This is a genomic window from Rossellomorea sp. FM04394 (assembly GCF_041889765.1).
Lineage (GTDB): Bacteria > Bacillota > Bacilli > Bacillales > Bacillaceae_B > Rossellomorea > Rossellomorea aquimaris_B.
The window spans coordinates 1,272,395-1,387,737 of the sequence record NZ_CP168654.1; the positions used below are offsets into that span (position 1 = coordinate 1,272,395).

The 115,343-nt window shown below is 42.6% G+C and carries 110 protein-coding genes, 16 tRNA genes, 2 rRNA genes and 1 riboswitch (2 of these 129 running past the window's edge); of the genes, 103 read left to right on the forward strand and 25 right to left on the reverse strand.

The genetic code is table 11. The annotated features are described in order from the left end of the window. The 28 genes from ACCB35_RS06330 to ACCB35_RS06465 all read left to right on the forward strand — a co-directional run. Positions 1-2,451: ribosomal RNA gene (locus ACCB35_RS06330) — 23S ribosomal RNA — on the forward strand; it begins 484 nt to the left of the window's first position. A gap of 298 nt (positions 2,452-2,749) precedes the next feature. Beyond that, a 5S ribosomal RNA gene (rrf, locus tag ACCB35_RS06335) occupies positions 2,750-2,866 on the forward strand. Between the two features lie 7 nt (positions 2,867-2,873). Next, positions 2,874-2,948, forward strand: a tRNA-Asn gene (locus ACCB35_RS06340). 7 nt (positions 2,949-2,955) lie between these two features. Beyond that, positions 2,956-3,047, forward strand: a tRNA-Ser gene (locus ACCB35_RS06345). A 19-nt stretch (positions 3,048-3,066) separates the two neighbouring features. Next, positions 3,067-3,141: transfer RNA gene (locus ACCB35_RS06350), tRNA-Glu, on the forward strand. Between the two features lie 41 nt (positions 3,142-3,182). Then, positions 3,183-3,258: transfer RNA gene (locus tag ACCB35_RS06355), tRNA-Val, on the forward strand. Between the two features lie 71 nt (positions 3,259-3,329). Continuing rightward, positions 3,330-3,403: transfer RNA gene (locus ACCB35_RS06360), tRNA-Met, on the forward strand. Between the two features lie 107 nt (positions 3,404-3,510). After that, positions 3,511-3,587 (forward strand) — tRNA-Asp (locus ACCB35_RS06365). A 17-nt stretch (positions 3,588-3,604) separates the two neighbouring features. Beyond that, positions 3,605-3,680 (forward strand) — tRNA-Phe (locus tag ACCB35_RS06370). Positions 3,681-3,693: 13 nt separating this feature from the next. After that, positions 3,694-3,769 (forward strand) — tRNA-Thr (locus ACCB35_RS06375). Between the two features lie 19 nt (positions 3,770-3,788). Further along, a tRNA-Tyr gene (locus tag ACCB35_RS06380) sits at positions 3,789-3,872 on the forward strand. Positions 3,873-3,906: 34 nt separating this feature from the next. After that, positions 3,907-3,980: transfer RNA gene (locus ACCB35_RS06385), tRNA-Trp, on the forward strand. Between the two features lie 11 nt (positions 3,981-3,991). Further along, a tRNA-His gene (locus ACCB35_RS06390) sits at positions 3,992-4,067 on the forward strand. Positions 4,068-4,106: 39 nt separating this feature from the next. Further along, positions 4,107-4,178, forward strand: a tRNA-Gln gene (locus ACCB35_RS06395). 4 nt (positions 4,179-4,182) lie between these two features. After that, positions 4,183-4,257: transfer RNA gene (locus ACCB35_RS06400), tRNA-Gly, on the forward strand. Between the two features lie 7 nt (positions 4,258-4,264). Next, positions 4,265-4,338 (forward strand) — tRNA-Cys (locus ACCB35_RS06405). 9 nt (positions 4,339-4,347) lie between these two features. Further along, a tRNA-Leu gene (locus tag ACCB35_RS06410) sits at positions 4,348-4,431 on the forward strand. A 4-nt stretch (positions 4,432-4,435) separates the two neighbouring features. After that, positions 4,436-4,509: transfer RNA gene (locus tag ACCB35_RS06415), tRNA-Gly, on the forward strand. A gap of 472 nt (positions 4,510-4,981) precedes the next feature. Continuing rightward, positions 4,982-5,878 (forward strand): carbohydrate ABC transporter permease, encoded by an 897-nt coding sequence (locus tag ACCB35_RS06420; RefSeq protein WP_172655666.1) that lies wholly within the window; start codon positions 4,982-4,984, stop codon positions 5,876-5,878. Further along, positions 5,878-6,705: a carbohydrate ABC transporter permease gene (locus tag ACCB35_RS06425; protein ID WP_044337913.1), complete on the forward strand. Its 828-nt coding sequence runs from the start codon at positions 5,878-5,880 to the stop codon at positions 6,703-6,705. Before ACCB35_RS06420 ends, ACCB35_RS06425 begins: the two co-directional genes overlap by 1 nt. 82 nt (positions 6,706-6,787) lie before the next feature. Then, a complete protein-coding gene (locus ACCB35_RS06430) occupies positions 6,788-8,065 on the forward strand; it encodes an ABC transporter substrate-binding protein (RefSeq protein WP_374056237.1) in 1,278 nt (425 codons plus the stop codon). Between the two features lie 140 nt (positions 8,066-8,205). After that, a complete protein-coding gene (locus tag ACCB35_RS06435) occupies positions 8,206-10,017 on the forward strand; it encodes a sensor histidine kinase (RefSeq protein ID WP_374056238.1) in 1,812 nt (603 codons plus the stop codon). Next, complete coding sequence (locus tag ACCB35_RS06440) at positions 9,998-11,572, forward strand: response regulator (RefSeq protein ID WP_374056239.1); 1,575 nt, start codon at positions 9,998-10,000, stop codon at positions 11,570-11,572. Before ACCB35_RS06435 ends, ACCB35_RS06440 begins: the two co-directional genes overlap by 20 nt. A gap of 15 nt (positions 11,573-11,587) precedes the next feature. Further along, complete coding sequence (locus ACCB35_RS06445) at positions 11,588-12,313, forward strand: ThuA domain-containing protein (RefSeq protein ID WP_374056240.1); 726 nt, start codon at positions 11,588-11,590, stop codon at positions 12,311-12,313. A gap of 22 nt (positions 12,314-12,335) precedes the next feature. Further along, positions 12,336-13,361: a Gfo/Idh/MocA family protein gene (locus ACCB35_RS06450; protein ID WP_374056241.1), complete on the forward strand. Its 1,026-nt coding sequence runs from the start codon at positions 12,336-12,338 to the stop codon at positions 13,359-13,361. Between the two features lie 17 nt (positions 13,362-13,378). Continuing rightward, positions 13,379-14,419, forward strand: a complete 1,041-nt coding sequence (locus ACCB35_RS06455; protein ID WP_374056242.1) for a Gfo/Idh/MocA family protein — start codon at positions 13,379-13,381, stop codon at positions 14,417-14,419. Positions 14,420-14,431: 12 nt separating this feature from the next. After that, positions 14,432-15,400, forward strand: a complete 969-nt coding sequence (locus ACCB35_RS06460) for a sugar phosphate isomerase/epimerase family protein (protein WP_374056243.1) — start codon at positions 14,432-14,434, stop codon at positions 15,398-15,400. A 122-nt stretch (positions 15,401-15,522) separates the two neighbouring features. Beyond that, complete coding sequence (locus tag ACCB35_RS06465) at positions 15,523-15,687, forward strand: hypothetical protein (protein WP_374056244.1); 165 nt, start codon at positions 15,523-15,525, stop codon at positions 15,685-15,687. A gap of 90 nt (positions 15,688-15,777) precedes the next feature. On the opposite strand, the gene ACCB35_RS06470 is transcribed toward ACCB35_RS06465, so the two are convergent. After that, positions 15,778-16,449: a B3/4 domain-containing protein gene (locus ACCB35_RS06470; protein WP_374056245.1), complete on the reverse strand. Its 672-nt coding sequence runs from the start codon at positions 16,447-16,449 to the stop codon at positions 15,778-15,780. Between the two features lie 120 nt (positions 16,450-16,569). Here ACCB35_RS06470 and queG point away from each other — a divergent pair, with 120 nt between their 5' ends. The 4 genes from queG (at position 16,570) to nfsA (ending at position 20,047) form a co-directional block, all read left to right on the forward strand. Continuing rightward, positions 16,570-17,703: a tRNA epoxyqueuosine(34) reductase QueG gene (gene queG, locus ACCB35_RS06475; protein WP_374056246.1), complete on the forward strand. Its 1,134-nt coding sequence runs from the start codon at positions 16,570-16,572 to the stop codon at positions 17,701-17,703. A gap of 94 nt (positions 17,704-17,797) precedes the next feature. Then, complete coding sequence (locus ACCB35_RS06480) at positions 17,798-18,670, forward strand: amidase domain-containing protein (RefSeq protein ID WP_374056970.1); 873 nt, start codon at positions 17,798-17,800, stop codon at positions 18,668-18,670. A 66-nt stretch (positions 18,671-18,736) separates the two neighbouring features. Then, positions 18,737-19,210 (forward strand): tRNA (uridine(34)/cytosine(34)/5-carboxymethylaminomethyluridine(34)-2'-O)-methyltransferase TrmL, encoded by a 474-nt coding sequence (trmL, locus tag ACCB35_RS06485; protein ID WP_044337902.1) that lies wholly within the window; start codon positions 18,737-18,739, stop codon positions 19,208-19,210. Positions 19,211-19,297: 87 nt separating this feature from the next. Next, positions 19,298-20,047 (forward strand): oxygen-insensitive NADPH nitroreductase, encoded by a 750-nt coding sequence (nfsA, locus tag ACCB35_RS06490; RefSeq protein ID WP_374056247.1) that lies wholly within the window; start codon positions 19,298-19,300, stop codon positions 20,045-20,047. A gap of 65 nt (positions 20,048-20,112) precedes the next feature. Here the strand turns inward: nfsA and ACCB35_RS06495 are convergent, their stop codons facing one another. Continuing rightward, on the reverse strand, positions 20,113-21,018 hold the full coding sequence (locus ACCB35_RS06495; protein ID WP_374056248.1) for a LysR family transcriptional regulator: 906 nt from the start codon (positions 21,016-21,018) through the stop codon (positions 20,113-20,115). 96 nt (positions 21,019-21,114) lie between these two features. On the opposite strand from ACCB35_RS06495, the gene ACCB35_RS06500 reads away from it, so the two are divergent. From ACCB35_RS06500 to ACCB35_RS06565, 14 genes are all read left to right on the forward strand, one after another. Beyond that, positions 21,115-21,786 (forward strand): ankyrin repeat domain-containing protein, encoded by a 672-nt coding sequence (locus tag ACCB35_RS06500; RefSeq protein WP_374056249.1) that lies wholly within the window; start codon positions 21,115-21,117, stop codon positions 21,784-21,786. Then, positions 21,783-23,072, forward strand: coding sequence for a purine/pyrimidine permease (locus ACCB35_RS06505; RefSeq protein ID WP_374056250.1), 1,290 nt, complete (start codon positions 21,783-21,785; stop codon positions 23,070-23,072). The genes ACCB35_RS06500 and ACCB35_RS06505 overlap by 4 nt, the downstream gene beginning before the upstream one ends. Before the next feature lie 399 nt (positions 23,073-23,471). Then, positions 23,472-25,367: a PrkA family serine protein kinase gene (locus ACCB35_RS06510; protein WP_044337899.1), complete on the forward strand. Its 1,896-nt coding sequence runs from the start codon at positions 23,472-23,474 to the stop codon at positions 25,365-25,367. A gap of 99 nt (positions 25,368-25,466) precedes the next feature. Beyond that, entirely contained in the window at positions 25,467-25,649 is a 183-nt protein-coding gene (locus ACCB35_RS06515; protein WP_374056251.1) for a hypothetical protein, read from the forward strand. A 78-nt stretch (positions 25,650-25,727) separates the two neighbouring features. After that, positions 25,728-25,901, forward strand: coding sequence for a hypothetical protein (locus ACCB35_RS06520; protein ID WP_156142333.1), 174 nt, complete (start codon positions 25,728-25,730; stop codon positions 25,899-25,901). A gap of 287 nt (positions 25,902-26,188) precedes the next feature. Further along, positions 26,189-27,349, forward strand: a complete 1,161-nt coding sequence (gene yhbH, locus ACCB35_RS06525; protein ID WP_044338062.1) for a sporulation protein YhbH — start codon at positions 26,189-26,191, stop codon at positions 27,347-27,349. 141 nt (positions 27,350-27,490) lie between these two features. Further along, positions 27,491-27,982 (forward strand): STAS domain-containing protein, encoded by a 492-nt coding sequence (locus tag ACCB35_RS06530; RefSeq protein WP_374056252.1) that lies wholly within the window; start codon positions 27,491-27,493, stop codon positions 27,980-27,982. A gap of 110 nt (positions 27,983-28,092) precedes the next feature. Then, complete coding sequence (locus ACCB35_RS06535) at positions 28,093-28,809, forward strand: DUF421 domain-containing protein (protein WP_374056253.1); 717 nt, start codon at positions 28,093-28,095, stop codon at positions 28,807-28,809. 60 nt (positions 28,810-28,869) lie between these two features. Then, positions 28,870-29,607 (forward strand): alpha/beta hydrolase, encoded by a 738-nt coding sequence (locus ACCB35_RS06540; protein WP_374056254.1) that lies wholly within the window; start codon positions 28,870-28,872, stop codon positions 29,605-29,607. Between the two features lie 118 nt (positions 29,608-29,725). Beyond that, positions 29,726-30,046, forward strand: a complete 321-nt coding sequence (locus ACCB35_RS06545) for a YciI family protein (RefSeq protein ID WP_374056255.1) — start codon at positions 29,726-29,728, stop codon at positions 30,044-30,046. A gap of 11 nt (positions 30,047-30,057) precedes the next feature. Beyond that, complete coding sequence (locus ACCB35_RS06550; protein WP_374056256.1) at positions 30,058-31,080, forward strand: phosphotransferase enzyme family protein; 1,023 nt, start codon at positions 30,058-30,060, stop codon at positions 31,078-31,080. Between the two features lie 318 nt (positions 31,081-31,398). Further along, positions 31,399-32,205 carry a pyrroline-5-carboxylate reductase gene (gene proC / locus ACCB35_RS06555; protein ID WP_374056257.1) on the forward strand — a complete coding sequence of 269 codons (807 nt, stop codon included), beginning with the start codon at positions 31,399-31,401 and terminating at the stop codon, positions 32,203-32,205. Positions 32,206-32,276: 71 nt separating this feature from the next. Then, a complete protein-coding gene (locus ACCB35_RS06560; protein ID WP_253275475.1) occupies positions 32,277-32,702 on the forward strand; it encodes a MarR family winged helix-turn-helix transcriptional regulator in 426 nt (141 codons plus the stop codon). A gap of 76 nt (positions 32,703-32,778) precedes the next feature. Continuing rightward, on the forward strand, positions 32,779-33,318 hold the full coding sequence (locus tag ACCB35_RS06565; protein WP_374056258.1) for an NAD(P)H-dependent oxidoreductase: 540 nt from the start codon (positions 32,779-32,781) through the stop codon (positions 33,316-33,318). A 172-nt stretch (positions 33,319-33,490) separates the two neighbouring features. Here the strand turns inward: ACCB35_RS06565 and ACCB35_RS06570 are convergent, their stop codons facing one another. The 3 genes from ACCB35_RS06570 to ACCB35_RS06580 form a co-directional block, all read right to left on the reverse strand. Next, on the reverse strand, positions 33,491-34,144 hold the full coding sequence (locus ACCB35_RS06570; RefSeq protein WP_374056259.1) for an SIMPL domain-containing protein: 654 nt from the start codon (positions 34,142-34,144) through the stop codon (positions 33,491-33,493). Between the two features lie 8 nt (positions 34,145-34,152). Continuing rightward, positions 34,153-34,584, reverse strand: a complete 432-nt coding sequence (locus tag ACCB35_RS06575) for a hypothetical protein (RefSeq protein ID WP_044337892.1) — start codon at positions 34,582-34,584, stop codon at positions 34,153-34,155. 87 nt (positions 34,585-34,671) lie between these two features. Further along, positions 34,672-35,622, reverse strand: a complete 951-nt coding sequence (locus tag ACCB35_RS06580) for an L-lactate dehydrogenase (RefSeq protein ID WP_374056260.1) — start codon at positions 35,620-35,622, stop codon at positions 34,672-34,674. 307 nt (positions 35,623-35,929) lie between these two features. On the opposite strand from ACCB35_RS06580, the gene ACCB35_RS06585 reads away from it, so the two are divergent. From ACCB35_RS06585 to ACCB35_RS06595, 3 genes are read left to right on the forward strand one after another with little or no spacing between them, the layout of a single operon-like run. After that, entirely contained in the window at positions 35,930-36,466 is a 537-nt protein-coding gene (locus ACCB35_RS06585; RefSeq protein ID WP_374056261.1) for a GNAT family N-acetyltransferase, read from the forward strand. A 15-nt stretch (positions 36,467-36,481) separates the two neighbouring features. Beyond that, complete coding sequence (locus tag ACCB35_RS06590; RefSeq protein WP_374056262.1) at positions 36,482-36,967, forward strand: tetratricopeptide repeat protein; 486 nt, start codon at positions 36,482-36,484, stop codon at positions 36,965-36,967. A 52-nt stretch (positions 36,968-37,019) separates the two neighbouring features. Further along, positions 37,020-37,622 carry a histidine phosphatase family protein gene (locus ACCB35_RS06595; protein WP_374056263.1) on the forward strand — a complete coding sequence of 201 codons (603 nt, stop codon included), beginning with the start codon at positions 37,020-37,022 and terminating at the stop codon, positions 37,620-37,622. A gap of 26 nt (positions 37,623-37,648) precedes the next feature. Here the strand turns inward: ACCB35_RS06595 and ACCB35_RS06600 are convergent, their stop codons facing one another. Next, positions 37,649-38,950 carry an NCS2 family permease gene (locus tag ACCB35_RS06600; protein WP_374056264.1) on the reverse strand — a complete coding sequence of 434 codons (1,302 nt, stop codon included), beginning with the start codon at positions 38,948-38,950 and terminating at the stop codon, positions 37,649-37,651. Positions 38,951-39,193: 243 nt separating this feature from the next. Here ACCB35_RS06600 and ACCB35_RS06605 point away from each other — a divergent pair, with 243 nt between their 5' ends. Beyond that, the gene (locus tag ACCB35_RS06605; RefSeq protein ID WP_374056265.1) at positions 39,194-40,837 is read left to right on the forward strand and encodes a M20/M25/M40 family metallo-hydrolase; all 1,644 of its coding nucleotides are present in this window, start codon (positions 39,194-39,196) and stop codon (positions 40,835-40,837) included. Between the two features lie 73 nt (positions 40,838-40,910). On the opposite strand, the gene ACCB35_RS06610 is transcribed toward ACCB35_RS06605, so the two are convergent. Next, the gene (locus ACCB35_RS06610) at positions 40,911-41,099 is read right to left on the reverse strand and encodes a hypothetical protein (protein ID WP_374056266.1); all 189 of its coding nucleotides are present in this window, start codon (positions 41,097-41,099) and stop codon (positions 40,911-40,913) included. A 192-nt stretch (positions 41,100-41,291) separates the two neighbouring features. Here ACCB35_RS06610 and cydD point away from each other — a divergent pair, with 192 nt between their 5' ends. Further along, the gene (gene cydD, locus ACCB35_RS06615) at positions 41,292-43,022 is read left to right on the forward strand and encodes a thiol reductant ABC exporter subunit CydD (protein WP_374056267.1); all 1,731 of its coding nucleotides are present in this window, start codon (positions 41,292-41,294) and stop codon (positions 43,020-43,022) included. After that, positions 43,023-44,741 carry a thiol reductant ABC exporter subunit CydC gene (cydC, locus tag ACCB35_RS06620; protein ID WP_374056268.1) on the forward strand — a complete coding sequence of 573 codons (1,719 nt, stop codon included), beginning with the start codon at positions 43,023-43,025 and terminating at the stop codon, positions 44,739-44,741. It abuts the gene before it with no gap. A 46-nt stretch (positions 44,742-44,787) separates the two neighbouring features. Here cydC and ACCB35_RS06625 read toward each other — a convergent pair whose 3' ends face one another. Continuing rightward, positions 44,788-45,399 carry a nitroreductase family protein gene (locus tag ACCB35_RS06625; protein ID WP_374056269.1) on the reverse strand — a complete coding sequence of 204 codons (612 nt, stop codon included), beginning with the start codon at positions 45,397-45,399 and terminating at the stop codon, positions 44,788-44,790. Between the two features lie 144 nt (positions 45,400-45,543). Between ACCB35_RS06625 and ACCB35_RS06630 the strand changes: the two genes are divergently transcribed. Further along, positions 45,544-45,858, forward strand: coding sequence for a winged helix-turn-helix transcriptional regulator (locus ACCB35_RS06630; protein ID WP_374056270.1), 315 nt, complete (start codon positions 45,544-45,546; stop codon positions 45,856-45,858). A gap of 23 nt (positions 45,859-45,881) precedes the next feature. Here ACCB35_RS06630 and ACCB35_RS06635 read toward each other — a convergent pair whose 3' ends face one another. Further along, positions 45,882-46,025 carry a hypothetical protein gene (locus tag ACCB35_RS06635; RefSeq protein WP_374056271.1) on the reverse strand — a complete coding sequence of 48 codons (144 nt, stop codon included), beginning with the start codon at positions 46,023-46,025 and terminating at the stop codon, positions 45,882-45,884. Positions 46,026-46,185: 160 nt separating this feature from the next. Here ACCB35_RS06635 and ACCB35_RS06640 point away from each other — a divergent pair, with 160 nt between their 5' ends. The 8 genes from ACCB35_RS06640 to wrbA all read left to right on the forward strand — a co-directional run bounded on the left by ACCB35_RS06640 (position 46,186) and on the right by wrbA (position 55,990). Next, positions 46,186-47,145, forward strand: a complete 960-nt coding sequence (locus ACCB35_RS06640; RefSeq protein WP_374056272.1) for a LacI family DNA-binding transcriptional regulator — start codon at positions 46,186-46,188, stop codon at positions 47,143-47,145. Positions 47,146-47,350: 205 nt separating this feature from the next. Further along, positions 47,351-47,812, forward strand: coding sequence for a large conductance mechanosensitive channel protein MscL (gene mscL, locus ACCB35_RS06645; RefSeq protein ID WP_374056273.1), 462 nt, complete (start codon positions 47,351-47,353; stop codon positions 47,810-47,812). Positions 47,813-47,907: 95 nt separating this feature from the next. After that, entirely contained in the window at positions 47,908-48,840 is a 933-nt protein-coding gene (locus ACCB35_RS06650) for a RimK family alpha-L-glutamate ligase (protein ID WP_374056274.1), read from the forward strand. A gap of 227 nt (positions 48,841-49,067) precedes the next feature. Then, complete coding sequence (locus ACCB35_RS06655; protein WP_374056971.1) at positions 49,068-50,249, forward strand: ATP-binding protein; 1,182 nt, start codon at positions 49,068-49,070, stop codon at positions 50,247-50,249. A 1,087-nt stretch (positions 50,250-51,336) separates the two neighbouring features. Continuing rightward, on the forward strand, positions 51,337-53,604 hold the full coding sequence (helD, locus tag ACCB35_RS06660) for an RNA polymerase recycling motor HelD (RefSeq protein ID WP_374056275.1): 2,268 nt from the start codon (positions 51,337-51,339) through the stop codon (positions 53,602-53,604). 130 nt (positions 53,605-53,734) lie between these two features. Continuing rightward, positions 53,735-54,565: an aldo/keto reductase gene (locus ACCB35_RS06665; RefSeq protein ID WP_374056276.1), complete on the forward strand. Its 831-nt coding sequence runs from the start codon at positions 53,735-53,737 to the stop codon at positions 54,563-54,565. 282 nt (positions 54,566-54,847) lie between these two features. Next, complete coding sequence (locus ACCB35_RS06670) at positions 54,848-55,255, forward strand: DoxX family protein (protein ID WP_044337873.1); 408 nt, start codon at positions 54,848-54,850, stop codon at positions 55,253-55,255. Positions 55,256-55,375: 120 nt separating this feature from the next. Beyond that, on the forward strand, positions 55,376-55,990 hold the full coding sequence (wrbA, locus tag ACCB35_RS06675) for an NAD(P)H:quinone oxidoreductase (RefSeq protein WP_374056277.1): 615 nt from the start codon (positions 55,376-55,378) through the stop codon (positions 55,988-55,990). A 54-nt stretch (positions 55,991-56,044) separates the two neighbouring features. Here wrbA and ACCB35_RS06680 read toward each other — a convergent pair whose 3' ends face one another. After that, positions 56,045-56,929 (reverse strand): RluA family pseudouridine synthase, encoded by an 885-nt coding sequence (locus ACCB35_RS06680; RefSeq protein WP_374056278.1) that lies wholly within the window; start codon positions 56,927-56,929, stop codon positions 56,045-56,047. A 171-nt stretch (positions 56,930-57,100) separates the two neighbouring features. On the opposite strand from ACCB35_RS06680, the gene ACCB35_RS06685 reads away from it, so the two are divergent. Beyond that, on the forward strand, positions 57,101-57,502 hold the full coding sequence (locus ACCB35_RS06685; RefSeq protein WP_374056279.1) for a DUF5365 family protein: 402 nt from the start codon (positions 57,101-57,103) through the stop codon (positions 57,500-57,502). Between the two features lie 186 nt (positions 57,503-57,688). Here ACCB35_RS06685 and ACCB35_RS06690 read toward each other — a convergent pair whose 3' ends face one another. Continuing rightward, entirely contained in the window at positions 57,689-58,162 is a 474-nt protein-coding gene (locus tag ACCB35_RS06690; RefSeq protein ID WP_044337870.1) for a thioredoxin family protein, read from the reverse strand. Between the two features lies 1 nt (position 58,163). Further along, positions 58,164-58,589: a disulfide oxidoreductase gene (locus ACCB35_RS06695; RefSeq protein WP_044337869.1), complete on the reverse strand. Its 426-nt coding sequence runs from the start codon at positions 58,587-58,589 to the stop codon at positions 58,164-58,166. A gap of 167 nt (positions 58,590-58,756) precedes the next feature. Here ACCB35_RS06695 and ACCB35_RS06700 point away from each other — a divergent pair, with 167 nt between their 5' ends. From ACCB35_RS06700 to ACCB35_RS06725, 6 genes are all read left to right on the forward strand, one after another. Next, positions 58,757-60,430 (forward strand): alpha-glucosidase, encoded by a 1,674-nt coding sequence (locus ACCB35_RS06700; protein WP_374056280.1) that lies wholly within the window; start codon positions 58,757-58,759, stop codon positions 60,428-60,430. Positions 60,431-60,614: 184 nt separating this feature from the next. Next, positions 60,615-62,156 carry a bifunctional GNAT family N-acetyltransferase/carbon-nitrogen hydrolase family protein gene (locus ACCB35_RS06705; RefSeq protein WP_044337867.1) on the forward strand — a complete coding sequence of 514 codons (1,542 nt, stop codon included), beginning with the start codon at positions 60,615-60,617 and terminating at the stop codon, positions 62,154-62,156. A gap of 188 nt (positions 62,157-62,344) precedes the next feature. Next, complete coding sequence (locus ACCB35_RS06710) at positions 62,345-64,096, forward strand: phospho-sugar mutase (protein ID WP_374056281.1); 1,752 nt, start codon at positions 62,345-62,347, stop codon at positions 64,094-64,096. Positions 64,097-64,347: 251 nt separating this feature from the next. Next, on the forward strand, positions 64,348-65,463 hold the full coding sequence (locus tag ACCB35_RS06715) for a GAF domain-containing sensor histidine kinase (RefSeq protein ID WP_374056972.1): 1,116 nt from the start codon (positions 64,348-64,350) through the stop codon (positions 65,461-65,463). Positions 65,464-65,475: 12 nt separating this feature from the next. Continuing rightward, positions 65,476-66,111, forward strand: a complete 636-nt coding sequence (locus tag ACCB35_RS06720) for a response regulator (RefSeq protein WP_374056282.1) — start codon at positions 65,476-65,478, stop codon at positions 66,109-66,111. A gap of 21 nt (positions 66,112-66,132) precedes the next feature. Then, the gene (locus ACCB35_RS06725; RefSeq protein ID WP_374056283.1) at positions 66,133-66,672 is read left to right on the forward strand and encodes an NADPH-dependent FMN reductase; all 540 of its coding nucleotides are present in this window, start codon (positions 66,133-66,135) and stop codon (positions 66,670-66,672) included. A gap of 217 nt (positions 66,673-66,889) precedes the next feature. Here ACCB35_RS06725 and ACCB35_RS06730 read toward each other — a convergent pair whose 3' ends face one another. Beyond that, the gene (locus ACCB35_RS06730; RefSeq protein WP_044337863.1) at positions 66,890-67,144 is read right to left on the reverse strand and encodes a YhdB family protein; all 255 of its coding nucleotides are present in this window, start codon (positions 67,142-67,144) and stop codon (positions 66,890-66,892) included. Positions 67,145-67,310: 166 nt separating this feature from the next. On the opposite strand from ACCB35_RS06730, the gene ACCB35_RS06735 reads away from it, so the two are divergent. The 4 genes from ACCB35_RS06735 to ACCB35_RS06750 all read left to right on the forward strand — a co-directional run bounded on the left by ACCB35_RS06735 (position 67,311) and on the right by ACCB35_RS06750 (position 71,916). Next, positions 67,311-67,613: a DUF3889 domain-containing protein gene (locus tag ACCB35_RS06735; protein ID WP_374056284.1), complete on the forward strand. Its 303-nt coding sequence runs from the start codon at positions 67,311-67,313 to the stop codon at positions 67,611-67,613. A gap of 411 nt (positions 67,614-68,024) precedes the next feature. Then, positions 68,025-69,215 carry an MFS transporter gene (locus ACCB35_RS06740; RefSeq protein ID WP_374056285.1) on the forward strand — a complete coding sequence of 397 codons (1,191 nt, stop codon included), beginning with the start codon at positions 68,025-68,027 and terminating at the stop codon, positions 69,213-69,215. Positions 69,216-69,999: 784 nt separating this feature from the next. Beyond that, positions 70,000-71,412, forward strand: coding sequence for a SpoVR family protein (locus tag ACCB35_RS06745; protein ID WP_044337860.1), 1,413 nt, complete (start codon positions 70,000-70,002; stop codon positions 71,410-71,412). A gap of 159 nt (positions 71,413-71,571) precedes the next feature. Next, positions 71,572-71,916: a hypothetical protein gene (locus ACCB35_RS06750; protein WP_374056286.1), complete on the forward strand. Its 345-nt coding sequence runs from the start codon at positions 71,572-71,574 to the stop codon at positions 71,914-71,916. Between the two features lie 38 nt (positions 71,917-71,954). Here the strand turns inward: ACCB35_RS06750 and ACCB35_RS06755 are convergent, their stop codons facing one another. Beyond that, positions 71,955-72,584 (reverse strand): YitT family protein, encoded by a 630-nt coding sequence (locus ACCB35_RS06755; RefSeq protein ID WP_374056287.1) that lies wholly within the window; start codon positions 72,582-72,584, stop codon positions 71,955-71,957. 265 nt (positions 72,585-72,849) lie between these two features. Between ACCB35_RS06755 and ACCB35_RS06760 the strand changes: the two genes are divergently transcribed. Next, the gene (locus tag ACCB35_RS06760; RefSeq protein ID WP_374056288.1) at positions 72,850-74,454 is read left to right on the forward strand and encodes an SLC13 family permease; all 1,605 of its coding nucleotides are present in this window, start codon (positions 72,850-72,852) and stop codon (positions 74,452-74,454) included. A gap of 43 nt (positions 74,455-74,497) precedes the next feature. Here ACCB35_RS06760 and ACCB35_RS06765 read toward each other — a convergent pair whose 3' ends face one another. The 5 genes from ACCB35_RS06765 to ACCB35_RS06785 form a co-directional block, all read right to left on the reverse strand. Further along, positions 74,498-75,274, reverse strand: coding sequence for a 3-hydroxybutyrate dehydrogenase (locus ACCB35_RS06765; protein WP_044337857.1), 777 nt, complete (start codon positions 75,272-75,274; stop codon positions 74,498-74,500). Positions 75,275-75,293: 19 nt separating this feature from the next. Further along, positions 75,294-76,580, reverse strand: coding sequence for a GntP family permease (locus tag ACCB35_RS06770; RefSeq protein ID WP_044337856.1), 1,287 nt, complete (start codon positions 76,578-76,580; stop codon positions 75,294-75,296). Between the two features lie 149 nt (positions 76,581-76,729). Beyond that, a complete protein-coding gene (locus tag ACCB35_RS06775) occupies positions 76,730-77,428 on the reverse strand; it encodes an ABC transporter ATP-binding protein (protein WP_374056289.1) in 699 nt (232 codons plus the stop codon). Between the two features lie 13 nt (positions 77,429-77,441). Beyond that, the gene (locus ACCB35_RS06780) at positions 77,442-78,854 is read right to left on the reverse strand and encodes an ABC transporter permease (protein WP_374056290.1); all 1,413 of its coding nucleotides are present in this window, start codon (positions 78,852-78,854) and stop codon (positions 77,442-77,444) included. A 221-nt stretch (positions 78,855-79,075) separates the two neighbouring features. Beyond that, a complete protein-coding gene (locus ACCB35_RS06785; RefSeq protein ID WP_374056291.1) occupies positions 79,076-80,380 on the reverse strand; it encodes a hemolysin family protein in 1,305 nt (434 codons plus the stop codon). A 305-nt stretch (positions 80,381-80,685) separates the two neighbouring features. Here ACCB35_RS06785 and ACCB35_RS06790 point away from each other — a divergent pair, with 305 nt between their 5' ends. The 5 genes from ACCB35_RS06790 to ACCB35_RS06810 all read left to right on the forward strand — a co-directional run bounded on the left by ACCB35_RS06790 (position 80,686) and on the right by ACCB35_RS06810 (position 84,921). Further along, positions 80,686-81,015 carry a hypothetical protein gene (locus ACCB35_RS06790; RefSeq protein WP_044337852.1) on the forward strand — a complete coding sequence of 110 codons (330 nt, stop codon included), beginning with the start codon at positions 80,686-80,688 and terminating at the stop codon, positions 81,013-81,015. Between the two features lie 255 nt (positions 81,016-81,270). Then, the gene (locus ACCB35_RS06795; protein WP_374056292.1) at positions 81,271-81,642 is read left to right on the forward strand and encodes an ArsR/SmtB family transcription factor; all 372 of its coding nucleotides are present in this window, start codon (positions 81,271-81,273) and stop codon (positions 81,640-81,642) included. Beyond that, positions 81,632-83,740 (forward strand): heavy metal translocating P-type ATPase, encoded by a 2,109-nt coding sequence (locus ACCB35_RS06800; RefSeq protein ID WP_374056293.1) that lies wholly within the window; start codon positions 81,632-81,634, stop codon positions 83,738-83,740. The genes ACCB35_RS06795 and ACCB35_RS06800 overlap by 11 nt, the downstream gene beginning before the upstream one ends. Positions 83,741-83,750: 10 nt before the next feature. Then, positions 83,751-84,644: a cation diffusion facilitator family transporter gene (locus ACCB35_RS06805; protein ID WP_374056294.1), complete on the forward strand. Its 894-nt coding sequence runs from the start codon at positions 83,751-83,753 to the stop codon at positions 84,642-84,644. Positions 84,645-84,735: 91 nt separating this feature from the next. Next, entirely contained in the window at positions 84,736-84,921 is a 186-nt protein-coding gene (locus ACCB35_RS06810; protein ID WP_044337848.1) for a Fur-regulated basic protein FbpA, read from the forward strand. A gap of 53 nt (positions 84,922-84,974) precedes the next feature. Here the strand turns inward: ACCB35_RS06810 and ACCB35_RS06815 are convergent, their stop codons facing one another. Continuing rightward, the gene (locus ACCB35_RS06815; RefSeq protein ID WP_044337847.1) at positions 84,975-85,877 is read right to left on the reverse strand and encodes an aldo/keto reductase family oxidoreductase; all 903 of its coding nucleotides are present in this window, start codon (positions 85,875-85,877) and stop codon (positions 84,975-84,977) included. 85 nt (positions 85,878-85,962) lie between these two features. Here ACCB35_RS06815 and ACCB35_RS06820 point away from each other — a divergent pair, with 85 nt between their 5' ends. The 8 genes from ACCB35_RS06820 to splB all read left to right on the forward strand — a co-directional run bounded on the left by ACCB35_RS06820 (position 85,963) and on the right by splB (position 92,191). Continuing rightward, positions 85,963-86,868: a phosphotransferase enzyme family protein gene (locus tag ACCB35_RS06820; protein WP_374056295.1), complete on the forward strand. Its 906-nt coding sequence runs from the start codon at positions 85,963-85,965 to the stop codon at positions 86,866-86,868. 77 nt (positions 86,869-86,945) lie between these two features. Then, positions 86,946-87,056, forward strand: a riboswitch (TPP riboswitch). 162 nt (positions 87,057-87,218) lie between these two features. Continuing rightward, complete coding sequence (locus tag ACCB35_RS06825; RefSeq protein ID WP_374056296.1) at positions 87,219-88,205, forward strand: ABC transporter substrate-binding protein; 987 nt, start codon at positions 87,219-87,221, stop codon at positions 88,203-88,205. Between the two features lie 12 nt (positions 88,206-88,217). Further along, on the forward strand, positions 88,218-88,511 hold the full coding sequence (locus tag ACCB35_RS06830; protein WP_324747683.1) for a thiamine-binding protein: 294 nt from the start codon (positions 88,218-88,220) through the stop codon (positions 88,509-88,511). Next, a complete protein-coding gene (locus ACCB35_RS06835; RefSeq protein WP_374056297.1) occupies positions 88,508-89,269 on the forward strand; it encodes an ABC transporter permease in 762 nt (253 codons plus the stop codon). Before ACCB35_RS06830 ends, ACCB35_RS06835 begins: the two co-directional genes overlap by 4 nt. Position 89,270: 1 nt before the next feature. Next, a complete protein-coding gene (locus ACCB35_RS06840; RefSeq protein WP_374056298.1) occupies positions 89,271-90,008 on the forward strand; it encodes an ABC transporter ATP-binding protein in 738 nt (245 codons plus the stop codon). After that, complete coding sequence (locus tag ACCB35_RS06845; RefSeq protein ID WP_374056299.1) at positions 90,001-90,780, forward strand: TatD family hydrolase; 780 nt, start codon at positions 90,001-90,003, stop codon at positions 90,778-90,780. The genes ACCB35_RS06840 and ACCB35_RS06845 overlap by 8 nt, the downstream gene beginning before the upstream one ends. A gap of 124 nt (positions 90,781-90,904) precedes the next feature. Next, positions 90,905-91,150 carry a transcriptional regulator SplA domain-containing protein gene (locus tag ACCB35_RS06850; RefSeq protein ID WP_044337840.1) on the forward strand — a complete coding sequence of 82 codons (246 nt, stop codon included), beginning with the start codon at positions 90,905-90,907 and terminating at the stop codon, positions 91,148-91,150. A gap of 12 nt (positions 91,151-91,162) precedes the next feature. Beyond that, entirely contained in the window at positions 91,163-92,191 is a 1,029-nt protein-coding gene (gene splB, locus ACCB35_RS06855) for a spore photoproduct lyase (protein ID WP_374056300.1), read from the forward strand. Positions 92,192-92,238: 47 nt separating this feature from the next. On the opposite strand, the gene ACCB35_RS06860 is transcribed toward splB, so the two are convergent. Continuing rightward, positions 92,239-92,667 (reverse strand): phosphatase, encoded by a 429-nt coding sequence (locus ACCB35_RS06860; protein ID WP_374056301.1) that lies wholly within the window; start codon positions 92,665-92,667, stop codon positions 92,239-92,241. A 388-nt stretch (positions 92,668-93,055) separates the two neighbouring features. Here ACCB35_RS06860 and ACCB35_RS06865 point away from each other — a divergent pair, with 388 nt between their 5' ends. Beyond that, positions 93,056-94,300, forward strand: coding sequence for a dicarboxylate/amino acid:cation symporter (locus tag ACCB35_RS06865; RefSeq protein ID WP_374056302.1), 1,245 nt, complete (start codon positions 93,056-93,058; stop codon positions 94,298-94,300). An 89-nt stretch (positions 94,301-94,389) separates the two neighbouring features. Here ACCB35_RS06865 and ACCB35_RS06870 read toward each other — a convergent pair whose 3' ends face one another. Then, a complete protein-coding gene (locus ACCB35_RS06870) occupies positions 94,390-95,793 on the reverse strand; it encodes a deoxyribodipyrimidine photo-lyase (RefSeq protein WP_374056303.1) in 1,404 nt (467 codons plus the stop codon). A 156-nt stretch (positions 95,794-95,949) separates the two neighbouring features. On the opposite strand from ACCB35_RS06870, the gene ACCB35_RS06875 reads away from it, so the two are divergent. Further along, positions 95,950-96,402: a helix-turn-helix transcriptional regulator gene (locus tag ACCB35_RS06875; protein ID WP_374056304.1), complete on the forward strand. Its 453-nt coding sequence runs from the start codon at positions 95,950-95,952 to the stop codon at positions 96,400-96,402. 55 nt (positions 96,403-96,457) lie between these two features. Here the strand turns inward: ACCB35_RS06875 and ACCB35_RS06880 are convergent, their stop codons facing one another. After that, positions 96,458-96,982 carry a universal stress protein gene (locus tag ACCB35_RS06880; RefSeq protein WP_374056305.1) on the reverse strand — a complete coding sequence of 175 codons (525 nt, stop codon included), beginning with the start codon at positions 96,980-96,982 and terminating at the stop codon, positions 96,458-96,460. A 139-nt stretch (positions 96,983-97,121) separates the two neighbouring features. On the opposite strand from ACCB35_RS06880, the gene ACCB35_RS06885 reads away from it, so the two are divergent. Next, a complete protein-coding gene (locus ACCB35_RS06885; protein ID WP_374056306.1) occupies positions 97,122-97,412 on the forward strand; it encodes a hypothetical protein in 291 nt (96 codons plus the stop codon). Positions 97,413-97,649: 237 nt separating this feature from the next. Here the strand turns inward: ACCB35_RS06885 and ACCB35_RS06890 are convergent, their stop codons facing one another. After that, positions 97,650-99,707, reverse strand: coding sequence for a sigma-54 interaction domain-containing protein (locus ACCB35_RS06890; RefSeq protein WP_374056307.1), 2,058 nt, complete (start codon positions 99,705-99,707; stop codon positions 97,650-97,652). Between the two features lie 174 nt (positions 99,708-99,881). Here ACCB35_RS06890 and yfcC point away from each other — a divergent pair, with 174 nt between their 5' ends. From yfcC to ACCB35_RS06955, 13 genes are all read left to right on the forward strand, one after another. Then, positions 99,882-101,384 (forward strand): putative basic amino acid antiporter YfcC, encoded by a 1,503-nt coding sequence (gene yfcC / locus ACCB35_RS06895; RefSeq protein ID WP_374056308.1) that lies wholly within the window; start codon positions 99,882-99,884, stop codon positions 101,382-101,384. A gap of 76 nt (positions 101,385-101,460) precedes the next feature. After that, positions 101,461-102,633, forward strand: a complete 1,173-nt coding sequence (gene iadA, locus ACCB35_RS06900; RefSeq protein ID WP_374056309.1) for a beta-aspartyl-peptidase — start codon at positions 101,461-101,463, stop codon at positions 102,631-102,633. Positions 102,634-102,966: 333 nt separating this feature from the next. After that, a complete protein-coding gene (locus ACCB35_RS06905; protein WP_044337828.1) occupies positions 102,967-104,238 on the forward strand; it encodes an MFS transporter in 1,272 nt (423 codons plus the stop codon). A 682-nt stretch (positions 104,239-104,920) separates the two neighbouring features. Continuing rightward, on the forward strand, positions 104,921-105,361 hold the full coding sequence (locus ACCB35_RS06910; protein ID WP_374056310.1) for a sigma-70 family RNA polymerase sigma factor: 441 nt from the start codon (positions 104,921-104,923) through the stop codon (positions 105,359-105,361). Positions 105,362-105,436: 75 nt separating this feature from the next. After that, positions 105,437-105,757, forward strand: a complete 321-nt coding sequence (locus ACCB35_RS06915) for a YxlC family protein (RefSeq protein WP_374056311.1) — start codon at positions 105,437-105,439, stop codon at positions 105,755-105,757. Beyond that, on the forward strand, positions 105,754-105,966 hold the full coding sequence (locus ACCB35_RS06920) for a sigmaY antisigma factor component (RefSeq protein ID WP_374056312.1): 213 nt from the start codon (positions 105,754-105,756) through the stop codon (positions 105,964-105,966). The genes ACCB35_RS06915 and ACCB35_RS06920 overlap by 4 nt, the downstream gene beginning before the upstream one ends. Next, positions 105,963-106,277, forward strand: a complete 315-nt coding sequence (locus ACCB35_RS06925) for a YbjQ family protein (RefSeq protein ID WP_374056313.1) — start codon at positions 105,963-105,965, stop codon at positions 106,275-106,277. Before ACCB35_RS06920 ends, ACCB35_RS06925 begins: the two co-directional genes overlap by 4 nt. A gap of 559 nt (positions 106,278-106,836) precedes the next feature. Next, entirely contained in the window at positions 106,837-108,594 is a 1,758-nt protein-coding gene (locus ACCB35_RS06930; RefSeq protein WP_374056314.1) for an ABC transporter ATP-binding protein, read from the forward strand. Then, the gene (locus ACCB35_RS06935) at positions 108,591-110,609 is read left to right on the forward strand and encodes an ABC transporter ATP-binding protein (RefSeq protein ID WP_374056315.1); all 2,019 of its coding nucleotides are present in this window, start codon (positions 108,591-108,593) and stop codon (positions 110,607-110,609) included. Before ACCB35_RS06930 ends, ACCB35_RS06935 begins: the two co-directional genes overlap by 4 nt. Before the next feature lie 124 nt (positions 110,610-110,733). Continuing rightward, positions 110,734-111,636 carry an ABC transporter permease subunit gene (locus tag ACCB35_RS06940; protein WP_374056316.1) on the forward strand — a complete coding sequence of 301 codons (903 nt, stop codon included), beginning with the start codon at positions 110,734-110,736 and terminating at the stop codon, positions 111,634-111,636. After that, positions 111,629-112,654: an ABC transporter permease subunit gene (locus ACCB35_RS06945; RefSeq protein WP_374056317.1), complete on the forward strand. Its 1,026-nt coding sequence runs from the start codon at positions 111,629-111,631 to the stop codon at positions 112,652-112,654. The genes ACCB35_RS06940 and ACCB35_RS06945 overlap by 8 nt, the downstream gene beginning before the upstream one ends. 367 nt (positions 112,655-113,021) lie before the next feature. After that, positions 113,022-113,402, forward strand: coding sequence for a hypothetical protein (locus tag ACCB35_RS06950; RefSeq protein WP_374056318.1), 381 nt, complete (start codon positions 113,022-113,024; stop codon positions 113,400-113,402). Next, a complete protein-coding gene (locus tag ACCB35_RS06955) occupies positions 113,399-113,893 on the forward strand; it encodes a hypothetical protein (RefSeq protein WP_374056319.1) in 495 nt (164 codons plus the stop codon). Before ACCB35_RS06950 ends, ACCB35_RS06955 begins: the two co-directional genes overlap by 4 nt. Before the next feature lie 56 nt (positions 113,894-113,949). Here ACCB35_RS06955 and ACCB35_RS06960 read toward each other — a convergent pair whose 3' ends face one another. Continuing rightward, the gene (locus ACCB35_RS06960; RefSeq protein WP_374056973.1) at positions 113,950-114,558 is read right to left on the reverse strand and encodes an NAD(P)-dependent oxidoreductase; all 609 of its coding nucleotides are present in this window, start codon (positions 114,556-114,558) and stop codon (positions 113,950-113,952) included. Between the two features lie 201 nt (positions 114,559-114,759). Between ACCB35_RS06960 and ACCB35_RS06965 the strand changes: the two genes are divergently transcribed. Continuing rightward, a protein-coding gene (locus ACCB35_RS06965; RefSeq protein WP_044338049.1) for an amino acid ABC transporter substrate-binding protein crosses the window boundary here: on the forward strand, positions 114,760-115,343 show its 5' portion. 241 nt of this gene lie beyond the right edge of the window; only the first 584 of its 825 coding nucleotides appear in the window; its start codon is at positions 114,760-114,762; the stop codon falls past the right edge of the window.

A 115,343-nucleotide genomic window follows, 5' to 3' on the forward strand; every position in this document is an offset into this window, starting at 1 on the left:
TAGTGACCGATAGTGAACCAGTACCGTGAGGGAAAGGTGAAAAGCACCCCGGAAGGGGAGTGAAATAGAACCTGAAACCGTGTGCCTACAAGTAGTCAGAGCCCGTTAACGGGTGATGGCGTGCCTTTTGTAGAATGAACCGGCGAGTTACGATCCCATGCAAGGTTAAGTCGATGAGACGGAGCCGCAGCGAAAGCGAGTCTGAATAGGGCGAATGAGTATGTGGTCGTAGACCCGAAACCAGGTGATCTACCCATGTCCAGGATGAAGTTCAGGTAACACTGAATGGAGGTCCGAACCCACGCACGTTGAAAAGTGCGGGGATGAGGTGTGGGTAGCGGAGAAATTCCAATCGAACTTGGAGATAGCTGGTTCTCTCCGAAATAGCTTTAGGGCTAGCCTCATGTGTAAGAGTCTTGGAGGTAGAGCACTGTTTGGACTAGGGGCCCTCATCGGGTTACCGAATTCAGACAAACTCCGAATGCCAAAGACTTATCCATGGGAGTCAGACTGCGAGTGATAAGATCCGTAGTCGAAAGGGAAACAGCCCAGACCACCAGCTAAGGTCCCAAAGTATACGTTAAGTGGAAAAGGATGTGGAGTTGCTTAGACAACCAGGATGTTGGCTTAGAAGCAGCCACCATTTAAAGAGTGCGTAATAGCTCACTGGTCGAGTGACTCTGCGCCGAAAATGTACCGGGGCTAAACGTATCACCGAAGCTGTGGATTGACACCTCTAGGTGTCAGTGGTAGGAGAGCGTTCTAAGGACTGCGAAGCTAGACCGTAAGGACTGGTGGAGTGCTTAGAAGTGAGAATGCCGGTATGAGTAGCGAAAGATGGGTGAGAATCCCATCCACCGAATGCCTAAGGTTTCCTGAGGAAGGCTCGTCCGCTCAGGGTTAGTCGGGACCTAAGTCGAGGCCGATAGGCGTAGACGATGGACAACAGGTTGATATTCCTGTACCACCTCTTTTCCGTTTGAGCAATGGGGGGACGCAGGAGGATAGGGTAAGCGCACTGCTGGATATGTGCGTCTAAGCAGTTAGGCTGATGATGAGGCAAATCCCATCATCGTGAAGGCTGAGCTGTGATAGCGAGCGAATTATAGTAGCGAAGTTCCTGATTCCACACTGCCAAGAAAAGCCTCTAGCGAGGAAAAAGGTGCCCGTACCGCAAACCGACACAGGTAGGCGAGGAGAGAATCCTAAGGTGAGCGAGAGAACTCTCGTTAAGGAACTCGGCAAAATGACCCCGTAACTTCGGGAGAAGGGGTGCTCTGGTAGGGTGCAAGCCCGAGAGAGCCGCAGTGAATAGGCCCAGGCGACTGTTTAGCAAAAACACAGGTCTCTGCGAAGCCGTAAGGCGAAGTATAGGGGCTGACGCCTGCCCGGTGCTGGAAGGTTAAGAGGAGTGCTTAGCGCAAGCGAAGGTGCGAATCGAAGCCCCAGTAAACGGCGGCCGTAACTATAACGGTCCTAAGGTAGCGAAATTCCTTGTCGGGTAAGTTCCGACCCGCACGAAAGGCGTAACGATCTGGGCACTGTCTCAACGAGAGACTCGGTGAAATTATAGTACCTGTGAAGATGCAGGTTACCCGCGACAGGACGGAAAGACCCCGTGGAGCTTTACTGTAGCCTGATATTGAATTTTGGTACAGCTTGTACAGGATAGGTAGGAGCCTTGGAAGCCGGAGCGCTAGCTTCGGTGGAGGCATCGGTGGGATACTACCCTGGCTGTATTGAAATTCTAACCCGCGCCCCTTATCGGGGTGGGAGACAGTGTCAGGTGGGCAGTTTGACTGGGGCGGTCGCCTCCTAAAGAGTAACGGAGGCGCCCAAAGGTTCCCTCAGAATGGTTGGAAATCATTCGCAGAGTGTAAAGGCACAAGGGAGCTTGACTGCGAGACCTACAAGTCGAGCAGGGACGAAAGTCGGGCTTAGTGATCCGGTGGTTCCGCATGGAAGGGCCATCGCTCAACGGATAAAAGCTACCCCGGGGATAACAGGCTTATCTCCCCCAAGAGTCCACATCGACGGGGAGGTTTGGCACCTCGATGTCGGCTCATCGCATCCTGGGGCTGTAGTCGGTCCCAAGGGTTGGGCTGTTCGCCCATTAAAGCGGTACGCGAGCTGGGTTCAGAACGTCGTGAGACAGTTCGGTCCCTATCCGTCGTGGGCGCAGGAAATTTGAGAGGAGCTGTCCTTAGTACGAGAGGACCGGGATGGACGCACCGCTGGTGTACCAGTTGTCTTGCCAAAGGCATCGCTGGGTAGCTATGTGCGGAAGGGATAAGTGCTGAAAGCATCTAAGCATGAAGCCCCCCTCGAGATGAGATTTCCCATCACGTAAGTGAGTAAGATCCCTAGAAGATGACTAGGTAGATAGGTCAGAGATGGAAGCATGGCGACATGTGGAGTTGACTGATACTAATCGATCGAGGACTTAACCACACTATAAAGCGGAGGCGGCTTGAACAGAGACGACAAGCATTTCTGGGCAATCAGAAGAGGGTGCCTTTTACCCTCAGCTGATTGAACTGAAATGACTTCGAGTCTCTAGCCGCCGGAGCTGGAATGGTATCTACTTGAAGAAGCAGATACAACATTGGTCGATATTCGGCTTTCTTGACATCAATTCTTTATCTAGTTTTCAGGGAATGAATTTTATACAAAAATATAAAAAAAGCCTTGAAAAATTATATCTACGCGATATAATAGTACTTGTCCTTAAAAAAGAGACAAGAAATTGTCTGGTGACAATGGCGAAGAGGTCACACCCGTTCCCATGCCGAACACGGAAGTTAAGCTCTTCAGCGCCGATGGTAGTTGGGGGATCTCCCCCTGTGAGAGTAGGACGTCGCCAGGCATATCGTTCCGCAGTAGCTCAGTGGTAGAGCTATCGGCTGTTAACCGATCGGTCGCAAGTTCGAATCTTGCCTGCGGAGCCATCATATTGGAGAGCTGTCCGAGTGGCCGAAGGAGCACGATTGGAAATCGTGTAGACGGTTAACGCTGTCTCAAGGGTTCAAATCCCTTGCTCTCCGCCATAACAATTCTTTTTACTAAGGCCCATTGGTCAAGCGGTTAAGACACCGCCCTTTCACGGCGGTAACACGGGTTCGAATCCCGTATGGGTCACCAACACTTTTATCCGAATGTGAAAAACAAACAATTAATATGTTGGAGGATTAGCTCAGCTGGGAGAGCATCTGCCTTACAAGCAGAGGGTCGGCGGTTCGATCCCGTCATCCTCCACCATGATTTTCACGAAGCGTAGTGAAAAAAATCTTCCATATTATATAAGATTATATAAGTTACAATTATATCGTCGCGGGGTGGAGCAGTTCGGTAGCTCGTCGGGCTCATAACCCGAAGGTCGCAGGTTCAAATCCTGTCCCCGCAATACCATTTTTGACTTGGGATAGCATAATCCTTAATGAGTCACGCATGGATAGTTATTTTGACTAACGTCAAGGTAATGAAACCTATTTTGCTAACGCAAAAAGCTTTGGTCCGGTAGTTCAGTTGGTTAGAATGCCTGCCTGTCACGCAGGAGGTCGCGGGTTCGAGTCCCGTCCGGACCGCCATTTTTATTTTACATAGTGGCTCAGTAGCTCAGTTGGTAGAGCAATGGACTGAAAATCCATGTGTCGGCGGTTCGATTCCGTCCTGAGCCACCATTTATTACTTGATGCCGGTGTAGCTCAACTGGTAGAGCAACTGACTTGTAATCAGTAGGTTGGGGGTTCAAGTCCTCTTGCCGGCACCACTCGAGTGATATAATATTTGGAGGGGTAGCGAAGTGGCTAAACGCGGCGGACTGTAAATCCGCTCCTTCGGGTTCGGCAGTTCGAATCTGCCCCCCTCCACCATTTGTTTTTATCTAAGCAGAATATCTATTCTTATAGGGGTATAGTTTAAAGGTAGAACGAAGGTCTCCAAAACCTTTGGTGTGGGTTCGATTCCTACTACCCCTGCCAATTTTATCATGGCGATTGTGGCGAAGTGGTTAACGCACCTGATTGTGGTTCAGGCATTCGTGGGTTCGATTCCCATCAGTCGCCCCATTAAAGTCACATTTTTATTTCCGTGACATATACTATCAGTGGGCTATAGCCAAGCGGTAAGGCATCGCACTTTGACTGCGACATGCGTTGGTTCGAATCCAGCTAGCCCAGTAGTGCGGAAGTAGTTCAGTGGTAGAACACCACCTTGCCAAGGTGGGGGTCGCGGGTTCGAATCCCGTCTTCCGCTCCAATATTAAGGCGGCATAGCCAAGTGGTAAGGCATGGGTCTGCAAAACCCTGATCACCGGTTCAAATCCGGTTGCCGCCTCCAAAATGTAATGCCGGTGTGGCGGAATAGGCAGACGCGCACGACTCAAAATCGTGTTCCTCTGGAGTGCCGGTTCGACCCCGGCCACCGGTACCACATCGCGGGTGTAGTTTAGTGGTAAAACCTCAGCCTTCCAAGCTGATGATGAGGGTTCGATTCCCTTCACCCGCTCCAACTTACATACGACAGGCTTTCTCATTATGAGGAAGTCTTTTTTATTGTCTAATTATGAAAAATCATCTGTTTAGCATGACTTTCATCGTTATTGACGCTTATCTAATCGACTTCGCTCCATTTACTTTCGATCAAGACCAATATATTTTCAAAACTGGACCATTTATTTTCAATTCCACGATTTTATTTTCAAATTTTCCACTTTTATTTTCAATTCCAAGATTTTATTTTCAAAAACTCATTGCACGCTGGGGTCACCTAACTAAACCAAAGAAGTCCAACCTTTTCATATACCCACCACAACACCAAACCCAAACCCATCTAGTCAAAATTTTACACCTTCTTTGTCAATTGAGTTCCCCTTTTTAAGTAAGCGCTACCATTATAATATAAGAAAGCGATTACATAATTAAGGGTGGTGAGACGGGTGGAACCAAAGATTCAGACTGGACCGGTAAGCAGAGACGTACAAATGAAAGCAGTGACGAAGAAGAAGTTCAAGTATAAGAGCTTGCTGACGTATGCTGCCTTTGTTGGACCGGCACTTATATTTTTCTTAGTGATTCAGATTCTTCCATTTTTGATGGGTGTGTATTATTCGTTTACCTCATGGAATGGTGTCAGCTCAGTTGTGGAGTGGGTTGGATTTGATAACTACAAAAAGATCTTCACAGATGATAAGACATTCTTTAATTCCTTTATGTTCACGACGAAGTTTATGTTTGCAGCCGTGATTATTAGTAACTTGATAGGTTTCGGGTTTGCGCTGCTGCTGAATGCAGCATTGAAGACGAGAAACATTTTGCGGACAGTGTTTTTTATTCCGAACGTGATCGGTGGATTGCTACTCGGGTTCATCTGGCAGTTCATTTTTGTTAAAGGGTTTGCCTCACTTGGGAATATGACGGGGATTGGATTCTTTAAGATGCCTTGGCTGGGTGATGAAACGACGGCATTCTGGGGGATTGTCATCGTGTTTGCATGGCAGATTTCGGGATACATGATGGTCATTTACGTAGCAGCTTTACAGGGGGTGGACAACTCATTGCTTGAAGCAGCGAGGATAGATGGGGCATCAAACTGGACGTTGTTGACGAAAATTATCATTCCATTGATTTTACCGGCGTTCACGATTTGTTTCTTCTTGACGATTTCAATGGCCTTTAAGATATTCGATTTGAACATCTCGTTAACAGGTGGGGGACCATTCAATTCTACACAATCTGTGGCGATCAATATTTATCAAGAGGCGTTCCAGAACAACCGCTATGGCCTCGGGACAGCCAAATCGATCCTGTTCTTTGTGGTAGTGGCAGTGTTTACTACGGTTCAGGTGATGGTGACGAAGAAGAAGGAGGTTCAGGCATAATGGGCAATCGCTATACGAAAAGAACGTTTGTATTAGAGATCATCGGTATTGTCATAGGGCTCATTTTCCTTATTCCTTTCTACTTCGTACTGATCAACTCGGTGAAGCCATTTGCAGCGATTTTGATCGATGCGGCTGCGTGGCCAAAGGAATTTGTTTTCTCTAACTATGCGAAAGTGTGGGAGATCATCAACTTCCCACGTGCATTCTGGAACTCCTTGGTCATCACCGTTTTCAGTAATATTGGATTAGTGATCATCAGCTCGATGGCGGCGTGGAAAATGGTTCGTACGCCAGGGAAGTTCAGCAAAATCTTATTTGTCATCTTTGTATCAGCCATGGTCATTCCGTTCCAGACAGTGATGATCCCTCTTATGAAGGTAGGGGGAACGTTAGGGCTTACGAATAGCATTCCAGGTTTGATCCTTATGTACTTCGGATTTGGCGTACCACTTTCCCTTTTCTTGTATCATGGATTTGTGAAAACCGTTCCGATTGAGATTGAAGAATCCGCGATGATTGACGGGTGCAGTCAGTTTGGTGTGTTCTGGAGAATTGTCTTCCCATTACTTAAGCCGATAACAGTGACTGTGATCATTCTGAACACTTTATGGATTTGGAATGACTATCTGCTTCCGCTTCTTGTTTTACAGGATGCAGAGCTGCGCACGATTCCACTCGCAGCAAGCTCGTTCTTCGCTCAGTATACGAAGCAATGGGATATGGGTCTGGCAGCATTGGTGCTTGGCATTACTCCCATTATCATTTTCTTCTTGTTTTTACAGAAGCATATCATCAAAGGTATTGCTTCAGGGTCAATTAAGTAGATATAAAGTTTCTGTCAAGATGGTCTATCATTGATACAGAAATTTATATAAAATATTTTATATCAGGGAGGTCAATCCATTTATGAAACGTATACTTTTACTTTGTATGTCTTTGGTTTTAGTTTTTGGAATTATTGCCGGCTGTTCTTCTAAAGACACTACAAGCAAATCAGGCGGAGAGTCTGGATCAGGTGACGATGTAGTAACTCTTAATTTCTTCCAGTTCAAGGTTGAAATTGCTGATCAGCTTCAAGAAATGATCAAGGAGTTCGAAGCTGAGCATCCAAACATTAAGATTAAGCTTGAAACAGTAGGTGGAGGTGCTGATTACGGTGCCGCTTTAAAAGCGAAATTTGCTTCTGGTGAAGAGCCGGACATTTTCAACAACGGTGGTTTTAAAGAGTTAGAGCTTTGGAAAGAGAAATTAGCGGATCTTTCCGGTGAGCCATGGGTTGAGCATGTTCTTCCAATCGGTAAAGTTCCGATGACGGATGAAGACGGTAAGCTTTATGGTATGCCGGTTAACCTTGAAGGCTATGGATTTGTATACAATAAAGATTTATTTGAAGAAGCAGGTATCACTGAGCCGCCAGCAACAATTGATGAGTTAAAAGACGCTGCGAAGAAGCTTGAAGCGAAGAAAATCACACCATTCTCAGCGGGTTACGGCGAGTGGTGGGTAATTGGTCAACATTTACTTAACATTCCGTTTGCTCAGCAGGAAGATCCGGATGCGTTCATCGCGGGACTTTATGATGGTTCTGAGAAAATCGTAGGAAATGAAAAGTTCAAGCAATTCAAAGAAGTGTTAGATACTGAACTTAAGTATGCAAATGATAACCCATTAACGACGGATTACAATACACAAGTAACGCTTTTCGCTTCTGGTGAAACTGCGATGCTGCAACAAGGGAACTGGACTGAGAACATGATCACTGAGATCAATCCTGAGATCAACATGGGCTTCCTGCCAATTTCTATCAGCAATGATGATAGTGCTGATCGCCTTCCTGTAGGTGTACCGAATAACTGGGTATTAAACAAGAACTCAGAGCATCTTGAAGAAGCGAAAACTTTCTTGGAGTGGATGGTTTCATCTGAAACCGGTAAGCGTTATATCACGGAAGAGTTTGCGTTCATCCCGGCATTCGATAACATCGAGCCGAATGGTCTTGGTGACTTAGGTCAGTCCATCCTTGACTACTCTAAAGAAGAGAAGACGATTCCTTGGACTTGGTTCAAATGGCCGGATGGAGCAAATAAGGAATTCGCTGCAACGATCCAGGAATATGCTGCGGGCAAAATTGATTACGATACTGTACTTGAGCGATTCCAGCAAACATGGGATAACTTGAAGTAAATGAAATAATAGAAAGCATGTCTACCCGGCATGCTTTCTATTTTATAAGTTTAATAGGAATATTTCGAAAAAACACTTCCAAGAGCGGGGAAAAACACTTTATACTAGTGTATAAGTGAGACCTGGGAGGTCCGTCCCTCATGTTAAAGACCAGCATTCGGAATAAGTTGATTGTGTTGTTGATGATTACGACGATTGTGCCGTTCGGCAGTTCGATTATTATTACATATTTGTATACGAAGGATTCCATAGAGGAGCAGGTGGTGGAGGAGAGCAGCAATCTTCTTTATCAGGGAAAGGTGAATCTGGAGAGCTATATCAATGAGCTCAACGGGTTAACTCTATCACTCTATAATAATCCTGATTTTATTAATTTCATGAGATCACCCGGCCAAGAGAATAATTACTTGACGATCGGCATTGTAAAGAATGTTGTGCAAACGATTCTCTACACGGGTGATACCATTAACGGGGTACGTATTTCCTTCGCAGATGGTGACCGGGTCATTTCGGCAACAAAGCGCTCTACTGTCGTATTTTCCAGTAAGGTAAGGGATTCTCAATGGGAATCCTTCAGAAATGCAGAGCGCAGCCCTTATAACATGTATATTGAACCCACACATAGTCAGGAAGAAAAGAATATTAACCGTTCGAAGGATATTGTCACGATTCACCGGGCATTCCGAAACGTTCCCGGTGATGAGGTGCTTGCGTATATTTCACTGGAGGTCTCGCCTGACAAAATCATAGATTTGAGTAGAAACCTGTATAACTCTAAGTCAGAGGAATTTTATCTTCTTTCTTCGGAAGGGGAAATGATTTATAGCTCGGACCGGGATGTGTCGGACGATGGCAACAACCAGAAGTGGATTAAGAGGATAATGGAATCAAAGGATGTATCAGGGACCCTCGAGTGGAAGGAGGACTCCTTCAACGGGGTTATGATGTACGACCAGCTACCAGCTTCGGCCGGCGGTTGGCTGTTAGTGAAGCGGGTTCCTTACGTAAATCTTTATGAAAGTGCATTTAGTGTCGCGAAGATTAATATCCTGTTTGGAGTTCTTGGGCTATCCCTTGTGGTGCTTGCGACACTATTTGTTTCTTTTAAAATTACTTCACCCATACGGATTCTGCTTCAAAATATCCAACAGGTTGAAAAAGGGAATATGAAGGTGCAGCCTGAATCGTTCGGTTCCGATGAAATCGGGATCCTTGGCTTCAGGTTTCAGCAGATGATCGAGCGGATCAATCATTTGATCAACCGTGAGTACAAGCTCGAACTTGAAAACAAGACGAATCAATTAAAGGTCCTCCAGTCTCAAATCAATCCGCATTTTCTCTATAATGCCCTGCAATCCATTGGAACGCTTGCTTTAAAGAACAAGGTTCCGCAAATCTACTCCCTGATCACCCACCTTTCCAAAATTATGAGGTACGGGATGAATATGGAGGAGGATGTGGTTCCGTTAAGTAAGGAAATCAATTACACGAACGCCTACCTTCTTTTACAAAAAGAACGTTTTGGTGAAAATCTGGATTACAGTGTAGAGGTAGAAGATGAGGTGATGGAGATCCCAGTACCGAAGATGATCCTTCAGCCTCTCATTGAAAACTACTTCAAGCACGGATTCGATATCCGGGACGGGGTAGGGCGTATATGGCTATCTTGCTTTCAGGATGAGGAAGAGTTGGTGATGATTGTCCGTGATAATGGTGTTGGCGTAACGGAAAGCAGACTTCTTGATATAGGGGACCATTTTAAAGCAGATGCATGGAATAAAACAGGGGATGAGACCAATATCGGGCTGAAGAATGTTTACGTTCGCTTAAAGCTCTACTATGATCACCTGGCCACTTTACAGCTTGAAAATCATGATGAGGGAGGCTTTATGGTCACCATGAGACTGCCAATAAGAATGGAGGGTGAAGCAAATGAAAGCAATCATCATTGACGACGAAAAGCATGTGCGTGAGGGGTTACTTTTATTAGCGGAATGGGACAAGCATGGGATCCAAACCATTCTGGAGGCAGAAGATGGGGACGAAGCCATCGAATTGATCACAGAGCACCGGCCGGAAATCATTTTCACTGATATGAGGATGCCGAAGCGGGATGGCATCAATCTTTTGAAATGGCTTCATGCCTCTGACCTTAAAAGCAAAACCATCGTTGTAAGCGGGTATGATGATTTCGAGTATATGAGAAACGCGATCTTTTATAAAAGCTTTGATTATATTCTGAAGCCGATTGAACCGGATGTGTTAAATGAAACGCTGGATAAAGCGGTAAAAGAGTGGAATGACCAGGCTCGATCAAGAAAATCCCAAGTCGAGGAAAATCGAGTGATGAATGAGGTAAAGCCCCTTTATTGGGATCGGTTATTCACAAGTCTCTGTGCGAAGGAGAGTATTACCACAGAAATGGTAGAAAAGGTTGAACAGGAGTTTGGGATTGCTATTACAAAGCTTGCAAAGACCGTTGCCCTCATCCCCATCAAACCGATCGTGGAGAAGCTCTTTCAAGGAGACCGGGACCTTGCCTTCTTTACCCTTATCAATATTTGCAATGAATTGCTGCGAAAGCAAAATGATGGGGTTTGCTTCCGTAATGGGAACAAAGAGGAAGAGCTTGTGATTCTCTTCTGGAACGATAAAAATGTGACGTATCTGTTAGAGGAAATCTACTCATTGATCTATCAATATAGTAAACTCTTTACGATCATTGCACTTGGACAGAAGTCTAAGAAAGTAAACGAAGCGTATGAATCTGCTTTACAGGTTTATCTTAAGCATTCCCTGCTTGATCAAAAGAAAATCGTCACCCATAAAGATGTCAATAGACAGCCCCTTCTGCATTTGTTGGATCACTCCAATGAATTGAAATGGGCAATCCGTTCAGGGAGCCGGGAGCAGGTTCAGTCCCAGTTGGACAGGATATTTTCACAGCTGGGAACAGGTCATGCACTCTCACTGGAGCAGCTCCAGGTATGGGAAAATCAATTTGAGTTATTACGTAATAATTGGTTGAAAGAGTATGAGATTCAGCATCAAGCACAATTTTATAGAGGCCTGGATTATTGGAATGAAGACGGCTCGTTTTCGTTCAGGAAATTTAAAGAGGAAAAGGCAAAAGAGTTCAGTGAATTAATTCAAACCCTCTCAAAGGCAAAGTACCAGCGGGAAAAGAACAATATGCAGCATATTGAAGAATATCTTCAGCAGCATTATCAAGAGGAAATCAATCTTCAAGACATTGCCGATCGCTTTTACCTAAGCAGGGAATATATCTCACGTAAGTTCAAACAGGATTATGGATCTACCATCACGGATTACGTTACGAACATCCGGATGGAAAAGGCAAAGAAACTGCTTGAAAATCCTTATTTGAAAATCTATGAAGTTGCCTATGGTGTAGGGTATGGGAATGAGAAATATTTCAGCAAAGTATTTAAGAAGCACGTCGGTATGACACCAAATGAATACCGGCACTTACAATCAAACACATAACTTGGAGGTTTTACAATGTTGAACGTTACAGTATGGAATGAAAATCGTCATGAACAGAAGAATCCGAAAGTGAGAGAGGTGTATCCTGAAGGAATTCATGGTGCCATTGCCTCCTTCCTGGGAGAAGCATCATTCAATGTGAAAACGGCTACATTAGACGAAAATGAGCATGGATTGACGGAAGATGTGTTGGATGGTACAGACGTATTGGTGTGGTGGGGACATATCGCCCATGATGAAGTGTCTGATGAAGTGGTTGAAAGAGTGAGGCAGCGTGTCCTTGACGGAATGGGCTTAATCGTCCTTCATTCAGGCCATTTCTCTAAAATCTTCAAAACATTGATGGGCACTTCATGTGATTTAAAATGGCGGGAAGCTGATGAGAAAGAACGCATCTGGATTGTCGATCCAAGCCATCCGATTACAGCCGGTTTAGGGGAATACTTCGAACTGGAAAAGGAAGAAATGTATGGGGAGCATTTTGACATCCCAGCCCCTGATCAGCTTGTGATGGTGAGCTGGTTCGAAGGTGGGGAAGTGTTCAGGAGCGGGTGTACGTATCAGCGTGGTAACGGGAGAGTATTCTACTTCCGTCCGGGGCATGAAACGTATCCGACCTATTACAATGAAGACGTTCAGAAGGTCATCATCAATGCAGTGAAATGGGCATCACCTGTAGATCATGCGAGACCGGTATACGGAAACGCACAGCCGTTAGAAGAAATCAAAGGATCTAACTAAAGAACAAGAGGAGGAAAAAATCATGAGTAAATTAAAAATCGGGGTTATCGGGTGTGGAAGCATCGCCCAGCATCGTCATCTGCCGGAATATGCAAACAATGAAAACGTTGAAGTGGTAGCAGTGTGTGACATCGTGGAAGAACGGGCATGGAAAATAGCCGATGCATTCGGAGCGAAAGCGTATACCAATTATAAAGAACTACTGGCAAACGCTGAAGTGGAAGCAGTGAGTGTGTGTACACCGAACTACCTGCATGCTCCGATTTCCATTGATGCACTTAACGCGGGTAAGCATGTATTGTGTGAGAAGCCTATGGCCACTTCAAGTGAAGAAGCTCAAGGCATGATCGATGCCGCTGTTAAAAACGGTAAAAAACTGATGATCGCTCATAACCAGCGATTTGTCCCTTCTCATCAAAAAGCGAAGCAGCTGATTGAAAGTGGTGAAGTAGGTAAAATCTACAGCTTCCGTTCTGCATTTGGTCACGGTGGACCTGAAGGCTGGAGTGCTGACGGGAAAGACAGCTGGTTCTTTAAAAAGGATGAAGCGTTCATCGGTGCCATGGGTGACCTTGGTGTACACAAAACCGATCTCCTTCGTTACATCTTAGGGGAAGAATTTGCAGAAGTCGGTGCCTTTGTTGAAACAAGTGCAAAGGAAAATGCAAATGTGGATGATACGGCTGTCTGTGTATTGAAAACCGAAAGCGGTACAATCGGTACCCTTGCAGCAAGCTGGTCTTATGTTTCGAAAGAAGACAACTCTACTATCATTTATGGAGAGAAGGCCATCCTACGTTTAGAGGATGATCCGGTCAACTCACTCATCGTTCAATACTCAAGCGGAGAAGTGGTGAAGTATGAGCTTGGCGGTATTCAGACAAATGACGAGGGCGGTCAGACGAATTCCCGTGTGATCGATCAATTTGTCGACAGCATCCTTCATGATGCAGAGCCACCTGTTCCAGGGGAAGAAGGAAAGAAATCGTTAGAAGTGGTATTATCTGCCCTGGAATCAAGTGAAACAAAACGGATTGTAAAATTGTAATAGAGGTGAATGCAGCAATGACTAAACTTCGGATGGGAGTGATCGGCGTAGGGGGCATTGCCCAAACGCGCCACATCCCTACTTTTATAAAACTTTCAGATTCTGTATCCATTGAAGCGATCAGTGATATCAATCCTGTCACTGCTCAAACCGTGGCAGAAACCTTTAGCATTCCGAACGTGTTCAGTGACTATCGGGACATGTTCGGGCATGTGGATGCTGTGACGATCTGTACTCCGAATAAATTTCATGCGGAAATCACGATTGCAGCGCTCAAAGCCGGGCTCCATGTGTTTTGTGAGAAACCGATGGCCATGACTCCTGAAGAATGTGAAATGATGATCGAAGCTGCGGAACAGTCAGGGAAGGTTCTGGCTATCGCCTATCATTATCGTTTCATGAAGGATTCACGTGCGGCAAAGCGTGTCATCCTGGAAGATGAAATCGGTGAACCAATGGTGGCCAGGGCAAGAGCGATCCGTCGCCGCAAAGTTCCTGGCTGGGGAGTATTTACCAATAAGGAGCTTCAAGGTGGTGGCAGCCTGATCGACTACGGGTGTCACTTTCTGGATCTATCCCTATGGCTCCTTGGGAACCCTGCACCTCTCGAAGTAACAGGGACGACCTATAACAAGCTTAGTAGAATGCCAGATCAAGTGAATCTGTGGGGAGACTTTGATAAAGAGAAATTTGAAGTCGACGACCATGTCACGGCTTATATCAAGTTCGATAACGGTGCTTCCATGCTCTTCGAAACGTCTTGGTCTGCAAACGTCAAGAGCGATGAAGAAAGCATGAGCATTTCAGGCGAAACGGGGGGAATCGATCTATTCCCGTTCCAAATGAACCAAATGAAACATGGCATGCTTTTGAATGGTGAAGCGGATTGGGTTCCCGGTGAAGATGATCCTAGTCTTCCACAAGCCCGGAACTTTATCAACAGCTGTCTCGGTTTAGAGGAGCTGGTTGTGAAGCCCCAGGAAGCCATGCAAGTGTCTCAAATCATTGATGCCATTTACAAAAGCAGTGAAACCGGACAAAGCATCCGATTGAAATAGGAGGAAGCACAAATGAAACTAGGTGTATTTACTGTATTATTTTCACAGAAGAATCTTGACGAAATGCTGGATTATGTAAAAGAAGCCGGACTTCACGCAGTTGAAATCGGCACGGGAGGATATCCTGGAAATGCTCACTGTGACCTGGACGCTCTTTTAGAAAGTGAAGAAAAGAGAAACGAATACTTAGAAAAAGTAACTTCGAGAGGACTTCAAATCAGTGCCTTCAGCTGTCACGGAAATCCGATCTCGCCAGATGCAGCTTTTGCGGAAGAATCCCATGTGGCACTTCAGAAAACGATCAAGCTTGCCGGTCTGATGAACGTACCTGTCGTGAATTGTTTCTCAGGAACGGCAGGCGACCATGAAGGAGCAAAGCACCCGAACTGGCCTGTATCCCCTTGGCCGAATGAATATGGGGATATCCTTAAATGGCAATGGGAAGAAAAGTTGATTCCATATTGGAAAGAGATGGGTCAGCTTGCAGAGGATCATAATGTTAAGATCGGTCTTGAACTGCATGGAGGTTTCCTTGTCCATACTCCATATACGTTGTTGAAGCTTCGTGAAGAAACATGTGACGCGATCGGTGCGAATCTGGATCCCAGTCACCTTTGGTGGCAAGGAATCGATCCGGTTGCCGCGATTAAAATCCTGGGTAAAGAGAATGCGATTCACCATTTCCATGCGAAAGATACGTATATCGACCAGGATAACGTCAACATGTACGGTCTGACGGATATGCAGCCCTACGGCAGCATCCAGACAAGAGCTTGGTCATTCCGCTCAGTGGGCTGTGGGCACAGCTTGCAGGAATGGTCCGATATGATGAGTGCGCTGCGCACATTCGGATACGATTATGTCGTAAGCATCGAGCACGAGGATCCGATCATGTCGATTGAAGAAGGCTTCGGACGTGCCGTGAAGAACCTAAAGGCGATTCTGATTGAAGAACAGCCGTCGGATATGTGGTGGGTGTAGATTGGTAGAAAGGGAGTCCATTGGGCTCTCTTTTTTTGTGGGGTACTGGCGCGATATTGATAGTCTCACATATGTAGTGTTTAATTTACAGTTAATGTAAATCGGCTGGATTATTTGTAAAAATGGCCGGATTTTCACAAGAAATGGCCGGATTAATCGTGATTTCGGCTGGATTGTCGGGAAAAACGGCTGGATTATCGTGGATTTCCGCCGGATTGAATCGCGGCTACAGTCGAAATCGGGCTGGACATGCCACTTTGTCTATGGAATATGCTTTAGAACTTTAAGATCGGCTGAGATTTCTGAAGATCAGCAATGGATTATCGTTCAATCTCCATAAAAAAACAAGACCCCAACCAGGGACCTTGCACAAATTTCTACCCACACACCACTTCAAACGATCCTTCTCCACCATGGATACCGATGAACATATCCATCAACGATTTCGTCAGTTTCCCGCTTTCTTCAATAGATAGGGAAGGCTTCAGAAAGATGATTTGAACGGCATTTTTGGTTCCCTCACCGACGGGGGCCCGGTCTGAGTCGACGAATGGACTTCCGAAAGGTCCGTCCCCGTCACATGCGACAATCAGGTTTTCAAGGGAATTTTCCCGCCCGTTGAGCCCTATGTAGGTTTGTCCTGTTTCCCCCACTTTTAACTCGATTCCATCCCCCTTGAGACCTGAACAGTCGTAGATGCCGATGGGCACTTCGTATTGAAGGGAGAAGAAGTTGTTCAGATCGATGGCTGAATTTATGGTACTCAGGTAGTTCTGTTTTTTAACACGGCGAAAGAGGGCTTCGGCTGAATGACGGTAGCGATTCGGATCTTTTCCTGTTTTCTTGAAGATATCCCTCCACGCCGCGATCCCTTCCAGTTCTGTCACATTTTTATCATGAAGATCAAAGAAGATGGATTCCTGGAATAGCTGAAGTCTGCCTTTCAGCATTTGAGGAGAAGCTCCGACTTCGATATGATGGTATTGAATGAATCCCACTTTAAAATCAGGGATTTTGGACGTTATGGATGAATCGATCGTGATTTCCACTTATTTTCCCTCCACATTTGTTTTAAAATAGTTTATCATAATACACATTGCTATTTCACGTAAGCTTATTTATAAGCGCTTATAAAATATATCATCAGAATCTGAAAGGAGGAAAGGGCAATGGATATGGATCGATTAAAGCAGGATATTATTGCGTACAGCAAGGAAATCGGCATTGATAAGATTGGCTTTACAACGGCGGATACGTTTTCCGAAATGAAAAACAGACTCCTGCGCCAGGAAATGCTCGGGTATCAATCCGGGTTCGAGGAAAAGGACATAGAAAAACGGGTTGATCCTTCTTTGATATTCGATAAACCCAAATCGATCATCGCCATTGCTCTCGCCTATCCTTCCAAGATGAAGGACGCTCCACAAAGCAAACGGGGAGAGAGACGGGGGATATTCTGCCGGGCATCATGGGGGACGGATTATCACCATGTGCTCCGGGATCGTCTTTCAAAGCTGGAAGAATATATCGTATCAAGAGTTCCTCAGGCACGTTTCAAATCGATGGTGGATACGGGTGAACTCGTTGACCGTGCCGTGGCAGAGCGTGCCGGGATAGGATGGAGCGGAAAAAACTGTTCGATTATCACACCTGAGTTCGGATCCTATGTATACCTCGGAGAAATGGTGACGAACCTTCCGTTTGCCCCTGATACACCGATGGAAGACCAATGCGGCACATGCAATAAATGCGTGGAGGTCTGTCCAACGGGAGCCCTCATCGAAGGCGGTCAGCTGGATGCTCAGAAATGCATTGCCTTTTTGACCCAAACAAAGGGGTTTCTTGCGGATGAGTACCGGGTAAAGCTTGGGAACCGCCTTTATGGATGTGACACCTGCCAAACGGTATGTCCTGAAAATAAAGGAATGGACTTTCACTTCCATGAAGAGATGGAGCCTGATCCAGAGATTGCGAAGCCGCTATTAAAACCGCTGTTAACGATCAGTAACCGTGAGTTTAAAGAAAAGTACGGTCATGTATCCGGTTCATGGAGAGGAAAGAAGCCGATTCAGCGAAACGCGATCATCGCACTCGCCCATTATAAGGATACAACCGCCATTAAGGATCTCGTTGATGTGATGGAAAAAGATGTGCGGCCGGTCATACGGGGTACCTCTGCCTGGGCCCTGGGCAAAATAGGCGGGGGAGAAGCGCAACAGGCACTACTGAAACAACAGTCAGTGGAAACAGATGACAATGTACTAAACGAAATTCAAAAGGGTCTAAACCTTATAATCAAATAGTCCAAAAGGATAAGCTCAATTCACCTGAGTTTATCCTTTTTTGTTTTGAACAGTCCTCTCCCCGCATAACAATTAGGGAGGAGGGAAGACAATGATCAGAAAGCTGTTAATGGAAAATGTCCAACATGTGATTGATGAATACACATCCCGCAGTCAGTCAGACTATCACAGTGACAAAGTGAGAAGAAAGAAGGAATCTTGTCTTCAGCGGAATGCGGAGATTGTGAAGGTGGATGCAGCAGGGAAAATCCGAGGCATGACACCTCAGCGTAATGAAACACAAAACATTCTATACGATGTTCACTATAAATATCTTATTAAGCAGGGTGATCTTCTTTATTTGGAAGAAGAAGTAGAGAAGAGGTGTGCAACTTTTTATAAGGATAAAATCTATGAAGACAGAGAGATTCCGATTCACTATGAAGAAATTGAACATGAAGATAGCTTCTCCCTCCACGAGAATGAGGCAAGAGTGAACTACCATTATGATCGTCTGAGTGCGGTGCGGTATGCTGAACGATGGTGGAACAGCTATAACCCTGCGTATAAGAAATTTGAGAATGATTGCACGAATTATATTTCTCAATGCCTCCATGCCGGGGATGCCCCCATGCGTGGATATCCGGCCAAGGGGAAGGGCTGGTGGATGAGAAATCAGAACTGGAGCTATAGCTGGACGGTGGCGAATTCCATGAGATGGTATATCCCTAACTCGACGGTGGGGTTAAGGGGTAGACAGGTGAATGATGCTAAAGAGTTAAAGCTCGGAGATGTCATTTGCTATGACTTCGAAGGGGATGGGCGCTTTGACCATACAACGATCGTAACGGGTAAAGATGCTGCAGGGGAGCCTCTGGTGAATGCCCATACGTTCAATAGTAGAATGCGATATTGGAAGTATGAGGACTCGACTGCTTATACACCAAATATCAAATATAGATTTTTTACAATAGTAGATGACCGCTAAGTCTTGTTCTGTGGGGAGGAAATGGTATAATGTCACTTAGAGTTTTATGAATGAGGTGACAGTAACATGGGAGTACATGTTGTATTATATCAACCAGAGATCCCTGCCAACACAGGGAATATTGCGAGAACGTGTGCAGCAACGGATACCACTCTGCACTTGATCCGTCCGCTCGGATTCTCTACAGATGATAAAATGTTAAAGCGGGCCGGCCTTGATTATTGGCAGTTTGTAAACATTGTATACTATGATTCGCTTGAAGAGTTTTTCGAGAAAAACGATGGCGGTGAATTCTTCTATTTAACAAAATACGGAAAGATCCCTCACACTGACTTTGATTACAGTGTGGAAGAGAAGGATTACTTCTTTATTTTTGGAAGGGAAACATCCGGATTGCCGGATGACATCATCCAAAATAACTTAGATCGAGCCCTGCGGATTCCAATGAACGAAAACGTCCGTTCATTGAACCTCTCCAATACAGCGGCAATTTTGATTTATGAAGCATTAAGGCAAAGAAATTATCCGGGTCTTTTATAAAAAACGAGGAATGAGGATCATATGATTTTCATTCCTTTTTTTATTTGGATTATACTAAGGGAAAGAATGTGAAGGAGAGAGTACATAATGAACGAAACCATTGAAACGATTCTTAAGCATCGGTCCATTCGTCATTTCAAGAATGAGCCTTTAACAGAGGAGCAAATCCGAAAAATTGTCTCGAGTGCCCAGGCTGCGAGTACGTCGAGTTATATTCAAGCATATACCATCATCGGTGTGAAGGATCCTGCTAAAAAGAAGAAGCTTTCAGAGCTTGCCGGTCCACAATCATATGTAGAAGAAAATGGTCATTTCTTTGTATTCTGTGCCGATTTGTACCGCCACGAAAAAATAGGTGAATGGGAAAATGCAGATGTCATTCCAACACTTGAAAGCACGGAGAAATTCATGGTGGCTTTGATTGACGCTTCCCTAGCGGCTCAAAATGCGTCCATTGCCGCTGAATCCATGGGATTGGGCATTTGCTATATTGGTGGGATCCGGAATGATCTGGAATCAGTGAGTGAACTGCTGGAGCTTCCTGATCGCGTCATTCCTTTATTCGGGCTGGCTGTCGGTTTCCCTGAAGGAAGTTCTGATATGAAGCCAAGGTTGCCGATGGAAGCCATTTACCATGAGGATTCATACAAACGTGAGGAAGGGGACATGAAAGAGGGACTCGACCGTTATGACGAAACCATTTCTTCCTATTATCATGCACGAACGGCCGGCAAACGTTCGGATCGATGGACCGAGCAAATGGCCAACATGCTGTCAGGAAAGAAACGCATGTATATGAAGGAATTTGTGGAGAAGAAAGGATTTAATAAAAGGTAGAAACCGTGTTCAGATAAATTATCATAGAATAAGCCCGAAAGGCTCAAATCCTTTTCGGGCTTTTTTCAATCCATCTCCGGAAACTCGACTTTAAAATGTTCTGTGACTAACCGGATGAACTCCCTTGTTGTCTTAGGCAGATAGAAGTCTTTTTTCCATACGATCCCGTAGCTTGCGTTGTTCATGTTCTCGATTTCCAACAGTTGAACATCTTTATGCTTAAATACTTGCAGAGCACTATGGGGAACGATGGAGGAAGCGAATCCCTGTTCTACAAGGTTGGCAAGGAGGACGGTATCCGAACATTCTGCCTTTATATAAGGCGTCAACCCTATTGATATAAATGACTGGACGATCATTTCGTACAAGCCCAAACTTTGTGTACTGGGAAGGATCAATGGCTTTTGAACAATTTCTTCTAATGTAATCTTGTCATGACTTGACGTCGGAACATTTGTGATGTAGTAAAATGGCTCATCTTGAAGGCTCACCTTCGCTATATTGTCTGCTGAAAAAGGCAGTCGGATCAGAGCAGCATCAATCTCGCGTAATTCTAAAAGATGAATGAGCTGTGAGGATTCGTTTTGATGAATGTTATAGGTGATGTTCGGGAAGTTCTTTTCATACTTTGTTAAAATATGTGGCAAATCACTATCAGATAATGTATTTACACCAATCCTCAGCTTGCCTTTTTCTCCTGAACCAATTTCTTTTACTTCTGCTTCTGCAGCCTCCATTAGCTTGAGCATTTGATAAGCATGCTGGTATAGGGCTTTACCAGCCTCAGTTATCACCAGTTTTCTTCCCCTCCGGTAAAACAAGCTCACACCGAGATCCCTTTCCATCGTGCGAAGCTGCTGACTTAGGGGTGGCTGAGACATATGCAGTCGGTTTGCTGCAGCAAGTATAGTTTTCTCTTCTACAATCGTCATGAAGTAGCGCAGTTGTTTAAGGTCCAGAATGGAAATCACCTCTCTTATACAAAAAATATATAATAATACAATTTAATAGATATTATTCATATAAATCAAGCCGTGATACCCTAAAAGTTGTTAGGGGGAGTGAAAATGAAGAAAATGCTCATTGCTATCTTTATCAGTTCTCTAGCAGGATGTTCGTTAAATGCACAAGAGGAGGAAAAAGAAGTGATTTTCACCTATATAAAAGAAGGATATATTGAAGAGGTAGAAACGTTAATTGATGAAGGAGCCGATATTAATCAACAGGATGCCCTTGGTAGAACGCCTGTGATGCTGGCGACGTATCAAAATAATCCGGATATGGTCCGTTTGCTTATTGATAATGGAGCCGATATTCATTTAAAGGATGAATTAAAAAACAATCCCTTCCTTTATGCTGGTGCAGAAGGAATGAATGACATCCTTCTTCTCACGATCGAAGCGGGAGCAGATCCTGCTTTACTGAATCGATATGGCGGAACCGCTCTCATTCCAGCTGCGGAAAAAGGCCACGGTGAGACCGTCAAACTTTTACTGGATAAAACAAACGTCGATATCAATCATGTAAATGATCTTGGCTGGACTGCCTTGATGGAGGCCATCGTATTGAGTGATGGTGGAGAGGTGCATCAAGAGATTATTGCCACATTAATCGAGCATGGTGCAGATGTAACGATTCCTGATCGGGAAGGGAAATCACCAATTGAGCATGCCAGGGAAAGAGGTTTTGTTGAAATTGAGAAGATGCTCATTAAAGCAGGAGCCGTTAAAGGATCATGAAATACAAAGGGCAGAGCGTAGGAATCGCCCTACAAAGCATTCAATGGCTCATGTTTTTAATCGGAACGTCGATTGCTCTTCCGGTTGTAATTGGTAGCGTGTTTGGATTAAGTGAGACCGAGATATCAGGGTTAATGCAAAGAACACTTTTCCTGGTTGCTCTCGGCTCGATACTTCAGAAAGTGATTGGACATTCCCTTCCGATAATTGAAGGACCGGCTGGATCCTGGGTAAGTGTGTTTGTTATTTTGGCAGCCTTTTCCGAGCGAAATGGTCTTTCGGTTGAAGAATCACTATCACTTGGTATGGGCTCACTTGCTTTAGCAGGTTGTATACTGATCCTCATGGGAGTAGTGAAAAATAAATCATTTTACCAAAGAGTATTTCCACCATTGGTTTCAGGTGTATTTTTGTTTCTTCTAGCGATTCAGCTTAGTGGCATCTTTTTTAATGGAATGATCGTGCAGGAAGAAGGAAACATTGACTGGAAACTGACGATGCTTGCCATATTTGTTTTTGTCTTTATTGTGATTCTGTCAATTAAAGCAAAAGGGTGGGGGAGGCAGTTTTCACTCTTGATCGGCATTATTGTCGGCTGGGGTGTGTTTGCCATGTTCGGTGGGGCTACCAACCCTGTTGGACAGAGAAGTCTTAATAGTGTAGCTGTGCCTGAATTATTTTCATGGGGGATGCCTGCAATCAATGGTAGTATCATCATTGCAACTATTCTTTTTTCTTTTACCTTGATCCTAAACAATATTGCAGCTATTGATTCGATGTATGATGTTTACGACGGGGAAAAGATCAATAAGCAAGACAGTATAAGAAGAGGGTTTGTTGTCGGAGGGATCAATCATTGGTTATCGTCCATTTTCTCTGCTCTTGCCATTGTGCCCTTACCGGTTACATCCGGTTTCGTACAAACGACAAAACAAAGAAGCGGTTTGCCATTTCTTATAGCAGCAGGCAGTTTAATACTCATATCCTTTATACCACAAGTGGTGCATGTAGTATCTACTTTGCCCGTAGCCATCGCAAGTGCAGCGTTACTTTCAACAATTGTGAATATGTTTATCATTTCGGTAAAAAAGATAACTTCGATTGAGTTGAAACAAAGGGAATTATCGATCATTGGTATTTCGCTTTTGGCTGGCACGAGTCTCTTCTTTCAATCCCAGGATCTTTTCAAGGACCTTCCGAATTCGCTTCAAATTGTAATGAGTAATGGGTTGATCGTGGGGACGGTTGTAGTGATAGCTCTCAATTTAATATGGCGCAATAACTAAAAAAACTGGCCAAGGCCAGTTTTTTTGTTAATGAATTAGTTAGAGCCGGGTTTATCATTGTATCCAGCAGTGAAAATCGCTACTAAAAACGCTAAAGATACACCTAAAATCATTACAGTACCCATGTTTGGTAACCTCCCAGTTTCACTTATTCCACAGTCTGTCTTTAGTATAGCCTATTTTTTATTTGATGTGAATGAAATCAGTCATTTTTTTACTGAAACGATGGCAGCTTGATGAATTGAAAATGGAAACCTTTTTATTCCACAGGCAGGCCCTATTGTTTGCCATGAATATCGGACCTTTGTCTGTAATAAATATATCTTGTTAACATGTTCAGTTGACCAAGCGCATACAGTATATTAATCGTCTCTCATTAAGCGACAGGGGGAGGTCCTTATGGATATTTTAAAAAAAATCGAACATTACCGAGAAGAAGAAGAGAAACTGAAATGGGAAGGGACGTTTGCTCAGTATTTAGACCTGCTGAAAGAGAAGCCTTGGGTTGGGCAATCCGCTCATTCAAGAGTCTTTAATATGATTAAGGATGCCGGGGTTGAGGAGGTCGAGGGGAAACGAAAGTATAAGTTCTTCAGCAATCAATTATTTGGCTTAGAAGAGGCGCTGGAAAGACTCGTTGAAGAATACTTTCATCCTGCTGCGAAGCGATTAGATGTCAGAAAGAGAATCTTGTTATTGATGGGGCCAGTCAGTGGAGGGAAATCAACCCTTGTTTCCATGCTTAAACGCGGGTTGGAGCAGTATTCCAGGACTGAAAGAGGAGGCGTCTTTTCAATCAAAGGCTGTCCGATGCATGAAGATCCATTGCATTTGATTCCTCAACATTTACGTGAAGATTTTTACAACGAATATGGCATTCGAATTGAAGGGAATCTCTCTCCGTTAAATACAATGCGTTTGGAGAAAGAATATCATGGCCGCATAGAAGACGTCCAGGTTGAAAGAGTCTTTTTCTCTGAGGATAAACGTGTCGGAATCGGTACGTTCAGTCCATCTGATCCAAAGTCACAGGATATCGCCGATTTAACGGGAAGTATCGACTTCTCCACTATTGCTGAATTTGGTTCTGAATCAGATCCACGGGCTTACCGATTTGATGGTGAATTAAATAAAGCAAACCGAGGATTGATGGAATTCCAGGAAATGCTGAAGTGTGATGAAAAATTCTTATGGCATTTATTATCCCTTACTCAGGAAGGGAACTTCAAGGCAGGGCGGTTTGCACTGATTTCGGCTGATGAGCTGATTGTGGCCCATACGAATGAAACGGAGTATCGATCCTTCATTTCCAATAAGAAGAATGAAGCCTTACACTCCCGTATCATCGTCATGCCTGTCCCATATAACCTGAAGGTCACCCAGGAAGAGAAAATATATGAGAAAATGATTAACGAAAGTGATGTGTCAAACGTCCATGTCGCTCCTCATACGTTAAGGGTCGCGGCGATGTTCACGATTCTGACTCGTCTGAAAGAACCAAAACGCGGTGACATTGATCTGATCAAGAAAATGCGCTTGTACGACGGTGAAAATGTCGAAGGTTTTAACTCTGCTGATGTGGATGAAATGAAGAAGGAGTACCAGGATGAAGGGATGAGTGGAATCGATCCGCGTTATGTCATTAACCGTATCTCATCTACGATCATCCGAAAAGAGATACCGACCATTAACGCATTAGACGTTCTCCGTGCCCTGAAAGAAGGACTGGATCAGCATCCATCCATTACGAATGAACTTCGTGATAAGTATTTGAACTTTATCTCCCTTGCCCGTAAAGAATACGATGATATTGCCAAGAAAGAAGTTCAGAAAGCATTCGTGTATTCATATGAGGAGTCCGCGAAGACGCTTATGGATAACTATCTTGATAACGTTGAAGCATACTGCAATAAGGCAAAGCTTCATGATCCGTTAACCGGTGAAGAAATCAATCCGGATGAAAAGCTGATGCGTTCGATCGAGGAACAAATCGGTATTTCGGAAAATGCGAAGAAAGCATTCCGTGAAGAAATCCTTATCCGTATTTCTGCTTATGCCCGTAAAGGGAAGCGATTCGACTACAATTCACATGATCGTCTGAGAGAAGCCATTCAGAAGAAGCTATTTGCTGACTTGAAGGATGTAGTGAAAATCACGACATCATCGAAAACGCCAGACGAACAGCAGCTGAAGAAAGTCAACGAAGTGGTTGCCCGCCTCATCGATGAACATGGCTACAACTCAACATCTGCAAATGAATTACTCCGCTATGTGGGCAGCCTGTTGAATCGTTAATAGAAGTGAAATCGGGAGGTGCCTAACACACCTCCCGATTTTTCTATGTGGTTTATTTTTTCTCGTAAAGGGAAAAGTAGTAGCCAAGAGGTGAAAGTTATGAGCAAAAACAAACATGAACTTGATAGAAACTATGAACCTGAAAATGGCTCCATGGCATCTGATATGGAAGAAATGGAGCAGCTGGGAAAGCAAATGGACAAGCTAAGAACAAATGAAGAGCTAAAAGAGGACAAAAAGCAGCCAGATCCCGTTCAATATAAAGAAAAAGACAAGGAATAGTTGACGGAAAACTCTGAATATAATAGTCTATAGATAGAGAGCTGGGCCCATTACCTTAAATGAAAGTGGGTGGAGAGGATGTCTTCTAAACCTCATCGTCGAGAAGAAGCAGAACCTCTTAACGGAAGCATGGCCTCCAATATGGAGGAAGTCATTAAATTAGGGAAGCAAATGGATAAATTACGTTCCAGTGGCGAATTAAAGATACACAATCGAGTATCAGACCCGGCTCAATATGAAGAAGAAGCTTAATCAGGTGTTTCTGCCTGGTTATTTTTTTTTGCCTGAACGCGCCTTTTAGTCATTTCTATAGAACGATCAATGACTTCCACACAACCTGTCAGAAAAATAGGCTTGTCCAATCAAAAAAGAACGTTTAATTGTCGAAATTATTTGTAAATTTATCAATACTTCTGCATAGGATAGAGTAATCCCCGTTTCACTTCATGGGATATATGCAGTTTAGACAGTCAACATAGTGTATGCAGGAGAATGAAGAAATGTGAAAAAACTTTAAGGAGGGGAATTATTTGAGTCAAATGGATAATCATCAGTTTGTCATTTCCAAGGAAGATTGGGCCCTCCACCGCAAAGGTCACGATGATCAACAAAGACATCAAGAGAAGGTACAGGATGCGATTCGAAATAACTTACCTGATTTGATTACGGAAGAAAACATTGTCATGTCCAATGGTCGAGACGTCGTCAAGATCCCGATTCGTTCTTTAGATGAATATAAAATTCGTTACAACTATGATAAGAATAAACATGTCGGGCAGGGAGACGGTGAGAGTCAGGTAGGTGACGTCATTGCAAGAGACGGCTCACCACAGCAGCAGGGTCCTGGAAAAGGTCAAGGGGCCGGAGATAAAGCCGGTGAAGATTACTATGAAGCAGAAGTGTCGATGCTGGAGATTGAAGAAGCCTTATTTAGCCAATTGGAACTTCCGAACCTAAAGAAGAAGGAGCAAGATGTTCAAACCGTCGAGCACATTGAATTCAACGATATCCGCAAAACAGGCCTAATGGGGAATATAGATAAAAAGAAAACGATGATGTCTGCCTTTAAGAGGAATGCCATGAAAGGAGCACCAAGCTTTCATCCGATCTATACAGAAGACTTGAAATTCAGAACATGGAATGAAGTGTTGAAACCTGAATCCAAAGCCGTCGTATTGGCCATGATGGATACGAGTGGAAGTATGGGAGTATGGGAGAAATATATGGCACGAAGCTTTTTCTTCTGGATGACCCGCTTCTTACGCACTAAATATGAAACCGTTGAAATTGAATTCATCGCACATCATACCGAAGCCAAAGTGGTGTCAGAAGAGCATTTCTTCTCCAAAGGGGAAAGCGGAGGAACCATCTGTTCATCAGCTTATCGTAAAGCGTTGGAACTCATCGATGGAAAGTACACACCGAGCCGCTACAACATCTATCCGTTCCACTTCTCTGATGGAGATAATCTAACGTCTGATAACGTGAGATGTGTCAAGCTTGTAGAAGAATTAATGAAAGTATCCAGCATGTTTGGATACGGGGAAGTAAATCAGTATAACCGTCATTCCACTCTCATGTCAGCCTACAAGAACATTAAAAACGACGATTTCCGTTACTATATTCTCAAACAAAAAGCCGATGTGTTCCACGCAATGAAAAGTTTCTTCCACAAGGAACAGGACAAAGCATTCGCATGAGAAAACCAGCCGATGAGGCTGGTTTTTCATTGTCATCTACTTCTCTGCTTACATATTAAAAAATTAGGCTATTCTGTATGCAAAATGCTAGAATAGAGAAAGGCACTTTTAAAAAACATTCTATAAGTGGTGAGGTTTATCATGATAACTGAAGGTCAAGAAACTCAACTATTAAAGCAGGAAATTAAAGAATTGAAAGAACAGCTTGCTCAATCAGAGCAGCTAATCATGGAGATCTCTGCCCCCATCATCCCATCCATCATCCCGGAAACGATTTTGATCCCAATTACGGGCAGACTGAGCCCAGAGCGGTTTGAAAAAATCATTTCAAAAATATTGGATGTATCGTATGGAGAGGATATTAACACAATCATTGTAGACTTCTCAGCCATATCAGAAAAAGAAATCGGCGAAATTGACATCTTCGGTACTTACATCCATAATATGAAAAAAACTGTCGGCTTAATGGGGATCGAAACCCTCTTTGTCGGATTTACCCCGTCTCTGACTCAAGTGATAATCAATTCAGGTGTAAGGGAGCTTCACAGTATCAAAAGCTTCTTGACATTCCGTACAGCTTTGCAGTACTTAATGAGGGAAAAGAACCTTACATTTCAAAAGATAAATGAGTAAAAGAACCAGCCTAAACGGTTGGTTCTTTTTTATAATTGGAAAAAGCCTTCATGATTGATGTGTGATAGGGAAAGCTATCCTTAACTGACACATAAAGGATTTGAGTTGCGTTGGTAGATATTAAAGACTTAGGTATCGTTGCATTAAGGATCTTTACAATTCTTCCATTTATGATTTTTGTCACATTATATATGGGAAAGCGATCGATTGGGGAATTGCCGGTATTTGATTTTTTAGTGGTACTCGTATTCGGTTCTGTCGTAGGAGCTGATATAGCGGATCCTGACATTAATCATATCCATACGATCGTGGCAATGATTCTGATTGGTATACTACAAAAAATCTTGACCAAAATGAAAATTTCCTCGCGAAAAATGGGAAAACTTCTTTCCTTTGAACCTACTGTTGTGATTGAAAACGGTCAGATTCTTAAAAAAGAATTAAAGAAAACCGGTTATACGATTGATAATATCTTGATGCTCCTTCGGGAAAAAGAAGTTTTTTTACTGGAAGATGTGCAAATAGGAATCATTGAGCCGAACGGAAGTTTATCGATTCATAAGATGCCTTTAAAGCAAACAGTTACAGCTGAAGACGCAGGAATCATGAAGCGCACGAGCCTTGCATACCCCCTTATTGTAGATGGAGTACTGCATACCAGCGTTTTAGATAAATTAAACGTGGAGGAAAAGTGGGTATGGGTCGAAATAGAAAAAGCGGGTTTCACTTCAATCGATGAGGTATTCTATGCCTCCATCAATGCAAGGAAAGAAATCCATATTGTGAAAACACCTGATATTCATACCTATCCTGATTTCTTTAACTGAGCATTCATAAAAGAAAAGATCAGGTTAGAGGAGTATACTAGAAGAAAAAAGGTGATGCCTGTGCAAAAGCTACTCAAATGGACTGTATTTGTTCTCCTGGCGTTTTTAGTAGTAGGTGGCCTCGGATTTTATGTTTGGTCAGAACAGACGTATTCAGCTACAGAAGAGGTAATGAAGACAATCAGAATCAAAGAGGATCCATTGATTCAAGAAAAAAACGACTGGCTTATTTTTGATAGCCGAGAGCCCAACGGCAAAGGGCTCATTTTATATCCAGGAGCAAAGGTGGAAGTCGAGGCCTACGGGTATTTAGGTAAGTCGCTTTCTGAGAAGGGATATACCGTCGTCATTCCAAGAATGCCCCTTCATATCGCTTTTCTTGGTGTTGATGAGTCTGAGAGGATTATAAACCATTTTGATGAAAAGCTTGATTGGTATGTGTCAGGTCACTCATTAGGTGGCGTTGCAGCTGCTTCATACGCGTATGATCATCAGGATGTGGTAAAAGGGGTCATTTTTCTGGCTTCCTATCCAGCAAACTCTGCGGATTTTTCCTCTAGTGATGTTCCTTTCCTCAGCATCTTTGCCGAAAATGATGGGCTTACAACAGGGAAGGATATTGAAGAAAGTAAAAAGTTATTGCCACCATCAACAGTTTTCCACGAAATTGAAGGGGGAAATCATGCCGGCTTCGGAATGTATGGTCCCCAAAAAGGAGATGGGGAAGCGAATATTTCCTCTTGGGATCAGCAGGATGAAATCATATGGACGATGGATGAATGGATGAGGAAGCATTGATTCCATTTATTATTATGAAAGCTGTTGAGCACGCCTCAACAGCTTTTTTTACATGTCAAGATAGAGGAATCCTGTTAGGGAAGGTAGTATATATAGAAAAGAGGGAGGTTCGATACAGATGGAATTTATCTATGTTTTAAAGCTCATCCCGCGCTTACATGAGGAACTAAATTGGACAACCGGGGATGAGAGGATTGTTAAACGTCATTTTGAGAGGCTGAAGGAGCTTACGGACTCCGGAGAGGTGATCCTTGCCGGCAGAACTTTAAATGAAGAAGAAAATGCATTTGGAATTGTTATTTTCGAAGCGGAAGATGCGGAAAAAGCCAGAGCTTTCATGCAGGAAGATCCCACCGTGAAAGAGGGGATCATGACAGCAGAACTGTATCCGTATCGAGTGGCTCTCCTGAGAAAAGAATCCAATACTTTAGTAGAGTAGGAGAAGGTTCGATGGAAAAATGGATTGAAGAACTTTTTACAGAAGGGGTATTGGCGGAAGCAGCCTCACGATATGGCTGTAACACTGCCAAAACGAAGAAACTCGGAGAATTTGAAAATTATGTGTATGAGGTGCATAAGGGAGACACCCCTTATATCCTCCGCCTCACTCACTGCTCTCATCGTTCAGAAAGAGAAGTGAAAGCAGAACTGAAGTGGATTAACTACCTACATAAACACGGAGTGAATGTATCATTAGTCAATCATTCTGATAATGGAAAGCTCGTAGAAGTGATCAAAGCAGAAGACACGTATTTCTATGTGTGTTTGTTTGATAAGGCCCCAGGCAGTCCGGTTAAAATAAATGACCCATTGTTCGATGAGGAACTTTTCTACAAATGGGGGAAAGTCACCGGACATATGCATCGGGTGACAAAAGGATATGTCCAGGGTGAAAATCGCCGTGACCGCTGGGAAGAGGATGACGTGTTGAATTATGAGAAGTATTTATCTCCTGTGAAAGATGAGTACATCATTGAAAAAGGTGAGATAAATAAAAAAACGATCAAAAGCTATGAGGAAACGAAAGATACCTTTGGACTGATTCACTCAGACATCCATCCAGGGAACTTTTTTTATCATGAGGGTACTATTCATGTGTTTGACTTTGATGATAGTACACAGTTCTTTTTTATAAGTGACATCGCCATTCCACTTTACTACTCCGTATGGTGGAAGTTTCGTAACGAGAACTTAGATATCCGCAGTGAATTTGGCAGAAAGTTTCTCTTTTCATTTTTAAAAGGATATTTGACAGAGTGTGATTTAGAAGAAGAGTGGGTGGGCCGAATCCCTCATTTCCTGCTACTCAGGGATTTAACACTGTATTCTGTTTTCCATAAAAAGTGGGATCTTGAGAATTTATCGGAGGTCGAAGAGTCGCTTCTTTCTCAGGTCAGGGACAGATTGCTCAAAGATGAACCAATCGTCGATCTGGACTACGGTGAAATTCTTGAAAAAGCGAGAGCAAAATGATTTGGGCCCTCCTTATTACAGGTGTGATCATCGGATTATTAGTCCGACTTATGAGGAGGACTTTTAAGAATGGGTATGGTATGTCTGAGGATTTATTTGATCAGCCTGTGTATGTGAAGACATGCAATCATTGTCACAGGAAGATTCCAAAGAATTATCAAAAATCTCTTTGTCCCCATTGCGGGAAGCTGGTGGAATGATGGAAAGGTTTGAAGGATTTCTCCTTTGAGCCTTTTTAAATGCCGTTCATTTTATATGTGGAGATAAATTTGGTATGATGCTAAAGACTGTTTACATACAAACTGAAGAGGTGGAAAAATGGATAAAACCATTGGATTTATAGGGTGTGGAAATATGGCACAAGCGATCATGGGTGGAATATTGCAGTCCGGTTTAGTTGATAAACGTTCGGTCAAAGCAAGTGCTAGAACCGAAGAGACGCTGGAAAAAGTAGCAGACGAATTTGGAGTAGGTGTTACGAGTGATAATAAAAGCGTAGCAGCCTTTTCAGACATTGTGTTTTTATCAGTGAAACCTGACCAATATCAAAGCATTATCGAATCGATAAAGGATTCCTTGAAAGAGGATGCCATCGTCATTACCATTGCAGCGGGAATCACGATTGAATGGATGGAGAATCAGCTTTCTAAATCGATGAAAATCGTCCGGACCATGCCTAATACACCGTCTCTTGTCGGGGAAGGCATGACAGCCTATTGTGTGAATGATGAAGTAAAAGAAGTGGATCTCCAAGCTGTGCGAGCTATTTTAGAAAGCTTCGGAAAGGCTGAGAAAGTGGAAGAAGGCTTGATGAATGCCATTCCTGCTGTTAGCGGATCATCTCCTGCCTATGTATTTATGTTTATAGAAGCACTCGCTGATGGAGCCGTTCTCGAGGGCATCCCGAGAAATCTAGCCTACCAGCTGGCATCACAGGCTGTACTTGGAGCGGCGAAAATGGTCCTGGAAACCGGCACTCATCCAGGGGAACTGAAGGATGCCGTTTGTTCACCGGGCGGAGCAACGATAGAAGCAGTGTCAGCTCTGGAGAAAAATAATTTTAAAGGAGCCATTTTAACGGCAATGGAAGCATGCAGCCGTAAATCGAATTCCCTGGGTGAGTAGAGTGGAAACCATTGACAAATACTCATGACTGATGTAGTTTGTACATACAAACATAAACGGAGGTCGAGGAAGTGGAAGATCAATTCTGTAACTGTCTCTATTTCTCTGCCAATCACTTGGCAAGAATGATGAACAAGATGGCGGAGGAAGAGTTTGCTCCAATCGGTTTGTCTCCCACTTATGCATTTTTGTTGATGACCTTAAAGGATAAAGACGGTTTAACACAAAAAGAGCTTAGTGGAGCTTTAAATATCGCTCCTTCAACAAGTACCCGATTTGTAGATAAATTAGAAATGAAGGGACTTGTTACACGAAAAAACAAGGGAAAGCTAGCAATCATTGCCCTGACGGATAAAGGCTATAGCATGCAGGATGACATTTCTCAGTGCTGGAAGAACCTGTTTAAACGCTATGCTGAAATCATGGGTGAGGAACAGGCTCGGAAGCTGACGCGAGATGTGAACGAAGCAAATTCGATATTGGAAAATAAAAAATAAAATTTTTTTAACTATATATTTGTATGTACAAACAAACGATGATATTATTTGTACATACAAATAAGGAGTGATTGAATTGAAAACACTAGTTTTAGTAGGACATCCAGATTTAAAAGAATCAAGAATGAACAAATCCTGGTCAGAACGTTTGGAAAAGGAAGAGAACGTTACTGTGCATTACTTATATAAAGAATATCCGAACATGAACATTGATGTTAAGAGAGAACAAAATCTTTTATTAGAATTTGACCGAATCGTCTTCCAATTTCCATTCTTCTGGTACAGCACACCGGCGATGTTAAAAGAATGGCAGGATAAGGTGTTAGAATATGGATGGGCTTATGGGGCAGAGGGGACGAAGCTTCACGGAAAAGAATTCTTAGTCGTGACTTCAACCGGTGGTCCGGGCGGAGCTTACCGATCAGGAGGCTTTAATCACTACTCAATGAGTGAACTGCTGAAACCACTACAGGCTACTGCCAACTTAACGGGAATGACTTTCTTGCCTGCTTATGTAGAGCATGGGGTTCGAATGATGAGTGACGATGAAGTGGTTGTGTCTGCTGAAAAAGTTGCAGCACATGTGGTGAATCCTGAGTTGAAGTTTGGTCGATAGGATAGGGAGAGCTCATTCGTTTTGGGGATGGGCTCTTTACTATTTTCATGGGGGAAGAGGTTTTTGATACATAAAAGAAGAACCCTTCTTATAAAACACAAAGCCTGAAGGTCCGTCCACCTTCACTTTATTCAAACTGCCAAAGCAGTGATCTGCTTTGGCAGTTTATTGTTTAGCTGCTGTGAAATTCTACTGTCAGGATGGCTGTGACGGCAATTTGTCCTGGTTGGACGGCTGTACTTTCTTCAGCGGCTTTCACAAACCCGGTGGTCATAAAGGGGGTGACGATTGGGCTTGATTGCTCTGTGATGGACTTTGGGTGGGGATTGAGCTGCTGCCCCGATTGGCTGGATAGTGTGAGTGCTTTTTGATAGGCCTTTTGATAAGCGATAGCAAGGGCCTGTTGATAGGATTCGATGGGATTTGAATTGACAAATGAAATGTTTTCTACACGATTCGCACCGCTCTTTATAGCATCATCAATAATTGTCCCGACTTTTTCAATGTCCTGAATGGTAATGCGGAATACTTGGCGAACCTCATATCCTGAGAAAATCTGCTTCCCGTCCTCATAGTTGTACTGTGGGAACACTTGATAGGTGGAGGTTTGGATATCCTTTTGTGACACTCCATTGTTTAACAGGGATTGAATGACTTTACTCGATTGTTGCTGGTTCTGGCTTTGGGCCGTTTCAAGCTCTTCATCTTTAGTGACAACGCCGATAGAGACAATGGCTTGATCAGGATCTACATAAAGTGTATGCTCACCTGTTACAGTAATCGTCCCTTTGGTGTTGCCGGTCCTATAGTATGGATATGAATACATGCGCAGTCCTACACGCACGTAAAGGATTCAATTTTATCCAAGTCGATACCGAAGTAAACCCATGTGAATCCGATCCATCTCCATCCGGCAATGGAACGGCGTCCGACAAAGACAGGATAGAACCAGAAAGCATCTCTTCTTAACCAAATATAAGTGTACCTGAATAAACATCTCCTGATGGCACCTGGATCTACTGCAAAGACACTAGGTCCACCTTGGGTTCCTTGCATCACCGTTTTTTGCGGTTGGAAGTTCGGTGGTGGTCCGGGTGGTGGTTGATTTTGTCCGCCTGCAGGTGGTGGAGAGCTCGGGGCGCCTTGTCCTCCACCAGGAAAACCGGGAAAGCCGCCACCTGAACCTTGGCCACCTCCAGGGAAACCGGGAAAGCCTCCTCCTCCTCCGCCAGGAAAACCAGGGAATAATTGTCTGTGATCGTACATAGAAGAACCTCCTCATAAAGAATTCTCTTTATCTTATGAGGAGGTTGGGTGGGCGTGCGTGTCTATTAAGTTAGCTAAGGGAATGAATCAAGTCTCCATCGCTTTTTTCATCACATGTTTGAGTGTTTCGGCTGAGTGAGAGAATTGAGCTTTTTCTTTATCATTTAATGGAAGCTCGACGACTTTCCTGATGCCCTCACGATTAATAATCGCAGGAACACCGATGTAGATATCGTCTTGATGATACTCCCCTTCAAGGAGGGCGGAAACGGTTAAAATGCTATTTTCATTGTTAAAGACCGCTTTGGTAATCCTGGCAAGGCCCATGGCAATGCCATAATAGGTTGCGCCTTTCCGTTCAATGATGTGATAGGCTGCGTCCCTAACATTGATGAATATGTCATCGAGCTGTTTCTGCACGTCATCCCTGTGGAGGTCAATTAACTCACTTAGATGACTTGCTCCTACAGTTGTGTGGCTCCAAACGGGAAATTCCGTGTCGCCGTGCTCTCCCATAATATAGGCGTGAATATTCCGTGTATCAATATCAAAGTGCTCTCCTACTAAGTAACGAAGTCTGGCTGTGTCGAGAATCGTTCCTGATCCGATGACTCTTTCTTTCGGCAGGCCGGAAAATTTCCACGTTGCATACGTTAAGATGTCGACTGGATTCGTCGCCACAAGGAAAATGCCGTTGAATCCACTATCCATGACAGAGTCTACAATATTTTTGAAGATTTTCACGTTCTTTTCCACCAGGTCCAGACGGGTTTCGCCAGGCTGCTGATTCGCTCCTGCAGTAATCACGACCAGGTCAGCATCCTTACAATCACTGTAATCTCCTGCAGATATTTTCATAGGGGAAGCGAAAGCAAGACCATGGTTTAAATCACGTGCGTCTCCGTCAGCTTTCTCCTTATTCAAATCAATCATTACAAGTTCATGTGCGATTCCTTGATTTAGGAGAGCAAAGGCATAACTTGAACCTACAAATCCTGTACCGATTAAAGCTACTTTGTTTGTGCATTTGATTGTCATACGTCATCACCTATTCATCAGTTTTTTGTTAGTATGATTCATAGCAATGTTAAGTTTTTAAAGAATGAAATGAGAGTTGAAAGATATTTGGTCAGTACATTGTGAAGTAATTCACAACCAAATCATAACATGAAACACATTGATATTCTACTCTGAAATATAGCATAACATACTTAATTGTGAATTAATTCACAATATTGTCAAATACAAAGACTTACCCAGGTGACTTGTCCCTCAAAGAAAAAAGGGTTTTTTCTGATGTGTGATGAATGTATAGAGGAAGATGAGAGTTATGGGAGGTGTGTGTATGAATGTCAGGAGTGGGGACTTATTTATCCGTCCTTTAGTGGAGGGGGATAAATACACGTTGGCAAGGTGGTTGCAGGATCCCGAAGTACTGGAGTTTTATGAAGGGAGGGACCGCCCCTTCACCCTTCAGCTGGTGGAGGAGAAATTCCTTGAAGAAAGGGACGTCTCAGGTTGTCTGGTTGAGTTTAAGGGGAATGAAATCGGGTATCTCCAGTATTACCAGCTCGATGAAGAAACAATGATCCGGTATGGTTACTCGAATTTAGATGAAGTGATCTACGGTACGGATCAATTCATCGGAGAAGCGACATATTGGAACCGGGGAATAGGGACGCAACTCATTCGAACTGTAGTAGAGTACTTGCTCAAGAAAGAGGGGGTCCACCGCCTTGTGGTGGATCCTATGACCTGGAACACCAGGGCAATCCGATGCTATGAGAAATGTGGATACTGTAAAGCGAGAATACTGCGGGAGCATGAGCTTCATGAAGGGGAACATCATGATTCCTGGCTGATGGAGTTCATTCCCGAATAAATGGGAGACTTTAAGATGAATAGAAAAATAGAAGAAGCCATTGCATTGAGAGAGTCGGGAGAATGCGCAGCTTCCATTGAAAGGTGGAAGCGATTGATTCAGGGAGACCCAGATAATGGTTTTCTGCATTACCAATGTGCATGGACCCATGACAAAATGGGACTCGAAAGCAAAGCCGTTCCTTATTACGAGAATTCGATTCAAATGGGACTGGATGATAAAGATTTACAAGGCGCCTATCTTGGATTGGGTAGTACATATCGGACATTGGGCGAGTATGAAAAAAGTAAATCCGTGTTCGAGAAAGGAATCCGACGATTCCCTGAAAATAAAGCGATGACGGTCTTTTATGCCATGACCCTCTACAATTTGAACAAACACAGTCAAGCAATGGAGCTGCTGCTCAACTGCATTGGAGAATCATCACAAGATCCCACCATTGAACCTTATAAAAAGGCGATAACATTTTATGCCGGCCAATTGGACGTGGTGTGGAAATAAGGGTAGCTGTTTGCATGACAGCTCTTTTTTTTGTGGCAAGAAGGAGGAGTGAATGAAATTGGCAATAACACAACTGTATCTGGTGAGGCATGCTCACTCGGAATACACCCCCGACGAATTAACCAGGCCCCTATCTGAGAGGGGAAAGGTGGATGCTAAGCATGTAACGGAACTATTAAAGAAGGAAAAGATTGATGCAGTATGTTCCAGTCCGTACAAAAGAGCCGTGGAAACCGTTGAAGGAATAGCCCGGCACATAGGTCAAGAGATCAAGATTTATGAAGAGGTGAGGGAACGGACTCTATCAAGTAAACTCGTGAAGAACTTTGATGAGGCAATTTCATTGCTGTGGGAGGATCCTGCTTTTTCCTTAGAAGGTGGAGAGTCGAATCTCACCGCTCAAAAAAGAGGCGTACAAGGGATATTTAAGATCATTGAAGAATATAATGGGAAAAACGTTGTGATTGGAACACACGGTAATATCATGGTTCTGATCATGAGTTACTTTGATCCTCAATATGATATCAGCTTTTGGAGAAAGCTTGAAATGCTGGATATATATTGTCTAACTTTTGATGATGATAATGTAAAGATCGTGAAGAGAATATGGACACAATCAGCTGAATTGACCGCGCAAAAAGACCGTTCATTATGAACGGTCTTTCGAGTATCTATATCGGGTTAATGAGGCAGGAATGCCAGCTGATAGAAGAACAGGACGGCAAAGATATACACGAGTGGGTGTACCTGCTTCCATTGTCCTTTTACTACTTTTAATAAAGGATAAGAAATGAATCCCAGTGCGATCCCAGTTGCGATGCTTGATGTTAACGGCATGCTGAGAATGATTAAGAATGCAGGGAAGGCTTCATCTAACTGATCCCATTTAATATGAGAAATGCTCCCCATCATTAAGCTTCCCACGATGATAAGGGCAGGGGCAGTAATGGCTGAAATTCCTGATACGGCACTGACAAGAGGACCGAAGAATGCAGCAGCGATGAACAACACAGAAACGGTTAATGTTGTTAATCCTGTCCTTCCTCCAGCCGAAACACCGGCTGAAGATTCAATATAAGCGGACGTAGGGCTTGTACCAAACATCGCTCCGACAGTCGTTGCAATGGAATCCGCGAGTAGTGCTTCACGTGCTCTTGGCATTGTGTTGCCCTTCATAAGACCTGCTTGTTGAGCCACTCCGATCATCGTTCCCGTTGTATCGAAGATGGTTACAAGTAAGAATGAGAACACAACGGCATACAATCCGTATTGAAAGACGTCTGCAAATGCTGTAAGAGGATTTGCTACGATCAGTCCTTCCGGGAGATGGGGAAGAGCCACAAACCCTTCTTTAAATGCTAATTCCCCTGTGAAGAATGCAACGAGTCCAGTGACAATCATTCCGATAAATAAAGCTCCATGGACACGTAACACCATGAGGATGAGTGTTACAGCCAACCCGATTAACGCTAAGATCGCCGAGGATGAATGCAGATCCCCAAGCTGTACCAGATTTGTAGGGTGAGCCTGGATAAGGCCGGTCAATCGTAATCCAATAAAAGCAATAAATAAACCGATTCCTGCTGTTATACCGTGCTTTAGATTTTGAGGAATGGCTTCGATTAATTTTTTTCTGAACGGTGTTAAAGAGAGAATGATAAAGATGATCCCTGCTACAAAAACGGCAGAAAACGCAACGATATAAGAAATATCATCATTCGCACCGACTACTGAGTACGTAAAGTAAGCATTCAATCCCATCCCTGGTGCGATGGCGATCGGGTAGTTTGCGAACAAGGCCATCCATAACGTTCCGGCTACGGCTGAAATAATGGTTGCTAAGAAGACTTGGTCAAATGGGACACCTGCATCAGCCAAAATAATGGGATTCACAACGACGATGTAAACCATCGTTAAAAATGTTGTAATGCCTGCCAGTATTTCAGTTTTAGGATCAGTGCCGTGTTCCTTCAATTTAAACATGGTAATACCTCCAATAAAAACGAACATTAAAAACACGCAACTTCTATAATATTCGGTAATAGGTTGGATTTCAATAGGAAAAACCGAAATTTTTTTAAGAAATTATATTGAAACCCCTTCCAAACCCCTTTTGTTTTCGATAAGATGTTATCAATTATAGAAGAATCAGTCTCTATAATGCCCAGGCAATAAACGATTTACCAAGAAAAAGTGACATCTCTTACGGAAAGGAGCGGTACTAACGTGTATACACAATTGAAAAACAAATCAATCTCTGAGCAGATTGAACTGATCACACGATCCTTAGTCGCTCTGAAAAGCTATAACGGAACAACAGGCGAACGTGAAAAAGCCCAGTATATATATGAAATGATTTCCTCATTTCCTTATTTTCAGGAGCATCCTGATCGAGTCTGGCTTCAAGAAGTCCCGAACGATCCGACAGGGAGGAAAAACGTGTTTGCCCTTGTGGAAGGAACGTCCTCGAAAACTGTATTATTCCATGCCCACTATGATACGGTGGGGACGGATGATTATGGGGCACTTCAAGATATGGCTCATGATCCCGACTTTCTTCAGAAATTCTTTATGGATTATGAAGGAGAGGAAAAGGTAAGGGATGATGCACTATCTGGAAATTGGCTATTTGGAAGAGGGGCTTTGGATATGCAGAGCGGGATTGCCGTCCACATTGCCAACCTTTTACACCATACGGAGCAAGCAACCCCAGATGGGAATTTACTCTTCCTATTTAATGGTGACGAAGAAAGTGAACATGCCGGAATGATTACTGCTTTAAGTGATCTCTATCGTTTAAAGAAAGAGGGCTTTGATTATTTGGCAGCGATCAATACGGATTTCATCTCTCCGATCTATGACGGGGACTGTAAACGATATATTTACACGGGTGCTGCAGGAAAGCTTCTGCCAAGCTTTTATATATATGGAAGAGAGGCGCATGTAGGGGATGTGCTGACATCCATCGATCCAACTGTGATCGCTTCCAAAATCAATCTAGAAATCAATCAGAACTTAGATTATCTGGAGGATATACCAGGTGAATTCACCCTTCCGCCATCTTGCTTGTATTTCAAGGATGATAAGCATACGTATAATGTCCAAACCCCTCTTAGCGCCTCTCTATACTTCAACTATTTTGTATACGAGAGAACCGCACGGGAAGTGCTCTACGATATGAAGAAGGCAGCATTAAAGGCAGTAAATGAACTGGAAGAACGGAGTAAAAAACAGTTTGAAGAGTATCGGAGCTATCATGGCTTCCCTGAAAGGGAGTTTTCCTGGGAAGTAGAAGTGTTGACGTTACGGGAGTATATCTTCTGGCTGAAGGAAAGAGGCATCGATCCGGATCCTGTCATGAAAAAGATCTTTCATGATATGGAGGGAGAAGATAGAAGAACAATTGCATATACCATGGTGGAGGCCTTGCAGCATCTGGATCCCGATCGAACACCCAGGGTGATCATCTTTTTCGCACCTCCATTTTTGCCTCACAACTTTGTGAATGAAGAAAATGAGTATGGCAAAAAGGTACGGGAAGTATTGGGGACATGTTTAAACGATATAGCAAATGAAACCGGTGAAGAATTCGTCATCAAACGGTTTTTCCCTTATCTCGCAGATGGCAGTTTTCTCTCTCTTCATGAAGAAGACGAGGATATCGAGGTCTTTAAAAAGAACCTGCCACTGATCGATCATTTGTATCCTGTCCCTATCGAAATGATCCGCAAGCTGAACATCCCTTCTATTAATATAGGAGTATATGGAAAGGATGGGCATCAGTGGACAGAGAGAGTGTATAAACCTTACACATTCTCTGTACTGCCGGAAATCATCCAGCGGGTGACGAAGGATTTATTGAAGATATGATGTGCCGGGAAAAACAGAACAAAAAGAGAGGTCATTCGCTTAGCGAACGGCCTCTCTTTTTTAATTGGCTATTTTACAATTTTTGTAGATTGGCTGAATTAATTAAGAGAACGGCTGGATTAATGATGGTTTCCGCCGGATTATCCAGAAAACCGGCCGGATTATTGATGATTTCGGCTGGATTCGATAGGACATCAATGAAGTACCGGACCATGATCGCCACAAATCCATTGAAAAAGTTGATTTCAAATGAAGTATCCATATTTCCTATGAATCGATCAGACTTCTATTTTAAAATATCCCCTCACGCCGCATTCAGATCTACCTGTATTCTTAAATTGTCATAAAAAGGTCAATCCTAAAAGATGCAAGAAGGGACCAAGTTTACTATAATAGAGATATTAATTTGTGAAATATTTCACTAACTTTTTAACTTTTGGAGTTGAGATAAGTTATGAAAGAGCTTAATCAAATGGCTAAACAGCAGAAATCATCCATGATGACGCTTTACGGAACGTCCCTTATGATGGGAGGAGTCGTGATTGGACAAGCTTATTTGCTGGTCAGCATTGTAGATGAAATGTTTATAGAGGGAGCTCTGTTTCAAGACATCCTCCCAATGCTTGGTGCTTTGCTCCTTATTCTAGTGGGAAGGGCAGCACTTTCTTATGTGAACGGACGAACAGGAATCAAGATGGCTTCGAAGGTAAAGAGTGATTTGAGAAAACGGCTATTAATTAAGTGGGCAAAAAATCCACTTCAAGCATCCATTCAAGGTCAGTCGGGACAAAAGGTCAGTACGATGATGGATGCAGTCGATGGTTTGGACGGGTATTACAGTCAGTATGTACCTCAAAGAATTCAAACGACGATTGTCCCGTTGATTCTTTTAATGACTATTTTTACTGAGCATGTGTATACGGGTCTGATCATGGTGATTACAGCTCCGTTCATTCCTTTGTTTATGGCGATTATCGGAGTCATGACAAAGAATAAATCCGAGAAGCAAATGGATAGGCTGACGGCTTTTTCGGGACGATTTCTCGATACCCTGCAAGGATTGACTACCTTGAAGCTACTTGGGAGAGGGAAGCAACAAAAAGAGGGGATACGTTCTGCCAGCCTTGACTTTCGTGAAGCCACGATGGAAGTGTTAAAGACTGCCTTCTTATCTTCCTTGATGTTAGAGTTTATCTCCATGTTAAGCATTGGATTGATTGCCCTGGAAGTGGGGCTTCGATTAGTCGTCTTCGAAAGTATTTCATTCTTCACAGCATTCTTTGTTCTCGTTCTTGCACCAGAGTTCTATCTTTCATTAAAAGAGCTGGGGCATGCCTTTCATACCGGGCGCGGGAGCATGGGAGCCGGTAAGAAGGTCTTTGAAGAGCTTGAAGAGAAGGATCAACCAGTAAAATGGGGAGAGAAGAAGTTTGAAAAGAGTGGGACTCCTCCAACAATTACCCTATGTAACGCAGGGTTTTCCTACGGGGATAAGGGATTTAATCTTCGAGGAATTACGGCTGCTTTTCCTTCCTGCAGCCAAGTGGCGATCGTCGGTCAAAGTGGAGCAGGAAAAACTACGCTCCTTCACCTTTTATCAGGTCTTCTGAACCCCTCTGAGGGAGACATTTTGATTGATGGACTTTCGAGAAGTGATTATGGGGAGAGAGACTGGTTTGATCAACTAAGTTATATCTCACAGAATCCTTACTTATTCTCGGGCACGATTGCCGAAAATATTGCCGTTGGCGGACGAAAGGGTGTCACCCTGGAAGAGATCGAATACGCTGCTGAAAAAGCAGGAATCTCACAAATGATTGCAGGTCTCGATAAAGGATATGAGACCCCGATTGGTGAAGCAGGAAGAGGGCTTTCTGGTGGAGAAAAACAGCGTATGGCCATAGCCAGGGCTTTTCTCAAAAAGCCGGCTCTAATTCTCTTCGACGAACCGACAACGGGATTGGATCTTCAAACGGAGAGGATACTGCAATCATCCATACAGGAATTATCAAAGAATTCAACAGTGATTACAGTAGCTCACCGTCTTCATACAATTCGTGAAGCGGATCAAATTTTGTTTTTAGAAAATGGGAGATTAGCGGGCATAGGAAATCATGAGGAATTAATGAAGTCTACTTCTCACTATCGTGATATGGTGACTGTACAGCAAGGAGTGAAACGTTAGATGAAAGAGTTAGGGTTTGTCGTAAGGCTGATGATGAAGGAAAAGAAGGATATTGTGTATTCTATTCTTTTTGGCTTTTTGGCCGGGTTAACCTCGGTCGGACTATTTGCTTCCAGTGGCTATTTAATTTCTAAAGCGGCCTTGGAGGTACCTCTTTATGCTCTGACGGTAATGATTGCTCTCTTGAAGCTGTTCGGTTTCACGAAGGCATTAAGCCGGTATGCGGAACGTTATTTCTCCCATCGGGCTACGTTCACGATTCTTTCGAACTTGCGGGTTTCCATCTATGAAAAAATCGAGCCGCTGGCGCCGGGGATTTTCGGGCGATATCGAAGTGGAGATCTTCTTTCAAGAATCGTAGGAGACGTAGAGAGCTTACAGAATTTCTTTCTTCGTGTCTTCTATCCACCGATTATCCTGGTGATGGTGTTCTTAAGTACGATCTTGTTTACGATGTTTTATTCTGTTTCTGTTGCATTGATCCTTATTGGGGGGCTTCTGTTGACGGGATTTATGGTCCCGGCCTATTTCGCTTTTAAACAGAGAAAAATAGAAACGACCTTACGGGAAAGACGAGGGGATTTATCCACAGAGGTAACGGAATTTCTTTATGGATTCAGAGATTTGAAAATATATCAAAGACTGGAGGACAAAGAGAAAAGTCTTGTTCAAGCAGCAACAGGATATGTGAGCGAGCAAAAACGGGAGAGCATCTATTCTCTCTATAGTCATTCAACGAACATCCTGGTTTCCCAGCTCATTTCATGGATCGTTTTGGCTTTAGGAGCTTATTCAGTCGGGGCCGGTCAAATGGATGGAATATATCTTGCGATGCTTGTCATGATCTCGTTAACCGTATTCGAAAATGCCACACCAATGGCGATTATGCCTATACACTATGAAGATTCACGAAGAGCGGCAGCCAGACTCTCTTATGTTATTTCCGAAGAACGCATCGAGAGGGACGGACCTTCATTATGCGGGACTCTTGATGGGGATGCTCCGTCATTCAGCATGAAGGATGTCAGCTTTTCCTTCGATGGAGAGGAGAGAAAGACATTGGAAGAGGTGAGTCTTGAGCTGCCTGCAGGCTCGAAAACGGCGATCGTGGGACCTTCGGGATCAGGGAAGTCCACATTGCTTCAATTGTTATTAAACTTTTACTCAACGGATCAGGGATCCATTTTCGTGAATGGTGCTTCAATTAAAGATATCGATAAAGAGTCGTTATGGGAGCATGCCAATGTGGTTCTTCAAGAAAATCATTTCTTCTACGGCACAATGAAGGATAATCTTATGCTGGTGCGTGACGATCTGACAGACGGGGAAATGGAATCGGCACTTGGAATAGTGAAGTTGGATCACTTTTCTTTAGAGGACACCGTATTAGAAAAAGGCGAGAATCTTTCTGGTGGAGAAAAGCAGCGATTAGCGATTGCCAGGGCCCTATTGAAAGGATCACCCTTATGGATGCTCGATGAACCGACATCTTCCGTAGATGCTTTGATGGAGAGAGAGATTTTTAATCATCTTTATACAGAAGCGCAAGGTGATACACTGATCCTGATCAGTCACCGGTTGACAGGTCTTGAGGAAATGGATCAAATCATCGTCATGGATCAAGGAAAGGTTGTGGAGGCAGGAAGGTTTGAAGAGCTAATGCAGGCAAAAGGATACTTCTATGAAATGAAACAGATTGAAAAGAGTGTGCTCTTTTAAAAGATAGAAAAAGCCGCATCCCCTGGGACGCGGCTTTTTCATAGGCTTATTCTGCCCAATCAATTAAGTTACGGATATCTAAGCGATCTGACTTACGTGCTTTTTGAAGCGGTTTCCCAATCGTAATCAGCATGATCGGGATATAACGCTCCGACACATTGAATTCGCTTGCGAGAGCTGCCGGATTGAAGCCGCCAATCGGGCAAGTATCCCAGCCCTTCGCCTTCGCAGCAAGCATGAATTGCATGGCAGCCAGGGAAGCATTACTGAATGCTGCGTCCCGTGGGTATTCGTCACGGCTGTATGCCCCGTTGATTTGTTTCTTCAGAACCTCTTTAATTTCAGCCGTCATTTCCCCTTTTTCAATGGCCGGGTCAAAAACAGGATCGATGTTCTTATTGGCTTCCAAGTCACCAAGTATAGCCACAACGGCAGATGCATCATGTACTTGCTGCTGGTGATAGGCAATCGGAAGTAGTCGTTCTTGAACTTCTTTATGATCGAATACAAGGAATTTCCACTGTTGAAGATTCCAGGCAGAGGGAGCTTTCCCTGCTGTTTCGAGCAGGCTGACTAATTCTTCGCGGGGGATCTCCACTTGAGGGTCGTACACTTTCGTTGAGCGTCGTTCATCGACTACTTGAAAGAAATTATCCATGATAAAGCCTCCTTGATGTTTAAAAAAGTGTTATAATATGGTATATATTTGTACGTTACTTACTTTTTGTAAGTGTATAAGCAATATGAACAATATAACCGACGTTTTATTTTGCGTCAAGGGTTAAAGATTTAGGATGTGTGAATGAAAATGGAAACAAAACTTTGTCCGAAATACGCCTCTGCCTTTGAATTATTAGGGAAGCGCTGGATCGGTATGATTATAAAGGTATTATTTGAAGGAACATGCCGTTTTAAAGATATAAATGAAGAAATACCAAATATCAGTCAAAAGGTGTTGACTGACAGGTTGAAGGAATTGGAGGACCATGGGATAGTGTCCAGGGAAGTTCTCGACGAAAAGCCGGTCAAGGTACTCTATAGCCTGACGAAAAAGGGTAGAGAACTAGAGCAGGTGATGGATGCCGTCCAGGTTTGGGCAGTGAAATGGGTAAAATAAAAGCCTGCTTCATTGAGGGCAGGCTATAGTTTAAGTTTATTGTTGTATATGTGCTCAAATGGATCCTCTTCATCGCGGGGATCATAGAAATGGATGGGCTTTAATGCAACGTAGCTTCCTCCGATGATGATGGCACAGAGAACGGGTAAGTATAAAATACCGAGCATAGTATAGCCTCCTTATCATGTTTTAGGGATTGGAAATGCCATTCTGGCCCCTTTCATGATTAACTCTAAAGTGTGAAACGCGTTTCAGAGCAAGCGTTTTATTTGAGTTTTGTGCACAATCGGTAGGGGCCATTCAGAATATCTAACGAGGGGTATGAGTATGACAAATATTCGCAGTATCGCGAAGCTTGCGGGAGTCTCGGTTTCAACGGTTTCAAGGGTATTAAATGAACACCCTTATGTGAAAGAAGAAAAACGTCAAAAGGTTCTCGAGGCCGTCGAGCAATTAAATTATATAAAAAACGCAAACGCTGTCCATTTATCCAAAGGCAAGACCTATAGTATAGGAGTTGTTTTGCCGTATTTGAACCTACCTTACTTCGGAGAGATTCTTCAAGGAATAGCAGGGGAAGCATTGAAACATGGATACCATCTTCAGCTTTTCCAAACGAATTATGACAGGGGAGCGGAACTTGACGCCTTTCATCGAATGCAAATGAAGGAAGTGGATGGATTGATCCTGACGTCGCGCTCCAATTCACTGGATGTACTTGCCCCATTCATCGGTCCCAATGTGGTTTTTTGTGAAAATGTGTACGATCCCACATATAAAAAGGTGTTCATTAATCACTACGAGGGAATAAGAAATGGACTCAAATACCTTTATTCAAAGGGTCATTCAAGGATCGGCCTGTGCTTGAACAGGACTTTCGGGACGAATAGCGAGGAAAGGATACGGGGGTTCTACGATAGCTCAGAAGCTGCCGGACATCCAGTGCGTGAAGAGTGGATCTTCTATGACTGCTATCATCTTCAAGATGGGAGAGATGTGGTAAAAGCTTGGGAACAGCAGAAAGAAAAACCCTCAGCCCTTATCGTAACGAGTGATCAGGTTTCAGCCGGTATTGTGACAGAGGCTGGTAAAAGAGGAATCAGGATACCAGATGATTTGGCTATACTAAGCTTCGATAATCATCCCATTGCCGATGCAATGGACATTACGTCCTTTGAAGTCCCGATACGAAAAGTGGGAGAAGAATCGTTTAAACTATTTCTTGAAAATGGGAATCCTCAACCGGTGCTACTGGAAACGTCATTATTGGAAAGAGGGACCGTATAAGTTCCTCAAGGGATTAGAGGAGGAGAAAAGGATGCCTGGGAATAAAGATGAACAAATGTTGATCATTTTAATGGGCGTTGTTGCTTTTATTGTGTTGCTTGTTATAGTAGGGAAATATCTTGTTTAGGACTTTTTTGACCTTGTCTTCATAACTCATTTGTTTCTGCCATATGGTAAGAGTAGTGAAGCGGTAGGTGAATGTATCATGTGGTCTGAATTCAAACAATTCATTTCAAGGGGGAATGTCGTTGATTTAGCGATTGCGGTCATCATAGGCTCAGCGTTTGGGAAAATAGTTGAGTCACTCGTTCAAGACATGATGATGCCGGCAATCGGAGTTTTATTTGGCGGCATTAATTTAGAAGGCCTGCACCTTCGAATCGGAGCAGAGGTGATTGAATTGGGGAAGTTTCTTCAAGCCCTTGTAGACTTTCTTCTCGTTGCCATGAGCATTTTTCTGATGATTAAGGTGGTCAACCGCTTAAAAGGCGGAGAGAAGCAGTACAAAGTGAAGCAAACGACGAACCTTGAGGTCTTACAGGAAATCAGGGATATTTTGAAAGATGATCAAAAACCTTCCCTTAGACAAGGTTTCCAGAGACCGGGTGAGGAGTTCACCAAAAGTGGTATGAAAATTCAAATGAGAACCGAAAGAAAAACAAGGTGAATTCATGATCATTGACCTAAATCCTACTTTTATAGTAGGATTACTTTGTGTTGTGTGACTATTTTTAAATCCTACAGACAAATGGGGTAATGATCGTGAAAAAAATTCATATTATTCATGAAAACAGTGATTGGACCAATCATTTAACTACTCGTCTCGACGAGCTTCAATTGCCTTATGAGGAATGGTTCCTGGATCAAGGAGTCGTCGATTTATCATCAGAACCGCCAGAAGGTGTTTTCTATAATCGAATCAGTGCATCTTCCCATACACGAAATCATCGTTTTGCGCCTGAGTTAACGGAAAGCGTTCTTTCTTGGTTAGAAAGATATGATAGAAAGGTACTGAATGGAAGCCGTGCCCTTCGGTTGGAAGTGAGTAAGGTGAATCAGTATATGGCCTTGAACGCTGCAGGCATCAAGACACCTAAAACCATTGCGGCCGTTGGAAAAGAGCAAATAATCGAAGCTGCTGAAAAGCTTGATAAACCATCCTTTATCACCAAGCATAATCGTGCTGGAAAAGGATTGGGAGTTCAGCTGTTTCATTCAGTTGATCCTTTGAAAAACTATGTATCCAGCGATGCGTTTGAAGAACCGTTAGACGGAACGACGCTTATCCAGGAATACATCGAAGCACCAGACGCTTCGATTACACGGTGTGAGTTCATTGGCGGCAAATTCATTTATGCTGTGAAGGTGGATACGTCAAAAGGATTTGAACTATGTCCGGCTGATGTCTGTCAGGTCGATGATTTATTCTGTCCAGTGGGGGAGCAAGAGGAGAAGCCTAAGTTCCAAATCAGGGAAAACTTTTCCCATGAAATCCTTTCAACCTACGAAGCATTCTTAAAAGGAAACCGGATTGATGTAGCCGGGATAGAATTCATTCAAGACAAAGAAGGCACCATCTACACGTATGATGTGAACACCAATACAAACTACAACAAGGATGCCGAGGCGAGGTACGGACAATACGGGATGCTTGAGCTGGCAAAATATCTTGGTGAACAACTAAAAACTGTGTAAGTTGATGACTCTCCTGTACAATTACAGGAGAGTTGTCTTATGTAAATGCAAGATTACATATATAATTGTAACGATTCTCGTAGTAGTATGGTAGAATTTCTATAAAGTAGACAATATCTGTGAAAGGTCAAAGGGTAAGTATGATTATCTTTAATCAGGATGTTATTAATAATTTCTTTTATATCATTTTGAGTATTTTTTTAATTTTTTTCCTTGTTGAAAGAAAAATGATACAGGGCTGGTATACAAGGTTTGCAACCCTTATTTCTTTGAGTGTGGCCATTATCCTGTGCATGCTTTCCCCTATCTATCAAAATCCTTACTGCGTTCATGATTTACGGATGATCCCTTTTGTACTCGGGATTATGTATGGAGGACCCTATACGGGGATTGCACTTTTAGCTGTCTTATTGGTTTCCAGGACAATGATATATGGGTGGAGTATAGTGGCCTTTGTTATTTATGTGGTGATTTACATCTTGACGGTTATCGGGATGAAGTGGTTCGATTTCGACGGGTTAACCAGTCGGAAGAAGATCCTATTCTCAGTGATGCTCTTTACCGTCCATTCCATAGTAGCAGCCCTTATTGCCAATGCCATGACCGTGTTCGTGATTGATGAAAGCTATTTGATTAATTTCATCTTACTCCCTTCATTGGGAATGCTTATCCTGACATACATATGTGAGACATTGCTGAAACAGATCCAAATCAAACAAGCACTCGTGAAAATAGAAAAAATGGAAGTACTGTCTCAGTTGGCAGCCAGCATCTCACACGAGGTGAAGAATCCCTTAACCGTTATTAAAGGGTTTCTGAGACTGCTCAATCAAGAAAATCTTCCGGTAGGAAAAAAAGAGCAATACTTAGCGATCGCATCCTCAGAACTGAAACGGGCAGAAGAAATCATCAACGACTATCTTACATTTGCTAAGCCAGACCCTGATCATGTGGAGAACATCTCCATTTCTGAGCAACTCAATAAGCTCGTCGATATGGTCGAACCACTGAGCAACCAGCAATCGGTGGTAGTGCATAATAGCATCATCGACGCCACCATCATCGGCAATACACGAAGCTTTCAGCAAGCATTTCTCAACATCATCAAAAATGCGATTGAATCCATGCCGAAGGGGGGGACCCTCACGATACTTTCGAAGGTTCAAAAGGGGAACGTCAGTATCTCTATTACTGACACTGGAGTCGGGATGACCCCTGAACAGCAAGCCAGGCTGGGTGAACCTTATTTTTCTACAAAAGAGAAAGGAACGGGTCTTGGGCTAATGGTTTCCTATCGTATCATTGAAGCGATGAGAGGCGTCATTACAGTTGAAAGTAGAGTCGGCAAGGGGACGAGTTTTCAGATTGTGTTTCCTGTGGATCGTATGAAAGGCCCTTCATCTTTATAACGGGTTCCGTTTAGGGAGGGAACACCTTAAATCACAATCAAATTAGCATCAGAAATAACAGTGTAAATAACATTGCAATCAACAGTAAAAACCCAGACCTCTAAATGGTTCTGGGTTTTTTGCGTTTTTATCAACTTCTTATTCAGTAAAAGCACCCTTTTGTTGAATAAGTTCATCATCTTTACTTCATTAACTGTCCATACTTCATGAATATCTTCAACCAATTTAATACTAATATCAGTTTTTTTGGCACTGGATATAATTATTTATATTCTTATTAATACTTAGCCCGAAAGAATTATCTCCATCCTAATATCATTAGTCAATTTCCCTCTTTACTTTTTCTTTTTTCTTTTTCCGATGATTACAACAGTTATTAACACGATCATTAGTAAAAACATACCTTCAGCCATAAAATTCGCCTCCTAGAATCTTTATATATTTCAACAGAATGACTCCAGTGGTCGGTCTCCATTTTAAGATTTCCTTCTCTAAATACATACGAAAAGAAAGATGATTAGTTTCAAAATACAGAAAATTCACACGATAAATCATGCTCAATTTTGTTAAGTTAGTCACAAAAAATTCCAAGTGGAGGGTTATTTTTTTGTTGAAGCCTTATGCTTGTCGCCTCAGGGCGAGCCGCCTCCGCTTTTCTCTGTGTCCAGCTCCAGGGGCTTGGGGCTCGAGGTCATAAGACGAGTAACCCAAAAAGGCAAAGAACGCCTTTCCGGGTTACTCGTCTTATGCTTGTCGCCTCAGGGCGAGCCGCCTCCGCTTTTCTCTATGTCCAGTTCCGGCGGCTAGAGGCTCGAGGTCATAAGTCAAATCCAAAAAAAAGGCAAAAAGCGCCTTTTGTGCGGATTTGCCTTATGCTTGTCGCCTCTGGGCAAGCCGCCTCCGCTTTTCTCTATTGAACTTTCCCTAATTATCTGATAATATATATTCCTGCTCCCAAACGCCTACATAATTTATCCAGATTTCGATATGTCTTTCTAAACGTTTCCCCACTGAGAGTCGTTACCTTAGTGGGATTGATGAGACGTTTATTCTCCATTGTGGTTAAAACATTTGGAAGGAGAAATGTATGACGAAGGAATCGACTATTCATCCCGATTTTTCAATTGAATCAGAACGCCTGGAGTTTACGAAGCGCTACATTGATGTAGTCATCAGCACATCCCAGACGAGTAAGGAAAAGTATAAGGAAAACATGGAAAAAGCTTTTGGAGATATTGATTGGGGCGAATCGAGTGCTGCGTACATCGATATCTTGACGAACTCAAGCTTCTTTGAGATGTCTAAAGAAGAACTGGAGTCCCTTACAAAAGCGAAGACGAAACCTTATTTTGCCCGGATTGATTTTCAACATGAGGGATCTGATAAGGTGGAGAAACATTATATAGGAAAGACTTCCCTTTATCAGAGGGAGAATCAGGAACAAATCATCGTGGATTGGCGTTCTCCCATAGCGAACCTTTACTATGAAGGAAGAATTGGTGACGTTTCGTATGAAGCGGAAGATGAGACCTATGAAGGAGATCTTTCATTAAAGCGTCAGTACATGATTGAGGACGGTTTGTTAGAAGAAATCAGGGATATTGACTTAACAACCACAGATGAACTGCTTCAGGATTCATTAGCCAAAAGCTCCAGCAATCGTTTAACCGAGATCATTTCCACCATTCAAGAAGAACAAAACCGGATCATCCGGGCTGATTTAAACAAGCCCATCATTGTTCAAGGGGCCGCTGGAAGCGGAAAGACCACCATCGCCCTTCACCGGATTTCATACTTTATTTACAACTACAAACAGCATTTTGACCCGAAACAACTGATGATCCTAGCACCAAGTAATTTGTTTATCGACTACATTTCAGAAGCACTGCCGGAACTTGGGGTGGAGCGGGTAAGACAAACGACGTTCACGGATTATGTCATGACCTGCTTAGAGAAAAAGCTGAATTTAGTGGAAGATAACAAGCTCATCCAGTTGATTGAAACCCATGATAGAGACGTAGAGACTGCCTCCTGGATATCAGGGTTTAAAGGCTCCAAAGCCTTCAGGAGGATACTTGATTATTATATAGAAGAAATTGAACAGCGCTTTTATACGTCAAAGGACTTCTATGTGGATAAATACAAACTCTACACGGCAAAAAAATTCACCCACCTTTTCAAAGATGAATATACGTATATGCCCATCTATCGCCGTATGGAAAAACTCAAGGCTCTCTTACAAAGCTATGTTCGGACGAACAAGAAGCAGATGGTGGAGAAGGTAGAGAAGTTTTTCGATGAACGGATCGAAACAGCGCTCTTTCAACGGACACAGGCAGCAAACCGGAAGGACTATGTATCAAAAGCATTGGACAAAAAAATTGAGCGGGTCGAAGAAATTAAGAAGGCGATCCGAACAAGCGTTACAACTTACATGAGGCAGTTTGAAAAGAAAAACCTGGATCAATACTTCATTGAATTGTTCTCAGATCCTAAACGGCTGGCTTCTTACTCGAAAGGTGAGCTAAGCATGCAGCAGGCAGAAAAGCTAAGTCAATATACGTTGAAATACGCGAAGAAGAAACAGTATGAGGTAGAAGACTTAGCCATCCTTCTTTACTTGCAAACTCACTTGTTTGGAATCGATAAATTTTATAAAGCGAAAAACATTGTCATCGATGAAGCACAGGATTATAGTTATATGCAGCTTTATTCCTTGAAAAGGGCACTTGAAACCGACATGTTTACACTGGTGGGGGATCTTGCCCAGGGGATCCACTCCTATCGTGGACTTCAGTCATGGGAACCGGTGTATAGAGATGTGTTTCCGAGGGCTACTTATACTGAGCTCCAGAAAAGCTATCGGACCACGATTGAAATCATGGAGGAAGCGAATAAACTGCTGAATCTCTTACCTTATGACTTTCCTAAGGTGAATCCAGTGGTGAGACACGGAGATTCTCCCACCTTTGATGAATATGTGGAATTGGAAGAATTGGCTTCCGGAATCGAGGAGAAGGTGGGTGCAGGACGGGAAGAAGGATTCCAAACCTTCGCTGTGATCGGCAAAAGCATGAAGGATTGTATGAATATCAGCGAAATCCTTCAAGAACGGCAGCCCGGGAAAGTGAAGTTGTTGGAAGAACAGGAATCGATCCCTAAAGATCAAATCGTCGTCGTCCCATCTTATCTGTCAAAAGGGCTTGAATTTGATGTGGTCATCATCGCAGCGGTGGATGAAGCATTCAACCCGGAAAACGAACTCGACATCAAGCTCCAATACGTGGCCATGACGCGCCCCCTTCATAAGCTCGCGTTTATCGGGAAGAGACGAGAGCAATTTATCGGCCGGTAAATGTACGAAATAGGTCCGTCCCTCATGGAGAGGGACGGACCTTAATTTAGTATATAATCAAATCTTTCAATCATAACATTCGCAAAAAGCGGAATGAATTTGTAAAATAATAAATCAGGAGGGATGCAATATGTTAAAAAACTTAAAGAGTACGAAGACATTACATAATGGAATCGAAATTCCTTATGTTGGTTTAGGAGTTTACCAAATGAAAGATCCGTCTGAAACGGTACAAGCTGTTCGAACAGCGATTGAGTCAGGATACCGTTCCATCGATACAGCGGCGATCTACGACAATGAAGAAAGTGTAGGTCAAGGTGTGAAAGAAGGTGGAGTAGCGAGAGAGGACCTGTTCATTACCTCGAAAGTATGGAATAGTGATCAAGGCTACGATACAACATTGAAAGCATTCGAAACCAGCCTGAAAAAACTTGATATGGATTACTTGGATCTTTATTTAATTCACTGGCCGGTAGAAGGAAAGTATAAGGATACATGGAAGGCACTTGAAAGACTGCATAGCGAAGGATTAGTGAAATCCATCGGTGTAAGTAACTTCCATCAGCATCACCTTGAAGACCTGATGAAGAATGGCAATGAAAAACCTGTATTAAATCAAATCGAATTACACCCTCGTCTGAATCAGGAAAAAATAAGAGAATTCTGTGCATCACAAAATATCGCAGTGGAAGCATGGTCACCAATCGCTCAAGGGCGTGTACTGGATGAACCAACCCTGAATCACATTGCTGAAAAGCATGAGAAATCCGCTGCCCAAGTGATTCTGCGCTGGCACCTTCAGAATGATGTCATCATCATCCCTAAATCTGTTCATGAAAGCAGAATCAAAGAAAACGCAGATCTATTCAACTTCGAGCTATCTCTGGAAGAAATGAACCAAATCAACGGATTGAACCTGGACGAACGTTTTGGTCCAGATCCAGACAACTTCGATTTCTAATCGATATATTATAAGAGGTCCGTCCCCCGCCTAGAGGGACGGACCTCTTTTTTCACCTCCTAACTTCCTGCCACCAATTTAAATATTATTTGTAAAAAAGTTATTGACAGAGAAGTGAGGAGTAGTATACAATTATCTCGAAATCAAAATAATTACATTCGAGATAACTTGTACTCTTTTTTTACGCATATATCTCAAATTCAAGATAAGTGATTTGAGAATAATTGAATTTGAAATGTTTGAAGCTACATCTCGATGGGAAAACATAAAGGAGGAAGTAAGATGACAGCATTAGCTGCGTTCGGATTATTGGTTATTCGTTTAGTAGTGGGGTTAACATTCGCTGCGCACGGAGCACAAAAATTATTTGGTTGGTTTGGTGGGCACGGGCTACAAGGAACAGGTGGTTTCTTTGAGTCCATTGGAATCAAGCCGGGAAAAACGATGGCATTACTTGCAGGACTTTCTGAAGTTGCAGGGGGATTACTATTTGCAGCAGGTTTCCTGACACCACTGGCTGCCCTGTTCATCATTGGAACGATGATTGTAGCGATCGTGAAAGTTCACGGATCAAATGGTTATTGGGCAACCCAAAATGGTACAGAATATAATGTAATGCTCATTGTCGTTGCTCTTGGAGTAGCACTGGTAGGGGCAGGGTCATTCTCTATAGACGCACTATTATTCTAACACGAAAAAGTGATTACAATCATTGCTTTGCAGGTCTTTCTGAATGATTTACCTGCATCCTGATCATGTGTTTCAACCATTTACAATATACAATCCATATCTAAAGGAGAGATTACGATTATGTCTAACGTAAAATTGGCAATCATGTATTACAGTTCAACAGGAACAAATTATCAGATGGCGAAATGGGCAGAAGAGGCTGCGAAAGAAGCTGGAGCCGAAGTGAAGGTACTCCGTTTTGAAGAAACAGCACCTGAAGGAGCAATAGCTTCAAACCCGGCATGGGAAAAGCATTATAATGAAACAAAAGATACTGTACCTGTTGCGACACTTGATGATCTTGAATGGGCAGACGCCTACCTTTTCAATATACCGACACGATTCGGAAACGTTCCTTCTCAAGTTAAAGCCTTCCTGGATACAACTGGAGGCCTTTGGTTCAATGGGAAATTGGCAAACAAAGTAGTGAGCGCCACATCATCTGCGAGTAACTCACACGGTGGCCAGGAGCAGACGGTTCTGGCTCTATACACAACCATGATGCACTGGGGTGCAATCATCGCAGCTCCTGGATACACAGACCAATCAAGCTTTACTACAGGTGGAAACCCATACGGAACGAGTGTAACAGTCGATCAAGAGGGTAATATGGTTGAATCCGTAGAACCTGCAGTGAAACACCAAACTCGCCGTACGATCCAAATCGCCGAAGCGGTTAAAAACGGATTGAAATAATTAACTAATACAAAAACGAGCCGCTCGAGAGCGGCTCGTTTTTGTATTGTGTTCTCACAGCCAAATATCATCATCGCAATCAGCCTCACATTCGATCCACTCGCCCGTCAGCGGATGAGGGAATGAAATTCGTGCCGCATGCAGGGCCTGCCTTCTCAAAATCGGTTTTCCTCCATATAATGTGTCTCCGACCAAAGGGTGACCGATGTGACTCATATGGACGCGAATCTGGTGGGTGCGTCCCGTATCAAGCTGAATTTCCACTAGAGTATAAGTATTTTTGTACTCCAGCACCTTGTAGTGGGTGACTGCATCTTGACCAGAAGGTGAAACTCTTCTTCTTGTATTGTGATGGCGGTCCCTACCTATCGGTTCAGAGATGGTGCCTTTTTTCTGCTTCAATCGTCCATGAACAAGAGCGTGGTATGTACGCTTGATCTGCCTCTCAGTGAGAAGGCGGTCCAGAATCGCTTTACTTAAAGGGTGCTTGGCGAAGATGATCGCTCCCGATGTATCATGATCCAAACGATGAATATGCAGCACTCGGCAACTCTCTCCCTGCGCCTGGTGATGAAAGGCCACCAGATTCGCAAGGGAATGCGTCTCATTAGGATGGTTTGTATGAGTATCGATCCCGGCAGGTTTGTTGACGACAATCAGGTGATCATCTTCAAATAACACATCGATTTCTCCGTAGGTCGGAGGGACATCGTATTCGACTTCTTTGAATAAATGAAGCTGTATCGTATCTCCCGGAGAGAGTGGCTGTGACCAGGAAATCAATACCCCGTTCACTTTAATATCACCCTCCATCCTCATGGAATGAATCAGTTTCTTAGGTGCTTGCCAGTGATTTCTAAGAATTGTTTCAATCGTTACATTTTTCCATTTATCTGGAATGACTAGTTCAAATAGTTCTCCTTTTTTCTGTGTATTCATCAAAAAACTCCTTCAAATGACAAAATTCTTATACTTGCGTGGGTATTTAAACCTAAATTAACTCCTATTCAACCCAATCCATGGGTATAATTACCACGCTGTTGGTTCTACTTCTATGTTATCCTTAATATATCTATTACAGAGAGATTACAACCATTACAAAGGTGGGTTATGACGGTGAAAGTTTTACTAGCATCAACACATGAACAGGAAGACAAAATTCAAGAGCTCATACAGTACATGTATTGTACTATTTTCCCTGATTATTTCACAGATGATGAAATCGAACAATTCGATGATATGCAAGTACTACATACGACGACGAGAAATTTTGAATACTTTGGTACCCTTAAGGAAGCATTTCAGGTGATTTCAAGCTTACAAACATTGATTTCCATTGTAGAGAGCGGTTCAAAAGAAGATGTGTATGAAGAAATGTTTTACCACAATGCTGAAATTCTTCAAGGCTTTGGTATGTTTTTCCCACTGTCGTATGATCAATTCAGCGAAGAATCGGATTGTAAGCATAGTTTAAGTATTTATTCCAGAGCGGATAACCAGCTGCTTGTTTAGAAAAATCTCGCGGGAAAAGTTAGATACTTTAGAAAATTCGCATAAAAATGTTTAGAAGATTCCAGTGAGGGGAAAATAGCTTGTAATAAGTTGATTTTGAAGATACACAGTGTCTTCATCTTGAAATTCCTCCTCACTTGAAAGGGGCTGACTCGTGGAAAAGTCAGCCCCTCTTTTTTTGCTTTATCATTCTTTCGTAACGTTCTCTTCAAAAAACTTCTTGAATTCTTCTTCAGGTTGTCCTCCTACAATTCTTGCCACTTCTTTGCCATTTTCGAAATGTATCAGTGTTGGTGTAGCTTCGATTCGGTATTGGTCCCATCCTTGTTCAAATTCAAGTAGATTGTACTGAACCATGTCTACTCCCATGTCTTCTGCAAGAGGTGCCAGAGTAGGGGTCGTTCTCTTACAGTGAACACAAGTTGAGCTATAGAAATACACAGTCACGTCTTCGTTATTCTTCAGTTTCTCTTCTAATTCTTCTGGCAGGATCACATTCTGATAATTTGGGTCGTCCAGCAATTCGACTGTGGCTGGGTTAAGATTCGCTTTTTTGAACTTATTTCCCTCTGCCTTTTGACTGTTTTGCATGCTTGTTATGAGCGCGATGGCAGCAAACAGTGCGACAATCGCTACTAGAAATATAATGATCTTCTTCAATCTATTTGTCCTCCTTTAATGCTTTTACTATCATTACACTTGCGATAAAGATGGTGATGAAACCGGTCAATGCCAAGAATGGGATGGTGATAAATCCGAACATGTTAATGTATTCGCCTGTACATGGGACACGTCCACAGGCAGGTGCACTCTCTGATAGGAATGATACTTTTTGAATAGAGTAGTGATACAAGGAAACGAGGATACCGATTCCGGAAAAAATAGTAGAATATAATGCCGCTTGAAAATCTTTGCGAACATAAGCCACACCTAATAGAATGACCATCGGATACATTAAAATACGCTGATACCAGCATAATTCACATGGCTCATATTTCATGATTTCCGAGAAGTATAAACTCCCCAGAGATGCCACAAGAGAGGAAGCCCATGCGAGGAATAACAAAGAATCTGCTTTTTTATTCATATAGAATTCCTTTCTTCATATATTCTATCAAATTATAGTATGTTATTATTATAAAAGTAAAATGAGAAATCTTTATGAGGAAATGTGATATTTTTTTAACGATTTGTGCAAGCGGTTGCAGTACAGCGCTCTATTTTTTTAATTGCTTTTACAGGAGGGAAATACACTTGACAAAACAGTGGTGGAAAGAATCCGTGGTCTATCAAATTTATCCCCGCAGCTTCATGGATTCGAACGGGGATGGTATTGGAGATATAAGGGGTATCATTTCAAAATTGGATTATCTGAAAGAACTGGGCATTGATGTGGTCTGGTTATCTCCTGTCTATGAATCCCCGAATGATGACAATGGATATGATATCAGCAACTATAAAAAGGTTATGGATGAGTTCGGCACAATGGCTGATTGGGAAGAAATGCTCGCGGAAATGCATAAGCGTGATTTGAAGCTTGTCATGGATCTGGTAGTGAATCACTCTTCCGATGAGCACGGCTGGTTCGTGGAATCAAGGAAATCAAAGGACAATCCTTATCGTGATTATTATATTTGGCGTGAAGGAAAAGACGGAAAAGAGCCGAATAACTGGGAGTCAGTATTTAGCGGTTCTGCTTGGGAATACGATGAAAAGACGGAGGAATATTTCCTGCATCTCTTCTCAAAAAAGCAGCCTGATCTAAACTGGGAAAATAAGAAGCTGCGTGAGGAAATATATGACATGATGAAATTCTGGCTTGATAAAGGAATCGATGGTTTCCGTATGGACGTCATCAACTTTATTTCGAAAGTGCCTACATTGCCTGATGCCCCGAACCCTGAAGGCAAAAAGTATGCTTCCGGTCATGAGTACTTTATGAACGGTCCTCGCATTCATGAATTTCTCCAGGAAATGAATCAAGAGGTCATCTCTCAATATGATGCGATGACGGTTGGTGAAATGCCGGGTGTGACACCGGATGAAGCCGTACTTTACACAGGTGAAGACCGCAATGAAGTGAATATGGTATTTCAGTTTGAGCATATGGATGTGGACTCAGGGCCTGGAGGGAAATGGGACGTCATTCCATTCGACCTCGTAAAATTGAAAACCATTTTAACGAAGTGGCAGACAGAACTTCACGGGAAAGGCTGGAACAGTTTGTACTGGAACAATCACGATCAGCCAAGAATCGTGTCACGACTGGGTGACGATGGGGGGGACCGCGTGAAATCCGCGAAAATGCTCGCGACCCTCCTTCATCTGATGCAAGGGACACCTTACATTTATCAAGGGGAGGAACTTGGAATGACGAATGTCAGGTTCTCTTCCATCGATGAGTACAAGGATATTGAAACCCTGAACATGTATCGTGAAAAAATAGCGGAAGGCATAGATCCGGAAGAAATCATGAAGGCCATCTATGTTAAGGGAAGAGACAACGCGAGAACCCCTATGCAATGGAACAGCGGGGACCATGGTGGATTCACAGAAGGAGATCCATGGATTGCGCTTAACCCGAACTACAAAGACATTAATGCAGAAAAGGCACTGAATGATCCCGGGTCCATTTTTTACTACTATCAAAAACTGATCGCTCTCCGTAAGGAACATGAAATTATTCTATACGGATCATTCGATCTTCATTACGCAGATCACCCTTCCGTGTATGCTTATACGAGAACGCATGGAAGTGAGAAAATCCTGGTTCTTTGCAATGTGTCAGGAGAAAAGCAAGTCATCGAAAACGTGGCTTCATTTGATATCAAACAGGCTGATGTTCTGATTACCAATGAAGAAAACAATAAAGAAGATGTATTTACTTTAAACCCTTGGGAAGCAACGGCTTACTATTTTAAAGGGTAATGGAAGAAAGCACCCATGAATGCGGGTGCTTTCTTTTCGTTGAATAATTAACATCAAATCAAATTTCTTCAAATCATACACCCCCCTTTGCTAAAATAAAAGGGATGGACTGTCATGAACTTCGTTTCAACAGTGCACTATAAGGGTATATAATTCAGGTATTTTATGAAGGAGTAGATCATAGATGGCAGAAAAGCTAGACTTATCACAGTTCGAAAAGAAAATGATCATTCGTCCAATGGAACATAAGGACATTCAAGATATCATTAACATGCAGTCTGTCTGCTTTCCGGGGATGGATCCATGGAAAGTGGAGCACTTGGAAAGTCATTTGGACGTATTTCCCGAGGGGCAGCTGGTAGCAGAACTAGATGGGGAAATCATCGCGTCATGTTCGAGTTTGATCATTAACTTTGACGAGTATGACGACCGCCACACATGGGATGATGTAACGGATAATGGTTACATAACGAATCACAATCCCGATGGCTATAACCTTTACGGAATTGAAGTCATGGTGCACCCTGAATACCGACGTATGAAGGTAGGACACCGTTTATATGAAGCAAGGAAGGATCTTGCGCGGAAGTGGAACTTAAAGAGTATCATCATAGGAGGTCGCATTCCGAATTACCACAAGCACTCAGAAGAGATGACTCCACGGGAGTACGTGGATTCGGTGGGGCGTCATAAGATTTATGACCCTGTACTTTCATTCCAGCTATTGAATGGCTTCACCCTGATGCGGATTAACCCTAATTATTTACCTGATGACAAACGATCCCATAAATATGCCACTTTAATGGAATGGAATAACGTAGATTACCGTCCGTCCAGCAAGCGGCATTTCAAAACAAGTTATCCGGTCCGAATCTGTGTTGTACAATATATGATGCGTAAAATCAATTCCTTTGAAGAGTTTGCGAATCAGGTTGAATATTTCACAGATGTAGCATCAGATGCAAAATCAGATTTCGTAGTGTTCCCTGAAATCTTCACTACACAGCTGATGTCATTCCTGAATATTCAATCACCCAGCCTTGCTGTAAGAAAGCTGACTGATTTTACAGAGGAATACATTGAATTATTCACGGATTTAGCGGTGCGTTACAACGTCAATATCATTGGTGGGTCTCACTTCGTTAAGGAAGAAAACGATGAAATCTACAATATCGCCTATCTCTTCCGCCGTGATGGAACAATAGAGAAGCAGTACAAGGTTCATATCACACCAAATGAACGAAAATGGTGGGGAATCAGCCCTGGAGATTCTGTAAGGGTGTTCGATACGGATTGCGGTAAGATTGCAATTCAAATCTGCTATGATATTGAATTCCCTGAACTTGCCCGTATCGCAACAGACAAAGGGGCGAAAATCATCTTTACCCCATTCTGTACAGAAGATCGCCAAGGCTACCTTCGTGTCAGATACTGTGCACAAGCCCGCGCCGTTGAAAACCAAATCTATACGGTCATTTCCGGTACGGTCGGAAATCTTCCACAAACGGAAAATATGGACATTCAATATGCTCAGTCCGGTATCTTTGCTCCGTCCGACTTTGAATTCGCACGTGACGGAATCGTCGGCGAAACCAATCCCAACATTGAAATGGTCATGATCGGAGACGTCGATCTCGAAGTTCTGAGACGCCAGCGTCAATCTGGTACGGTACGCCAGCTCAAAGATCGCAGGCATGATGTATATGGAGTGAATTATAAAAAGTAATGCAGATAAGTAAAGCCCCGCTGATTTAAGCGGGGCTTTATTTAAGAAAAATAGACAAATTCATTTTAGAAAAATTATGCTAAAATAAGGACTGAACGAATCTTGTCGACATGTGACGGATTGTTTTAGCAGGATTTCTACAATTTGTGATAGAATTTATTATTATACAGCATTAGGAGGGGATCGTTTTGAGTTGGAAAACATCATGGGAAAAATGGAGCGACTACTTGCATCTGGATCAAGAGATCAACGAGCTTTTAGGAGCAATGAAAGACGACGAAAAAACCTTAGAAGACGCATTCTACAAAAACCTTGAATTTGGTACTGGTGGAATGAGAGGAGAAATTGGTCCCGGAACCAATCGAATGAACATTTATACAGTCAGAAAGGCCTCTGAAGGATTAGCGCGATACATAGAAGAACAAGGTGAAGAGGCTAAAAAGCGCGGAGTTGTAATCGCTTACGATTCCCGTTATAAATCACCTGAATTTGCCATGGAATCAGCAAAGACATTGGCTACACACGGTATTCAGACATATGTGTTCGACGAACTCAAGCCAACTCCGGAGCTTTCATTTGCCCTTAGACAATTAAAGGCATTCTCCGGGATCGTGGTGACGGCAAGCCATAATCCACCTGAATATAATGGGTACAAAGTATACGGTGAGGATGGGGCTCAGCTGCCTCCACACGTAGCAGATGCCGTGATCGATAAAGTGAATGAAGTGGAAAATGAGCTTGAAATCGAGGTTAAATCCGAAGAAGAATTGAAATCATCAGGCCTGATTAAAATGATTGGCGAAGAAATTGATCAATCATATCTGGAGCATCTGATTTCGATTTCTGAAAAACCGCAAATCGCCAAGGAAGTCGATTTGAAAATCGTGTTTTCCCCATTACATGGAACTGCTTTAAAGATGGCTGAAAAGGGTCTTAAAGCATTGGGATACGAGTCGGTTCACATTGTAAAGGAACAGGCGATTCCAGACCCTGAGTTTACGACCGTGAAATCACCGAACCCGGAAGATAAAGCGGCCTTTGAATATGCCATCCGTGACGGGAAGGAAATCGACGCTGATATCCTGATTGCGACAGATCCTGATGCAGACCGATTAGGAGTAGCTGTAAAAGGAGATTCAGGCGAGTATATTCTTCTCACTGGAAACCAAACAGGTGCGATTCTACTTGATTATATCCTGGCTCGTAAACAGGAAAAAAATATGATTCCTGAGAACGGACGTGTATTTAAGACGATCGTTACATCAGAATTAGGCCGTAAAGTGGCTGAACATTACGGAGCTTCAGTGGAAGATGTACTGACAGGCTTTAAATTCATCGGTGAAAAAATCAAAAAATATGAAGAAACAGGCGAATACTCATTCTTATTCGGATACGAAGAAAGCTATGGTTATTTAATCGGCGACTTTGCCCGGGATAAAGATGCGATTCAAGCCGTACTGATGGCAGCGGAAGCGGCTGCATATTATAAGAAGCAGGGCAAAACTCTCTATAATGTGCTGAATGATTTATTCGAGCAGCATGGCTTCTATCAAGAAGGGCTTAAGAGCTTGACTCTTAAAGGAAAAGAAGGCGCTGAACAAATCCAAGGAATTCTGAAGGACTTCAGAAACGAGCCTTTGAAAGAAGTAGCCGGCTTGAAGGTCGTATCATCTGAAGACTATAAGGTAAGTAAGAAGGTTGAATTACAAACTGGTGAAGAATCAACTATTCACCTACCGTCATCCAATGTCCTGAAATACCATCTTGAAGACGGATCATGGATCTGCCTGCGTCCTTCAGGAACGGAACCGAAGATCAAATTCTATTTCAGCGTAATTGGTCAGACACAAAGCGATAGCGATAATAAATTACATGTTCTGCAAAAAGCCATCATGGCGAAAGTGGAAACGATGATCAGTTCATCTGTAGGAGAGGCCTAAAGCCTTTCCTTTTTCCCTGCCATTGTAGTGCTGATAAAAACAGGCTAAACCTATGCTGTTTACCAATTTGCCGCGCTATATCCGACCCTAAACAAAAAACAAGAGATGTGTTGGCACATCTCTTGTTTTTTGTTTAGGGTCGGAACATACGTTTTCAGTCAAAGGTCGTAGAACGTTTCATTCTTTTTGAGAATACCGGTTTTGTGTAAAATCTATATAATAGTAGTGAAGGATGGGAGAGGACGATGAAGATGAATCAAGAATCCCTTTCAAATATCGAGCTTTTGAAAGAGATAGCCGAATTGCTGAACAATGAAACAGAGCTTTCTTCTATGCTTTCAGGGGCATTGAAGAAGCTGATCAGAGGCACAAGCTTCACAACGGGATGGATTTTCTTTATTGAAGGGGAAGGCAGTCACGAGCTTGTCTCCTATGAGAATCTCCCGAAGTCACTATCTGACCGGAAATGTGAACTGATGAAAAAAGGCGGCTGCTGGTGTGTCAATCGTTTTAGAAATGGAAAGCTTACGAAAGCCTCCAATATCATTGAATGTCAGCGGATCGAGCAGGCCATTGAAGAAAACAGAGGGGATACAGACGAAATCACGTATCATGCAACGGTCCCGTTGCAGTCCGGAAATGAATCCTTCGGGTTATTAAATGTTGCAGCTCCGAATAAAACCCACTTCTCAACCGATGAACTTGCTCTTCTAGAATCAGTTGCGTTTCAAATCGGTTCCGCCATCAAAAGAATTACACTGACGAAGAAGGAGCAGGAAGTTGCTCTTATCGGTGAAAGGAACCGATTGGCAAGGGATCTTCATGACTCAGTGAACCAACTGTTGTTTTCGCTTACGTTAACAGCAAGAGGCGGAGCGGAGATGACCGGGGAAGAGGAGGTGAAGGACACCTTCAAGACCATTCAGAATCTTGCCCAGGAAGCCCTATCGGAAATGAGGGCCCTCATCTGGCAATTAAGACCCCATGGTTTGGAAAATGGAGTAGTCGAAGCCGTTAAAGGATACGCAGAAATGCTGGGGTTGACCCTTGAAACGAAAGTAGAGGGAGTCATCTCCCTTAGTTCCAGGATAGAAGAAGTCCTGTGGCGGGTAAGCCAGGAAGCCCTTAATAATTGTAAAAAGCATTCTGGTGAAAAGAACATTTTTTATACATTAAAAAGTGAATCACATTTCATTCATTTAATGATTGAAGATAGAGGTTACGGGTTTCATTATGACACCAAACATTCACTGCCTTCTGTGGGGATACAAAGTATGGAGGAACGTGTGAAAAGCATTGGTGGAGAACTAACGATAAACAGTCAACTAGGAAAAGGAACGAGTATTTCAGTTCAACTACCCTATTAGGAGGTGCCATGCATGATCAGAGTGTTAATAGCCGATGACCATCATGTCGTACGAAGAGGCCTTGTCTTCTTTTTGAAAACACAAAAGGACCTGGACATCGTGGGCGAAGCGAAGAATGGTGCAGAAGCCGTTCAATTGGCCCAAACATTGGAGCCCGATATCATCTTGATGGATTTAATGATGCCTGTGATGGACGGAATTCAAGCAACTAAGGAAATTAAAAAGAATCATCCCGCTATCCAAATACTCATGCTCACCAGCTTTTCCGATCAGAATCACGTGATTCCGGCCATTGAAGCAGGAGCAGCAGGGTACCAATTAAAGGATATTGAACCCGATGAATTAGTGAATAGCATCCGAAAGCTTTTATCCGGTGAAAACTCTCTTCACCCTAAGGCAACCAATCACTTACTTACCCGGATCTCCAAAAAGGAGCCGCCCCACAAAATCCATGAGCTCACCAAACGGGAAAAGGATGTTTTGATTGAACTAACGAAAGGGAAGAGTAATAAAGAAATTGCTTCCAGCCTTTATATAACGGAAAAAACCGTCAAGACCCATATATCAAACATTTTTTCCAAGCTGGAAGTAACCGATCGAACCCAAGCGGCTTTGTATGCCGTTAAACATCATTTAACATCAAACTAAAGCGGAAAGGATTTTTCAATCATGAGTACTTTAATTATTAACGGAAGTCCCAGAAAACGCGGGCGTACTGGAATCGCTTCACGATTCATTGCCCGGACGTATGACTGTGATCTAATTGACTTGAGTGATGGATCACTACCATTGTACACAGGAGAGCCAGAGCAATCAGGGCTTGAAGCCGTTCAATCACTCAAACAAAAAGTGAAGGAAGCGGACGCCGTCATTTTAGCTTCCCCGGAATATCACGGCGGTATGAGTGGAGCAATGAAAAATGCACTCGATTTCTTAAGCAGCGAGCAATTTGCCCACAAACCAGTGGCCCTGCTTGCATGTGCCGGTGGTGGAAAAGGCGGGATCAACTGCTTAAACAACCTTCGCATCGTAGGCCGTGGTGTGTATGCAAACGTCATTCCAAAGCAGCTCATCCTTGATCCACACTGTTTCGATTATGATGGGGACGAACTTCTGGAAGAACCGGCGCAATTAGTCGATGGGCTGATGAAGGAACTCAAAGTATATGTGAAAGCGGCTGAGCTGGTGAGAAGTGAAATTTCGACTTAATAGGGAAAACTGGCATTATGCCGGTTTTTTTATTTTGTTTGATATATATACCAATTACAGGAAGTGTTACCAGATGAAGAACGGGGGAAATGTATCAGGTACAACCCCGGTAAATGTACCGATACAAGCAACCCGAGGCTCTATACATACAAAATAATAAAAGCTGATCCAATAGTGCATACTAATTGGATCAGCCGTAGGTGGAATTCTCTTGTAGCTACATCTCTGCAAAGGTTTCCTCAAGTGGTTGCTCTACACTATAGGTGAAGTTTGCATGTTCAATATATCGTAAAAGCGTATATAGGTTACGCTCTACAACCGTGTAATCGTTTGAAAAATGGTACGCATGTAGAAAATGTTCAATTCTTTTCGAAAGAAGGTCATCCTTCGTTCTCACCATGAGGATCAACAGGTTATCCCATTCTGATCGGTGAGTGTAATACAAGGCCCGATCGTAATCGACTTTGTTCACTTGGTTTCCCTCCTTTTGAAGGGGTAATCATATTGTATGGAGAAAACCGCTTTTATCTCTCTGTAAAAGTTGGTTATGCTGCAAATGCTGGCTTTCCTACTATTGGGTGAATAAATCAGCGTATTTAATTCATCCTATTAATGAAATGTAAACAGAGGTGATGATAATGAAGAAAGCAATAGTGATTGCATCAACCGTATTTTTTCTTTTGTTTTCAAGTCAAGCATATGCTCAACCAACGGATTATCAAAAATTTGGACGGATTGCCACAGCAGTCATTAAAGAAGACTATCCAGGTCAGCCAGTAAAGGATTATAAATACCAGGGGCGAAAAAAGATGACCGAAAACAAAGTGGCTGATTCATTCGAATTTACTGTTCAAGAGAATGGTGCAGAAAAGAAAGTCTCTGTCGTCGTCGTGCACGATCTTGATAACGAAAAAATACTGAATATTACGGTGCAGGAATAAGTTCAGCAGATAAAGTCTTCTTAAAAGGAGGCTTTTTTTGTTAGGTTTATGAAATGCAGGTTAAAGCACGGTATTTTAGCATTAAAACCAGACGTTGTTCACAATTTGGAACAATGTTCTTCAAAAATTGGCACAACAAACAGCCAAACTGGCACAACAAACCAGGATTTTGGCACAATAAACCTAGAAATCCACCTAATATACATATTGGGGTATGTTGAGGAACGCGACAATCTACACCCAAACGCCGTATTGATAATAATATAAAGTAAAGTCTCTGCAAAAATTGAAACCATTTGCTAAAATAAACCTATACATAATCATTTATGATTTTGAAAGGGGATCTTTGTTCCGATGTGATGCCATCTTTTTTCTCACCCAAATAAAAATTGAATAGAGGGAGGAAAAGATATGCATTCCAATGCATTTAGAAACCTTTGGTTCGGTCAAGCGTTAGCCAATATGGGGGATATCTTGTATATCGTAGGGTTAATCTCCCTCGTTTACACTATTACCGGTTCTGCTGTTTATATGACGGCCGTACCTTTGGTCATTACGTTTTCGCGTTTCATCAGTAGCATGTCGGCACCTCTTCTGTTGAATCGCACACAAATGAAGAGTTTGATTGCATACTCTCAAATGGCGAAAACATTCTTCCTATGCTTTTTTCTCTTGCTAATGGTACTCAATATTGAAAATGTATGGTTCTTTTTAGGATGTGCGAGTATCATTTCATTCTTAGATGGATGGGCATTGCCTGCCAGGAATTCCTATGTGCCTTTTCTTGTGAAACGGGAAGAGTTGATGGGAGCGAATGGATTTTTATCAACCGTGGATCAAACGATACAATTTTCAAGCTGGGCACTGGGTGGAATTCTTTTATCACTCATAAATGAAACCAATCTTTTTATCGTGATCATTGTTTTGTTCCTCGCCAGTACACTGTTCATGCTGAAGTTGCCTGTTATTCCAACCACTAGCCTGGAAGTTCGAAAGGATTGGTGGCAGGAGTTAGGAGAAGGATGGTCAGAAGTAAGAAAGCGAAAAGGATTGGTTCCTGTCTTTTGGATTTATGGTTTAGAGTCGATTTCAGGTACTGTTTGGATTGCGGCTGTTTTGTACTTGTATGTTGATTTGCAGCTGCAGCGAGGAGAAGAATGGTGGGGGTTCATCAATTCCAGCTTCTTTATCGGATTGGTTCTTGCCTCGTATTTGATTTTTAAGCTCCACGCCTTGTTTTCAAGACACAGGCAGAAATGGGTCCCGATTTGCATGGTTTTAACGTCAGCCGTGACACTCGTCTTTGCCTGGAATAAGGTAGCGCTCCTTGCACTTGTTTTATCCTTTGTGTTCGGTTTGTTTGATCAAATTAAAAATGTCGTTCTCCAAACGTATTTGCAGGAAAGTGCACCACCAGAAGAGCTGGGGAAAATCTATGCTGCCCAAGGTGCGTTAACGACATTGCTGTTTGGATTATCATCTGTAGGAGTAGGGGTGCTTCTTGAAGTATTAAGTATTTCAATGATTTTCTCCTTATCGGCTCTTTTGCTGCTAAGTACACTCATTCCTGTGATGCTTTTGCAAAAGAATATGAAGGCGTAAGTTTGATAAAGAGCCGTTCCCTACAAAGGGGGAACGGCTTTTTAGTATGACTTTATTATGGTTGTCGCCCCAGAGCAAGGCCCTTCCGCTTTTCTTTATGTCCAGCTCCAGGGCTTAGAGGCTCGAGGTCATAAGTCAAGCTGTCATGAAGGTGAAAAGGCACACCTTCCTGCCACCTCGCTTTATGCTTGTCGCCTCTACCAAAGCCCTTCCGCTTTTCTTTATGTCCAGCTCCAGGGGCTTGGGGCTCGAGGTCATAAGCCAAGTAACCCAAAAAGGCAAAGGGCGCCTTTCCGGGTTACTCGACTTATGCTTGTCGCCCCAGAGCGAGCCCCTTCCGCTTTTCTTGATGTCCAGCTCCGCCGGGTAGTCCCTCGAGGTCATAAGATAAATCGACCAAAAAGGCAAAGTGCGCCTTTCCGGTCGATTTATCTTATGCTTGTCGGGCCTGACCAACCCGGCTCCGCTTTCTTTATGTCCAGCTCCAGGGCTTAGAGGCTCGAGGTCATAAGTCAAGCTGTCAAGAAGGTGAAAAGGCACACCTTCCTGCCACCTCGCCTTATGCTTGTCGCCTCTACCAAAGCCCTTCCGCTTTTCTTGATGTCCAGCTCCGCCGGGTAGTCCCTCGAGGTCATAAGATAAATCGACCAAAAAGGCAAAGTGCGCCTTTCCGGTCGATTTATCTTATGCTTGTCGGGCCTGACCAACCCGGCTCCGCTTTTCTTTTCATCAAATGCCTTTTCTCTTCATACATTTAGATAAGAGTATAAAGAGGGGGATGGCGATGAATTTAGAGGAACAAAGGCAGTTACAAAATGCGATAGGGGAAATTACTGAGATTGCAGCCGGGTTTGGTCTTGATTTTTACCCGATGCGATATGAAATATGTCCTGCCGAGATTATTTATACATTTGGTGCTTATGGGATGCCGACACGTTTTTCTCACTGGAGTTTTGGGAAGCAGTTTCATAAGATGAAGCTTCAATATGACTTGGGTTTAAGTAAGATTTATGAGCTCGTGATTAATTCTGATCCTTGTTATGCCTTTTTATTGGATTCAAATTCGCTTATTCAGAATAAGTTGATTGTGGCACATGTGTTGGCCCATTGTGATTTCTTTAAGAATAATGTCCGATTCCAGAATACGAAGCGGGATATGGTAGAGAGCATGGCGGCTACTGCTGAACGGGTTCGAAGATATGAAATCGAGCATGGGAAGCAGGAGGTTGAAAACTTCCTGGATGCGGTGCTTGCTGTGGATGAGCATATTGATCCTTCATTAATGCGTCCTAAGTTGTCGTGGACGATGGATGATGTGGAGTGGGTTGAGGAAGAAGTGAGTAATGCAACACCTTATGACGATTTGTGGTCATTGGATGAGAAGCCGAAGAGCCGGGAGAAGAAAAGGGTGAAGAAGAAGTTCCCTCCTCAGCCCGAGAAAGATATCCTTCTCTTTATCGAGCAGTACAGCAGGGAGCTGTCTGACTGGCAGCGGGATATATTGACGATGATGAGGGAAGAGATGCTGTATTTCTGGCCTCAGCTGGAAACGAAGATCATGAATGAAGGATGGGCTTCGTATTGGCATCAGCGCATCATCCGTGAAATGGATTTGACGAGTGGAGAGTCCATTGAGTTTGCTAAACTGAATGCAGGTGTTGTACAGCCTTCCCGTACGCAGATCAATCCATATTATTTAGGATTGAAGATTTTTGAAGATATTGAAGATCGTTTCGACAACCCTACGGATGAAATGAAAAAGCGTGGGGTGAAACCAAATTCAGGCCGGGAAAAAATGTTTGAGGTTCGTGAGATTGAATCTGATATTTCCTTCTTACGGAACTATTTAACGAAAGATCTCGTCACGAGAGAAGATATGTATCTGTTCCAGAAGCAGGGGAAGGATTACAAAATCGTCGATAAAGAATGGACTCATGTACGGGATCAGCTGGTAGGCATGAGGGTCAATGGAGGGTTCCCATACATCACCGTGAATGATGGAGATTATATGAAGAGCGGGGAGCTATATCTTAAGCACTGGTTTGAAGACGTGGAGCTCGATATTAAGTATTTAGAAAAGGTTTTACCGTATCTGCATCAGCTGTGGGGAAGACCGGTCCATATCGAAACCCATGTAGAGAACCGTGATATGTTATTTACCTATGACGGCAGAAGTGTTCAACGAAAATATTTGTGAAAAGTTGGAGTCGTTTTCAGGTGAAACCCTGAAGCGGCTCCTTTTTATAGCATCGTTTTTAAATAAGTTTTGACTGAATACTAACGAATCAGTTCTAAATTACGGGACGGGCTTATACATAATAATAAAGGATATTTTTTATCTATAGGAGGAGATGGCGTGGCAGATGTTGAAGTCTTTATCGGTGATTTAACGGACCAGACATTTCATTATGAAGGGGGAGACTGGAATCATAATTACCCAAAAAGGATCAGTCCGTTTTTTCCGAAAGGATATGAACTCTTTTTCTCCCTATTGGATGGCATCTACTATAAGAAAATAGAGGGCAGGCAAACGGACTGGGGAAGTCACACCTGTTTGATGTACCCTGATGAAATGCTTGCGGTCTTGGAAGATTACTATAAGCAGGATATGGATAATGAACAGGTGCAGCGACTATTTCAATTTATAAAGCAATTAAATCCCCATCAGCAATACGGATTAGTGGCATGCGAGATGTCATGACATAGAAAAGGACAAATTGCCTCAGGCATTTGTCCTTTTTACATACTTACATTATTTCGACTGGTAAACCGGGTATTGAGTCTATCGGTGAAAAATAAAAAGGATTTTTGGAAGATGGGACTTTGAATAAACGTATAAATGAAAGTGAAAACGAAGACTGGACCGGATAGAAGCAGTCCGATTAGTAACACCGCACACTCACATATGATCCGGACTCTGCTGATTGAAAGATTCGTTAAATCCGAAATGGTAAGCATAAAACCGTCCCGCGGACCCGTACCAAGGTGAGCCGCTGAATACAATCCCCCACCAATCCCCATTAAAATAATCGCCGATAATAAAATCAGGATATCTGAGACTATGTTCGTTTGAGGCGGAAGTAAATCGTAAAATAGAAAGAAGTCGACCAGCATGCCAACCATCACTCCGTTAAGGATCGTCCCGATCCGAACATATTTCCCTTTTAAAAACAAGGTGCCTGCAATCAGGGTGGCACCGACAATAATATTCCACGTGCCGATCGTTAAGCCAAACTTCTCAAATAGGGCAATGTTTAATACATCCCATGGATGGATCCCTAAGTATTGCACTTTGATGGACATACTGATCCCATAGCTGAAGATAAGTAACCCTATTACAAAATAGCTTACTTGCCAATAGATTTTCATATTGTCTCCTTTGAAATGACCGTCATCACTCTATAACAATATTTTACAACGAAAAGGTTTGTGAAGATATGGTCTGTTTTTCGTTTTATAGGGAGAGGACGAAGGTCCTGAAGAAGATGTACGTCCTTTGAAGGAGAATACATAAGTTGAATAGGGATAAAGAAGTGAATATTCAGATTTTTACATTATTTGGAGACGTTATAATTGACAGCGCTTTCTATGGTCGATAGAGTTTTAGTAAGACGAGTAATGGGGGAATGAGTAGATGCTAACTGTGAAAAACGCATGGGGGACACTTTGGAAATGGCACGGAGATGTGATGGAGACTTTGCAATTCTTCACTACCGGAAGCACGCCTGCTGCTTCCCGTCAAGTGGATACAACTCGCGTTCCGGAGCCTACTTCGAATCCAAGACAGAAAATCGGTTTTTTCTTGGGACCACTCCTGTTTATTCTTATCATGTTATTTTTCTCTCCTGAAGGTTTGGCAAAAGAGGCTGTTGCTGTCCTTGCTGGTACCACATGGATAGCGGTATGGTGGATAACAGAAGCAATACCTATTCCGGCAACTGCTTTGTTGCCGATCATTTTGTTTCCGCTTACGGGAGCCCTGCAATCCGGAGATGTCACGTCTGCCTATGGTGATAGTACGATTTTTCTTTTTATGGGCGGGTTTATCATTGCGATTGCCATGGAAAAGTGGAACTTACATAAGAGGATTGCCATGAACATCATTTTGTTGATTGGTACTGGCACTGAGAGAATCGTCCTTGGATTTATGTTGGCTACAGGTTTTTTATCTATGTGGATCTCGAATACGGCAACGGCTATGATGATGCTTCCGATTGGAACAGCCGTGATTTATCAAGTTAATGAAAGTCTAAAAAAGGAAGGGACGAATAGAACGGGGCACTTCAGTAAAGTGATTATGCTTGGGATTGCTTATAGTGCATCGATCGGAGGCTTGGGAACGTTGATCGGAACGCCTCCAAACACAATATTTGCCGCCGTTGTGAAACAGTTGTATGGTATTGATTTCTCGTTTGCGAAGTGGATGCTTTTCGGTGTTCCACTTGCCGCTATTCTTCTATTTGTTACTTGGTGGTATTTAATCAAGGTGGCTTTTCCATTAAAGATTAAAGAATTGCCGGGGGGAAGAGAGATTGTGGAGAAAGAGAACCGGTCTCTTGGTCGCATTTCATTTGAAGAAAAGCTTGTTCTTACGGTCTTTGTCGCTACAGCTCTATGCTGGATCACCCGGTCGTTTCTATTGAACCAATGGATTCCGTCATTAGACGACACCATCATAGCCATTACTGGAGCACTTGTTTTATTCCTTCTTCCGGGAAGGAAAGAATCCCGATTGATCAATTGGGAAGATGCTAAGAAGCTTCCATGGGGGATTCTGCTCTTATTCGGTGGAGGTCTTGCCATTGCCAAGGGTTTCAAAGAAACGGGGTTGGCAGAGTGGATTGGACAGCAATTGACGATCCTTGAAGGAATATCTTTCATTATAATCTTGCTTGCAGTGACGACCTTTGTTATTTTCTTAACGGAAATTACGTCCAATACGGCGACAGCCACGATGATGTTTCCGATAATGGCTGCTCTTGCAGCTGCCTTGAATGTTCACCCTTATAGTCTGATGGTGGCGGCGGGCTTAGCTGCTTCATGTGCTTTCATGCTGCCGGTGGCTACACCGCCGAATGCCGTCGTATTCGGATCAGGTTATATTAAAATGGGGGACATGGTTAAGGCGGGAATATGGTTAAATCTGATTAGTATCGTGTTTATAACACTTTTAATTTATTTTTTCATGCCACTTGTATGGGGGATCGATCTAGGTGTGTTACCTGAAAATATGAACTAAAGAAAAATCGGATCAGTTTTCTGATCCGATTTTTCTGTGCTTATTATTGAGCAGTATATCCGCCATCCAACACAACGGCCTGACCAGTTACACCTTTTGCTTTATCACTGGATAGAAAAATGGTGTAGTCTGCAATTTCTTCTACTGATAATAATCTCTTTTGAGGAACAAGAGGGTAAATGACATCCTCCAATACTTTTTCAAGCTCCACACCACGAGTCGTTGAAATATCCTTTAACTGGTTACGGACAAGGGGGGTATCAACGTATCCGGGGCATAGGGCATTGACCGTGATCCCGTGCTCGGCACCCTCCAAAGCCGATACCTTTGTCAGACCGATAACACCATGCTTGGCGCTGTTGTATGCGGCTTTTCCGGCGAACCCGATCAGTCCATTAATGGACGCCATATTAATGATACGGCCGAATTTTTGCTTCTTCATATGAGGGAAAGCAAATTTTGTTGCGATAAAGGGTGCGGTCAGCATAATTTTTATCAGGAGCTCAAATTTTTCAATAGGGAATTCTTCAATTGGAGCTACGTGTTGAATGCCTGCATTATTAATTAAGACGTCTATGCGGCCATAGTGTTCGACTGTTTTATCAATCCCTGATTTCACTTCTTTTTCACTGGTCACGTCACATTTAATGCCAATTGCGTCAAATCCTCTGTCTTTAAGTTCTTCAACCGCTTCATCCAGTCCTTCTTGATTGATATCAGAGAGAACGACCTTTGCTCCGTTTTGAGCAAAATGTTCACCGATTTCAAATCCGATTCCCCTTGCAGCACCTGTAATGAATACAACTTTATCATTTACCATCTTCATTTCCTCCTAAAAATTAATATATTCCCATATTGGCCAGGATGATCGATACAATTTCAGCGATTGTCGGGATCAGCAGTCCGACAACAGCAACATCCAAATACGAATCTTTGTGGGTGAGACCTGTTACTGCAAATAAGGTCAGGAGTGCGCCGTTATGAGGCAGAATGGAGGCTCCCGATGAAATGGAAGCAATTCTGTGGAAGGCTTCAGCACTGATACCACTCGTTTGAGAAAGCTCATAATATTTATCTCCTAAAGCTTCTAGGGCAATCCCCATTCCTCCTGATGCAGACCCGGTGATGGCAGCCAACGTTTGTACAGCGATCGCTTCTGAAATGACGGGATTTCCTTTAATCCCAAGTATCAGTTTCGTTAACGTCTTGAAACCGGGTGCCGCTGTGACAACCGCTCCGAAACCTACGGCAGCGCTTGTGTTTATGACTGCCATGACTGAGCCCTTTGCTCCACCATTGACAGCAGGGATGAACTTCTTATAATGCTTGAAATTTATTAATAATATCGAAAGTATCCCTACCAGGAGGGCAGTCAGGATGTTCCACTTAAAGACATTCAACGTAACGACGACAATGACAAGAGGAAGAAATGATAAGTAGAAATTCGGAAGCTCTGATTCTTTAATCTCTTTCACATCATTTCCACCCTTAGGCTCCGTAAAGGTATCCCCTTTGCTTGTAAATTGCTTCTGACGCCATCTTAAATAAAAATACCCTCCAGCAGCCATAATTAATCCGCCAACGATACCGATAATCGGAGCGGCAGTGGGAGAGGTTTTGAAATAATCGATCGGTATCAAGTTTTGAATCTGGGGGGTACCCGGAATGGCTGTCATCGTAAAGGTAAAAGCCCCTAATACAAACGTTGGAGGCAATAGTTTCCTGGTGATGTCAGCTTCTCTGAACATGGCAATAGCCAGTGGATATATCGCAAATACCACAACGAATAAACTCACACCGCCATATGTTAAAACTGCAGCTGCAATCAACACGCCAAGTATGGCCCTGTCTTTGCCGATAATGTTGGTGATTTTGAATGCGACAGATTGTGCGGCCCCAACATCCTCCATCAGTTTTCCAAAAATGGCTCCAAAAAGGAATACAGGAAACCATTCTTTAGCAAAATCCACAAACCCGGTCATATACGTTTCTGTATACGCAGGAAGCAGGTCAAGTCCACTCATTAATGCCACTAAACCTGCTACCAGTGGAGCGATCCAAATGATTGACCAGCCTAAATACGCCAAGACCATAAGCAGGATTAATCCAACAATGATGCTAGTCATAACTCACCTCTCATAAATATTTTGTTGTTATCTTTCCATTATTGAAAGGATTTATTCTTTGGGGGAATCTGTTTTAACGCGATATACGATATGAAAATAGAAAAAGACAGTCACCGTGAATAGGCGACTGCCACTTCTGATATTCAGGATCAAACAAACTTTTCCACCTTACTCATTTCTTTGAATACCAAACCTCCCTTTGAAAGGGAAATGACAGTGTCCGATACTTGGGCAAGTCCTTGATCATGGGTCACAACAATCACACATTTGTTATCTTTATGAGCAAGTTCCCTGAATAAATCAACGATTCCACTTGCGGTATCTTCGTCTAAGTTTCCTGTAGGTTCATCTGCCAGAATGAGTTCCGACTGACAAGAGAGCGCCCTGGCAATGGAAACCCTTTGTTGTTGTCCCCCGCTGAGAGTTAATACTCTTTGACGGGATTGTTCCTCTGAAATGCCAACCTTCTGAAGCATCTCAAGAGCGAATGCTTTTTTATTTTTATTAGTTGATTTTGTGATCTCCATTGCAGTGATGACATTTTGCAGTGCTGTCATATATGGTAGGAGGTTATAGGATTGAAAGACAATGGAAACATGCCGATTTCGAAATGTTGATAGCCCGATTTTCTTGATATCTTTTCCTTCAAATAAGATTTGTCCGGAAGTGGGTGAGTCAAGTGCACTTGCCAGGGAGAGGAAAGTGGTTTTACCCGAGCCGGATGGGCCGACACAAGTATAGAAAGTTCCCCTCTTAAATTCGGCCGTAACATGACTCAAAATAGGCTGTACTTTGGATTCTTGCTTATAGCTGTAACTCACATTTTCAAAGTGTAATAATGTACTCATTCTTCAGCCTCCTTTAATCCTGTTTTGTTAATATTGCTTTAGGATTTAATCTCAACACGGTTAATGATGGAATCAATGTGGATAGTAGAACCACCATCAGTCCGATGCCAAACAATTTCATCAAGTCTTCTCCTGTCGTATGGATGGATAATTCATTCACCGTTTCTACATCCTGGGCGTTTGATGATTGAAATGGCATACGGCGTGAATTAAAGGAGGCTGGTGTATTTGCTGTTTCTTCAGATTGAGTGATTTCCTGCTGGAGAAGTTGTTCCCCCATTTTGTTTGCAACCAGATTGCCGGATAATGTTGATATACCCATTGCCAAAACAGCCACAATCAAAATCTCAACCAGAAATTGACTGACGAGCTTAGCTTTCTTCTCTCCGATGGCAAGGAGTACGCCCATTTCATATTTTCTTTCCCGAATCGTCATCATAACAATCAGGGCCAAAATAATGGCTCCCGCTATTGCCACAAGAAATACTACATTATTAGAAAAAGAGGCTACATTCTCAATTGGTCCCATCATTTGCTGGTACAATTGATCATTTGCATCCAGTTTAAATTGATCAAAATCAATGGATGAGCCACTTTCCGCATTTGAAATAAAGGTCTGGATATCTGCCGGGTCCTTCATATAATAGACAGCTCGATCAATCGTTTCGGAAGTTCCTTTTAGTTCATTTGCAACAGTATATGGAACGAACAGCTGATTATAGGGATTCAGAAAAGCAAAATTTTGAGCTCTTTCATCCATATCAGCAGTCGATTCATAAATACCTACGATTTCAAGAGTCGACTCTGTATTCTCCATATTTGCTATGGTTATCGAGTCTCCAACCTTTAAATCATTTTCTGCAGCAAGATTCTTTTCAACAAGAGTCACTTCATTGTTTATGTCTTCTTCCGTCAAATGACGTCCTTCCACTATGGACGCATCCCCATTCAAAAATGAGCTCGTTGAATCTGAGAATAAGATACCTTCGATGGAAACATCACCGGCCATCATTCTACCACCGCCACCCAAGCCTTCCTGCTCTGTACCTTCTGTTGTTTCTTCACTTCCGACAGCAGTAAAGTCCTTGGCAAGGGCAGAAGTGGTTGAGTAGTAGTTGTAGCCCTTTACGTAAGAGGAATCGCTGAGTTCCTCAGCAGAATCCAAAGGGATGGGGACAGGCTGAAAACGGGCTCTTCCGCCACTTTCCACGTTCTGTTGGCCGGAAATCAATTTTTCCCGGTCAACCGTTAAAGAAACTTCACCGCCTAATTTCTCACGAGCCAAAATGCTGGATTGATCAGCGGCGGTTTGAATCGTCAATCCCGACAGAACGAGAACGGATATGACGGTCAAAACAAACAGTAATAGTATGCTTTTCCCCTTGCGAGCTTTTACGCTCCAAAAGGCACGTTTCATAAAATTCATTTTCCTCTCCTCCTGGTCAAAATAATGGGACTTAAGTTCTTTTAAATCCCTGTCTTGCCTCAGTAAAAGCTTATCCATCAGATATGTCCAAACTATGAACGAATAATGTCCGATTGATTAAAAGTAGTGAAAAAGAAAACGGGTCACACCGGCCTTGAACTAATCCTGTTAAACATCATAAAAGAAAAAGAACGAGCCATTAATCGGACTCGTTCTTTTCATCATGGCTGCTTTGCCATTTTGGTAACCTCTAAATATTGAATATGATGCCCATCGATTTCTTTCACCCTGAAGCAATAGCCTTGTTCCTCGATCCTGTCATTCGGCTTGACTTCGTACTTCTGAGTCAGGAACCAGCCTCCGATTGTGTCGACCTCTTCTTCTTCAATGGATATCCCAAGGAGATCATTCACATCTTCAATGAGCATAACTGCATCAAAAATATAATGGTCTTCTTTCACCTTCTGCACTTCAGGAATTTCATCGATATCAAATTCATCCCGAATCTCCCCAACGATCTCTTCAATGATATCTTCTACAGTAACAAGACCGGCAGTCCCACCGTATTCATCAAGGAGTACGGCCATTGGGGCCCGTTCTTTTTGAAGCTTGACGAGTAAAGCTTGAATAGGGATGGTTTCAATGACGCGAATCACAGGCTTGATAAAGAAAGTTAAGTCTTCGTGTTCAGCCTTATGATCCACAAGTGTTGTCAACAATTCCTTCACATTAACTATACCGAGGATATTGTCTTTATCACCCTCCACGACAGGATATCTCGTATAGCGTTCTTCTTTAATGATGGCTAGTACTTCATCGATGGTGGAATCTGAGGATAGAGTCACGATATTCGTTCTTGGAACCATGATTTCTTTTGCGATCCGTTCGTCGAATTCAAATATTTTGTTTACGTACTTGAATTCGGATGAATTGATTTCCCCACTCTTGTAGCTGTCGGAAAGAATGATTCTAAGTTCTTCTTCTGAATGGGCTATTTCATGTTCAGAAGCGGGTTTTAAGCCGAATAACCCCGTGAACACCCGGGCTGAGCCGTTTAATGTCCAAATGAATGGATAAGCGAGCCGATAAAACCATATCAATGGTCGTGCGAATAATAGAGTGACTTTTTCTGCTTTTTGAATGGCGAAGGTTTTCGGTGCCAATTCTCCAATCACCACATGCAAAAAAGTAATGACGGAAAATGCGATTCCGAATGAAATGATGTTTGTAATGGAAGCATTTAATTCAAGTCTCTCAAAAACTGGATGAAGCAAGGTTTCAATGGTCGGCTCACCTAACCATCCAAGACCAAGGGCCGTGATGGTTATGCCTAACTGGCAGGCAGAAAGGTATTCGTCTAAATGGGAAGTGACCCTTTTAGCGGCAATGGCCGTTTGATTTCCTTCAGATATCAACTGATCGATCCTGGAGCTTCTTACCTTGACGATGGCAAACTCTGATGCAACGAAGAAAGCAGTCAGTGCAATTAAGATGGCTACAAGAAATAAATTAAGTAAAATATCCAATGAGCAGAAGCTGAAGAATGAAAGTGACTCTCACCACTCTTCGCTTCGAACACCTCCTGTATATAAAAGTCATGACTCCGTAAAAAATACAAGCGATACAACACTTGAAATCCGTTTCCATTGAGTATATCCTTTTAAAAGTATCACATTCTTATCCATGCCCAAATTTCGTTGCAATGTGTACATAATTGGTTTATTCTAAGAAATAACCATTTACCAGAATATATGGCTAAATCATAGAGAATTGTACTGGACAAAACAACCAATGGGTTTCAAATAGTGGATAGATGGAGAGGAGAACGATTATGGCGGACGTGTTTAATCAAGAGCTTGTTGTAGCCCTTATCATTGCCTTTTCGGTTTATGTCATCTTAAGAGGGATAGCTATTTTCTTTGGCAAAGCAGGAAAAGGCTATCTGGAAAATAATCAGTCCCAAACTGGACGATTATACCTGCAATTAATTGGAGGCTACTATATATTATCAGGCGTACTTGGCCTGCTTATTCCAAGATTAGACTGGAAAACAGAAGACATCTATTTTGCAATCGCAATCTTTGCAATTTCTTCTGTGGTTTTCTGGGTAACACTGGATCTCTTTATGAAACGGGATCGAAAAAAGCTTCAACAAAATTAATAAGTTTCTTTATAAGCCCAGGAATCATTCCGGGGCTTTTTTTGATTGCGGAATTGAAGAGGGCACCATTCCTGCCAGCTTTTGCTCATCCGTTTTTTACAAATGGGGGAATAACCTAATCAAATTCCTGGTATATTGAATACCAATATTTAGAAATAAAAAATGTTCAAACATTCAAAAGAACGTTTGAACATTTTGGTTCTTTCTTCTATACTATATTCAAAAGGGCATTTGAATGTTGGGGAGGATGTAGAGATGAAAGAGACGGATGTATGTGAAATAGCGTGTGTGGAAGATGAAAAGGTCAATCGCTTAAAATCAATAATTTTAACACAAAATACCTCTAAGGTAGCCGAAATCTTTAAAGCACTATCTGATCAAACAAGAATGAAGATCGCCTATGCACTTACCATCGAGGACGAACTATGTGTATGCGATGTGGCAAATATTGCAGGTTCTTCAACGGCAACAGCATCCCATCATTTACGCTTACTGAAAAAGCAGGGGTTAGCCAAATTCAGAAAAAAAGGAAAGCTCGTTTATTATTCCTTAGATGATCATCATGTAAAACAGTTAATCGAAATTGCTGTAACACATCAAATGGAGGTGGAGGAACGTGACCGGTAACGCCCATAAACAAACCTACCGGGTCGAGGGGTTTACGTGTGCCGGGTGCGCGGCGAAGTTCGAAAAGAACGTTCAGCATCTTGATGGAGTAGTAGATGCGAAGGTGAACTTTGGAGCGGCGAAGATTACCGTATACGGAGAAACCACTCAGGAAGCGGTAGAAAAAGCAGGGGCATTTGAAGGGCTCCGCATAAAAGAAGACGGAATCAGAAAGATAGAGGAAAAAAAAGAACCTTACTATACGAAATATAAGCATTTACTTTTTTCCGTTCTTTTTATCCTTCTTGCTTACTCTTTTCCACTTATGAAAATCGATAACAGTCAAATACTTTCGACTGTCTCATTTGCAACAGCAATTGTTGTAGGCGGGTATCGATTATTTCAAACAGGATTCAAAAATTTACTTAAATTAGAGTTTGATATGAGAACCTTAATGACCATTGCAATTATTGGGGCTGCGTTTATTGGTGAATGGGGTGAAGGAGCGATCGTCGTTCTCCTTTTTGCCATCAGTGAAGTTCTGGAATCGTACTCTATGGATAAGGCTCGTGAGTCCATTCGTTCACTCATGGACATTGCCCCTCCTCAAGCCATCATCATACGAAATGGGATGGAGCTTGCCGTTGATGCCGAGGATATTGAAATCGGGGACATCATGGTGGTGAAACCTGGTCAGAAATTTGCGATGGATGGTGACATTCTCGAGGGCTCTTCATTTGTCAATCAGGCAGCGATCACAGGTGAATCGGTCCCAGTGGAGAAACACCAGGGTGATGCAGTATTTGCAGGTACGTTGAACGAAGAAGGGTATCTAAAAGTAAAAGTCACGAAGCGAATTGAGGACACCACTCTCGCCAAGATTATTCATCTAGTGGAAGAAGCACAGGGAGAAAGGGCGCCTTCTCAAGCATTTGTGGATGTATTCGCTAAGTATTATACGCCTATTATTATGGTCATCGCTTTACTTGTCGCGATCATCCCACCCCTATTTTTTGGAGCAGAATGGTCAACCTGGGTGTATCAGGGACTATCCGTCCTGGTAGTGGGGTGTCCTTGTGCACTGGTCATTTCGACTCCCGTAGCCATTGTGACGGCCATCGGGAACGCAGCCAAGAATGGCATTCTCATTAAAGGCGGCGTGTATTTAGAAGAATTAGGGCGTTTAAAGGCCATAGCCTTTGATAAAACAGGGACTCTTACAAAAGGAGAGCCTGTAGTAACGGATCTCATACGATTAGGGGATGTAGAAGAAGAAGAGCTGTGGGTGAAGATGTCTGCACTTGAATATCACTCCCAGCATCCCCTCGCACATGCTTTTATCAAAAGGGCGAAGGAGCTGAATATTGAGTATGGGGACTGTGAAGTGTTTGAGTTTCAATCTCTTACGGGTAAAGGAATCAGTGGCCGGATAGGTGACAATAAATACTTCCTGGGATCCGAAAGCCTCTTTGTAAATACTCCTTCTTCAGAAATAGAAAACCTTCAAAGGGAAGGGAAAACCGTCATGGTATTCGGAAGCGGTGACACTCCATTGGCTCTTGTAGCCGTCGCGGATGAAGTGCGTGAAACAAGTCGCGAAATCATCGACACCTTGCATCAACTGGGTATTCAGCAAACAATGATGCTTACTGGAGATCATGAAAATACGGCAAGGTCGATCGGAAAAAGGGTAGGAGTCAAAGAAATCAAAGCAGGCCTGCTTCCCCAGCATAAATTAGACTTTATTAAGCAATACATGAACACTTACGGGAAAGTTTCCATGGTTGGGGATGGAATCAATGATGCCCCTGCACTTGCTGCTTCAAATGTAGGAATCGCCATGGGTGGGGCAGGAACCGATACAGCACTGGAAACGGCCGATATCGCTCTAATGAACGATGACCTTACAAAACTGCCATATATCATTCGCTTAAGTCGAAAAACACTTACCATCATCAAGCAAAATATCTCATTTGCGATTGGTATCAAGCTCCTTGCATTATTACTTGTCATTCCTGGTTGGCTTACTTTATGGATTGCGATTTTTGCCGATATGGGGGCCACATTACTCGTTACATTGAATGGTCTTAGATTATTGAGAGTAAGAGACCGAAAGTGAGGGATGTCATGTGGGTCACGACCACAGTCATGGACACAAACAGAATAAAAAAGCATTATTAATCAGTTTCCTATTTATTTTTACCTTTATGATCGTGGAAGTCATCGGAGGAATCATCACGAATAGTCTTGCTCTTCTTTCAGATGCTGGACACATGCTTAGTGATGCAGCCGCTTTAGGTCTTAGTTTGGCAGCTTTTTATATAGGGGAAAAGGCATCGGATAAAGGGAAGACATATGGTTACAAGCGATTTGAAATTTTAGCGGCTTTCATTAATGGTATAACGTTGATTCTCGTTTCCCTTTATATTTTCTGGGAAGCGTATCACCGTTTTATAGATACTCCTATGGTTTCACCGGGTATGATGGTAATTGCCGTCATAGGTCTGGTTGTAAACATTATCGTGGCATGGATTTTAATGAGAGGGGATACAGAACATAACTTGAATGTTCGAAGTGCCTTCCTTCATGTCCTTGGTGATTTGTTGGGGTCGGTAGGGGCCATCGCAGCCGGACTCTTGATTTATTTCTTTAATTGGAACTTGGCTGATCCTATTGCATCTGTCATGGTTGCCATCCTGATCGTCGTTTCCGGATGGAGAGTAACGAAGGATTCCATTCATATCTTAATGGAGGGATCTCCAAAAGGGATCGATACGCAAGACGTAATGAATAGCCTGGCTGCTATCCCTGGAGTCATTGAAGTACATGATCTCCATGTATGGTGCATCACGTCGGAATTCACAGCCCTGAGCTGCCACGTGGTGGTTGAAAACGAAGTGAATCGAGATACGATGTTATTACGACTCTCAGCCTTTCTTGAAGAGGTATATGGCATCCATCACTCTACTATTCAAGTTGAGGGTAAAAGTGTCACAGAGGGCCATCATCACGTTTGTACGTAACAGCTATCACTTTCTCCTAATATTTCCAATGTGTAAGAGGATGTTTAGTTCAGTCCCGAATTGGGGTATATCCTCAACTGGAGGGATGACCATGTTACATCAAGAAAATATATCACAGAAGCAAAAGACACCTGAATTTAAAAAGGATTTCTATATTCAACAATTATTAAGGATTGGCGTGTATAAATATTTTGGTAAGCAGCTTTATGAGCTCTCCATGAATGAACTGCAAGATGTCTATCTGGAATATTATGTTGGTGACGATATAGGGAATTAAAAAAGACGAACCTTTTAGAAAAAGGATCGTCTTTTTTGCTGTACTGAGTCTTATTATGGCACATCATGTCCCATAGAAGTTTGCAGGATTTCAAACCATTGATCGTGGCTTAAAGAAATGGAAAGAGAGTCGATTGCATTCTGAATGCGTTCTTTTTTACCTGAACCTACGATAGGCATAATGTTTGCAGGGTGATTAAGAAGCCATGCATATAGAACTTCATCCATTCCCTTTGCGCCTGTTTCTTCTTGTACCTTCTTCAATGTATGTTGAAGACGTATGGCTTTCTCATCCTCTCCTTTGAAGATCACCCCGCCTGCGAGTGGAGACCAGGCCATCGGCGCGACACGTTTCTCCTGACAAAGGTTCAATGTACCGTCTTCAAAGTTTTCTAAGTTATAGGCAGACAATTCAATCTGGTTTGTGATCAACGGAAACGGCAAATAAGATTGGAGCATATTCCATTGATGGTCTTTAAAGTTTGATACTCCGAAATGCCGTACCTTTCCTTCTTCCTTCAACTGAGTGAAGGCTTCAGCCACTTCTTCTCCATTCATAAATGGATCTGGCCTGTGAATCAATAATAAATCGATGTAGTCCGTTTTCAGATTCTGCAGGGAGTTTTCAACAGATGCCAAAATATGCTTTTTACTCGTGTTGTAATGATGAGTTTTATGTTCCGGACGATTGTCGGAAGGCAGGACAATACCGCATTTCGTTACAATCTCCATTTTCTCACGTAAGGATGGCTGAAGGGCAAGGGCTTCACCAAATAAGGCTTCACACGTATATGAGCCATAAATATCTGCATGATCAAAAGTCGTGATTCCGTTTTCAAGATTGTGTTCAATGAGAGAAAGCGTATCTTCATTCGATTGATCCCAGTCTGCAAGTCTCCACAACCCATGAATGATTCTTGAGAATGATAGGTCTTCCGTCAATTGTATTCTTTGCATTGTTATAACCTCTTTTCATATGGTATGTAGATATTCTTTATAGTCATACTAAACGTATATTACTATGTTTGGAAAGGAATTAAAAATGATTGAACCTCTTCATGATCTATTATTGAACTGGAAGATCCATCCTTCCTCCATAGAGAACGTGGAAAGTCATCCGAATGTTTATAAGTTGAGGAGCCGGGAGAAGACATTTTATTTAAAAAAGAGATTGAACTCTTCAGTGGAGAAGCGGATGGAAGAGCTGCTCTTAACTTCTTTTTTATTAGAAAAGGGAATTACTGTTGAGAGGCCGATGTTAACTGTCTCACACCAGCCTTTTGTAAAGCAGTTTCAGGTTTTCTACTCCCTGTACCAAGCTCTGGAAGGACTGCCAGTACAATTCTATTCCTTTACTTCTCTGGAAGGGGTCGGAACGTATCTCTCACAACTCCATAGCAGGCTAAAACAATACACCTGTAAATACGAGGTGGAAGAATGGAAAGTAGAAACACATTTGAGAGAGTGGATAAGCGGACAGGATTCTAAAATGATAGAAAGGTGTGGCGAGGGGTTTCTTGGCAGGCTGAATGAATGGTCTTTCTCCTATAGAAAATTATCCCATCAACTCGTCCATAGCGACTGTCATCCCCGTAATATCCTCATGAAAGAAGGAAGGGTGACAGGGGTCATAGATTTCGAGAGGATACGAAAAGCACCCCGAATAGCAGATGTCTGTTACTTTCTTGCAGGGATGCTCAAAGACCAGGTCAAGCAAAGGGAGGATGAGCAATTTGAAAGTATCCATGCCTTTATGGAGGGCTATCAGTCCGATAGTACTTTAACTCAGGAAGAAAAGGGACTGATGCCATTCTTAGTCATTATCTTTCTTCTTCAATACACCTTTTATTACAATCAAAAAGGGTATTCACACGTTGTATCAACATACATCCCATTCATTAACAAGCTGGTGAAATCCGGTGTTTATGAACGGGCCTTTCAAATGTGAACCTATTTAAGAGGAAATGCTTGAATATCCACCTTTTCTGTGGCAAAGTAGGAAAGAAGATAACGTTTAATTTCATACTACAAGTGTAGGGGGACCGGTGTGGCCGGTTGAGATTGTATCCTGACAGATACTGACCCTTTGAACCTGAACTGGCTGATACCAGCGTAGGAAACATTCTCTTAAACATTACATGATCATGTTTAACGATGCGTCCCACGCTGAAGCTTGGGGCGCTTTTTGTTTTTGTGAGCTAAGTGCTCTAAGGTGTTTTACATTCATTCTCTCTACAAAGTGAAGAATAGAGAATAAACGTTACAACTACATACAAGGAAACTGAGGAGGAATTCAAGATGAAAAAATGGATGGTCATCATCTGTGCTGTCTTTCTTTTGACGGCCTGCAGCAGTGAAGGAAATACGGCAGATGAACAAAAGGACGGTCTAAAAAAGGTATCAGTCGTACTGGACTGGACCCCGAATACCAACCACACTGGATTATACGTTGCGAAAGAAAAAGGATACTTTAAAGAACAGGGGCTGGATGTTGATATCATCTTACCTGGAGAGGCAGGGGCAGATCAACTTGTTGCCTCGGGTAAATCGGAGTTTGGAGTGGGATATCAAGAGAGTGTCACACAAGCCAGGGTGCAGGATGTTCCCCTCGTATCTATCGCTGCTGTCATACAGCATAATACATCCGGGTTTGCTTCACCTAAGGATAAGGGTATAACGACTCCAAAGGATTTTGAAGGGAAAAGTTATGGGGGATGGGGATCACCTGTAGAAAAAGCCGTCATGACATCGATTATGAAACAAGAAAATGCCGATGTAGGGAAAGTGGATTTTGTAAACATGGGAGATACAGATTTCTTTACTGCCGTGAAAAGGGATGTTGACTTTGCGTGGATCTACTATGGATGGACAGGTATTGAGGCAGAGCTTCGCGGTGAGGAATTAAATATGATGTACGTAAAGGATTACTCTGAAAAACTGGATTATTACACCCCTGTTTTGACGACGAATGAAAAGATGATTAATAAGGACCCTGAAACGGTCAAAGCATTTTTATCAGCTTCTTCAAAAGGCTATGAGTTTGCCATCGACAATCCGGAAGAGGCTGGTGAGATCCTTTTAGATGCAGCTCCGGATCTTGATGAAGAGTTAGTCATGAAGAGTCAGGAATGGCTTGCTCCTAAATACAAGGATGACGCTGACAGATGGGGGGAGCAGAAGCTGGAGGTTTGGGAAAACTATGCTTCATGGATGTATGATAACGATTTATTAGATAAGGAACTGGACAGTAAAAAAGCATTCACAAACGAATTTTTACCAAAATAAGAGGTGAACAAAATGGGGAACGCACTCGTAAGCATACAAATTATTCCGAAGACGAAAAATGGTGAAGATGTCATTCCGTACGTCGATGAAGCCATTGCGATCATTGACAAATCAGGTGTCCGATATGAAGTTCATCCATTGGAAACGACGATGGAAGGGAATCTATCAGATTTATTTAAGGTGATTGAACAAATGAATGAGCGAATGATTGAAATGGGCAGTTCAAATGTCATTTCACAAATCAAGGTATTGTATCAGCCTGCCGGGATTGAAATGAATCAATTGACGGAGAAATATAAAGGATGAAGCCGTGGATATCGAAAGGATGGAGACCCTTCTTGGTCCTCATCCTTTTATTCGTCATTTGGGAAATCACCATCAGAGTATTCGAGGTACCGGCATGGCTAATGCCATCACCTTCAGAAATATGGGCTGAAGGAGTCGCCTCATGGTCCACGTTTACGGGACATCTTGCTTCGACAACTCTCCTTACGATCGGAGGGTTTGTGATTGGATGTACGATTGGGATCGGGACTGCAGTTGGTCTGCATCTTCTCCCTAAAGTAAGAGAAGCGGTATATCCACTCATGATTTTGTCACAAAATATTCCGATCATCGTCTTGGCTCCCTTACTTGTTATCTGGTTTGGATTTGGACTATTGCCAAAAATCATTGTCATTACCCTGATTTGTTTTTTTCCTGTAGCGGTCTCTGCATTGGATGGATTCAGGCAGACGAATTCCGAGTACATCCTTTATATGAAAATGTCAGGAGCATCAAAAGGACAAATCTTTCGAAAAGTTGAATGGCCGCATGCACTACCGTCCATCTTCTCAGGACTGAAAATTTCAGCTACCTATAGTGTGATGGGGGCAGTCATTTCGGAATGGTTAGGAGCTCAGGAAGGGATCGGGGTCTACATGACACTTGCCTCTTCTTCCTTCAGGACAGACAGGGTATTTGTAGCCATCTTCATGATTATGCTGCTCAGCCTGGTTTTCTTTGGCATCATCTTGTTATTGGAAAAAATCATGATTAAGTGGAACCGGAAGGAGGATAAATAGCATGACAACCTTATCTATTCAAAATATGTCCAAATACTTTGATGGGGAACTGATACTGGATAACCTTTCCATCCGTGTAGAAAAAGGTGAGTTCGTCTCGATCCTTGGTCCTTCTGGAAGCGGGAAGAGCACGCTGTTTCATGTCATCGGTGGATTATTTACCCCTGATTCAGGAGATATTCAATTAGATGGAAGGTCGATTAATGGCCAGAGAGGAACCATCAGTTATATGCCTCAAAGTCCGTCCCTGCTACCTTGGCGAACGGTGATTGAGAATGTGATGCTGGGTCAGGAGCTGCACGGAAAAAAAGATAGGGAAAAGGCATTGAGTATGATAGAACGGGCAGGATTGAAGGGCTATGAGGATGCTTATCCCGATGATCTTTCTGGAGGGATGAAGCAGAGAGTAGCCTTTATTCGTGCCCTTGTCAGTCCACAATCCTTTTTATGCCTGGATGAGCCGTTTTCTGCCCTGGACGAATTCACACGATTGGACATGCAGAGGTGGCTCCTTTCCATTTGGGAGGAAGATTTGAGTTCCGTTTTATTCGTCACTCATAATATCGACGAAGCACTGTTCCTGTCAGACCGGATCATTGTATTATCGACTCGGCCAGCCAGGGTGCAGAAGGAGTTCAAAGTACCATTTCCACGTCCCCGCGACAAGGGAATTCTCTTAACTGAGGAGTTTTTGAAATGGAAAACGAGCATTTTTGAGGAGCTTTCTCAATATGTGTAAACCTTCATTGATTGATTCCCATATTCACTTGGATTTGTACGAAGGATACGAGCGTGATAAGATTCTGCAGGAACTTGATCTGTATTCTGTAGAAGCGCTCATATCTGTATCGTCCTGCCTTCAATCGACCAGGACGAACATCGATCTCTCAAGGAGAGATGCAAGGGTCAAACCGGCTGCAGGATTCCATCCTGAGCAGGATCTGCCTTCTGATGGGGAAGTCGAGGAGCTTCTATCATTCATTGAGCTGCATCAACAGGAAATAGTGGCGATTGGAGAAGTAGGATTGCCTTATTACAAAATCAAAGAAGATCCTGATATTGAAGTTGAACCGTATATCGATCTGTTGGAACGGTTCATGATCGAGTCAAAGAGGATGAACAAACCGATTATCCTTCATGCGGTGTATGAGCATGCACCCATCGTTTGTACCTTGTTAGAAAAGCACTCCATAGAAAAAGCTCATTTCCATTGGTTTAAAGGAGATGATGAGACCATTGATAGAATGATTGAAAATGGCTATTCAATCTCAATTACACCTGATGTCCTTTATGAAGTTGAGATACAGAAGCTTGTAAGGAAGTATCCTATTGAAGGAATAATGGTTGAAACGGATGGTCCTTGGCGTTTTGAAGGAGAATTCCATGGAAGGTTGACCCATCCTGGTATGATGCATCGAACCATTGAAAAAATAGCAGAGTTAAAAGGAATTCCAGAATTAGATGTATATAAACAACAATTTAAAAATACGAGTGATTTTTATGGTATATAAAAGGAACGAATTCTCTTGCATCATAGGTGCAGGAGAATTTTTTTTATAAACAACTTTTACCATCATATTTATCAGGAAGTTAACAAAAAATGATAGTAATGACGTTTAGAAAAAGGTGAAAAGAATGGAACTGAATGATCAATATATGCCCTATCAAGCAGGGGATGTCGTATATGTGATTTATCGAAATCCCCACACACAAAGTGTAGCCAACGTGCAGGAAGCAGCCGTAGTACATGATCCGGAAAATCCGAACGAACTGGCGTTATTTTTATATGAAACCTATTATCCGTTAACACATGAAATTGCGGTTTATTCTTCAGAAGCAGAAGCGGAGCAAGCCTATACTCAATCATTTGGAGACCTGTAGGAGGGATAAATCATGGTTAAACCGTTCGTGCCACAATTGGTCTACTTTGAACCGAATGCCTTGGAATATCCCCTCGGTAAAGAGCTCAAAGAAAAGTTTGAAAAAATGGATGTGGAAATCCGGTACACAACATCCCATAACCAGGTTCGTAATCTGCCCGGGGACAACCACTTTCAGAAATATCGCATTGCAAAATCCACATTAGTAGTCGGAGTAAGAAAAACGTTGAAATTTGATACATCCAAGCCGTCTGCTGAATACGCCATCCCTTTTGCAACAGGGTGCATGGGGCATTGTCACTACTGCTATCTCCAAACAACGATGGGGAGTAAACCGTATATCAGAACCTATGTCAATGTGGATGAAATATTTGAGTCGGCGGACAAGTATATTGCGGAAAGAGCTCCTGAATTCACACGATTTGAAGCTGCATGTACGTCCGATATTGTAGGGATTGATCATCTTACTCATACACTTAAACGAGCCATCGAACATTTTGGTGAATCCGAGCATGGCAAGCTTCGTTTTGTAACGAAATTCCATCACGTCGACCATCTGCTTGATGCAAAGCATAACGGGAAAACAAGGTTCCGGTTCAGCATCAACGCAGATTATGTGATCAAGAATTTTGAGCCTGGTACATCTCCACTGGATAAGCGTCTTGAGGCAGCGGGAAAGGTAGCGAGAGCAGGGTATCCTTTAGGGTTTATAGTGGCACCTATCTATATCCATGAAGGATGGCAGGAAGGGTATAAGCAAATGTTTGAACATTTGGAAGCTCACCTGCCGGAAGAAGCCAAAAAGGATCTGACCTTTGAATTTATTCAACATCGTTTTACAAAACCGGCTAAAAGGGTCATAGAGAAAAATTATCCGATGACTAAACTTGAACTAAACGAGGAAGAACGGCGGTATAAGTGGGGTAAGTACGGGATTGGCAAGTATATTTATCAGAAGGATGAAGAAGAGGATATTAAAGATCATCTTTATGCTTATATGGAAAAGCATTTTCCGAAAGCCAAGCTTGAGTATTTCACATAAAAAAAGGGACTGATTACAGTGGGAAATAATCGTTGTAATCAGTCCTCTTAATGTAATTGCGGAAGAATGTTTTCTAGATCTTTCACTCGCATGGCAATTTCGTCGCAGATCTCCTGATAGTGTACCCATTCTTCAATCGGTGTTGTAGAACGTTTACGGGGATTAGGCAGATTCCAATAGATGACTTTCTCTTTTAATTCTGATGGAAGCTCCATCTCATCATCATATTCTTTATCCTGAATCGCAACGATAACCGAAGCATCACCAAGTTCTTTCATCTCAATGCGTGAAAGAGGGAATGAACTAATATCAATACATAATTCTCTCATTGCTAAAATACTGAATTCTGCACGACTATCAGCTGTCCATCCGGCACTTTTGAAAGACCAGTCCGACACATCGAGTTTCTCGGCCCAGCCTTCAGCTATCAAGCTGCGCTGCTGACTACTTGAAAGAAAATAGACTGTTTTATTCATAATAGGTATGTTCCTTTCTATTTTCATGCTGTTATTACTATTTACCCAATCACGTATCATTTAATCCCTAAATGTAAAAAAGAAAAGATTGGCATTCAATCCGTAGTAAGATGGAATCATGTTTCTCCCTGTTATTGTGGGTGTAATTGGTTGAAATATAGTAAATATGTTTTAAATCTCCCATAAACTTCTTCAATTATTAAAAAAATCAGTATAATAGGAGAGGGAGAATGAAGAAGCTCTAAGGGAATGGAATCTGAATGGGAAGGCAGCTGAGCACGATTTATAGAATCTTTTTTTGCAAAACAGAAATAAGAATGGTTTTGCGAGTGTAAATCTAGGGTAAACATCTTTTAATTATTTTGTATTTATATGGGGAGGTACATCTATGAAGTTTAATTTAACAACGAAGATTATCATCGCCTTGATCCTGGGGGCGATTGTGGGATTACTGCTCAATATTTTTGCTAAAGATATATTTGATATATTAGATCCTTATCTATTTACTCCGTTAGGAAAGATCTTCCTTAACCTCATCAGTATGCTTGTCGTCCCAATTGTGTTTCTATCTATCGTCCTTGGGTCGGCAGGTCTGGGTGACCCTAAGAAACTCGGGAGAATAGGTTTGAAGACCATTGTATTCTTCTTAGTGACTACCTGTATTGCCATTGTGATCGGTCTATCTCTGGCTAATGTCATTGATCCCGGCCTGGTAGAGGGAATCGACAAAACACAATCGGAAGGTTTTGAAACCGAAGAAGCTCCTCCTGTGGGAGAGACTCTCATGAACATTATTCCAAAAAATCCACTGACTGCGATGACAGAAGGAAATATGCTGCAAATCATTGCATTTGCCATCTTCATTGGATTTGGATTAACGGCATTAGGGGACAAAACAAAAGGGATATTAAAGCTGGTTGAACAAGGTAATGAACTGATGATGTACCTTGTGACACTCGTTATGAAATTTGCTCCATACGGAACATTCGGATTAATCGCTTCAGCAATAGGAAGCCAGGGATTCAGTGCTTTGAAGGCGATGTGGCTGTATTTTGTCGTCGTTCTTGCAGCATTGATCATTCACGCCATCGTTACTTATGGTGGAACGATCCTTCTTCTGGCAAAGAAGAATCCATTATGGTTCTTCAAGAATTTCAGTCCTGCGATGAGCGTAGGATTCAGTACATCCAGCAGTAACGCCACGCTTCCCATTTCAATGGATGTTGCACAGCAGCGTTTAGGGGTCTCGAAATCAGTAAGCTCTTTCGTCCAACCATTGGGAGCTACCATTAACATGGATGGTACCGCGATCATGCAAGGGGTTGCGACTGTCTTCATTGCACAGGTATATGGTGTTGACTTATCGATGGAACAGCTGATTACAGTTGTACTGACGGCTGTTTTAGCGAGTATCGGTACGGCAGGGGTTCCTGGAGTGGGATTGATTCTTCTTGCCATGGTATTAAGCAGTGTAAACCTGCCGGTAGAAGGGATTGGATTGATTCTGGGGATTGACCGTTTACTTGATATGGCCAGAACCTCCATCAACATCTCAGGAGATGCAGCATGTGCGTTGTTTGTATCTGAATCTGAGAAGAAGCGTACGATTAAGGAGCAAAGAGGAGAAGCATAATCTCTCAATATAAAAACTTCAAGCAAAAAACGAGTCTATACTCCAATGGAGGCTATAGACTCGTTTTTTTAATTTCAGCTTTTCTATATTTATTTTATCTGGTCATAGCGTTCTAATGCTCTTTTCCTGGCAGCTTTATGATCGACGATTGGATAGGGGTAATCTTCACCCAATACGACACCTGCATGTTCAAGAATATGCTCGGGAGCATCTGAAGGCATGTGGATATATCGGCTTGGTACATCACGTAATTCTGGAACCCACATCCGGATATAGGCACCTTCCCCATCAAATTTTTCACTTTGCAAAGTTGGATTGAAAATTCGGAAGTAGGGGGCAGGATCAACCCCTGAGCCTGCAACCCATTGCCAGCCCATTGAATTATTGGCAAGGTCTGCATCAATCAGCGTTTCCAGAAACCACCGGGCTCCCTTTTGCCAAGGAATGAGCAAATGTTTCGTCAGGAAAGAGGCGACAATCATCCTGACACGGTTGTGCATGAATCCTGTTGCCCATAATTCTCTCATTCCTGCATCAACGATCGGATAACCAGTCTCCCCTTTTGTCCAACGTTCCCAATGATCCTTTTCCTGCTGCCACGGGAAATTCTCGAATTTCCCGTTAAGAGGGTGGGTTGGAGACTTAGGAAAATGAAGAAGGACAGAATAGGAGAAGTCCCTCCAGATTAATTGTTTAATGAAGGGTTCAATCAGCCTGTCTTCCTTCTCCAAGAGTGTGTGATACATACTTCTCACAGATATGATGCCAAGTGCTAAATAAGGGGATAAAGTGGAATGATGGCCTTCAGCAGGAAAGTCTCTTCCTTCAGAATAGTCATCCAAGCTTTTCCCCATAAATGCATTAAACCTCTTAATTGCAGCCTTTTCACCTGGCTCCCAAATGCTGGACATAACGCGAAACCATGGAATGGAAGGGAGGAGGCCTAGTTCATTGAGTGATTTGCCCTGGTCAAGAGCTGGAACTTTCAACTCATTCACAGATGGTACAGGTTTTGGTATTTCTTCTTTCCTGATTGACCTGTAAAAAGCCGAGTACACTTTATAAGGCGTATCATCGTCTTTTTTTATTTCCCATGGTGGGAGTAAAAGTGTGCCTTCAAATGTTTGTACTTCAATCCCTTGAGAGGATAAGGAATGAGCCAATTTGAGATCTCGTTCATACACTTGAGGGTCATATACCCGATTCCAGTAAACTGCCTGTGCACCGGTTTTCTTAACCCACTGGCGGAGAACACTTTCTACTTTTCCTTTATCCATCCATAGTCGTCCGTTGATTGACTGAAGAGATGTTTGAAAGGCCTCTAAATTTTGATGCAGCCACCATTTCTTGGCTTCTCCGGTTGGGAATTGAGAAGTTTCCTCATCCAGGATATAGAGAGGGATCACTTTTCCTTCTTGAGAAGCTTTGTAGAGAGCTGGGTGATCGTGAAGGCGAAGGTCCTGCCTAATAAGGACAATGATGCATTTTGACATGGTTTTCCCTCCCTTTAATCGAATACGTCTATTCTTAACTTAAAGTATAGTAAAATGGACAGGGGGATACAAAAATCAATAGGTTGAATCAAGGTTGTTTTATTAATTTTTAGATTGGTGTAGTATTACACTAGAACGGAAATAAGGTGTGAATCGATGACAAAAGAAGAAATCGTTTTAATCATTTCAGATAAATTAAGGCTAATACGAACAGAAGCAGGGTATACACAAGACAAGATGGCGAATATCATCGGGTTATCCAAAAAAACCCTTGTCCAAATAGAAAAAGGCAGAGTCATGGCAAGCTGGACAGCCGTCATTGCCATCTGTGCATTGTTTAAAGATAGTGAAACCTTAACCACGAGTCTTGGGGGGGAACCTCTTGAAATCATAGAGACCATTGCACGGGAAGGTATTGATTATCGAAAGGAAAAAACGTTAGGAGGCAAGGTCTGGTGGAAGGATTTGAAGAAGGATGATGAATACATACTTCAACAAAACCTTTTCAGTAAGCACTATCGAATATTGGATTTTGAAGATTACCGAATCTATAGCAGCTTTGACGAAGAAAATGCCCATAAACGTTTTGACGAGTTAACAGGTGAGTAAAGAAAGGGAGGGACGGACCTTGCAAGGTCCGTCCCTCCCTTTCTGATATTTATATTTATTTTACAACCAATACACTGGATTCACAGTTTTGGGTGACTTTTTCACTGACGCTTCCAAGTACCCATTTTTTCATGCCGGATTTACGGCTGCTCCCGACCACTACCAGATCTGCCTGGATTTCTTTGGCATATTCACATATGCGTTTTGCTTCTGAACCGGAAAGGTGAATATAGTTTGCCTCAATTCCGTATGGAGACAGTTTTTCTTTCGCATTTTTCAGATAGTGATGCGTAGAGGAGGGTGTCTTAATTTCATGACGTTCTTCCTCCGAAGTATGAACCTTGTTGTCGGGTGAGACCGACAGATTTCCCATATAATTGTTATCAAAACCAGGTGATGTATCCGCTATCGCATGGGTAGGGGGATAGTTGTCGTGACTTTCATTCGCTACCTTTTCATCTGATATATGGAGTACGGTTAATTGTGTATCTATAGAGCCTTTTATTAATTTTTGCACTTCATCCAATGCTTTATTGCTTCCATCTGTTTCATCGTAAGCTAACAAAATATGTTTATACATCAAAATCACCTCAATATTGGGATATCTACTATTTACCCCAATTTCTGAATAATAATCTTTTTCGCCAATATCCCTCAAAAAGCGAGACCATGATACGTAATAATATGGTAAATCATTTCTACTAAGGAGAGAAACGAATATGGATAGAATGCATCCGATCATCAGAAAGTGTATTGAACATTTAATCAAAATCAATACTGATGAGAAAACACGGCAAATCGTGTATATGTATTTGAAATCTCTTCAAACCTTAAACGAAGAAGAGTCCCATGGGAACTACGATCCAACCATTCGAAAATGTATTCAGCATTTAAAAGTACTAAACGCTGATGATGAAACCTGTCAGGTTGTATTAACCTATATGAAAGCTATTCAGGAAAACGATGCATGGAATGCAGAATATATAGAAGCTGATTCAACTTTTGCTTAATGGAGAAAAGAAAGAGCAGAACGGGGGAAGATCCATTCTGCTCTTTCTTTTTGATTAAAATCATATAATTGCAGGAATAATGTTTAGTTTGAATGGTTCGGATTACAGCATACTGATAATCCAACCAATGACAACAATTGCTCCAACGACCATTAAGATTGTACGTATCATTAAAATCACCTCGACTTATCGTATCAATGAAATATGTTTCTAACCGGTTAATGTAAAGTTACCCTGTTAACGAATAGTTAAAACCTTCTCCACCTGATTATTTAGCCAGGCTACTCCTTCAGGGGTTATTTCTGTTCCGATTCTACCTCTCTGGATAAAAACATATCCTAAATCCTGGAGTTCGTTTAATCTCGTCCTGATTTGTTGAACAGAAAGGGGGGTGGAGCTTCGTTGCAGAGAAGAATAAATCTTTTGTCTGCTGGCCCGCTTTCCTTCTTCGAAAAATTCAACTAATGCGGTAAGGATATTTACATACTCCCCGGATTTTGACATGGTGATGGCCGGAGGAGATAGGGTATCCTTAGTATGCTCTTTTCCTTTGAAATTATTATCATTTTTCGGTAATTGATGCACGGTTAGCCGATTTTGTCCTGCAACGGTGATCATGTAAAGCAACGTGTTTTTAAGTTCGCGTATATTTCCGCTCCAACGTGCTTTTTTCAATGCATCTATTACAGCACCGTCAATTGTAGTGATGTTGCATTGTTCCATCCGAAGGAAATTCTCGATGAGGAGGGGAATATCTTCGCTTCTATCCCTCAGACTCGGCAGCTGCAAGGATAAGACTTTCAGACGGTGGTAGAGATCTTCCCGGAATGTTCCCTCTATTATCAGCTTCTGAAGATCTCTGTTCGTGGCTGCGATGATCCTGACATCCACAGGAATGTTTTTATTTCCCCCAATCCGCCTGATCTCCATCTCCTGAAGGACCCTTAGGAGCCTTGCTTGAAGCTTTAAGCTAATATCACCGATTTCATCGAGAAACAGGGTCCCGCCATCGGCTTGTTCAAATAGCCCCTTTTTTCCTCCTTTTTTTGCTCCCGTGAAGGCGCCGTCCTCATAACCGAATAATTCACTTTCTAATAGATCCTCGGGCAGCGCGCTGCAGTTCACTGCAAGATATGGACTGTTCTTTCGGGAGGAATCATTGTGCATAGCGCTTGAGAACAGCTCTTTCCCTGTGCCTGTTTCCCCATAGATTAGGACGGGAAGCTCACTTTGTGCTAGTTTTTTTGCAATCATTTTTGTTTCTTTAATGATGGCACTTTTACCAAGGATGCTGTCAAATGTATATTTCGCAATATATCCTCTCCGCTGAAGCTCCCGTTTACGGACCTTTTCCATCTCAATGGTCTCTTCCATATCTTTAAACGTTGCCACGATGACTCCTTCTGCCTTCAAACGGAAACGATAGACCATCACATTCTGCTGACGGAGAGTGAAATATTGTTGATCTTCATCTTGCTGCGATGTCAAGAAGTGATTGAGCTCGATATTCTTGAACACCCTGTTTAGTTTTTTACCTTTCGCATGGGAAGATGTAATCCCAACCATCCGTTCAAGCACTTCATTGAATACGGTAATTTCTCCGTCTTCTTGAAAGGCGAGAATGCCATCATTTACACCATCCACTACTTTATTTAAAAATTTATTTAACGTTTTCGCCCGTCGATTGATGGCGCCTAGTTTTTGACTGAGCTCGATGATCTTTCTCGTATAGCGGTCGGTAATATCAAAGGTTAACTGCTCTGACAACTGAAAGTGGTAGATGATTTTCATAATGGTGTTCAAGTCGATCAGTCGTACACCGATATCGATCTTGCTGGGAATGGAAGGTGGAATGCTTGCCGTTTCTCCCGGTGAGATGGCGATATCTACTTGTCTTGGGTAGTCTCCGGTCGGGGAGTACGGAATGTAATCGACATGATCTATTCCTAATCGTTTCAATGTAGAGACAGCTTCCTGAGCCGTCTCGATAAAATCATTCACATATAGAATCTTCTTTCCCGGAGGTAATTCGAAAATACGATCTATGTATTCATAATTGACGGTTCGACGGGCTTTAATGATGGTGCATGAATCGAAATCGATATATTCCTTCACTTCTGGTGCGATAAGTGCAGAGGAATAAACAATCAATTTATTGGTGAAATACGTAGGAATTCCTTCATCACAGGCATAACTCGTGATATTGATCAGTTCTCCGAAAACGGATTGTAATTGTTCCTTAAGAGCTCTTTCCGTTTCCTTTGTTCCAGCTAATAGAATTAACTCACGTTTCATATGTCTCCCCCTTATGGTTTAATTGGTTGATAAATGGTTTAATGGTTAAGTACATTTTAACCGATAATAACCATTAATGCACCCGAAGTTTGTATTTTCAGATAATTATAGATTGGCACGGAACTTGCATGTACATATGTGAAGTACATCATATCGTCAAACGGGGGGAAAGAAATGGAGAAAGAACAAAAAGCCTGGAAGGTGCCGCATACATTTATTATTGTTTTTTTCGTTGTATTGGCAGCTGCAATTTTAACGTATGTGGTACCAAAGGGGCAATTCGCGACAGAAGAAATCACGTTCATGCAGGATGGAGAAGAACAAACCAAAACGGTATTAAATCCTGATTCGTTCAGTTATTTAAAGGATGAAGATGGAAATCTAATTAGAGAAGGAACCGGTCTTTTCGAGCCTGGTGGAGGAATTGGATTCCTTAATTATGTATTTGAAGGTCTTGTATCAGGGGATAAATGGGGGTCCGCTGTAGGTGTAGTAGCCTTTATCTTAATCATTGGTGGAGCCTTTGGTATCATCATGAAGACAAGGGCCATTGAAGAAGGAATCCTAAAGGTCATCGAGAGGACCAAAGGAAAAGAATCTTTGATCATCCCTATTATGTTCTTCTTGTTCTCATTAGGGGGAGCCGTGTTCGGGATGGGGGAAGAGGCCATTGCCTTTGCCATGATTCTCGTTCCAATCATGATTGCGATTGGTTATGATGCCATCACTGGAATCATGATCACCTATGTGGCGACTCAAATCGGTTTTGCCACTTCATGGATGAATCCATTCGGCGTGGCTATCGCACAGGGTGTTTCAGGTGTACCGGTTCTTTCGGGAGCAGGTTTCCGTATTGTTATGTGGGTTGTATTCACTCTTGTGGGAATCATCTATACATGGAGATATGCTCAAGCGATTCGGAAAGAACCTAAACGAAGTCTTTCATATGCTTCAGATGAATACTTCCGTAAAGAAGGCAGAGTACAAGACTTAAATACCAAATTTACTTTGGGTCATTCACTGGTCATATTAACCGTTGCTGTAGGTATTGCCTGGATCATTTGGGGAGTGGTGGAACACGCCTACTATATTCCTGAGATTGCGAGCCAATTCTTTACGATTGGATTAGTTGCAGGTATAATTGGCGTTCTGTTTAAATTGAATAGAATGTCATGGGATGATATAGCAGATGGATTCATAGACGGAGCGAAGGATTTATTGCCGGCTGCATTAGTTGTAGGTATGGCAAAAGGAATCGTCATAATCCTTGGTGGAGATTCACCTGACGCACCATCTGTATTAAACACAATGTTATATGGAGCAGGGCAAGTGGTGGGGGATTTCCCTGAAGCCATTTCTGCCTGGTGTATGTATTTATTCCAATCTGTATTCAACTTCTTTGTTGTATCTGGTTCCGGTCAAGCCGCTTTAACAATGCCTTTAATGGCTCCTCTTGCAGATATTGCCGGAGTCTCCCGTCAGGTAGCGGTCCTTGCCTTCCAATTGGGAGATGGATTAACCAATATCCTTGTTCCGACCTCTGCTGCTTTACTTGGTACACTTGGAGCAGCACGTGTTGATTGGGGAATATGGGCTAGATTCATTATTAAGTTCATGCTCATCCTATTCGTTCTGTCATCGATCTTTGTGATAACGGCAACACTCATCGGTTTCTGATTTGATTTATAGTGCCGAACCTTCGCTGTAAGGTTCGGCGCGATTATATGAGTAAAAAAAGAAGGGAGCAAACATCATGCTGACATTAATTCAAAACGGAGAAGTTTATGCTCCAGAATATTTAGGGAAAAAAGATATATTAATAGTAGATAATAAAATAGGTTTTATTGAAGATAAAATTGAACCTCCTCATCAATTTGTGGATATAAAGGTGGTGGATGCCACTGGAAAGTATGTTGTTCCTGGATTTATAGACTCGCACGTACATATTATGGGCGGAGGAGGCGAGGGCAGCTTCCGTACGAGAACACCGGAAATTCAACTGACTCAGGCCACGCTTGCCGGTATCACGACCCTTGTTGGTGTGATTGGAACAGATGGAACGACGAGAACGATGGCGAGCCTTGTGGCAAAAGCGAAGGGCCTTGAAGAAGAGGGGATTACCTGCTACGCGCAAACCGGTTCTTATCAAGTACCATTGAAAACGCTTACCGGTAAAATCGAAGACGATATTATTTTAGTAGATCGCATCATCGGAGTAGGTGAAGTGGCGATTGCTGACCATCGCTCATCTCAACCCACAGTAAACGAATTGACGAAAATTGCTTCTTCTGCCCGAATTGGCGGCATGCTGTCCGGCAAATCGGGAATTGTCAATGTTCATGTAGGAGATAGCCATGACCACTTAAAGCTTCTTGAAGAAATAGTCGATACAACGGACATACCGATTAAACAATTCTACCCAACCCATATCAATCGGAATGCCCATCTATTTGAAGCAGGTATTCAATATGCTCAAAGAGGTGGTTATGTAGACTTTACGACCAGTACCATTCCTCAATTTCTCGAAGATGGCGAAGTGAAATGCAGTAAAGCGCTAAAACGCATGCTCGATGCCGGTGTACCGGTTGAACAAATCACATACACTTCGGATGGACAAGCAAGCCTGCCTGATTTTGATGGGGACGGGGAGCTGATAGGATTACAGATTGGTCAGGTGTCGAGTTTATTTAGTGAAGTGAAAGATGCTGTTCTGGAAGAAGGAATTCCTTTAGAAACTGCCATTAAAGTCATTACATCAAATCCTGCCAAAATCCTGAAATTAAAGCAAAAAGGTCACGTGGAGGCAGAAAAGGACGCTGATCTGGTGCTGTTGGATAAGAATACACTTGAAGTAAACACGGTGTTTGCCAAAGGTAAGTTGATGGTAGAGAATGGGGAAGCGATCGTGAAGGGGACATTTGAATAATTGTTTGGTTATAGAATAGCTTGGAGCCTTGGGGCTTTGGGCTATTTTTTGTGTATGTAATGAATACGTGTGGATTTTGTGTGCTGGTTTGGCGTTTAGATGGTAAAGTGGCAGGGTATTTTTGGCTGAAATCAGATAGATGTTCACAATTTGGCACAAGTGGGTTACTGAAATGATCGTAATACACAATAGGGTATGGGGATTCCTGTGCGTTTCTTGTAGACTTCCACATCCGACCACAGACGGAGGAAAAAACCACCAGTAGACCCTCATGTTCTTCGGGTATTCCCTATACTATAAAGGTAGTTAATCATTGATGGGAGACGGTTATTCATGAAAAAAATGATTGAAATTTTTAAAAATCCAATTTTTCTAAAGTTATTTTTTGCTAATTTCACTTCGCATATGGGAAGTGTGATTGGTTTGACTGCCTTTATGTTTTATCTACTGGATCGGTTTTCCGAGCAGCCCATGTATGCTTCCCTGACTGAAATGATGTACTCCTTACCCACTCTTCTCGTCTTCTTTCTTGTTGGAGTATTCGCCGACAGAATGGACCGGCAGAAAATTGCCTACCACTGTGATACGATTAGCGCGTTCCTTACCCTTTTATTATTTGGGGCCATCTACATTGGCTGGCTGCCCCTCATATTTACGATCTTGTTTTTACGAAGCGGCGTTCAGAAGTTTTTCTTTCCTGCTGAACAGGGGATACTCCAAGGTGTGCTTTCAAAAGATGATTATTCAACAGCCGCTGGCTTGAATCAGATGGTGATGAGCTTGTTTATGTTACTTGGAAATGCTGTCGCCATCTTTGTATATTGGACGGCGGGGATCTACGGTGCCATAGCGGTCGATTTTGTTACATTCGTTATTTCGGCCATCTTAATCAAGAGATGCGTCATCCCTGAAGAAGTTCGTCTTCCTAACGGAAAGCACACATGGAAGGACTTGAACATTGAGTCGGTGACAAAAGACTTTAAAGCAGGGATGAAGTATATCCTGAATCACAAGCTGCTATTATCTTTAATTGGCGGATTTGTCGTATTTGGAATTGTGAACGGCGGCTTCTCGGTCATTCCTATTTTTATATTGAAATATAAGTTAGCCCCGGAGTCTTATGAAGAATATTCGATTCTATTAGGTGTCGCATTCGGTGCCGGTGTATTGATCGGGAGTATATTCTCTTCGATGCTTGCTCAAAAGTACAAGTTTCATGTGTTGATTGTAGCAGGACTGGTTATTTCCGGTACGTTCATCATCGCGGCATCTTTTGCGCCTGAGACTTGGATATTCCTCACGATCATCTTTTTCGCTGCGCTGGGCTTACCCCTCGTGAATATTGCCATAGGGGGATGGATGCCGAGCATCATTGATCCGAAAATGATGGGCAGGGTGCAAGGATGGATCAATCCCCTAATGATGATGTCACAATCGATTACCCTGGGAGTGATTGCTTTGACATTTCCGACCGTCGTAACCGTTGAAATGCTCTACTGGCTCGTTGGAGGATGTCTCATCATAGTAGGTATCTTCTACACCATTATTCTTCCTAAATATGTGAAAGAAGAAAATGAAGCTCAGCCTGCTGCTCTGAATGGCTAAGTGAGATTCCCTCTATGGATAGGAAAGGACTATTTATAGAGGGATATTTTTATTTTGAAAAGGTTCTTTTCGCAAAGGAGTTGTTTTCTAATGTAGAATCTGCGAGGGCTCTGTCAACCAGTTTATGCTGGATGGTGAGGGGAACTGCTCCGCTTGCAGCTAGCATTCGGCCGAGCCTCCTCAGCTTAGACGAACGGGGTCTCGGCACGCCCGTACTTCCGCAGGAGTCTGCGCAGTTCCCCTCACCATCTTTAAAAGGATTTTTGTGACAGAGCTTCAACGTGTAACATAACTGAAAAATAAATCTTCTTCCTTAAGACAAACAATCTCTATTTACCATCAATGAGATTGTTTGCTAAAAAGCTTGTTTTATTGTTTTTGATTAAGGATACATACTCAGAAAGTTGATTCTCGCTGCCTCCTGCGGGAATAGCTGGACAGGTGAGACCCCACAGGCGCAGCCGAGGAGGCTCACCGCCAGCCCCGCGGAAAGCGAGCATCCTGGAGCGGAGATCAACTAGCACTTTCTGATCTGCAATAGCAACAAACTTTACGAAAAGAGCCTTTGAAAAAGAATGAAAACATTTCAAAAAAACTATAATGATTTTATGAACGATTTTTCTTCTTGTGCGTCTTATGAATGAACTCTGCAGGCTGGGGTGGAAAGAAAGGACAGTAAAGGATGGAAGAGAGAGATCTGATCAAACAGGCGAAAAAAGGGAATCACGAAGCCTTTGCCATTCTTTTTCGAGAACATTATCCTTTTTTAGTGAAATACTTAATGAAAGTGACAATGAATCGGGATCAGGCAGAAGAGCTTGCACAGGATACAATGGCAAAATGTGTAGAGAAGATTCATCAATACAATGGGAAATCAAGGTTCTCATCATGGCTGATTTCCATTGCAACCAATCGGTATATTGATCTGCAGCGTAAAAAGAAAAGAGAACAGAATTGGCAGAATGAAGAAGTCTATGGTAGAAAATTAAAGTGGGAGATGGAGTCAAGGAATGAAGAATGGAATGATGTGCTGGCAGCCTTGTCCACACTATCAGAAGATATCAGGCTTCCTATCATCCTGAAACATTACTACGGTTATTCCTATGAGGAATTGGTCAAATGACGGAAGTGGCGCCTGGGACAGTGAAATCACGGGTTCATCATGGGATCATCCGGCTGAGGAAGGAGTTGAAAATAGATGAACAACCATCAGGAACATAACGATGAATTAAAGAAATTACTGGAGGACGGATTTCAGTCAATTGATGAAGACATAAATGAAAGCACCCCATCCCTGCAGTGGTTTGAGCAATTAGTAGAGGATCAGCAAGCGCAGCTGAAAGCCAGGTTTAAACGAGATCTCATCATCTTTCTTCTTCTGGCCTGTTGTATCTTGACTGTGTTTTCCTTTACGTTATTTCAAATGCCTATTCTATTTCTTCTCCTTCAAGTGGCCATCTTTTTGGCAGCATCGATTTTTACCGGCATAACATATACGAAAAAGGTGAAAAGGATATGACAAAAGAAGAACTCTATATTTTACCCCTTGTCATCCCGATCCTTTTGACTCAAAGTATTTACCTGTTTATCGATGCCCGGAAGAACGGGCATAACTATTGGTTCTGGGGAATCTGGGGATTGATACAGTGCCCATTTCCACTTATCTTTTATTTCATATTTGCAAAGAAGATGTGGAGAAAATTCAAGGCAGGGGAGAGAGAATCATGATTATAGTGACAACCGATTTTGTACCAGGTAAAGAAGTAAAAGAATTACGAGGATTTGTAAGGGGAAGTACCGTACAAGCCAAGCATATTGGTAAAGACATTATTGCCGGTCTTAAAACCATTATTGGTGGAGAGATAAGCGAGTACAGTGAGTTGATGGAGGAAGCAAGAAAACAAGCGATTGATCGTATGATGGAAGAAGCTTCACGAAAAGGTGCAAATGCCGTTATTGCCGTTCGTTTAGAAACCTCCGCCGTCATGCAGAACGCTTCAGAGATTATTGCTTACGGAACGGCTGTCGTCATTGAATAAATGACAAAAGCATGGAACAACGTTGGTTAACTAATGTAGTGTTTTCACATATAGTATATAGAAAATTAATAATAAAAATAATATTGACACAATTTCAAGCATATAGTATGGTTATTAATGGAATAAATAATTAAAATGAATGGAGGGTTTGTGATGATGAAAGTGTATACAATTCATGGAGTACCGGCAGTCTTCAATACCAATTTCATATCATCACATAACCAGTTACATTAACCATTCTGAATTACGAATATTAATGGCACAGGTTATGCATATAATCTGTGCTTTTCTATGTCCTAAAATAAAGACGGACGTTTTTAAGGCGCAACAGATTGGTAGGTATTTAATGGAATCCCTATCAGATCTGGTGATAAAAGCCTTAGGCGTCGGTCTTTTTTTTCGTTTAGGTGTACCCAAGGACCATCCTTGATCACATATAAGAACCTAATTTCAGAAGGAGGAAATGATTATGTCAATTGTTCAAATGAAGAAGATGATGTCTGCTGTGGAGACAGAAGGCGGATAGTTGGGAAAGTTCAACAAGAGGAGGTAATGTGGAATGTTTAGTATTTTTAAGAAATTATCGTGGTTTTTTATTGAAAATTGGAAGAGATATACGGTGGCGATCGTTCTATTGACGATTGTCGGAATCCTAGATGTGATTCCCCCTAAGCTTGTAGGAAATGCCATTGATGACATTCACCTGGGTGCGATGACGTGGGATGTCGTAGGGGAATATCTGTGGCTGATCGCCGGGATCGCTTTCATTTCGTACGCAATGACGTATGTATGGATGTATCAATTATTTGGAGGGGCCTTTCTGGTTGAACGGAAGCTCCGCAGTAAATTTATGGGACATTTGTTAAAGATGACACCGACGTTTTTTGAGAAAAATCGTACGGGAGATTTAATGGCAAGGGCAACGAATGACCTGAAGGCCATCTCGGTCACAGCCGGTTTCGGAGTATTGACCCTAATCGATTCCAGTGTCTTTATGTTAACGATCCTTTTTACAATGGGGTTTCTTATCAGTTGGAAACTGACCATAGCGGCTATACTGCCTTTGCCGATCATGGCCATGTTGATGAAGGTTTACGGTGCGAGAATTCATAAGCGATTCACGGAAGCTCAGGATTCGTTCGGTGACTTGAATGATAAAGTGCTCGAGTCGATTGCAGGTGTACGTGTCATTCGTGCGTATGTACAGGAAAGAGCGGATGAGAAGCGTTTCGCTGATATGACTGAAGACGTCTATAACAAGAATATCGGTGTGGCAAAGATTGATTCCCTCTTTGAACCAACAATCAAAGTCCTTGTAGGGTTGAGCTATTTAATCGGACTTGGTTATGGAGCATATCTTGTGTTCCATCAATCGATCACATTGGGAGAGCTTGTTTCCTTTAATGTGTATCTCGGGATGCTGATTTGGCCGATGTTTGCGATTGGGGAGTTGATCAATATCATGCAGCGCGGGAATGCCTCACTTGACCGGGTTCAGGAGACTCTCGATTATGTACAGGACGTCCAGGATTCTGATAACCCTCGATGGATAGATTCTCCTGATCGTATAGGATTTAAGGAAGTTGACTTTCAATATCCCTCCTCACAGGTGTTGAATCTGTCCAATATCAACGTGAATATCCATCAAGGAGGAACTCTTGGAATCGTCGGGAAGACCGGAAGTGGGAAAACAACCTTTATCAAGCAGCTCCTCCGTGAATACCCTTCCGGAAAAGGAGATTTGTCCTTAGGAGGGGTCCCAATCAGTGAATTGACTATCCAGCAAGTTAGGAATTGGATCGGTTACGTGCCCCAGGATCATGTCCTTTTTTCAAGGACCGTTAGAGAAAATATTCTGTTCGGCAGACATGATGCGACCGAGCAAGATCTTGAAAAAGCCATTGAACTTGCTGATTTTAAAAAAGACCTTGAAATGCTTCCAGATGGATTGACCACTCTTGTAGGCGAAAAGGGTGTGGCCCTTTCAGGCGGTCAGAAGCAGCGGATTTCGATTGCCAGGGCACTGATCAAGAATCCCGAAATCTTGATACTGGATGATTCGTTGTCGGCAGTGGATGCGAAAACAGAAGCGAAGATCATTGACAATATAAGAAAAGAACGTGAAGGAAAAACAACGATTATTACGACTCATCGTCTTTCGGCGGTCCAGCATGCAGATTGGATCATCGTATTTGAAGATGGAAAAGTGGTAGAAGAAGGGGTACATGAACGACTCCTTGAAAACGGTGGTTGGTATAAAGAACAATTCGACCGTCAACAAGTTGAAGATTCCTCACTGGAGGAGGTGGGCGCATGAACGTCGGAAGAAAACTAGTCGATTATGCCCTTGTATACAAAAAAATCATTATTGCTGCCCTCCTGATGCTTAGTGTGTCAGTAGCGGCAGAACTTGCAGGACCTTTCATTGCAAAAAAACTGATCGATGATCATATTCTTGGAATAGAATCAACCTGGTATGAAACAGTGGAGGGAAAAGAAGCTGTTTCCTATGAGGGCAAATGGTATAAGCGTGATCAGTATTTCTCTGAAGGGGAGACCAAAGGGGAAGACATCCGTATTCTCCAAGTGGGAAGAGAATTTTATTTCGTTCCTTCTGCCATCTCCTTTGATGGAGAACGATCTGTCACAGCAGGGGAAATGACCATTACAAAAGGGGATGAGTCAGCAACCTATCCCGCCCAAAAACTTACGGGGAACGAGCTGCTGCGTTTTTATAATCCGGAAATCCCGAAGATTATCAAATTGATTGCTTTTTATTTCGGTTTATTGGTAATCGCCGCCTTTTTCCAATACGGTCAGCGATTCTACCTTCAGAAGGCTGCTAACCGTGTGATTCAGAAAATGCGTAATGATGTGTTTCAGCATATCCAGAAGCTGCCGATCCGTTATTTTGATAATCTGCCGGCAGGGAAGGTCGTAGCGAGGATCACAAACGACACGGAAGCGATCAGAGACCTGTATGTAACAGTTTTATCAACATTCTTCTCCAGTACAATTTATATCATTGGAATTTACATCGCACTCTTTATACTGGATGCAAAATTAGCGGCCATCTGCTTGATCCTGATCCCGATTCTGGTTGTGTGGACGTACCTGTATCGTATTTATGCGTCTAAATACAATCACATCATCAGATCGAAAGTGAGCGATATCAATGCCATGATCAATGAATCGATACAGGGCATGAACATCATTCAGGCTTTCAGCAGAGAGAAGAAAACAAACGAAGAATTTGAAGACTTGAACGAAACACACTTCAAGTATCAAAACAAACTTTTAAGTTTGAATTCTATGACCTCCCATAACCTTGTAGGGGTGTTAAGAAATATCACCTTCGTGGCATTCATATGGTATTTCGGAGGTGCATCCATCGGGGTGGGATCGGTGGTGACATTGGGCGTACTTTATGCCTTTGTCGATTACATCAACCGTTTGTTCCAGCCGGTGACGGGAATCGTGAATCAGCTTGCAAACCTTGAACAGGCACTAGTGGCAGGTGAGCGGGTTTTCCGACTGTTAGAGGAGACTGGAACTCCTGTTGAAGATGAGAAAATGAACCGATATGACGGGAATGTCAGCTTTGAGAATGTATTCTTTGGATACAAGGAAAATGAATATGTGCTGAAGGATATCACGTTTACCGCAAGCAAAGGCGAAACTGTTGCCCTCGTGGGACATACAGGTTCGGGGAAAAGCTCCATCATGAATCTATTATTCCGTTTCTACGATACCAATGAAGGGAAAATCCTGATTGACGGAAAAGACATTGTGGATATACCCTATCAAACGATTCGCGAGCATATGGGAATCGTCTTACAGGATCCTTATTTGTTTACAGGAACAATCGCATCCAACGTAAGTCTTGATGACCCAAGGATTTCAAGGGAACAGGTGGAAGAGGCACTCAAAGCCGTTGGTGCGGAAAAGGTGTTCAAAAACCTTGAGAAAGGCTATGACGAACCCGTGATCGAGAAAGGAAGCACTCTTTCTTCAGGGCAGCGTCAATTGATTTCCTTTGCAAGGGCACTTGCCTTTAATCCGGCCATTCTGATATTGGATGAAGCGACGTCGAGTATTGATACAGAGACGGAAGCCATCATTCAGGAAGCGATGGAAGTGTTGAAGAAGGGAAGAACGACCTTCATCATCGCTCATCGGCTTTCTACGATTAAGAATGCCGATCAAATACTTGTTTTAGATCGAGGGCAAATCGTCGAACGGGGCAATCATGACGAATTGATGAAGCGGATGGGACGATATTATCAAATGTACCAGCTTCAGCAGGGGGCAAAAGGTGATATGGCAGGATAAGAGGGAGGCATCTGACGATCGCAGTCGGATGCCTTTTCTTTTTGGTTTTTTTATCCAGAAAAAGGATTTTTGTCGTCCTGACAAGAAGAGTTAATAGATGCTCAGATATAAAAAGGGGGAAATCATGAAAGCAATTCGTCAATTACTGCTGATTATTATAGGCTTTATCCTGATCAGCGTGCTGCCCGTTTTATTTTATGGAGGAGGAAACGCTGAATTATATTATTTGATGATGAATGATGAGGGGAATTCATTTGGCTTTTATCCGAAAGAGTATTTCCTAGGAATTTATCACATAATCACACAGATCTTCCAACAAGATCAGTGGATGTTGTTTGTATTAGGTAAAGAGTATCCACTTCAGGATATTCTGGCGGAACGTTATTTCTACTCCATGAAGGTATTCTTATTTTCACTGGGGTTGTCGGTGGGCATCTCATTTTTTGTAAGTCTATTCATCTCTCTTTCTTCTAAATGGGTGCAACGTGTATTCTTAAGTCTGGTGAATATCCTCGAATCGCTTCCTGATGTATTCATAATCATCGGAATACAACTGGCTGTAGTGATGTATTTTCGTCATACCGGTGTGTTAATAGGGGATATCGCCATGACGGATGAAGAATTATACCTGTTGCCGGTCACCTGTTTAACGATCGTGCCGACCGTATTTTTAATTAAAACCATCGTCCTCCTTTTGAAAGAGGAAGACCAGAAACCCTACATAGAGCTCGCCAGGGGAAAAGGTCTCAATGCGTTTCAAGTGTCAGTGACCCACGGTTTCAGAAACGTAGTCTACAGCTTATTCTACCGATCCAAAATCATTTTCTCCTTTATGTTATCCAATTTGTTTATTTTAGAAAGATTGTTCAATATGAGGGGAATCATGGATTTATTGATTTGGTCGAGTGGATTTACATTCGTGATTATTTCCACGGTCATATTCCTGCCCTTCTTTTTGGTCTTTACTCTGATCGAGATGCGAATGAAGAAGAGCATCGGATTAAAGGAGGACGGGACCTATGCTTAAAGATCTCTGGAAGCAGCCACAGTTTCTGATTGGATTTCTTTTCATTACTGGACTGCTAGCTCTGAGTTTTTTATACGAACCATTTATAGAAGAAAAGGTGAAGATGTATAGTTTCTTTAAGCATAACGGCGAAACAGTAGGACCTCCGTTCACGCCGGCTGAGCTGCCACCGTTCGGTTCCGATCGATTAGGGCTTCCCTTGTGGTCATATGTGATTCAGGGGGCCAAGTTTACCATTGTCATTGGATTGATCATCAGCCTTCTTCAAGTGATACTGGCTTTCTCATTATCGGTGCTTTTTATAAACTTCTTTAAAAAAGTCCAGAGGGTATTTGAAGAGTTGGTAGAGTCCATGGTCTATATCCCCATGGCTGTCATCGCCTTCATGCTCCTTTCACCAATCAGTTTCGTCATCGATGAACCGGAAAAGGCATTTGTGGAAGTGTTAAGTATTCAAATCTTTATCCTGACGCTGATCGGCATTCCGCCATTGATTGTAGTCCTATCCAAAGAGATCAAGAAAGTGCTCCAGGAAGAGTTTGTCCTGAGTGCCAGAACGCTGGGAGCAAGTGGCTTTTCCTTGTATCGGAGGCATGTTCTAAGAAATTTATTCCCTCGTCTGATCCTGTTGTTTTTTCAGCGAAATGTGGCGGTACTGATATTATTCGCTCATCTCGGCTTTCTTGAGATTTTTCTGGGAGGTGCGGTAGAGAGGGAAATCATGATGGGAGTAACACGATTGTTTTCTCTTTCCAATGAATGGGCCGGTAATATCGGAAAAGCCTACTTTGAACTGATGGTGGCCCCATGGATCCTGTTTGTGCCCCTTATTGCACTCTCCTTCACTGTGCTTTCCTATAATCTCATGGCAACCTCGCTTCAACGGGTATTGTTGGGAGACAAGGCGAGATTGAAGAGAAACAGGAAAGGGGATGGGGAGCAGAAGATATCGGTATCCATGGAGGGTGTGGAAAGTGAAATGTTTGTGAGGGAGTCTGAGGAGTCATATAAGGGTTAGGAAGTGCGTTTTGAAAATAAAATCCCAAAATTGAAAATAAAAGTTGGGAAATTGAAAATAAAATCCCAAAATTGAAAATAAACTTCTCAAAGTTGAAAATATCCTGTTGATATGAGGTTGCAGATCCCCGGAGATAGATGAAAATCCTACTGAAGACAAAAAAATTATGTGTTTATGGATAATTACGGATTCTTTTTGGTAGAAAAACGACAAAATGATCACCAATTAGACCCTGTCATTCAAGGGAAAATACTATTTCCTGTTAAGAAAACAGGACTTTCGTGGGATTTTGTCGTTTTAAATCGAATTTCTCCCTTTATCAATGTATAATTTAATTGATAAAAAAGTTTCATAAAGGGAGGATCCTATGATGGGATGGGCAATCGCCATTTTATTTGGGACAGCAGTTGTGCTGCTCATTTTATCGTTTATTAAAACGACACAAACCAACTCGCAGCTTGAGCAACAGATAGAGCATGTATCGATTTCTGTGTTGAATGAGGTTCATGAATTGGAGAAGCAGTTACGAAATATTCAATTAGATGCAGAAATTACAGCCCAGCAGGCAGGGGTTGCACCTGCGGCTTCTGAGGAACGCACCCTGCTGCGTGAGATGCTTGATTTGTATAAAAGGGGCTATTCCATTGAAAGCATAGCAGGAAAAAAAAAGCTCAACCCTAATGAAGTAGAACATCTGCTTGCGCCATTTATGGCCCAAAAAGCTGAAAGGGGCTTAGTAGCACAATGAGAGTGACACCTAATTCATTGCGCAGTTTTGCTGCAGGTCTATTAATTGCAACCACAGTAATTGGGTCTGTTTATTTGTTTGGTCCTTCTGAAGCCGAAAGCACAGGGAAAGTGGAAACCGTTAAAACGGAGAAACTTACAGAAGAAGAAATGGTAAAACAACTTACTTCCAATGGCTTTGTTATACATACTGAAGATGAATGGAACAAGCAGATTGAAGCCATGAACGAGAAGCAGGAAGAGAAAGAGGCAGACAAACAAGACGATAATACCGACGGTAAGGTTATATTCAAAACGATGCTCACCGTTTCTTCGGGTATGACAAGTATCGACGTCGGAAATGCCCTTGAGAAAGCCAACATCATCAAAAGTGGTTTGGACTTCTACAAAGAAGTGGAAAATCGTGGTCTTGAGAACGATTTACGCCCAGGTACCTTTGAAGTCGAAAGTGGGATGACCACTGACGAAATTATTTCTACCATTTTTAAATAATGGGACATCGGGACAGGTTATCTGTCCCTTTTTTTATCCATTTGAAACCCACGAACTCAATAACATAATCCGACCCGGCTCCTGATATAGGAGTCGTCTTCAAGCTGTTGGAAAATAAAATCCCCGGTGTCGTACATGGAAATGCTTTTCCCACCTTCGGGAAGAACATCTCTCTCAGTCCTGTAATTCCCCAACCTTTCTCCATCGGGCAGATAGGTCGGACAAACGACGGTCCAATCCATTTCCGATGCCTGCAGCATTAAAAAGGCCCGTAGATGGTCTTCTGCAGCTGTCGTGCTCCTGCGTTTCGATTCATTTGACTGAAAGCGGTAGAGGCTTGAATCCTTCCGTGCCTGGAGGATGCCTGCCGTACCACAGATGATGATCCGTTTCACTCCATGACATCTCATGGCTTTTAACAGAATCGGCATACTTCTTGAGAGGACGTCATCTTTATCTGTATTCAGGCAGCTAATCACTGCATCAGAGCCCTCGATGGTCTTCATCACGTCTTCTTCGTTCAATACATCACCTACAATTTCCGTGCCTGAGGGGTCTATTTCACTTCCCCTGCGCACTAAACGATTTACTTCATATTTTGACATGGCTTGTTGAAAGACGACGGACCCCACCCGACCCGTACTACCGAATATAGCTATTTTCATCATTATTACCTCCCGTTTCCTTAAAAAATAGTGTATCTCATAATCGGGAATTTTTACATGATTGTGTATTCAGGGATACATACTAGAAGGTGAGAAGAAAAATCTCGAAATGAAAACTTTTATGTTGACTTATTTCCTGGAACGTTTTATGATGACAATCGTAACGAATTTAAATCCGATAAGAATAGTGGGGGTTTTACGATGAAAAAGTGGAAATTATCCATCATCATGCTAATCGCCTTATCCATGGTATTAGCTGCATGTGGTCAATCTAAAGATAAAGAAGGTTCAAGTGGTGATTCTAAAGAAGACTCTAAAACATCACTTTATGATCAAGTCATGGAAGAGGGCGAATTACTTGTTGGAACGGAAGGTACATATCCTCCTTTCACATTCCATGACGAATCCGGGGAACTGACTGGATTTGATGTAGAGATTGCCCGTGAAGTAGCAAAGCGCCTTGGCGTTGAAGCGAAATTCCAGGAAACACAATGGGACGCGATGTTTGAAGGGTTGAACTCCAAACGTTTTGATATGATCGCAAACCAAGTGGGAATCCGTGAAGATCGTCAGGAGAAATATGATTTCTCAACACCATATATTGAATCGAGTGCAGTAGTGGTTGTATCCAAAGACAATAACGATGTTAAGACATTTGAAGATATTAAAGGATTGACTTCTGCTCAATCTCTGACAAGTAACTATAGAGATATCGCTGAAAAAAATGGAGCGGAAATTCAACCTGTTGAAGGTTTGGCACAATCTATCCAACTGCTTGAACAAGG

Bases quoted from the DNA above. Each gene is read 5' to 3' on its own strand.
- ACCB35_RS06630 (WP_374056270.1), top strand. From the start codon at position 45,544: ATGAAAATGGAAACAAAACTTTGTCCGAAATACGCCTCTGCCTTTGAA.
- ACCB35_RS06625 (WP_374056269.1), bottom strand. From the start codon at position 45,399: ATGGATAATTTCTTTCAAGTAGTCGATGAACGACGCTCAACGAAAGTG.
- ACCB35_RS06870 (WP_374056303.1), bottom strand. From the start codon at position 95,793: ATGTCAAAATGCATCATTGTCCTTATTAGGCAGGACCTTCGCCTTCAC.
- ACCB35_RS06685 (WP_374056279.1), top strand. From the start codon at position 57,101: ATGACGGTGAAAGTTTTACTAGCATCAACACATGAACAGGAAGACAAA.
- ACCB35_RS06845 (WP_374056299.1), top strand. From the start codon at position 90,001: ATGTGTAAACCTTCATTGATTGATTCCCATATTCACTTGGATTTGTAC.
- ACCB35_RS06950 (WP_374056318.1), top strand. From the start codon at position 113,022: ATGATGGGATGGGCAATCGCCATTTTATTTGGGACAGCAGTTGTGCTG.
- ACCB35_RS06865 (WP_374056302.1), top strand. From the start codon at position 93,056: ATGAAGTTTAATTTAACAACGAAGATTATCATCGCCTTGATCCTGGGG.
- ACCB35_RS06765 (WP_044337857.1), bottom strand. From the start codon at position 75,274: ATGGTAAATGATAAAGTTGTATTCATTACAGGTGCTGCAAGGGGAATC.
- ACCB35_RS06720 (WP_374056282.1), top strand. From the start codon at position 65,476: ATGATCAGAGTGTTAATAGCCGATGACCATCATGTCGTACGAAGAGGC.
- ACCB35_RS06740 (WP_374056285.1), top strand. From the start codon at position 68,025: ATGCATTCCAATGCATTTAGAAACCTTTGGTTCGGTCAAGCGTTAGCC.
- trmL (WP_044337902.1), top strand. From the start codon at position 18,737: ATGGGAGTACATGTTGTATTATATCAACCAGAGATCCCTGCCAACACA.
- cydC (WP_374056268.1), top strand. From the start codon at position 43,023: ATGAAAGAGTTAGGGTTTGTCGTAAGGCTGATGATGAAGGAAAAGAAG.
- ACCB35_RS06780 (WP_374056290.1), bottom strand. From the start codon at position 78,854: ATGAATTTTATGAAACGTGCCTTTTGGAGCGTAAAAGCTCGCAAGGGG.
- ACCB35_RS06930 (WP_374056314.1), top strand. From the start codon at position 106,837: ATGTTTAGTATTTTTAAGAAATTATCGTGGTTTTTTATTGAAAATTGG.
- wrbA (WP_374056277.1), top strand. From the start codon at position 55,376: ATGTCTAACGTAAAATTGGCAATCATGTATTACAGTTCAACAGGAACA.
- ACCB35_RS06840 (WP_374056298.1), top strand. From the start codon at position 89,271: ATGACAACCTTATCTATTCAAAATATGTCCAAATACTTTGATGGGGAA.
- ACCB35_RS06835 (WP_374056297.1), top strand. From the start codon at position 88,508: ATGAAGCCGTGGATATCGAAAGGATGGAGACCCTTCTTGGTCCTCATC.
- ACCB35_RS06680 (WP_374056278.1), bottom strand. From the start codon at position 56,929: ATGAATACACAGAAAAAAGGAGAACTATTTGAACTAGTCATTCCAGAT.
- ACCB35_RS06545 (WP_374056255.1), top strand. From the start codon at position 29,726: ATGGAATTTATCTATGTTTTAAAGCTCATCCCGCGCTTACATGAGGAA.
- ACCB35_RS06550 (WP_374056256.1), top strand. From the start codon at position 30,058: ATGGAAAAATGGATTGAAGAACTTTTTACAGAAGGGGTATTGGCGGAA.
- ACCB35_RS06425 (WP_044337913.1), top strand. From the start codon at position 5,878: ATGGGCAATCGCTATACGAAAAGAACGTTTGTATTAGAGATCATCGGT.
- ACCB35_RS06440 (WP_374056239.1), top strand. From the start codon at position 9,998: ATGAAAGCAATCATCATTGACGACGAAAAGCATGTGCGTGAGGGGTTA.
- ACCB35_RS06665 (WP_374056276.1), top strand. From the start codon at position 53,735: ATGTTAAAAAACTTAAAGAGTACGAAGACATTACATAATGGAATCGAA.
- ACCB35_RS06940 (WP_374056316.1), top strand. From the start codon at position 110,734: ATGAAAGCAATTCGTCAATTACTGCTGATTATTATAGGCTTTATCCTG.
- ACCB35_RS06595 (WP_374056263.1), top strand. From the start codon at position 37,020: ATGAAATTGGCAATAACACAACTGTATCTGGTGAGGCATGCTCACTCG.
- ACCB35_RS06770 (WP_044337856.1), bottom strand. From the start codon at position 76,580: ATGACTAGCATCATTGTTGGATTAATCCTGCTTATGGTCTTGGCGTAT.
- splB (WP_374056300.1), top strand. From the start codon at position 91,163: ATGGTTAAACCGTTCGTGCCACAATTGGTCTACTTTGAACCGAATGCC.
- nfsA (WP_374056247.1), top strand. From the start codon at position 19,298: ATGAACGAAACCATTGAAACGATTCTTAAGCATCGGTCCATTCGTCAT.
- ACCB35_RS06515 (WP_374056251.1), top strand. From the start codon at position 25,467: ATGAGCAAAAACAAACATGAACTTGATAGAAACTATGAACCTGAAAAT.
- ACCB35_RS06920 (WP_374056312.1), top strand. From the start codon at position 105,754: ATGACAAAAGAAGAACTCTATATTTTACCCCTTGTCATCCCGATCCTT.
- ACCB35_RS06500 (WP_374056249.1), top strand. From the start codon at position 21,115: ATGAAGAAAATGCTCATTGCTATCTTTATCAGTTCTCTAGCAGGATGT.
- ACCB35_RS06925 (WP_374056313.1), top strand. From the start codon at position 105,963: ATGATTATAGTGACAACCGATTTTGTACCAGGTAAAGAAGTAAAAGAA.
- ACCB35_RS06825 (WP_374056296.1), top strand. From the start codon at position 87,219: ATGAAAAAATGGATGGTCATCATCTGTGCTGTCTTTCTTTTGACGGCC.
- ACCB35_RS06820 (WP_374056295.1), top strand. From the start codon at position 85,963: ATGATTGAACCTCTTCATGATCTATTATTGAACTGGAAGATCCATCCT.
- ACCB35_RS06885 (WP_374056306.1), top strand. From the start codon at position 97,122: ATGGATAGAATGCATCCGATCATCAGAAAGTGTATTGAACATTTAATC.
- ACCB35_RS06655 (WP_374056971.1), top strand. From the start codon at position 49,068: ATGATACAGGGCTGGTATACAAGGTTTGCAACCCTTATTTCTTTGAGT.
- ACCB35_RS06850 (WP_044337840.1), top strand. From the start codon at position 90,905: ATGGAACTGAATGATCAATATATGCCCTATCAAGCAGGGGATGTCGTA.
- ACCB35_RS06430 (WP_374056237.1), top strand. From the start codon at position 6,788: ATGAAACGTATACTTTTACTTTGTATGTCTTTGGTTTTAGTTTTTGGA.
- ACCB35_RS06635 (WP_374056271.1), bottom strand. From the start codon at position 46,025: ATGCTCGGTATTTTATACTTACCCGTTCTCTGTGCCATCATCATCGGA.
- ACCB35_RS06695 (WP_044337869.1), bottom strand. From the start codon at position 58,589: ATGAATAAAAAAGCAGATTCTTTGTTATTCCTCGCATGGGCTTCCTCT.
- ACCB35_RS06530 (WP_374056252.1), top strand. From the start codon at position 27,491: ATGATAACTGAAGGTCAAGAAACTCAACTATTAAAGCAGGAAATTAAA.
- ACCB35_RS06600 (WP_374056264.1), bottom strand. From the start codon at position 38,950: ATGTTTAAATTGAAGGAACACGGCACTGATCCTAAAACTGAAATACTG.
- ACCB35_RS06760 (WP_374056288.1), top strand. From the start codon at position 72,850: ATGCTAACTGTGAAAAACGCATGGGGGACACTTTGGAAATGGCACGGA.
- ACCB35_RS06590 (WP_374056262.1), top strand. From the start codon at position 36,482: ATGAATAGAAAAATAGAAGAAGCCATTGCATTGAGAGAGTCGGGAGAA.
- ACCB35_RS06860 (WP_374056301.1), bottom strand. From the start codon at position 92,667: ATGAATAAAACAGTCTATTTTCTTTCAAGTAGTCAGCAGCGCAGCTTG.
- mscL (WP_374056273.1), top strand. From the start codon at position 47,351: ATGTGGTCTGAATTCAAACAATTCATTTCAAGGGGGAATGTCGTTGAT.
- ACCB35_RS06905 (WP_044337828.1), top strand. From the start codon at position 102,967: ATGAAAAAAATGATTGAAATTTTTAAAAATCCAATTTTTCTAAAGTTA.
- ACCB35_RS06455 (WP_374056242.1), top strand. From the start codon at position 13,379: ATGACTAAACTTCGGATGGGAGTGATCGGCGTAGGGGGCATTGCCCAA.
- ACCB35_RS06670 (WP_044337873.1), top strand. From the start codon at position 54,848: ATGACAGCATTAGCTGCGTTCGGATTATTGGTTATTCGTTTAGTAGTG.
- ACCB35_RS06745 (WP_044337860.1), top strand. From the start codon at position 70,000: ATGAATTTAGAGGAACAAAGGCAGTTACAAAATGCGATAGGGGAAATT.
- ACCB35_RS06585 (WP_374056261.1), top strand. From the start codon at position 35,930: ATGAATGTCAGGAGTGGGGACTTATTTATCCGTCCTTTAGTGGAGGGG.
- ACCB35_RS06960 (WP_374056973.1), bottom strand. From the start codon at position 114,558: ATGAAAATAGCTATATTCGGTAGTACGGGTCGGGTGGGGTCCGTCGTC.
- ACCB35_RS06510 (WP_044337899.1), top strand. From the start codon at position 23,472: ATGGATATTTTAAAAAAAATCGAACATTACCGAGAAGAAGAAGAGAAA.
- ACCB35_RS06465 (WP_374056244.1), top strand. From the start codon at position 15,523: ATGGCCGGATTTTCACAAGAAATGGCCGGATTAATCGTGATTTCGGCT.
- ACCB35_RS06610 (WP_374056266.1), bottom strand. From the start codon at position 41,099: ATGGATACTTCATTTGAAATCAACTTTTTCAATGGATTTGTGGCGATC.
- iadA (WP_374056309.1), top strand. From the start codon at position 101,461: ATGCTGACATTAATTCAAAACGGAGAAGTTTATGCTCCAGAATATTTA.
- ACCB35_RS06880 (WP_374056305.1), bottom strand. From the start codon at position 96,982: ATGTATAAACATATTTTGTTAGCTTACGATGAAACAGATGGAAGCAAT.
- ACCB35_RS06725 (WP_374056283.1), top strand. From the start codon at position 66,133: ATGAGTACTTTAATTATTAACGGAAGTCCCAGAAAACGCGGGCGTACT.
- ACCB35_RS06810 (WP_044337848.1), top strand. From the start codon at position 84,736: ATGTTACATCAAGAAAATATATCACAGAAGCAAAAGACACCTGAATTT.
- ACCB35_RS06755 (WP_374056287.1), bottom strand. From the start codon at position 72,584: ATGAAAATCTATTGGCAAGTAAGCTATTTTGTAATAGGGTTACTTATC.
- ACCB35_RS06460 (WP_374056243.1), top strand. From the start codon at position 14,432: ATGAAACTAGGTGTATTTACTGTATTATTTTCACAGAAGAATCTTGAC.
- ACCB35_RS06935 (WP_374056315.1), top strand. From the start codon at position 108,591: ATGAACGTCGGAAGAAAACTAGTCGATTATGCCCTTGTATACAAAAAA.
- ACCB35_RS06875 (WP_374056304.1), top strand. From the start codon at position 95,950: ATGACAAAAGAAGAAATCGTTTTAATCATTTCAGATAAATTAAGGCTA.
- ACCB35_RS06580 (WP_374056260.1), bottom strand. From the start codon at position 35,622: ATGACAATCAAATGCACAAACAAAGTAGCTTTAATCGGTACAGGATTT.
- ACCB35_RS06435 (WP_374056238.1), top strand. From the start codon at position 8,206: ATGTTAAAGACCAGCATTCGGAATAAGTTGATTGTGTTGTTGATGATT.
- ACCB35_RS06505 (WP_374056250.1), top strand. From the start codon at position 21,783: ATGAAATACAAAGGGCAGAGCGTAGGAATCGCCCTACAAAGCATTCAA.
- proC (WP_374056257.1), top strand. From the start codon at position 31,399: ATGGATAAAACCATTGGATTTATAGGGTGTGGAAATATGGCACAAGCG.
- ACCB35_RS06445 (WP_374056240.1), top strand. From the start codon at position 11,588: ATGTTGAACGTTACAGTATGGAATGAAAATCGTCATGAACAGAAGAAT.
- ACCB35_RS06815 (WP_044337847.1), bottom strand. From the start codon at position 85,877: ATGCAAAGAATACAATTGACGGAAGACCTATCATTCTCAAGAATCATT.
- ACCB35_RS06795 (WP_374056292.1), top strand. From the start codon at position 81,271: ATGAAAGAGACGGATGTATGTGAAATAGCGTGTGTGGAAGATGAAAAG.
- ACCB35_RS06735 (WP_374056284.1), top strand. From the start codon at position 67,311: ATGAAGAAAGCAATAGTGATTGCATCAACCGTATTTTTTCTTTTGTTT.
- ACCB35_RS06910 (WP_374056310.1), top strand. From the start codon at position 104,921: ATGGAAGAGAGAGATCTGATCAAACAGGCGAAAAAAGGGAATCACGAA.
- ACCB35_RS06570 (WP_374056259.1), bottom strand. From the start codon at position 34,144: ATGTATTCATATCCATACTATAGGACCGGCAACACCAAAGGGACGATT.
- ACCB35_RS06945 (WP_374056317.1), top strand. From the start codon at position 111,629: ATGCTTAAAGATCTCTGGAAGCAGCCACAGTTTCTGATTGGATTTCTT.
- ACCB35_RS06955 (WP_374056319.1), top strand. From the start codon at position 113,399: ATGAGAGTGACACCTAATTCATTGCGCAGTTTTGCTGCAGGTCTATTA.
- ACCB35_RS06705 (WP_044337867.1), top strand. From the start codon at position 60,615: ATGGCAGAAAAGCTAGACTTATCACAGTTCGAAAAGAAAATGATCATT.
- queG (WP_374056246.1), top strand. From the start codon at position 16,570: ATGGATATGGATCGATTAAAGCAGGATATTATTGCGTACAGCAAGGAA.
- ACCB35_RS06420 (WP_172655666.1), top strand. From the start codon at position 4,982: ATGAAAGCAGTGACGAAGAAGAAGTTCAAGTATAAGAGCTTGCTGACG.
- ACCB35_RS06890 (WP_374056307.1), bottom strand. From the start codon at position 99,707: ATGAAACGTGAGTTAATTCTATTAGCTGGAACAAAGGAAACGGAAAGA.
- ACCB35_RS06775 (WP_374056289.1), bottom strand. From the start codon at position 77,428: ATGAGTACATTATTACACTTTGAAAATGTGAGTTACAGCTATAAGCAA.
- yhbH (WP_044338062.1), top strand. From the start codon at position 26,189: ATGGATAATCATCAGTTTGTCATTTCCAAGGAAGATTGGGCCCTCCAC.
- yfcC (WP_374056308.1), top strand. From the start codon at position 99,882: ATGGAGAAAGAACAAAAAGCCTGGAAGGTGCCGCATACATTTATTATT.
- helD (WP_374056275.1), top strand. From the start codon at position 51,337: ATGACGAAGGAATCGACTATTCATCCCGATTTTTCAATTGAATCAGAA.
- ACCB35_RS06790 (WP_044337852.1), top strand. From the start codon at position 80,686: ATGGCGGACGTGTTTAATCAAGAGCTTGTTGTAGCCCTTATCATTGCC.
- ACCB35_RS06915 (WP_374056311.1), top strand. From the start codon at position 105,437: ATGAACAACCATCAGGAACATAACGATGAATTAAAGAAATTACTGGAG.
- ACCB35_RS06450 (WP_374056241.1), top strand. From the start codon at position 12,336: ATGAGTAAATTAAAAATCGGGGTTATCGGGTGTGGAAGCATCGCCCAG.
- ACCB35_RS06575 (WP_044337892.1), bottom strand. From the start codon at position 34,584: ATGTACGATCACAGACAATTATTCCCTGGTTTTCCTGGCGGAGGAGGA.
- ACCB35_RS06640 (WP_374056272.1), top strand. From the start codon at position 46,186: ATGACAAATATTCGCAGTATCGCGAAGCTTGCGGGAGTCTCGGTTTCA.
- cydD (WP_374056267.1), top strand. From the start codon at position 41,292: ATGAAAGAGCTTAATCAAATGGCTAAACAGCAGAAATCATCCATGATG.
- ACCB35_RS06520 (WP_156142333.1), top strand. From the start codon at position 25,728: ATGTCTTCTAAACCTCATCGTCGAGAAGAAGCAGAACCTCTTAACGGA.
- ACCB35_RS06830 (WP_324747683.1), top strand. From the start codon at position 88,218: ATGGGGAACGCACTCGTAAGCATACAAATTATTCCGAAGACGAAAAAT.
- ACCB35_RS06715 (WP_374056972.1), top strand. From the start codon at position 64,348: ATGAATCAAGAATCCCTTTCAAATATCGAGCTTTTGAAAGAGATAGCC.